Source organism: Arthrobacter sp. TmT3-37, assembly GCF_054510835.1.
Genome location: NZ_JBTNDU010000010.1, coordinates 1 through 113,689, shown reverse-complemented (window position 1 = coordinate 113,689; position 113,689 = coordinate 1). Strand labels below are relative to the sequence as shown.

Annotated in this window: 108 protein-coding genes and 1 pseudogene (1 of these 109 cut by a window edge); 59 read left to right on the top strand and 50 right to left on the bottom strand. The window is 67.7% G+C overall.

Annotated elements, in window-relative coordinates:
* From ACX80U_RS13250 to ACX80U_RS13240, 3 genes are all read right to left on the bottom strand, one after another.
* On the bottom strand, positions 1–956 hold the beginning of the coding sequence (locus tag ACX80U_RS13250) for a C1 family peptidase (RefSeq protein WP_459268796.1). 1,333 nt of this gene lie to the left of the window's left edge; the window shows 956 of its 2,289 coding nt (coding positions 1–956); it begins with the start codon at positions 954–956; its stop codon lies beyond the left edge, outside the window.
* Between the two features lie 301 nt (positions 957–1,257).
* A complete protein-coding gene (locus ACX80U_RS13245; RefSeq protein WP_208739535.1) occupies positions 1,258–1,599 on the bottom strand; it encodes a thiamine-binding protein in 342 nt (113 codons plus the stop codon).
* A gap of 32 nt (positions 1,600–1,631) precedes the next feature.
* Entirely contained in the window at positions 1,632–2,906 is a 1,275-nt protein-coding gene (locus ACX80U_RS13240; protein ID WP_459268795.1) for an Nramp family divalent metal transporter, read from the bottom strand.
* A gap of 279 nt (positions 2,907–3,185) precedes the next feature.
* Here ACX80U_RS13240 and ACX80U_RS13235 point away from each other — a divergent pair, with 279 nt between their 5' ends.
* The 5 genes from ACX80U_RS13235 to ACX80U_RS13215 all read left to right on the top strand — a co-directional run bounded on the left by ACX80U_RS13235 (position 3,186) and on the right by ACX80U_RS13215 (position 8,982).
* Complete coding sequence (locus tag ACX80U_RS13235) at positions 3,186–4,106, top strand: AEC family transporter (RefSeq protein ID WP_133080239.1); 921 nt, start codon at positions 3,186–3,188, stop codon at positions 4,104–4,106.
* Positions 4,107–4,226: 120 nt separating this feature from the next.
* Positions 4,227–4,574: a hypothetical protein gene (locus ACX80U_RS13230; RefSeq protein ID WP_208739533.1), complete on the top strand. Its 348-nt coding sequence runs from the start codon at positions 4,227–4,229 to the stop codon at positions 4,572–4,574.
* A 137-nt stretch (positions 4,575–4,711) separates the two neighbouring features.
* The gene (locus ACX80U_RS13225; RefSeq protein ID WP_208739532.1) at positions 4,712–5,935 is read left to right on the top strand and encodes an MFS transporter; all 1,224 of its coding nucleotides are present in this window, start codon (positions 4,712–4,714) and stop codon (positions 5,933–5,935) included.
* 321 nt (positions 5,936–6,256) lie between these two features.
* On the top strand, positions 6,257–7,882 hold the full coding sequence (locus ACX80U_RS13220) for a BCCT family transporter (RefSeq protein ID WP_459268794.1): 1,626 nt from the start codon (positions 6,257–6,259) through the stop codon (positions 7,880–7,882).
* A gap of 53 nt (positions 7,883–7,935) precedes the next feature.
* On the top strand, positions 7,936–8,982 hold the full coding sequence (locus tag ACX80U_RS13215; protein ID WP_459268793.1) for an alcohol dehydrogenase catalytic domain-containing protein: 1,047 nt from the start codon (positions 7,936–7,938) through the stop codon (positions 8,980–8,982).
* Here ACX80U_RS13215 and ACX80U_RS13210 read toward each other — a convergent pair.
* Positions 8,977–10,020, bottom strand: a complete 1,044-nt coding sequence (locus ACX80U_RS13210; RefSeq protein WP_459268792.1) for an NAD(P)-dependent alcohol dehydrogenase — start codon at positions 10,018–10,020, stop codon at positions 8,977–8,979. The genes ACX80U_RS13215 and ACX80U_RS13210 overlap by 6 nt on opposite strands.
* A 98-nt stretch (positions 10,021–10,118) precedes the next feature.
* Between ACX80U_RS13210 and ACX80U_RS13205 the strand changes: the two genes are divergently transcribed.
* Positions 10,119–10,694, top strand: coding sequence for a TetR family transcriptional regulator (locus ACX80U_RS13205; RefSeq protein ID WP_208739384.1), 576 nt, complete (start codon positions 10,119–10,121; stop codon positions 10,692–10,694).
* 167 nt (positions 10,695–10,861) lie between these two features.
* The gene (locus ACX80U_RS13200; RefSeq protein WP_459268791.1) at positions 10,862–11,875 is read left to right on the top strand and encodes an acyl-CoA thioesterase; all 1,014 of its coding nucleotides are present in this window, start codon (positions 10,862–10,864) and stop codon (positions 11,873–11,875) included.
* Here the strand turns inward: ACX80U_RS13200 and ACX80U_RS13195 are convergent.
* From ACX80U_RS13195 to ACX80U_RS13170, 6 genes are all read right to left on the bottom strand, one after another.
* A complete protein-coding gene (locus tag ACX80U_RS13195) occupies positions 11,841–13,295 on the bottom strand; it encodes a hypothetical protein (protein WP_459268790.1) in 1,455 nt (484 codons plus the stop codon). The genes ACX80U_RS13200 and ACX80U_RS13195 overlap by 35 nt on opposite strands.
* 111 nt (positions 13,296–13,406) lie before the next feature.
* Positions 13,407–14,483 (bottom strand): putative glycoside hydrolase, encoded by a 1,077-nt coding sequence (locus tag ACX80U_RS13190; RefSeq protein ID WP_459268789.1) that lies wholly within the window; start codon positions 14,481–14,483, stop codon positions 13,407–13,409.
* Positions 14,480–16,174: a GT4 family glycosyltransferase PelF gene (gene pelF, locus ACX80U_RS13185; RefSeq protein ID WP_459268788.1), complete on the bottom strand. Its 1,695-nt coding sequence runs from the start codon at positions 16,172–16,174 to the stop codon at positions 14,480–14,482. Before pelF ends, ACX80U_RS13190 begins: the two co-directional genes overlap by 4 nt.
* Positions 16,175–16,223: 49 nt before the next feature.
* The gene (locus ACX80U_RS13180; RefSeq protein WP_459268787.1) at positions 16,224–17,687 is read right to left on the bottom strand and encodes a hypothetical protein; all 1,464 of its coding nucleotides are present in this window, start codon (positions 17,685–17,687) and stop codon (positions 16,224–16,226) included.
* 362 nt (positions 17,688–18,049) lie between these two features.
* On the bottom strand, positions 18,050–18,388 hold the full coding sequence (locus ACX80U_RS13175) for an MmcQ/YjbR family DNA-binding protein (RefSeq protein ID WP_459268786.1): 339 nt from the start codon (positions 18,386–18,388) through the stop codon (positions 18,050–18,052).
* Between the two features lie 49 nt (positions 18,389–18,437).
* A complete protein-coding gene (locus ACX80U_RS13170; protein WP_459268785.1) occupies positions 18,438–19,691 on the bottom strand; it encodes an amidohydrolase in 1,254 nt (417 codons plus the stop codon).
* A gap of 189 nt (positions 19,692–19,880) precedes the next feature.
* On the opposite strand from ACX80U_RS13170, the gene ACX80U_RS13165 reads away from it, so the two are divergent.
* Positions 19,881–20,669 carry an RAD23 family protein gene (locus ACX80U_RS13165; RefSeq protein ID WP_459268784.1) on the top strand — a complete coding sequence of 263 codons (789 nt, stop codon included), beginning with the start codon at positions 19,881–19,883 and terminating at the stop codon, positions 20,667–20,669.
* Here the strand turns inward: ACX80U_RS13165 and ACX80U_RS13160 are convergent.
* Positions 20,644–21,306 carry an SGNH/GDSL hydrolase family protein gene (locus ACX80U_RS13160; RefSeq protein WP_459268783.1) on the bottom strand — a complete coding sequence of 221 codons (663 nt, stop codon included), beginning with the start codon at positions 21,304–21,306 and terminating at the stop codon, positions 20,644–20,646. The two genes, ACX80U_RS13165 and ACX80U_RS13160, sit on opposite strands and share 26 nt — an antisense overlap.
* 124 nt (positions 21,307–21,430) lie before the next feature.
* On the opposite strand from ACX80U_RS13160, the gene ACX80U_RS13155 reads away from it, so the two are divergent.
* The gene (locus tag ACX80U_RS13155) at positions 21,431–22,111 is read left to right on the top strand and encodes a nucleoside/nucleotide kinase family protein (RefSeq protein ID WP_459268782.1); all 681 of its coding nucleotides are present in this window, start codon (positions 21,431–21,433) and stop codon (positions 22,109–22,111) included.
* Here the strand turns inward: ACX80U_RS13155 and ACX80U_RS13150 are convergent.
* Together ACX80U_RS13150 and ACX80U_RS13145 are read right to left on the bottom strand one after the other, a co-directional pair.
* Entirely contained in the window at positions 22,108–22,872 is a 765-nt protein-coding gene (locus tag ACX80U_RS13150; protein WP_133080479.1) for a ThuA domain-containing protein, read from the bottom strand. The two genes, ACX80U_RS13155 and ACX80U_RS13150, sit on opposite strands and share 4 nt — an antisense overlap.
* A gap of 35 nt (positions 22,873–22,907) precedes the next feature.
* Positions 22,908–24,026, bottom strand: a complete 1,119-nt coding sequence (locus tag ACX80U_RS13145) for a Gfo/Idh/MocA family protein (RefSeq protein WP_459268781.1) — start codon at positions 24,024–24,026, stop codon at positions 22,908–22,910.
* 221 nt (positions 24,027–24,247) lie between these two features.
* Between ACX80U_RS13145 and ACX80U_RS13140 the strand changes: the two genes are divergently transcribed.
* The 9 genes from ACX80U_RS13140 to ACX80U_RS13100 all read left to right on the top strand — a co-directional run bounded on the left by ACX80U_RS13140 (position 24,248) and on the right by ACX80U_RS13100 (position 33,528).
* Entirely contained in the window at positions 24,248–25,105 is an 858-nt protein-coding gene (locus tag ACX80U_RS13140) for an SDR family oxidoreductase (RefSeq protein ID WP_459268780.1), read from the top strand.
* A gap of 194 nt (positions 25,106–25,299) precedes the next feature.
* Positions 25,300–25,737, top strand: a complete 438-nt coding sequence (gene soxR / locus ACX80U_RS13135; RefSeq protein WP_208739516.1) for a redox-sensitive transcriptional activator SoxR — start codon at positions 25,300–25,302, stop codon at positions 25,735–25,737.
* 47 nt (positions 25,738–25,784) lie between these two features.
* Positions 25,785–26,306, top strand: a complete 522-nt coding sequence (locus tag ACX80U_RS13130) for a flavin reductase family protein (RefSeq protein WP_459268779.1) — start codon at positions 25,785–25,787, stop codon at positions 26,304–26,306.
* 18 nt (positions 26,307–26,324) lie between these two features.
* Positions 26,325–26,462 (top strand): hypothetical protein, encoded by a 138-nt coding sequence (locus ACX80U_RS13125; RefSeq protein WP_459268778.1) that lies wholly within the window; start codon positions 26,325–26,327, stop codon positions 26,460–26,462.
* A gap of 84 nt (positions 26,463–26,546) precedes the next feature.
* Positions 26,547–27,845, top strand: coding sequence for an ABC transporter substrate-binding protein (locus ACX80U_RS13120; protein ID WP_208741813.1), 1,299 nt, complete (start codon positions 26,547–26,549; stop codon positions 27,843–27,845).
* Positions 27,846–27,950: 105 nt separating this feature from the next.
* The gene (locus tag ACX80U_RS13115) at positions 27,951–28,835 is read left to right on the top strand and encodes a carbohydrate ABC transporter permease (protein WP_133080221.1); all 885 of its coding nucleotides are present in this window, start codon (positions 27,951–27,953) and stop codon (positions 28,833–28,835) included.
* A gap of 3 nt (positions 28,836–28,838) precedes the next feature.
* A complete protein-coding gene (locus tag ACX80U_RS13110) occupies positions 28,839–29,747 on the top strand; it encodes a carbohydrate ABC transporter permease (RefSeq protein WP_133080220.1) in 909 nt (302 codons plus the stop codon).
* A 68-nt stretch (positions 29,748–29,815) separates the two neighbouring features.
* The gene (locus ACX80U_RS13105; RefSeq protein WP_459268777.1) at positions 29,816–32,404 is read left to right on the top strand and encodes a family 78 glycoside hydrolase catalytic domain; all 2,589 of its coding nucleotides are present in this window, start codon (positions 29,816–29,818) and stop codon (positions 32,402–32,404) included.
* Between the two features lie 131 nt (positions 32,405–32,535).
* A complete protein-coding gene (locus tag ACX80U_RS13100; protein WP_133080218.1) occupies positions 32,536–33,528 on the top strand; it encodes a LacI family DNA-binding transcriptional regulator in 993 nt (330 codons plus the stop codon).
* 18 nt (positions 33,529–33,546) lie between these two features.
* Here ACX80U_RS13100 and ACX80U_RS13095 read toward each other — a convergent pair whose 3' ends face one another.
* The gene (locus ACX80U_RS13095) at positions 33,547–34,560 is read right to left on the bottom strand and encodes a zinc-binding dehydrogenase (protein WP_459268776.1); all 1,014 of its coding nucleotides are present in this window, start codon (positions 34,558–34,560) and stop codon (positions 33,547–33,549) included.
* Between the two features lie 173 nt (positions 34,561–34,733).
* On the opposite strand from ACX80U_RS13095, the gene ACX80U_RS13090 reads away from it, so the two are divergent.
* Both ACX80U_RS13090 and ACX80U_RS13085 read left to right on the top strand, forming a co-directional pair.
* Positions 34,734–35,177, top strand: coding sequence for a GtrA family protein (locus ACX80U_RS13090; RefSeq protein ID WP_459268775.1), 444 nt, complete (start codon positions 34,734–34,736; stop codon positions 35,175–35,177).
* Between the two features lie 213 nt (positions 35,178–35,390).
* Positions 35,391–36,071 (top strand): hypothetical protein, encoded by a 681-nt coding sequence (locus ACX80U_RS13085; RefSeq protein ID WP_459268774.1) that lies wholly within the window; start codon positions 35,391–35,393, stop codon positions 36,069–36,071.
* 58 nt (positions 36,072–36,129) lie between these two features.
* Here ACX80U_RS13085 and ACX80U_RS13080 read toward each other — a convergent pair whose 3' ends face one another.
* The 4 genes from ACX80U_RS13080 to ACX80U_RS13065 all read right to left on the bottom strand — a co-directional run bounded on the left by ACX80U_RS13080 (position 36,130) and on the right by ACX80U_RS13065 (position 41,721).
* Complete coding sequence (locus tag ACX80U_RS13080; RefSeq protein ID WP_459268773.1) at positions 36,130–37,959, bottom strand: immune inhibitor A domain-containing protein; 1,830 nt, start codon at positions 37,957–37,959, stop codon at positions 36,130–36,132.
* 262 nt (positions 37,960–38,221) lie between these two features.
* Positions 38,222–39,355 carry an aminotransferase class V-fold PLP-dependent enzyme gene (locus ACX80U_RS13075; protein WP_459268772.1) on the bottom strand — a complete coding sequence of 378 codons (1,134 nt, stop codon included), beginning with the start codon at positions 39,353–39,355 and terminating at the stop codon, positions 38,222–38,224.
* A gap of 40 nt (positions 39,356–39,395) precedes the next feature.
* A complete protein-coding gene (locus ACX80U_RS13070) occupies positions 39,396–40,541 on the bottom strand; it encodes a PRC and DUF2382 domain-containing protein (protein ID WP_459268771.1) in 1,146 nt (381 codons plus the stop codon).
* Positions 40,542–40,743: 202 nt separating this feature from the next.
* Positions 40,744–41,721: an MsnO8 family LLM class oxidoreductase gene (locus ACX80U_RS13065; RefSeq protein ID WP_459268770.1), complete on the bottom strand. Its 978-nt coding sequence runs from the start codon at positions 41,719–41,721 to the stop codon at positions 40,744–40,746.
* A 90-nt stretch (positions 41,722–41,811) separates the two neighbouring features.
* Between ACX80U_RS13065 and ACX80U_RS13060 the strand changes: the two genes are divergently transcribed.
* From ACX80U_RS13060 to ACX80U_RS13050, 3 genes are all read left to right on the top strand, one after another.
* Positions 41,812–42,177 carry a hypothetical protein gene (locus tag ACX80U_RS13060; protein ID WP_208739674.1) on the top strand — a complete coding sequence of 122 codons (366 nt, stop codon included), beginning with the start codon at positions 41,812–41,814 and terminating at the stop codon, positions 42,175–42,177.
* A 108-nt stretch (positions 42,178–42,285) separates the two neighbouring features.
* Entirely contained in the window at positions 42,286–43,131 is an 846-nt protein-coding gene (locus tag ACX80U_RS13055; RefSeq protein WP_459268769.1) for a metal-dependent hydrolase, read from the top strand.
* A 79-nt stretch (positions 43,132–43,210) separates the two neighbouring features.
* Positions 43,211–43,396 carry a hypothetical protein gene (locus ACX80U_RS13050; RefSeq protein ID WP_459268768.1) on the top strand — a complete coding sequence of 62 codons (186 nt, stop codon included), beginning with the start codon at positions 43,211–43,213 and terminating at the stop codon, positions 43,394–43,396.
* 49 nt (positions 43,397–43,445) lie between these two features.
* Here the strand turns inward: ACX80U_RS13050 and ACX80U_RS13045 are convergent, their stop codons facing one another.
* From ACX80U_RS13045 to hisD, 6 genes are all read right to left on the bottom strand, one after another.
* Entirely contained in the window at positions 43,446–44,141 is a 696-nt protein-coding gene (locus ACX80U_RS13045; RefSeq protein WP_459268767.1) for a DsbA family oxidoreductase, read from the bottom strand.
* A 61-nt stretch (positions 44,142–44,202) separates the two neighbouring features.
* A complete protein-coding gene (locus ACX80U_RS13040) occupies positions 44,203–44,382 on the bottom strand; it encodes a hypothetical protein (RefSeq protein WP_133080208.1) in 180 nt (59 codons plus the stop codon).
* A 111-nt stretch (positions 44,383–44,493) separates the two neighbouring features.
* Positions 44,494–45,345: an amino acid ABC transporter ATP-binding protein gene (locus ACX80U_RS13035; protein ID WP_133080207.1), complete on the bottom strand. Its 852-nt coding sequence runs from the start codon at positions 45,343–45,345 to the stop codon at positions 44,494–44,496.
* Positions 45,338–45,949, bottom strand: coding sequence for an amino acid ABC transporter permease (locus ACX80U_RS13030; RefSeq protein ID WP_459268803.1), 612 nt, complete (start codon positions 45,947–45,949; stop codon positions 45,338–45,340). Before ACX80U_RS13030 ends, ACX80U_RS13035 begins: the two co-directional genes overlap by 8 nt.
* An 85-nt stretch (positions 45,950–46,034) precedes the next feature.
* A complete protein-coding gene (locus ACX80U_RS13025) occupies positions 46,035–46,844 on the bottom strand; it encodes a transporter substrate-binding domain-containing protein (protein WP_133080205.1) in 810 nt (269 codons plus the stop codon).
* Entirely contained in the window at positions 46,841–48,187 is a 1,347-nt protein-coding gene (hisD, locus tag ACX80U_RS13020; protein WP_133080204.1) for a histidinol dehydrogenase, read from the bottom strand. The genes ACX80U_RS13025 and hisD overlap by 4 nt, the downstream gene beginning before the upstream one ends.
* A 71-nt stretch (positions 48,188–48,258) precedes the next feature.
* On the opposite strand from hisD, the gene ACX80U_RS13015 reads away from it, so the two are divergent.
* On the top strand, positions 48,259–49,173 hold the full coding sequence (locus ACX80U_RS13015; protein ID WP_459268766.1) for a LysR family transcriptional regulator: 915 nt from the start codon (positions 48,259–48,261) through the stop codon (positions 49,171–49,173).
* Between the two features lie 17 nt (positions 49,174–49,190).
* Here ACX80U_RS13015 and ACX80U_RS13010 read toward each other — a convergent pair whose 3' ends face one another.
* The gene (locus ACX80U_RS13010) at positions 49,191–49,895 is read right to left on the bottom strand and encodes an HAD family hydrolase (RefSeq protein ID WP_459268765.1); all 705 of its coding nucleotides are present in this window, start codon (positions 49,893–49,895) and stop codon (positions 49,191–49,193) included.
* Positions 49,896–50,001: 106 nt separating this feature from the next.
* On the opposite strand from ACX80U_RS13010, the gene ACX80U_RS13005 reads away from it, so the two are divergent.
* The gene (locus ACX80U_RS13005; RefSeq protein ID WP_459268764.1) at positions 50,002–51,465 is read left to right on the top strand and encodes a protein adenylyltransferase SelO; all 1,464 of its coding nucleotides are present in this window, start codon (positions 50,002–50,004) and stop codon (positions 51,463–51,465) included.
* A 23-nt stretch (positions 51,466–51,488) separates the two neighbouring features.
* Here ACX80U_RS13005 and ACX80U_RS13000 read toward each other — a convergent pair whose 3' ends face one another.
* A complete protein-coding gene (locus ACX80U_RS13000; RefSeq protein ID WP_133080200.1) occupies positions 51,489–52,379 on the bottom strand; it encodes a LysR substrate-binding domain-containing protein in 891 nt (296 codons plus the stop codon).
* A 113-nt stretch (positions 52,380–52,492) separates the two neighbouring features.
* Between ACX80U_RS13000 and ACX80U_RS12995 the strand changes: the two genes are divergently transcribed.
* Together ACX80U_RS12995 and ACX80U_RS12990 are read left to right on the top strand one after the other, a co-directional pair.
* The gene (locus ACX80U_RS12995) at positions 52,493–53,794 is read left to right on the top strand and encodes a glucarate dehydratase family protein (protein ID WP_459268763.1); all 1,302 of its coding nucleotides are present in this window, start codon (positions 52,493–52,495) and stop codon (positions 53,792–53,794) included.
* Positions 53,795–53,823: 29 nt separating this feature from the next.
* Positions 53,824–54,789 carry a 2-hydroxyacid dehydrogenase gene (locus ACX80U_RS12990; RefSeq protein WP_459268762.1) on the top strand — a complete coding sequence of 322 codons (966 nt, stop codon included), beginning with the start codon at positions 53,824–53,826 and terminating at the stop codon, positions 54,787–54,789.
* A gap of 1 nt (position 54,790) precedes the next feature.
* On the opposite strand, the gene ACX80U_RS12985 is transcribed toward ACX80U_RS12990, so the two are convergent.
* Genes ACX80U_RS12985 through ACX80U_RS12960 form a run of 6 tightly spaced genes read right to left on the bottom strand, consistent with a single transcriptional unit; the run spans position 54,791 to position 61,179 of the window.
* A complete protein-coding gene (locus tag ACX80U_RS12985; RefSeq protein ID WP_459268761.1) occupies positions 54,791–55,510 on the bottom strand; it encodes a sulfite exporter TauE/SafE family protein in 720 nt (239 codons plus the stop codon).
* Entirely contained in the window at positions 55,507–56,559 is a 1,053-nt protein-coding gene (locus ACX80U_RS12980) for an ABC transporter ATP-binding protein (RefSeq protein ID WP_459268760.1), read from the bottom strand. Before ACX80U_RS12980 ends, ACX80U_RS12985 begins: the two co-directional genes overlap by 4 nt.
* Positions 56,552–57,601 carry an oligopeptide/dipeptide ABC transporter ATP-binding protein gene (locus ACX80U_RS12975; RefSeq protein WP_133080197.1) on the bottom strand — a complete coding sequence of 350 codons (1,050 nt, stop codon included), beginning with the start codon at positions 57,599–57,601 and terminating at the stop codon, positions 56,552–56,554. The genes ACX80U_RS12980 and ACX80U_RS12975 overlap by 8 nt, the downstream gene beginning before the upstream one ends.
* Complete coding sequence (locus tag ACX80U_RS12970; protein ID WP_459268759.1) at positions 57,598–58,638, bottom strand: ABC transporter permease; 1,041 nt, start codon at positions 58,636–58,638, stop codon at positions 57,598–57,600. Before ACX80U_RS12970 ends, ACX80U_RS12975 begins: the two co-directional genes overlap by 4 nt.
* An 8-nt stretch (positions 58,639–58,646) precedes the next feature.
* Positions 58,647–59,573: an ABC transporter permease gene (locus ACX80U_RS12965; protein WP_133080195.1), complete on the bottom strand. Its 927-nt coding sequence runs from the start codon at positions 59,571–59,573 to the stop codon at positions 58,647–58,649.
* 31 nt (positions 59,574–59,604) lie between these two features.
* Positions 59,605–61,179 (bottom strand): ABC transporter substrate-binding protein, encoded by a 1,575-nt coding sequence (locus ACX80U_RS12960; protein ID WP_459268758.1) that lies wholly within the window; start codon positions 61,177–61,179, stop codon positions 59,605–59,607.
* Positions 61,180–61,471: 292 nt separating this feature from the next.
* On the opposite strand from ACX80U_RS12960, the gene ACX80U_RS12955 reads away from it, so the two are divergent.
* The 5 genes from ACX80U_RS12955 (at position 61,472) to ACX80U_RS12935 (ending at position 66,861) form a co-directional block, all read left to right on the top strand.
* Positions 61,472–62,419 (top strand): 2-hydroxyacid dehydrogenase, encoded by a 948-nt coding sequence (locus tag ACX80U_RS12955; protein WP_459268757.1) that lies wholly within the window; start codon positions 61,472–61,474, stop codon positions 62,417–62,419.
* Positions 62,420–62,446: 27 nt separating this feature from the next.
* Positions 62,447–62,845 (top strand): universal stress protein, encoded by a 399-nt coding sequence (locus tag ACX80U_RS12950; protein WP_459268756.1) that lies wholly within the window; start codon positions 62,447–62,449, stop codon positions 62,843–62,845.
* Positions 62,846–62,999: 154 nt separating this feature from the next.
* Positions 63,000–63,914 carry a 5-dehydro-4-deoxyglucarate dehydratase gene (gene kdgD / locus ACX80U_RS12945; protein ID WP_459268755.1) on the top strand — a complete coding sequence of 305 codons (915 nt, stop codon included), beginning with the start codon at positions 63,000–63,002 and terminating at the stop codon, positions 63,912–63,914.
* Between the two features lie 10 nt (positions 63,915–63,924).
* Positions 63,925–65,526 (top strand): aldehyde dehydrogenase (NADP(+)), encoded by a 1,602-nt coding sequence (locus tag ACX80U_RS12940; RefSeq protein WP_459268754.1) that lies wholly within the window; start codon positions 63,925–63,927, stop codon positions 65,524–65,526.
* A 66-nt stretch (positions 65,527–65,592) separates the two neighbouring features.
* The gene (locus tag ACX80U_RS12935) at positions 65,593–66,861 is read left to right on the top strand and encodes an enolase C-terminal domain-like protein (RefSeq protein ID WP_459268802.1); all 1,269 of its coding nucleotides are present in this window, start codon (positions 65,593–65,595) and stop codon (positions 66,859–66,861) included.
* A gap of 120 nt (positions 66,862–66,981) precedes the next feature.
* Here the strand turns inward: ACX80U_RS12935 and ACX80U_RS12930 are convergent, their stop codons facing one another.
* On the bottom strand, positions 66,982–69,438 hold the full coding sequence (locus ACX80U_RS12930; protein WP_459268753.1) for a glycosyltransferase family 2 protein: 2,457 nt from the start codon (positions 69,436–69,438) through the stop codon (positions 66,982–66,984).
* A 200-nt stretch (positions 69,439–69,638) separates the two neighbouring features.
* Here ACX80U_RS12930 and ACX80U_RS12925 point away from each other — a divergent pair, with 200 nt between their 5' ends.
* A complete protein-coding gene (locus ACX80U_RS12925; RefSeq protein ID WP_133080188.1) occupies positions 69,639–71,201 on the top strand; it encodes a carbohydrate-binding protein in 1,563 nt (520 codons plus the stop codon).
* A gap of 39 nt (positions 71,202–71,240) precedes the next feature.
* On the opposite strand, the gene ACX80U_RS12920 is transcribed toward ACX80U_RS12925, so the two are convergent.
* Entirely contained in the window at positions 71,241–72,056 is an 816-nt protein-coding gene (locus ACX80U_RS12920; RefSeq protein WP_133080187.1) for a DeoR family transcriptional regulator, read from the bottom strand.
* A 234-nt stretch (positions 72,057–72,290) separates the two neighbouring features.
* Here ACX80U_RS12920 and ACX80U_RS12915 point away from each other — a divergent pair, with 234 nt between their 5' ends.
* From ACX80U_RS12915 to ACX80U_RS12880, 8 genes are all read left to right on the top strand, one after another.
* Entirely contained in the window at positions 72,291–73,571 is a 1,281-nt protein-coding gene (locus tag ACX80U_RS12915; protein ID WP_133080186.1) for an extracellular solute-binding protein, read from the top strand.
* Between the two features lie 69 nt (positions 73,572–73,640).
* The gene (locus ACX80U_RS12910; protein ID WP_459268752.1) at positions 73,641–74,570 is read left to right on the top strand and encodes a carbohydrate ABC transporter permease; all 930 of its coding nucleotides are present in this window, start codon (positions 73,641–73,643) and stop codon (positions 74,568–74,570) included.
* Between the two features lies 1 nt (position 74,571).
* A complete protein-coding gene (locus ACX80U_RS12905) occupies positions 74,572–75,417 on the top strand; it encodes an ABC transporter permease subunit (RefSeq protein WP_133080184.1) in 846 nt (281 codons plus the stop codon).
* 55 nt (positions 75,418–75,472) lie between these two features.
* Complete coding sequence (locus tag ACX80U_RS12900; protein ID WP_133080183.1) at positions 75,473–76,336, top strand: ketose-bisphosphate aldolase; 864 nt, start codon at positions 75,473–75,475, stop codon at positions 76,334–76,336.
* A gap of 43 nt (positions 76,337–76,379) precedes the next feature.
* Positions 76,380–77,579, top strand: a complete 1,200-nt coding sequence (locus ACX80U_RS12895; protein ID WP_459268751.1) for an ADP-dependent glucokinase/phosphofructokinase — start codon at positions 76,380–76,382, stop codon at positions 77,577–77,579.
* The gene (locus ACX80U_RS12890; RefSeq protein ID WP_459268750.1) at positions 77,576–78,550 is read left to right on the top strand and encodes a class I mannose-6-phosphate isomerase; all 975 of its coding nucleotides are present in this window, start codon (positions 77,576–77,578) and stop codon (positions 78,548–78,550) included. Before ACX80U_RS12895 ends, ACX80U_RS12890 begins: the two co-directional genes overlap by 4 nt.
* A 140-nt stretch (positions 78,551–78,690) precedes the next feature.
* The gene (locus ACX80U_RS12885) at positions 78,691–79,116 is read left to right on the top strand and encodes a VOC family protein (RefSeq protein WP_459268749.1); all 426 of its coding nucleotides are present in this window, start codon (positions 78,691–78,693) and stop codon (positions 79,114–79,116) included.
* Between the two features lie 36 nt (positions 79,117–79,152).
* Positions 79,153–79,959, top strand: coding sequence for an IclR family transcriptional regulator (locus ACX80U_RS12880; protein WP_459268748.1), 807 nt, complete (start codon positions 79,153–79,155; stop codon positions 79,957–79,959).
* Here the strand turns inward: ACX80U_RS12880 and ACX80U_RS12875 are convergent.
* The 4 genes from ACX80U_RS12875 to ACX80U_RS12860 form a co-directional block, all read right to left on the bottom strand.
* Positions 79,956–80,894: a beta/alpha barrel domain-containing protein gene (locus ACX80U_RS12875; protein WP_459268747.1), complete on the bottom strand. Its 939-nt coding sequence runs from the start codon at positions 80,892–80,894 to the stop codon at positions 79,956–79,958. The genes ACX80U_RS12880 and ACX80U_RS12875 overlap by 4 nt on opposite strands.
* On the bottom strand, positions 80,891–82,138 hold the full coding sequence (locus ACX80U_RS12870; RefSeq protein WP_459268746.1) for a CaiB/BaiF CoA transferase family protein: 1,248 nt from the start codon (positions 82,136–82,138) through the stop codon (positions 80,891–80,893). The genes ACX80U_RS12875 and ACX80U_RS12870 overlap by 4 nt, the downstream gene beginning before the upstream one ends.
* Before the next feature lie 10 nt (positions 82,139–82,148).
* Entirely contained in the window at positions 82,149–83,648 is a 1,500-nt protein-coding gene (locus ACX80U_RS12865) for a GntP family permease (protein ID WP_459268745.1), read from the bottom strand.
* 134 nt (positions 83,649–83,782) lie between these two features.
* Entirely contained in the window at positions 83,783–84,247 is a 465-nt protein-coding gene (locus ACX80U_RS12860; protein ID WP_459268744.1) for a VOC family protein, read from the bottom strand.
* 104 nt (positions 84,248–84,351) lie between these two features.
* Here ACX80U_RS12860 and ACX80U_RS12855 point away from each other — a divergent pair, with 104 nt between their 5' ends.
* Positions 84,352–85,401: a helix-turn-helix transcriptional regulator gene (locus tag ACX80U_RS12855; protein WP_459268743.1), complete on the top strand. Its 1,050-nt coding sequence runs from the start codon at positions 84,352–84,354 to the stop codon at positions 85,399–85,401.
* A 44-nt stretch (positions 85,402–85,445) separates the two neighbouring features.
* Here the strand turns inward: ACX80U_RS12855 and ACX80U_RS12850 are convergent, their stop codons facing one another.
* A complete protein-coding gene (locus ACX80U_RS12850; RefSeq protein WP_459268742.1) occupies positions 85,446–86,528 on the bottom strand; it encodes a TerC family protein in 1,083 nt (360 codons plus the stop codon).
* A gap of 216 nt (positions 86,529–86,744) precedes the next feature.
* Between ACX80U_RS12850 and ACX80U_RS12845 the strand changes: the two genes are divergently transcribed.
* From ACX80U_RS12845 to ACX80U_RS12825, 5 genes are all read left to right on the top strand, one after another.
* Positions 86,745–87,452, top strand: a complete 708-nt coding sequence (locus ACX80U_RS12845) for an MSMEG_4193 family putative phosphomutase (RefSeq protein ID WP_459268741.1) — start codon at positions 86,745–86,747, stop codon at positions 87,450–87,452.
* A gap of 9 nt (positions 87,453–87,461) precedes the next feature.
* A complete protein-coding gene (locus ACX80U_RS12840) occupies positions 87,462–88,010 on the top strand; it encodes a DUF3090 domain-containing protein (RefSeq protein WP_133080173.1) in 549 nt (182 codons plus the stop codon).
* Positions 88,010–88,777, top strand: coding sequence for an SCO1664 family protein (locus ACX80U_RS12835; protein ID WP_459268740.1), 768 nt, complete (start codon positions 88,010–88,012; stop codon positions 88,775–88,777). The genes ACX80U_RS12840 and ACX80U_RS12835 overlap by 1 nt, the downstream gene beginning before the upstream one ends.
* A gap of 633 nt (positions 88,778–89,410) precedes the next feature.
* Positions 89,411–90,619 carry a glycerophosphodiester phosphodiesterase family protein gene (locus ACX80U_RS12830; RefSeq protein ID WP_459268739.1) on the top strand — a complete coding sequence of 403 codons (1,209 nt, stop codon included), beginning with the start codon at positions 89,411–89,413 and terminating at the stop codon, positions 90,617–90,619.
* Between the two features lie 409 nt (positions 90,620–91,028).
* A complete protein-coding gene (locus ACX80U_RS12825; RefSeq protein WP_459268738.1) occupies positions 91,029–91,301 on the top strand; it encodes a hypothetical protein in 273 nt (90 codons plus the stop codon).
* Between the two features lie 370 nt (positions 91,302–91,671).
* Here the strand turns inward: ACX80U_RS12825 and ACX80U_RS12820 are convergent, their stop codons facing one another.
* Positions 91,672–93,390 (bottom strand): outer membrane protein assembly factor BamB family protein, encoded by a 1,719-nt coding sequence (locus ACX80U_RS12820; RefSeq protein WP_459268737.1) that lies wholly within the window; start codon positions 93,388–93,390, stop codon positions 91,672–91,674.
* Positions 93,391–94,462: 1,072 nt separating this feature from the next.
* Between ACX80U_RS12820 and ACX80U_RS12815 the strand changes: the two genes are divergently transcribed.
* The gene (locus ACX80U_RS12815) at positions 94,463–95,233 is read left to right on the top strand and encodes a GAF and ANTAR domain-containing protein (protein ID WP_459268736.1); all 771 of its coding nucleotides are present in this window, start codon (positions 94,463–94,465) and stop codon (positions 95,231–95,233) included.
* Between the two features lie 53 nt (positions 95,234–95,286).
* On the opposite strand, the pseudogene ACX80U_RS12810 reads toward ACX80U_RS12815, so the two are convergent.
* The 3 genes and pseudogenes from ACX80U_RS12810 to ACX80U_RS12800 all read right to left on the bottom strand — a co-directional run.
* Positions 95,287–95,571, bottom strand: a pseudogene (locus ACX80U_RS12810) (IS110 family transposase); the annotation flags it as partial.
* 345 nt (positions 95,572–95,916) lie between these two features.
* Entirely contained in the window at positions 95,917–96,654 is a 738-nt protein-coding gene (locus tag ACX80U_RS12805; RefSeq protein ID WP_459268735.1) for a GAF and ANTAR domain-containing protein, read from the bottom strand.
* A gap of 121 nt (positions 96,655–96,775) precedes the next feature.
* The gene (locus tag ACX80U_RS12800; protein WP_459268734.1) at positions 96,776–97,351 is read right to left on the bottom strand and encodes a recombinase family protein; all 576 of its coding nucleotides are present in this window, start codon (positions 97,349–97,351) and stop codon (positions 96,776–96,778) included.
* Positions 97,352–97,605: 254 nt separating this feature from the next.
* Between ACX80U_RS12800 and ACX80U_RS12795 the strand changes: the two genes are divergently transcribed.
* From ACX80U_RS12795 to ACX80U_RS12780, 4 genes are all read left to right on the top strand, one after another.
* On the top strand, positions 97,606–98,001 hold the full coding sequence (locus tag ACX80U_RS12795; protein ID WP_459268733.1) for an SRPBCC family protein: 396 nt from the start codon (positions 97,606–97,608) through the stop codon (positions 97,999–98,001).
* A gap of 334 nt (positions 98,002–98,335) precedes the next feature.
* Positions 98,336–100,021: an ATP-dependent nuclease gene (locus tag ACX80U_RS12790; RefSeq protein ID WP_459268732.1), complete on the top strand. Its 1,686-nt coding sequence runs from the start codon at positions 98,336–98,338 to the stop codon at positions 100,019–100,021.
* A 235-nt stretch (positions 100,022–100,256) separates the two neighbouring features.
* Entirely contained in the window at positions 100,257–100,493 is a 237-nt protein-coding gene (locus ACX80U_RS12785) for a hypothetical protein (RefSeq protein ID WP_459268731.1), read from the top strand.
* A gap of 1,097 nt (positions 100,494–101,590) precedes the next feature.
* Entirely contained in the window at positions 101,591–102,427 is an 837-nt protein-coding gene (locus ACX80U_RS12780) for a sigma-70 family RNA polymerase sigma factor (RefSeq protein WP_459268730.1), read from the top strand.
* A 388-nt stretch (positions 102,428–102,815) separates the two neighbouring features.
* Here the strand turns inward: ACX80U_RS12780 and ACX80U_RS12775 are convergent, their stop codons facing one another.
* The 4 genes from ACX80U_RS12775 to ACX80U_RS12760 all read right to left on the bottom strand — a co-directional run bounded on the left by ACX80U_RS12775 (position 102,816) and on the right by ACX80U_RS12760 (position 105,884).
* Positions 102,816–102,989, bottom strand: a complete 174-nt coding sequence (locus ACX80U_RS12775; protein WP_459268729.1) for a CsbD family protein — start codon at positions 102,987–102,989, stop codon at positions 102,816–102,818.
* Between the two features lie 198 nt (positions 102,990–103,187).
* Entirely contained in the window at positions 103,188–103,940 is a 753-nt protein-coding gene (gene aqpZ, locus ACX80U_RS12770; protein WP_459268728.1) for an aquaporin Z, read from the bottom strand.
* Between the two features lie 480 nt (positions 103,941–104,420).
* On the bottom strand, positions 104,421–104,822 hold the full coding sequence (locus ACX80U_RS12765; protein ID WP_459268727.1) for a MarR family winged helix-turn-helix transcriptional regulator: 402 nt from the start codon (positions 104,820–104,822) through the stop codon (positions 104,421–104,423).
* 288 nt (positions 104,823–105,110) lie between these two features.
* Complete coding sequence (locus ACX80U_RS12760; RefSeq protein ID WP_459268726.1) at positions 105,111–105,884, bottom strand: membrane protein; 774 nt, start codon at positions 105,882–105,884, stop codon at positions 105,111–105,113.
* 226 nt (positions 105,885–106,110) lie between these two features.
* On the opposite strand from ACX80U_RS12760, the gene ACX80U_RS12755 reads away from it, so the two are divergent.
* Positions 106,111–107,058, top strand: a complete 948-nt coding sequence (locus ACX80U_RS12755) for a DUF2382 domain-containing protein (RefSeq protein ID WP_459268725.1) — start codon at positions 106,111–106,113, stop codon at positions 107,056–107,058.
* 220 nt (positions 107,059–107,278) lie between these two features.
* On the opposite strand, the gene ACX80U_RS12750 is transcribed toward ACX80U_RS12755, so the two are convergent.
* From ACX80U_RS12750 to ACX80U_RS12740, 3 genes are read right to left on the bottom strand one after another with little or no spacing between them, the layout of a single operon-like run.
* Entirely contained in the window at positions 107,279–107,695 is a 417-nt protein-coding gene (locus ACX80U_RS12750; protein ID WP_459268724.1) for a hypothetical protein, read from the bottom strand.
* Positions 107,696–107,738: 43 nt separating this feature from the next.
* Positions 107,739–108,362 carry an Asp23/Gls24 family envelope stress response protein gene (locus ACX80U_RS12745; RefSeq protein ID WP_459268723.1) on the bottom strand — a complete coding sequence of 208 codons (624 nt, stop codon included), beginning with the start codon at positions 108,360–108,362 and terminating at the stop codon, positions 107,739–107,741.
* On the bottom strand, positions 108,353–109,492 hold the full coding sequence (locus ACX80U_RS12740) for an RNA polymerase sigma factor (RefSeq protein ID WP_459268722.1): 1,140 nt from the start codon (positions 109,490–109,492) through the stop codon (positions 108,353–108,355). Before ACX80U_RS12740 ends, ACX80U_RS12745 begins: the two co-directional genes overlap by 10 nt.
* A 429-nt stretch (positions 109,493–109,921) precedes the next feature.
* On the opposite strand from ACX80U_RS12740, the gene ACX80U_RS12735 reads away from it, so the two are divergent.
* From ACX80U_RS12735 to ACX80U_RS12710, 6 genes are all read left to right on the top strand, one after another.
* The gene (locus tag ACX80U_RS12735) at positions 109,922–110,434 is read left to right on the top strand and encodes an Asp23/Gls24 family envelope stress response protein (RefSeq protein ID WP_459268721.1); all 513 of its coding nucleotides are present in this window, start codon (positions 109,922–109,924) and stop codon (positions 110,432–110,434) included.
* Positions 110,435–110,687: 253 nt separating this feature from the next.
* The gene (locus ACX80U_RS12730; RefSeq protein WP_459268720.1) at positions 110,688–110,870 is read left to right on the top strand and encodes a hypothetical protein; all 183 of its coding nucleotides are present in this window, start codon (positions 110,688–110,690) and stop codon (positions 110,868–110,870) included.
* Entirely contained in the window at positions 110,867–111,364 is a 498-nt protein-coding gene (locus ACX80U_RS12725; RefSeq protein ID WP_459268719.1) for an Asp23/Gls24 family envelope stress response protein, read from the top strand. Before ACX80U_RS12730 ends, ACX80U_RS12725 begins: the two co-directional genes overlap by 4 nt.
* Positions 111,361–111,921, top strand: coding sequence for a DUF6286 domain-containing protein (locus ACX80U_RS12720; RefSeq protein ID WP_459268718.1), 561 nt, complete (start codon positions 111,361–111,363; stop codon positions 111,919–111,921). The genes ACX80U_RS12725 and ACX80U_RS12720 overlap by 4 nt, the downstream gene beginning before the upstream one ends.
* Positions 111,922–111,982: 61 nt before the next feature.
* Positions 111,983–112,603: an Asp23/Gls24 family envelope stress response protein gene (locus tag ACX80U_RS12715; protein ID WP_459268717.1), complete on the top strand. Its 621-nt coding sequence runs from the start codon at positions 111,983–111,985 to the stop codon at positions 112,601–112,603.
* A 467-nt stretch (positions 112,604–113,070) separates the two neighbouring features.
* Positions 113,071–113,409, top strand: a complete 339-nt coding sequence (locus tag ACX80U_RS12710; RefSeq protein ID WP_459268716.1) for a hypothetical protein — start codon at positions 113,071–113,073, stop codon at positions 113,407–113,409.
* Positions 113,410–113,689: the final 280 nt, after the last annotated feature.

The following is a 113,689-nucleotide window of genomic DNA, read 5'->3' as shown; positions in this document are numbered from 1 at the left end:
AGCTGCCGGGGGCTGCTGGTGAAACGACCCGTATCAGAGAGCTTCCCGTCGTTCCCGAGGTTCACCACGTGGCGGGAGAGCCGCACGAGGTCCGGTCCGGCCCCGCGGACGAGTGCGCCGGAGGTCCCCTCGACCGTCTTCGTGCGGTCCCTGGTCCGGATGACGGCGGGTACCCCGGGCCGGGCTACCCAGGCATCGTAGGCGGAGTCCAGCCAGTCGTCGTAGGGCAGCGTCGCGAAGCCACCGGAGCCCCACTCGGTCCCCCAGCTGTTCTGCACGAGGAACCCGATGTCGTTGTAGCCGACGATCACGAAGGCGTGGCCGCCGAGCTGGCCGGCCCCCGGTGTCCGCTCGATCAGGTGCACGTCCGACCTCCCCGGCTTGGCCACCCCGGTCGGCTGGATCCAGCCGGTATGGATCAGCGCCGAGGCGACGATGACGTTCAGTTCGTTGATCGCGGACTGCATGTCGTCGAGCCGGTGGGCGTGGACGCGGTAGAAGGCGCCGAGCGGACGGGCGAACGCCTTGTCGCTGAGGACGGGATCGCCGTCCAGATCGGGGTCGTCCAGGAGCCCCGGCCAGTCCGCGGCGGGCAGCACCCCGTGGTAGAACCAACCCTTCAAGGCTCCCCTGAGTGAGGATCCCTCGTCTGATTCGCCGTCGAACTCGTCATAGCGCCGCGCCATCCGGTAGAGCATGTAGGGGCTCACCCCGTCGGGGGCGTCCTTCGCCGTCACCACCGTGTTGATCATCGCTGCGAGGGCGTGCCCCGTGCAGGAATTACCCTCCTGCTTCAGGACGAGCGTGCCCGGGGGTCGCCGGTCGAGCACGGCGGGCAACGGAGCAAGCCGTGGCCGGTACTCGAGGTCCCTCGCATCGAAGACATCGGGCATGACGTTCGCCCGGAAGGTGGCCCCGTTGAACTCGACCACTCCGGCTGGCAGCGTTTTCGGCACCGCGGGCCTCCATCTCCTCGGGCGGCCTGCCTGCGGGCCACCGCATGACGAAGGAGTATCACCACCTCTGTTACTACCCCGTTACCGGCCGTCCGACCGGAGGCGGTGCCTGCGGGGTCGGTGCACGCGGTGGACCGGGGACGCCAGTCCCGCGGACTCTGCAGCACGGCCTGGACGAGCCCCCTTCACGCGGGTGAGTCGCGACTTCACGCGGGTGAGTCGCGACGAAGGTCCCGGAGGTGAGGACGCCGGGGTCCCGGTTCGGTTCTGCGCGGGGATCGGTGGCGGGACCCACCAGGCGTCAGGAATGGCCCTCGAACTGCTCCTGCTCGGCGAGTGCCGCCTCGAGGCGCTCGACCTTCCCCGTCAGCTCGCCCGTCCACCCCGGCCGGATGTCCGCCTTCAGGACGAGCGATACGCGGCTGCCGTAGCGGCCCACGGCCTCGGTGGCGTTCTTCACCACGGCCATCACCTCGTCCCACTCGCCCTCGATGGTGGTGAACATGGAGTCGGTGGAGTTCGGCAGACCCGATTCGCGGACGACGGCGACAGCGGCGGCCACGGCGTCGTGCACCGACCCGTCGGGGTTCTCGCGGGAGAGATCGGAGGAACCGGACGGGGCGACGCTGAAGGCTACGAGCATGGTCCCAGTCTGGCACGCGCCCCCGCCGGAGGTCAGCCTCCGGCGACCGCCTTGACGAGCTCGTTCGCGCCGAGGACGAGGAACACGACGGTCGTGATGGCGAGGAACACGTTCGACAGCCACTTGTTCCGCCACTGCTTCGCGAGACGTGTGCTGTTCAGCAGGACGAGCAGCGTGATGGCGAGGAACGGCATGAAGAGGGAGCCGAGGACCCCGTAGAGCAGGATCAGGAAGAAGGGGCGTCCGATGAGCAGCAGCAGCATCGGCGGGACCGTCAGCCACAGCATGTAGGCACGGGCCGGCTTGCTGGTGGCGCCGGGAGCGTCGTCGTCGGAGAGGTCGTCGGCCTTCTTGCGGAAGTTGGCCCAGAAGTCGGCGAACATGAGGCTGACGCCGTGCCAGACGCCCAGCAGCGAGGAGAACGACGACGCCCAGAAACCGATGAGGAAGACCTTCGCCCAGACGACGCCGTAGCGGTCCTCGAGTACCTCGCCCATGTCGAGCAGGCCGCGGTCGCCGGTCTGGAGCGAGATGTTGGCGGTGTATAGGAGCTCGGCGCCCAGGATGAGCATGCAGACCACGAAGATCCCGGTCACCATGTAGGCCACGGTGTTGTCCACCCGCATGACGTTCATCCACCTGGGCCGGTTCCACCCTTTCTCCCGCAGCCAGTAGCCGTAGGCGGCAAGGGTGATGGTGCCTCCGACGCCGCCGGCCAGCCCCAGGACGTAGAAGACGGAGCCCGCGGGCAGGGTGGGCACCAGTCCGGTGAGCATCGCCGGGATGTTCGGCAGGGCGAGGACGGCGGAACCGACCACCGAGATGAACATGATGGCGATCATCACCGTCATGATCTTCTCGAAGAGCCCGTACCGGCCGAACCACACCAGGGCCAGGCCGATCAGGCCCGACGCCACCGCGAAGACGTTCAGCGGGACCGCAGGGAAGAGTGCCTGCAGGGGCAACGCGGTGGAGCTCATCGCCGTCGCGCCGTACACGAAGCCCCAGATGACGATGTACGGGCCGAAGTACCAGCTGGTCCAGACGCCGAGGGTCCGCCACCCCTGGAAGATGGTCTTGCCCGTGGCGAGGTACCAGCGGCCGACGCCCTCGACGAGGATGATCTTGAGGACGCAGCCGATCACCGCCGCCCACAGGAGCGCGTACCCGTACTGGCTGCCCGCGATCAGCGTGGCGACGAGGTCACCCGCGCCGACGCCGGTCGCCGCTGCCAGCAGTCCGGGCCCGACGATCCGCCATTTCGGTTTCTCGAGACCGTCGACGTCCGCCCGTGCACTCTCCGCCACTGCCTGCTCCCTCGAAGTCGGAATGATCCCGTCGGAAGCTTAGCAAGGGCCCTGAGCAGTTCCGGGCCCGGTGCCGGACAGCGCGACGGCCCGGACGGCGTCGAGCGTCGACGACTGCTCCAGGAGCCGACCCTGACCGGGTTCGCTCCCGAGCCGGAACCCCGCCGGACGCCGTAACCTGCGGCTCGCGGGGCCTCGTGCGTCCACTGTCCGACGGTGGACGCACTAGGTTCTTAAGGGGCGCCGTGCGGGGATGCCGACGGCGCGGGAGGAGGACGCATGCTGGGAGTGCTGGGCGGATTCGCCGTCGTGGGTGCCGTGATCCTCGTCGGCTACATCGCCGCACGGCTGGTCATCGGCGGACCGCAGGCGGGTTTCGCCCTGAACCAGGTGGCGTTCTTCGTGACCAACCCGGCCCTGCTCTTCACCGTCCTGGCCGACGCGGATCTCGGATCGGTGTTCTCCGAGTACATGCCGATCGCGCTCGTCTCCTCGCTCGCGATCGCCGTCCTCTACGTCCTGATCAGCAGGTTCCTCTTCCGCCGGCCCGCTGCCGAGACGGCGATCGGCGCCATGGCGAGCTCGTACGTGAACGCGAACAACATCGGCATCCCCATCACCGTCTACGCCCTCGGCGACGCGACGCTGATCGCCCCGGTGCTCCTCGTCCAGCTCCTGGTGCTGGCTCCCCTCTACCTGACGATCCTCGACCTCACCTCGAGCCGGAAGCCCTCGGTGCGCGCGGTGCTGACTCAGCCGTTCCGGAATCCCATGATCATCGCGTCGCTGCTGGGCGTCGCGGTGTCCGCGACCGGCTGGCGACCGCCCGCTCCCGTCTGGGACTCCCTCGCCCTGATCGGCGGGGCGGCCGTCCCGATGGTGCTGATCTCGTTCGGCATGTCGCTGCCCGGCAGCCGACCGCTCAGGCCCAGCCCGGACCGACTGCAGGTCCTCACGGCCACGGCGTTGAAGAGCGCCATCATGCCGGCCGCCACCTACCTCATCGCCCACTTCCTCTTCGGGCTCGACGGCGAGAGGCTGCTCGGCGCCGTCGTCGTGGCCGCACTGCCCACGGCGCAGAACGTGTTCATGTTCGCGAGCCGCTACGACCGCGGCATGACACTGGCCCGTGATTCCGTGCTGCTGTCCTCGGTGCTCGCGATCCCCGCGCTCGTCGTCGTCGCTGCCCTCCTCGCCTGAACGACGGGCTCCGGGCTCGGGCGCGGAGCGGGAACCCGGTACCGGAGCTTGTCCGGCGCACGTCCCGGCCCTACCATTCAAAGGTCGCCGTTCCCCCTCCGGCCGACGGACGGGATGGTCATGGACAGCAGGATCTCACCGGACGAGCCCTTTCCGGCCGACCTCGGCCGGCTCCGGACCGAGGACGTCGAGATCCTGAACAGCAAGGTCCACCGGGAGATCGAGCACGAGTTCGCCGCGGACGGCGAGATCGACGCCGAGACGGCGTCCCGCAAGGACGAGCTCACCGAGGAACTCGACGACCGCGAGGCCGGTCCCCGCCTGACGCTCGTGCCGCACCAGGCCGAGGGGGACGAGGCACCGTCGGGCGACGGGCACACCGGATCGGATACCGCCGCCCGGCAGGAAGGCGGTATCTCCGCCGGCGCCGCCCCCGGCCGGTCCTGGTATGACGCCGAACGGCAGTGACGCCGCAGGAATGCCGCGCGCGCCATCGGCGTTGCGACAGGGGTCAAGGATCATTCTCGTCTTGACTGAAGTAAGCCCTTCGGTTTTCAACGGAGCAGCCGGGGCCCGACCTCCGGATCTCCCATGATTGGTACCCCTTGTCTGTTTCCTCCCCGCCGGTGAAGACCACCGCGCCGTTCCCCTACGTCGGACTGCTCTCCCTCGCGGGCGCGATCTTCGTGTCCGTGACCAGTGAGTTCCTGCCCACGGGCCTGCTGCCCGCCATGGCGCGGGACCTCGATGTCAGCCTCTCCACCGCCGGATTCCTCGTCACGATCTTCGCGGGGACCGTCGTGGTCGCCACCACCCCCCTCGCCGCCATCACCCAGCGGTACTCGCGCAAGTCGCTGATCGTCGTCGTCCTCCTCGTGATCGCCCTCGCGAACGTCCTCGCCGCGGTCGCGCCGACCTACGGTGTCCTGGTCGCGGCGCGCATCCTCGGCGGCCTGGCCCACGGGCTCTTCTGGGCCGTGGTCGCCGCGTACTCCGCGCACCTCGTCCCGGCCCACCAGCTCGGCAAGGCCGTGGCCATCACCGCGGGCGGCGGAACCGCGGCCTTCGTGCTCGGTGTCCCGGTGGGAACGGCGATCGGCAACGCCCTCGGCTGGCGCACCGCCTTCACGATCATCGGGGTGGTCGTCGCCGTCCTGGCCCTCGTGATCGTGAAATTCCTGCCACCCGTGGACCACCACGGCGAGCGCACACCCGGGGAGGAGCGAGTGCCGCTGCGCCGGGACCCCAGCTTCCGCGCGGTGATCCTGCTGTGCACCGTCATCCTGATCCTGCTGACCGGGCAGAACACGTTCTACACCTACATCGCGCCCTGGCTGACCGATGTCTCGTCCTTCGAGCCCGGCTCGGTCGCGCTCGTCCTCTTCCTGTACGGCGGAGCGGGCATCATCGGACTCGTCGGCGCCGGGTACGCCGCCGACCGCTTCCCCCGGAAGGCCTTCGTCGGCGTCGTCCTGGTGGTCATGGCCGCCGTCCTCGCGCTGGCCCTCGCCACCACCAACACCGTGGTGGTGCTGGTCGCCGTGATCGTCTGGGGCGCGGCCTTCGGCGCCATCCCTGCCATGCTGCAGACCCGTATGCTGCGTACGGCATCCTTCCGGACACGCGACCTCGCGGCCGCCCTGCAGACGACGGCGTTCAACGTGGGCATCGGCGGCGGTGCGCTCCTCGGCGGACTCCTGCTCGACGGAGCGGGCCTGGAGGTCCTCCCGTTCGTGCTGATCGCCCTGGTTGCCGCGGGGCTGGGACTCAGCCTCGCGACGGACACCGTGAAGGACCGCAGGGAACGGCACCGCCTGCACGCCGCCTGAGCCCGTCCTACGGCATCGGACGGCTCCCGTCGATGGGTGCTTCGTCACATCCGGGCGGCTCCGGCAGGGCCTCCTCGGGACTCGCCGCGGGCCGTGGCTCCGCGCCCCGGGGGTGAGCCGCGGCCGATGCCCCGGCCGTCCGCCCGCCGGGCTTCGATCGGCGGAATGACGGCGAAGCAGCGGCACCCGGGGTGGCCGGCCGCGCTCCTCCCCCGGCGCGCACCGCCGACGACCCGGCCCTCCGCGCGGCGTCTGTGCAAGGACCATTCGGGCCCGCTCCCCACCGGACCCCGCCGCCGCCACCCGCGTACCCTAAGCCGTATGTCTAATTCCACCGAGCCCATCCACGGATCACCGCCCAGTGAGGACACGCCCTTCGAGGCTCCTCCCGGAGAGGCCCCCGCGAAGGCTGCGCTGGACAGGCCGGTCCTCTTCGTCTCGCTCTCGATCGTCATCCTGCTGATGCTCGTGGCCGTGCTCTTCCCGACGGCGTTCTCGGACATCACCACCTCCGTGCTGAACGGACTCGTGGCGAACTTCGGCTGGGCCTTCGTGCTCACGGCCACCGGCTTCGTGGTCTTCGCGCTCTTCCTCGCCTTCAGCAGGTACGGGCGCATCCCCCTCGGCAAGGACGGCGAAAAGCCGGAGTACTCCAGGGCGTCCTGGATCGCGATGATGTTCAGCGCCGGCATGGGCATCGGCCTCATGTTCTACGGCGTCACCGAGCCCATCTCCCACTACCTCACCCCTCCTGTCGACGGCATCGCGCCGGGAACGCCGGAAGCGGCCCGGCAGGCCATGAACTACACCCTGTTCCACTGGGCCATCCACCCGTGGGCCATCTACGCCGTGGTCGGTCTGGCGCTCGCCTACTCGGCCTTCCGCAAGGGCCGGGGAACCGGTTTCAGCGGCGCCTTCACGGCCCTCTTCCGCGGCCGTCCCACGCCCAAGGCCCTGCGCGCCATCGACGTCTTCGCGATCTTCGCGACCCTCTTCGGCTCGGCCACGTCCCTCGGGCTCGGCGTGCTGCAGATCAACGGCGGCCTCACGGAGGTCTTCGGTGTGGGCAGCAGCCTGCCCCTGCAGATCACCCTCATCGCGGTTCTCACCGTCTGCTTCATCATCTCCGCGGTCAGCGGCGTCAGCCGCGGCATCAAGTGGCTCTCGAACGGCAACATGGTCCTGGCGCTGGCGCTGCTGTTCTTCCTGTTCGTCGTCGGCCCCACGGTCTTCATCCTCGAACTCATCCCGGCGTCGGGCGGCAACTACCTCATCGGCCTGCCGCAGATGGCGTCCCGTACCGGCGCTTTCGGCGGCCACGCATGGCTGGCGGCATGGACCATCTTCTACTGGGCGTGGTGGGTGTCCTGGACGCCCTTCGTCGGTTCGTTCCTCGCGAAGATCTCGAGGGGTCGCACCATCCGAGAGTTCATCATCGGCGTCGTCGCCGTCCCCAGCGTCATCAGCGTCCTCTGGTTCGGCGTGTGGGGCGGATCGGCCCTCAACCTGCAGGACAACGGCGTGGACATCGCCGCGGCGAACGCGGAGAGCCAGGAATCGGCGATGTTCGCGCTCCTCGCGGAGTATCCGCTGGCGTCGGTGACGTCCATCCTCGTGGTCGTCCTCGTGGCCGTGTTCTTCATCTCGGGTGCCGACGCCTCCTCGATCGTGCTCGGCTCGCTGTCCTCGTTCGGCGCAGCCGTCCCGCGCAAATGGCTCACCATCCTGTGGGGCGCACTGACCGGAGGAGTGGCCGCCGTCCTGCTGTCCGTGGGCAGCCTCGAGGCCCTGCAGACGCTGACCATCATCGCCGCCGCCCCGTTCCTCCTCGTGATGATCGGGCTCTGCGTGGCGCTCATGATGGACCTGTCGAAGGACCCGCTCGTGACAGGCGCGCGGCGCACCGGATCGCGCGCCGCGCGCAGGACGGTCCAGCCGAACTCCTGACGCGCCCTCAGGGTGATGTGCCGGGCGGGGAACTCCCGGGGCAGAATGGTGCGATGCGCGCTGTCTGCTTCGACGGGTTCTCCGCCCGTCCCGTCCTCCGGGACGTCCCCGAACCCGTTCCGTCCCCACGCGGCGTCGTCGTCCGCGTCGAGGCGACCGGCCTGTGCCGCAGCGACGTGCACGGCTGGCTCGGGCACGACGCCGGTATCACCCTCCCGCACGTCCCCGGCCACGAACTGGTGGGCACCATCACGGCGATGGGCGGGGAGGTGCGCCGGTTCTCCGTCGGGGACCGCGTGACGACGCCCTTCGTGTGCGCGTGCGGCGCCTGCCCCGAGTGCCTGTCCGGCAACGGCCAGGTGTGCCGCAACCAGACGCAGCCGGGCTTCACGCACTGGGGGTCGTTCGCGGACCTCGTGGCCCTGCACGACGCCGACACCAACCTCATCGCCGTGCCGGCGTCCCTCGACGCAGGGGCGGCAGCCCTGCTCGGCTGCCGGTTCGCGACGTCCTACCGCGGACTCGTGCACCAGGCGCACCTCCAGGCCGGGGAGACGCTCCTCGTGGTGGGCTGCGGCGGCGTGGGACTGAGCGCCGTGATGATCGGCGCGGCACTCGGCGCGCAGGTGATCGCCGTGGACGTCGACGACGCGGCGCTGGCGCGCGCAGCGCGGTTCGGTGCGGCCCGGACGCTCGACTCGACCGGGCTGTCACGGACGGAGGCCCTCGCGGCCGTGCGCGAGGCCGCACCGTCGTCGGGCATCGACGTGTCCGTGGATGCGCTGGGACGCGAGGAGACCGCCGCCCTGGGGATCCTCTCCCTGCGGCCCCGCGGACGGCATGTGCAGATCGGCCTGTTCCCCTCGGACCCGGTGGTGCCCATGGCCGCGGTCATCGGCGGGGAGCTCTCCGTCCTGGGCAGTCACGGCATGCCGGCCCGGGACTACCCCGGGCTGCTGGACCTCGTGACCACCGGCCGCCTCCGTCCGCAGGACCTCATCGAGCGGACCATCTCCCTCGCGGAGGTGCCGGACGCCCTCGTGGCCATGGCCGGTGACCGCTCGGCGGGCGGGATCACCGTCATCGACACGGGCTCATGACGCCGCGGCGCCGAGATCGAGCACGAAGCGGTAGCGCACGTCGTTGCGGCGCAGCCGGTCCAGCGCCTCGTCGATCCTGCCCACCGGAAGCACCTCGACGTCGGCGGTGATGCCGTGCTCGCCGCAGAAGTCGAGCAGGTCCTGCGTGGCCGCGGTGCCGCCGCTGCCCGCCGATGCAAGGCTCTTCCGCCCGATCAGCAGGGCCATCGGATCGAAGTCCAGGCGATCGGCGATCCCCAGGACGCACAGCGTGCCATCCATGGACAGCACACGGAGGTAGGGCGTCAGGTCGTGGGGCGCCGACGCCGTGTCCAGCACGAGGTCGTAGGAGTCGGTCCGCGCAGCCATCGCAGCGGCGTCGGTGGAGAGCACGACGTCACCGGCTCCGAGCGCGTACGCGGCGTCGGCCTTGGCGGGGGACGTGGTGAAGACGGCGACGTGCGCGCCGAGCGCCTTGGCGAGCTTGACCGCGAGGTGCCCGAGGCCGCCGACGCCCACGACGCCCACGGTGCTGCCCGGACCCACCTGCCAGCGCCGCAGTGGTTCCCACACCGTGATCCCCGCACACATGAGCGGGGCGACGGCCGCGGCATCGAGCCCCGGTGGCACGGAATAGGCGAAGTCCTCGCGGACCACGTACTCCCCTGACCACCCGCCCTGCGTCCGGCTGCCGTCGTGCCGGTCGCGACCACCGTAGGTGAGGGTCGGGAAGTCGTGGCAGTAGTTCTCCTGGTGCGCCCGGCAGGCTGCACAGCGACCGCAGGAATCCACGATGTTGCCGACGGCGACGCGGTCACCGACGGCGAAGCGCGTGGCGGCGGAGCCCACGGCCGCCACCCTGCCGGTGAACTCGTGGCCGGGGACGAGCCGGTCCTCACCCTGCGCCGCCGACGCGATCGCGTCGAGGTCGCTGTGGCAGACACCGCAGTAGTCGATCGCCACGCGGATGTCGTCGGGACGCAGGTCCCTCCGCTCGAAGTCCCACGGAGTGACGCCGTCCGACCCCTGGTGCGATGCGAGACCACTGACCTGCCGCATGGGTGCTCCTCTACTTTTCCAACTGCCTGGTTACTTTCGGCCCAGACTACTCCCGTGCGGAAGAAAAAGAAACCAACCGGTTGGAATATGCTGGAGGGATGGGAAACAGCGACGCGACCAAGAAGCGGATCCTCGAGGCTGCCACCGAGGAATTCGCGCACTACGGCATAGCCGGAGCGCGCATCGACCGCATCGCCCGCCTGGCACAGGCCAACAAGGCGCAGCTGTACGCCTACTTCGGCAACAAGGAGCAACTGTTCAGCGCGGTGCTGAGCGAGCGACTCCGTGCGATCGTGGACGCCGTCCCCATCGACGGCGAGGACCTGCCCGGCTATGCGGTGCGCCTGTACGACGACTACCTGGCGCATCCCCTCGTCGTGAAGCTCGCCGTCTGGACCCGGCTCGAGCGCGCCCCCTTCGGCGGGCTCGGACCCGAGATCGGCACGCTCGACCAGGCGAAGTTCGCATCGATCGCCGCGGCCCAGGCGAAGGGTCTCGTGGACCCGGGGATCCCACCCGCCGAGCTGTTCTCCCTGGTGATCGCGCTGTCCATGGCGTGGTCGCCGGTGAGCACCACCGTCGCCGCCTCTCCCGACGACGACGAGGAACAGCACGAGCGCCGCCGGCACCTGATCTCGCTCGCCGTCCGACGCCTCATCACGCCCGACGCATAGCGCCCGGGCTTCCGGTTGGAGGTCGCGCGTGGTGATACTGGGTCATGAATGCTCCCTCCCCCGCCGTGGACGCCGTCCTCGAGCAGCCCGACCACCCGCTCGCCCACGGGAAGCGGGGCCGCTTCGAGGAGCTCGTGCCCGCCGGGCAGCGGACGTAGGTGGCCGGCATGGAGACCGCGGCGAATTCCGTCACCCTCCGGTTCCTCGCCTCCCCCACCGACCTCGGACACAGCGGCTCGGTGGACGCCGGCACCGTCCTCGAATGGGTGGACAAGGCCGCCTACGCCGCCGCCGTCGGCTGGGCGAAGACCTACTGCGTCACCGCGTACGTGGGGAACATCCACTTCGCCGACCCGGTGGCGGTCGGCGACCTGGTGGAGGTCGAGGCCACGATCGTGCACACCGGGACGTCCTCGATGCACATCCGCACGGTGGTCTCGTCCGGTTCCGTGTCGGGCGACGACGGCGGGCAGCGCAGCGAGTGCCTCGTGATCTTCGTCGCGGTCGGGCCCGACGGCAAGCCCGTGCCCGTCCCCGCCTTCGAGCCCCGCACGGACGCCGAGCGGCTGGACAGCGACCATGCCGTCGCGCGCATCGAGGTACGGAAGGCGATCGTCGAGGAGATGCGCCGCCAGGAGTACACGGAGGCCGGCACCGCGGAGCGCACGGTCCTCCGGTTCCTCGCAGCACCCACCGACGTCAACTGGGGCGGGAAGGTCCACGGCGGCACCGTCATGGACTGGATCGACGAGGCCGCCTACGTCTGCTCCACGCGCTACTGCGGACTGGACACCGTGGCCGTCTTCTCCGGCGGTGTCCGGTTCCTCAAGCCCCTGCGGATCGGCGACGTCGTCGAGGTGGAGGCGCGCCTGGTCTACACCGGGCACAAGGGGATGCACGTCGCGGTCCACGTGCGGTCCGGCAGCCCGAGGTCGCGGGAGATGGCGCTCACCACCACCTGCCTCACGGTCATGGTGGCGCGCGACGACGAGGGCACGGCCGTGCCCGTGCATGTCTGGGTGCCGCGTTCGGACGAGGACCGCCGGCTGCACGAGCACGCCCGGAACCTGCTGCTGATCCGCAGCCGGGCGCCCGGGAGCATCCTGCCCACGCACCTGCGGCAGGATCCGGGCGCCGAGCCCGGTGTCAGCCGATCGTCGCGGACCGCGCCGGGACGCTGAGCGTCTTGCCGTAGGCCGTCACGGAGCGCGTGACGGTCGTGGTGTTGACTGCGACGACGCTGCCGTTGGACAGCCGTACCACGGTGACGCCGGAGTACTTCAGCGGTGCGGCGGTGGCGTAGGCGCCCGATGTGACGGCCTTCGTGAGGGCCGTGACCTGTGTGTCGGCCGCGGTGACCGACGCCGTGGTGACCGTCTCGAAGTTCGAGTCGTCGTCCCAGGCGTTGTCCTGGCAGGTGGACTCGGCCTGCGAGAGGGTCACGGTCATCGGGCGGGCGGCCGCGGTGCGGGTCTGGAGCAGGTGCCCGAGCGTCATGCGGTGGTCGAGCGTCCGCCGGGTCTTCCCTGCCGAGACCACGGCCGCCCTCGTCCCGAAGCCGTCTCGCAGGCACGGGGCCGAGCTGCCGATGTCCTTGCCCTGGCCGTACGCGGTCGTGGGCAGTTCGCGCAGCGGCACCGAGTAGTCGTGCTCCACCACCGGCATGCCGGCCGCGGTGATGGCCTGGTACGCCGTGCTCGCCTGCTCGAGGTCGACCAGCGGCAGCGGACGGCCCGTGCCGTTGGCCACCACATGCTCCCGGAGCGCGAAGTCGACGGTGCGCGTGGCGGCCAGTTCCTTGGCGAGGTTCACCTGGTTGCTCCATGCCGGGTAGACGCCGAGGTTCACGGCGACGGGGATGTCGCGGCCCATCGTGCGGGTCAGGGTGGCGTCGAACCGTTTGACCGCGGCGATCAGCGCGCGGCCGTAGGCGTCGTCGTCGGCCCAGGGGCCCCATTGCCCGACGTCGACCATGTCCTGGCCGTGGGAGGGGGACATCGAGGCGTCGTCGAGGAAGAAGCCGTCGAACCGGGCGGGAGCCGCGTTCGTCGTCCCGCGCTGGGCGTCGGTGTTCAGGATCTTGCGCGCCGTGGCCGCGCAGGCGTCGGCGTAGGCCGGCGACAGGTTCGCCACCGTCAGGTACGGGAAGTCCGGGTAGCCGGCGAAGCCGTCCTCGCTCCGTGCCACCTTCGTGTTGGAGGTGGTGACGGCGAACTGGCGGCCCGCCGCCGTCGCGGTGTCCGCGCACGAGTTCTGGAAGACACCGTTCCAGGACTCGAAGTCCCTCATGGCGCCGATGTTCAGGTAGGCGAGGAAGGTGGTTCCCGGGTTGGCGGCCTTCATGTCGGAAAGGGTGCAGTCCCCGGGGGCGTCCGTCGTGGCCATCATGGGATCGACGATCGCCACGGAGACCTTGCCCGTGAGTGCGGCCCCGGGGCAGAGCAACTGGCCCTGCCGGTAGCCCTGCAGGTACGCGGGCAGCTGCTGCCCGGAACTCGTGGTCAGGCTGCCGGCACTCGCGGGCGTGGCGAGCGAGCAGACGGCGAAGACGGCAGCGAGTGCCGCGGAAACGAAGGTTGCCCCAGCGGCATTCAGTTTCATACCCACATGATCGGCGAGCCGGCGACCGCCGGACAGGCGGAAAGCCCTACTGGACGCAATCCTGAGGAGAACCTGCCGAAAGGACCGCCCGTCAGTGCGCGGGGCTGCCCGTCATCGTGCGGGACGCCGGAAGAGGACCCCTCGGTGCGGCTGGAGCACGACCGAACGTGGCGCGGGTCGGCCCTCGGAGTCGACGAGACCCGCCGGTATCCGCACCTTGCGGCGCCGCCTGCCGTCCCGGTTGAAGTTCACCGCTGCGAAGCCACCCTCGAACTCGCGCCACCAGGCGTGGTTCCTGCCCTGCGGTCCGGTCCGTGGAGCGCCGAGCTGCCAGTCGAGTTCGGGAGCGTGCTGGATGCGGCTGTAGTCGTCGTGGGCCGTGGCGGAGTAGGCTCCGCGGCCCTCCCCGAAGATCCAGAACGCGGAGAGGCCGTAGGTGAAATTGGGGTGGCGGTCGTCGCCGTCGGTGGGGACCCGGAGGATGGACAGCCCCGGTCCGGCCGCCTGTGGAAGCTGCGCCTCGGCGGTGACCGGATCGAACAGGTGCACGGGACTGTAGCCGAGCCAGACCTCCTCGAAGCCTCCGCCATACGCGGCATGGGAGGCCCAGCGCCCGGCCTCACGGCGCGACTCGGCGATGTTCGGCACGAGGATCTTCCCCACCCCGTTCAACGCCGTCCCTGCGGCGCTCACTAGCTCACCCAGCGCGGACCGGATCGCGAGCATGTCCGCAGCGCCTTCGATCGGCAGCTGGAGGCCGTAGTAGTCCTCGAACACGTCGTTGTCCGCCATCACGCCGTCGAACGGTGAATCGCGGAGCTCCTCGACCACGTTGTCCACCCAGCGGCGCTGGTACGCGGAGTCCCACACACGCATCTGCCAGTGGCCCGGATACCGCTCCCACTCGATGCGTGAGCCGTCGAGCCGCGTGGCGAACCAGCCGCCGTCCTCCTCCGCCTCGGCGAAGGAGACGCCCGAGGTGTAGACCGGGCCGGGCTCGTAGCTGCGCACCGAGGACAGGCACTTGTAGCAGAGCACCGTCATGTCGGGGCGGAGCCGTTTGAGCTCCTCGGCCGCCGTCCTTTCCCACGGCTGGAGGATCGCCACCCTGTAGTGCTCCGCCGCGAACTCGAGTTGCCCGGGCAGGATCGGCTCGCCGTACCGGATCCACGCACCGACCCCGGTCATGAGCCTGCCCTGCTGAGGTCCGCGAGATCCGCCGGCGTCAGGTTGCGCATGTCCGTGATGTCCCCGACGGTCCGGTAGATCTCGTTGTAGGAGGACATGATCTCGTGCATCTGGAAGAACTCCTGGACGCGGATGCGCGCGTTGTCCGCGTACTCGCCGTAGAGCGCGGTGTCGCCGATCACCGTCCGGATGCTGTCCGCCATCTGCTGCACGTCACCGGCGTTCACCAGTTCACCGCAGGCACCGACGGACCGGCCGTCCCCGGTCCGGAGCTGCTCGCCGATGAGCTGCCGCATCCCGCCGACGTCCGTGCCCACCGTGGGGATCCCCGCGGCCATGGCCTCGAGCACCACGATCGGCTGGCCCTCGTTGTAGCTCGGCAGCACGAGGAGGTCGAACTGGTCGAGCATGTCCCGCACGTTGACGGTCCCGTGGATGGTGACGTGGTCCTCGAGGCCGAGGCTCTTGATCTTCGCGAGGCAGGCCTCGTAGTACTCGGGCACGTGTTCCGTGGGGCCCAGGACGTCCAGGTGGAGGTTCGGGAAGCCGCCGCGGCGCAGGATATCCATGCTCGAGAGGAGGTCGAGGAGGCCCTTGATCGGCACCACGCGGGCGATGTAGACGAGCTTCCAGGTGTGGGTGGCTGCATTCTGGACCAGGTGCTGCTGGGCGGCGAGCCGTGCCCGGTACTTCTGCTCGAACTCCTCGATGACCATGGCGTTGGGCACCACGACGGACTTGTCGATGTCGGTCCCGAGGCGTGCCGCCTCCGTGATGGCCGTGGGGTAGAGGTAGGTGATGAGGCTGGCACTCGGGTAGCAGAAGTGCCCCATCTCGGTCCACCACGCCATCCAGGCGCGCTGCTCCGGGGTGACGTCGAAGGTCCGGTAGTCCTCCGAGGTGATGGACAGCGCCATGTTGCGGTCCAGCAGGGTGTTCACGGTGTCGCGCACGTAGAGGTTGTGTTCCGTCAGCAGGAACGACGTCCCGTGGTCCCGGGCGGCCGCCGCCCCCAGGAGGGAGGCGTAGCCCGTGGTGTGTGCGTGGTAGACGCGCGCCTTCGGCATGGTCTCGCCGAGGATGGCGAAGGCGAGCGAGAGGAAGTTCCGCAGGGTCCAGAACGAGTCGGCGAGGGACAGGTCCAGCTGCGGCATCCGCACGGAGAGCGCCTCCATGAACTCCCTCGTCCCCAGCAGGGCCCACAGCGGATAGGTGCGGGTGCGAGGGTTGAAGCCCTCGTCGATCAGCTGCCAGAGCGGCTCCACCTCGCGCCCCTCGGACAGCGCGTACAGGGCGTCGAACAGGCGGTCCGCGAGCTCCGCGCGCTCTGCCGGCCCCATCCCGAGGTCCTTGGAGGACACCGCCATGAAGTCGTGCCGGTGCTCCTGCATGCTCAGGTAGACGGGGCGCACCCAGGCCACGTTGTCGGGCATGCCGTAGAGATCGTCCTGGGGGGAAGCCGAGTCCCACGTGATGTGGATGATGCCGTAGGTGAGGTCCGGGTTGTGCGTGACGATGTCGTGGACCACGGCCGAGACACCCCCCTTGAGGTAGGGGTAGGTGGACTCCATGACGATCGCCACGTCCACGTCCTCGTAGTGGACCTGCCCTGCAGCCAGGGCCGGAGGGATCACGGCCGGGGACTGCTCGAGTGCTGCGCGACGGGCCTTCGGGGTCTTGAACACGTACATGGCTCTTCCTTGTGGGCTGGGCTGGTGGAGGGAGGCGTGGCGGGGACGGTTACCAGGACGTGGCGTGGCGCCAGAACAGCGTGTACTCGGGCTGGGCCCAGTGCCGCTTGTACAGCACCCAGGCGACGGCGACGAGCACGAGGTCCGCCACCACGAGCGCACCGTACGCGAGGGCCGCGCCGGCGGCGCTCTGCGTCGCCCCGACCAGCAGGAAGGCTCCCACGCAGAGTGCCAGGTGGATGCCGCCCAGGACCTGCGGAAGGACCTTCTCGCCGATGTAGTCCAGTTCGTAGCTGAGGAGCGTCAGGATCATGAACGCCCAGGATGCGACTCCGACGGTGACGGCCAGGAGCACGCTCACGGGCTGGATGCCCTCGAGGAGCAGCGAGATGACGAGCGTGAGCACCATGCCGACGGCGCCCGTGCTCAGGATGGCGCGGTCCACCGTCCGGCTCAGCCGCTTGGACCTCAGGGCGAGGACGGTGAGCGGTTCCTCGGCGATGGTCCGGTGGAGGGTCGCGACGGCCTCGTCCACACGTGGAGCGAGGTTCACGAAGTAGTAGTTGTAGGCGATGACGGCGGGCAGCATCGCGAGGAAGACGATCACCACCTGGAAATCCCCGCCCGTGACGAGGAACAGGACGAACTTGTCGGCCCACAGGACGGCACCGAGTAGGAGTCCGCGGACGAGGTCCGTCGAGAAGTCGCGGGCACCGAGGCGCTGGGTGAGGCTGATGGACGCGAGTCCCCGTCCCATGGCGGCGATCTGCGTGAGCGCTCCGAGCAGCGGCGGCAGCCACCAGACGGTGGGCGCCGCGAAGAGTGCCGCGGCGTAGGCGAGCCAGGCGATGGCCCAGAGTCCGCGCCGGTCGCCGACGTTGGCGAGGATGAGGGACTGGACGAAGAGGAGGTGGAGGGCGCAGAGGGCCGCGTAGGTGGCCAGGGCCGAGAAGGACCAGCGCGTCGCGAGCCAGAGCGGGACGGCGAAGACCACCACGAGCGGCACGGCCTGGACGAACATCGCCGGCCAGGTGGTGCAGAAGCGGCGGGTGATGGCCGCCATGTCGCGTTCCGCCATCAGGTCGCCGATCGCGCGGTAGGCGGGAAGGCAGGCGGCCTGCGCGAGCCACGGGACGGTGATGGAGGAGGCCAGCACCACGAGGGTGAGCTGCACGCCACCCACCTCGACCGCGGCCATCGCCGGGCTGACGAGCGGGTACACCAGGTTCAGGAGGATGACCGGAGCCAGGTACAGCAGGAGGCCGGCGCCCGGCCGTGCCCCGCTGTCGGCCGCCACCCGGTCGCTGCCGGAGCCGGCGGCACCGGGTCGAGCGAGCAGGAGCAGGGTGACCATGACCAGCAGGACGCCGGCGGCCAGCAGGGCGTAGGACCAGCCCGCAGGGAGGATGGTGTCGGCCATCGGCACGAGGGCCGTCAGGAGGAGCGCGACGATGATGACCATCGTGCGGCGTCGGGCAAAGGAGTCCTGAAGGAGGGACTGCAGAGAGGTCATGGTTTCCCCTGGGCCGCCCGCCGCGCAGGACGGGATGACGGCCTCGTGTGAGACGTGAGTGAGACAGGTGTGAGACGGATGCGGGGCGCCTGCGTGGAGCAGTCCCGGTCGTACGCCCATCCGGACGGGATGGATGCGTCGTCGCCGGCATCACCAGCGAGCACCGTTGTCAAGCTATCGGCCGGACCGCGACTGCTTCACGAGTACGACCCACGTGACTCCCTACGCAGGCCGTGGCCGTTCGGGCACCCGGCTACGTGGAAAAGGGTCCGAAGTACTCGCAGATCACGACGGAAAACACCTGCTCGCCCGTGATGGCGCGGGGGCTGCGAAGGAACACCTCTACCGGAAGGTGACTTATTTCACTTCCGCACCGGATCGGGCTCGTTCTGGCCGGCTCGGCGTCCGTTCGCGATCCGGTACGACTCGGCGAGCAGCTCCGACAGTTCGCCGGGATCGAGGGGATCGAGGCGGACGAGGACGAGTCCCTCGTACCGTTCGTGGTGCGGATGGAGGAGGAAGATCTCCGGCGCGGTGGCGAGCAGCGCCGGGCGTTCCTCCGTCTTCACCGTCAGCACCGTGTCGTCCCACATGCGGGCGAAGAGGGCGCGTGCGAACCAGGCCGGCCGGCTCCAGCTCAGCCTCTCCGAGGTCCCGGGCAGGGCGAGGCACACGGACCGCACATCGTCTTCGCTGACCATGGACCCACCTTGGCACTGCCGGCCCATGCGGTCCAGAGTCTCGGCGGCGTCAGCCCCGGAAGAGGGCCTCGAGCAGGTCGACGGCGATCACGAGGGCGTCCTCGTCGATGTCGAACCGGCGGTGGTGGTGCGGGGCGGGATTGGACGCGCCGACGAAGATATAGGTGCCGAGTCCGCCGGACTCCTGCACCTCGCGGATGAGCAGGTGGGCGTCGTCGCTGCCGCCTCCGGAGGCGCCGCTGGGCGTGTAGGCCGTGATGGCGGGAACACCCCGGGCCGCACGCGCGACGTCGTCGAGCAGTGCGTCGTCCGGCATCGACACCGCTGCCCTGCCGTAGGCCTTCGTGGTCGCGGTCACGCCGTACATGCCGGCCGCGCCCTGCACGGCGGCTTCGGCGCGGCGGTCGAGGTCGTCGAGGACGGCGTTCGACGTCGAGCGGGTCTCGTAGGTGATCGTCGCAAGGGCGGGGATGATGTTGGCGCTCCCGTCCGCGTGGAAGGTGCCGACGTTGACGCGCGTGTCGGCTTCCGCGAAGCGAGGAAGACCGAGGATCGCGAGGGTGGCCTGCGCCGCGGCGGCGAGCGCGTGCCGCCCCTTCTCCGGCGAGGCTGCCGCGTGTGCCGCCTCACCCTCGAACGTGGCCCGCCACTTGGTGGTCGCCATCGCGTCCGTGACGCCGCCGACCACCGTCCCCGTGGGCAGATCTCCACCGAGGTGCACGGCGAGCATGCGGTCCACTCCGTGGGTGACGCCGGCGTCGATCATCGGCTGGGCGCCGCGGACGCCCTCCTCGGCGGGCTGGAAGAGGATCCGGACCCGTCCGGGGAAGTTCCCGTCGCGCAGGCGGTCAGCGAGTGCGATCCCGATGGCGGCGTGGCCGTCGTGGCCGCACGCGTGCATGAAGGGGGTCGTGGAGCGGTAGCCGCCGGCGACGGGCGCGTGGTCGGCGGCCGTCTCCTCGTCCACCGGCAGGGCATCGATGTCCACCCGCAGACCCCAGGTGGGGCCGTCGCGGTTCCCCTCGAGCTCCGCGATGATCGCCGTGCCGTGTTGCTGGAAGTACGCGACGTCGGCGGACGGAGCCCCGGCAGCGACCGCGCGCCGTCCCCACTCGTCCTTCTCGGTCGGGGTGGGTGGCACGGCGATGCGCCCGACGTCGATCGCCCCGGCCCCCGTGGTGGCCGGCACGCCCCTCGCCGCGAGCTCCGCCAGGATCACGGACGCCGTCCGGTACTCGAGGAAACCGGGCTCGGCGTGGGCATGGAACCGGCGGCGGAGCGCTGTGATCTTCTCGGGCTGCATGGTCCGACCCTACGCATTGTCCGCGGCGTCGACGACCCGGCACCGGGCCCGACGGTCACTGCGGCATCACGACGCGCACACGGTTCGGACACGATCGCCCGTCCCCGGCTACGGTTCGGTTGCACCCCTGTTCCGGTACGGGCGCCGGGCTCAGGATAGAGCGATCCACCCACCTACGAAGGAGTAATCATGGGTCGCTCAGCAACTCCGGCACTACTGTCCGCAGGGGCGCTGTGCCTCGCGTTCGTCCTCTCCTCCTGCGGCACTCCCGAGGCCGGCTCCGACGCCGCAGCCCCGGACACCCAGGAGGCGCAGCCCGCGTCCGACACCGGGTCCCCCGATCCCACACCGTCCGCCGAACCGTCCGTCAAACCGTCCGCCTCCCCCTCCGTCGAACCGACCGCCTCCCCCTCCGTCGAACCGACCGAGCCCGCCCTCGACGGGGACTGGACCACGTACACGACGACGGACGGGAGCCTGTCCTTCGACCACCCGGCGGACTGGACCGTCGCCGCCGTTCCGGAAGCCCCGCCCGAGGGCGTGGCGGTCGTCGTCGGCGATGCCGGCGGGCGGCAGCTCGCGACCCTGCAGACGAACCTCGTCACGGGTGCCGTGTGCCCGGCGGAACTGCCCTACGCGCTGCTCGATGCGGAGGTGCTCCCTGCCCTCGACGCGGGCCCGGGGGCGCCGCGGTTCGTGTTCGAGGGGCGCACCGATCCCGCCGTTCCCGACCCGATGGCCGCCTCCGTGCTGGCCTACGGCATCACAGCAGCGCCGGAGCCGACCGGTCCGACGGCGTGCCCGATCTCGCACTTCTTCACGTGGCCTCCGTCGGGAGCAACGTTCGGCGGTGTCTACGACCCCTTCGAGGTGCACCCCGGGCAGCCCCAGCACGTCGACACCCCGCACGCCTACATGGAGACGGAGGAGTACCAGGACATCCGGGCCATGATCACATCGCTGCGCCCTGCCGGGTAGCGGGGCCACCCCCGGCGATCACCGCCGAACGCCGCACGCCGGGGGCGGGCAGGAGGAACGCGGAGATGGCCGCCGCGATCTTCCCGCCGCCCTGGAGGGAGGGCTCGATCGGGTTGGCGTAGTCGCCGTCGTCGTCGCACACCAGCCGGAGGTCCACGACGGACACACCCCGGGCGAAGGCCGACCTCGTGATGCAGTCGTTGAAGAACGCCAGGGCCGTGCGGATCACGGCGTGGCCGGGTTCGGAGGACGGCGTGTCGTAGATCGTGCACACGGCCAGGGGCAGGCCCACCGATGCGACGGCGTCGATCATCGCTTCGTAATTCCGTGCGAAGTCATCCTGCGCCCCGGAGAAGGCGAGCAGCGCATCGGCGACACCGCGCACGGGCCGCTGCAGCAGATGCTGGTAGCCGAGGGCGTCGTTGCCACCCACGCTGACCACCAGATGGGTGGCGTCCGGCGGTAGCGAACGCAGCTGGCGCGGGACGCCGGAGGTGACGTCGCCGTCGACCGCCAGCAGGGTGGCCCTCCAGTCCTCCGGCAGGACGGCCCGCACCTGCTCGACGACGTCGGGGCCACCATCGACGTACCGCCCGTTGTCGAAGATCGAATCCCCGAGCAGCACCACGTGTGCCATGCGGCCTCCTGATAGATCGGTTGCTTCATCGTCGCCCTCGGGCCTCCGGTGCCACCACTGCGCGCGTCGGTGGCATCGAAGGGCAAGATGGAGTAGGCAGGTTCGTCAGGAAGGCAGGGCAGGCATGGGATCGACGGTCGTCGTCACCGGACCGCAGGACCTCGTGCCGATCCTGCCCCGCCTGCAGGACGGCGGGCGCGTGCTGCTGGGGATCGCCGGCCCGCCCGGAGCAGGGAAATCGACGGTCGCGACGGCGCTCGCGGCCCTCGATCCGGCACGCTCGGCGCAGGTGCCCATGGACGGGTTCCATCTCGCCGATCAGGAACTGTCGCGCCTCGGGCTGCTGGACCGGAAAGGTGCTCCGGAGACCTTCGACGCCCACGGCTACGCGGCGCTGCTGGCGAGGCTGCGTGCCCACCCGGGTCATGCGGTCTACGCACCGTCCTTCGAACGCGATCTCGAGCAGCCACTGGCCAACGCCCTGCCCGTCGCACCCTCCGCGTCGCTCGTGATCACGGAGGGCAACTACCTGCTGCTCGACGAGCCCGGCTGGCGCGAGGCACGGGACCTCCTGGACGCGGTCTGGTTCGTCGGCGTCGATCCGGACGTCCGCCGTCGCCGGCTCGTCGAACGCCACGTCCGGTTCGGCAAATCACCCCGTGCCGCCGAGGAGTGGGTGCGGCACGTGGACGAGCCGAACGCGGTCCTCGTCGACGCCTCCGGACCGCGTGCGGACCGGGTCCTCGACTGCTCGGACTGGCGGCTCCCCTCGTCCGCCCCTCGTCCACCCCTCGTCCGCCCCTAGTCCGCCAGGAACCAGTCGCGCGCCGGGTTCTCCACGCCCGGAGGGGTGCGGTGCACGCCCTGCTGCGCCACCCAGTCGACGCCGTTGGCGAGCACCCGCTGGATCTGCGGATGGTGGTAGACGGGGTACTCCTGGTCGCCGGGGCTGAAATAGAAGATCCGGCCCTTGCCCCGCGAGAACGTGACGCCCGAGCGGAACACCTCACCGCCCTCGAAGGAGCTGATGAAGATCAGGTCGTCGGGTTCGGGGATGTCGAAGAGCTCCCCGTACATCTCCTGCTCCGGGATGACGATGGGGCTGTCGACGCCGGCGGCGATGGGATGCGAGGGCTTGACCGTCCACACCAGCTCGCGTTCGCCGTCGTTGCGCCACATGAGCGAGCAGGTGGTGCCGAGCAGGCGCGTGAGGATCTTCGAGAAGTGTCCCGAGTGCAGCACCACCAGTCCCATGCCGCCCAGCACGTGGCGGTGCACCCGCTCGACGACGTCGTCGGACACGTCGCCGTGGGCGATGTGCCCCCACCACAGCAGCACGTCGGTGCCCGCGAGGCGCTCCTCGGTGAGGCCGTGGTCGGGATCGGCGAGGGTCGCCGTCGTGATGTCCGAACCCGGGAAGTAGCGGGCGAGGGAGTCTGCAATCGCTCCGTGGATGCCCCGGGGATACATCTCGCCGATGGTCGCGGGTTCGTTCCGAGCCTCGTGGACGCCCTCGTTCCAGACGACGATCGTGGGTTTGCCGTCGAAGGTCACGTCGGGCGCCATATCGGGCGCCATACCGTTCGCCGTGTCGTTCGCCATCAGAGCTGGACCTCCCGGTGCTGGGCTGCGGAGACGTAGCAGGCGTCGATGACCCGGGCGCGGCTGAGGGCCAGGGAGCCGTCGTGCCGGCCCCACTCGGACTCGCCCGCGCGGATCGCGGCGAGGAAATCGTCGATCACGCCCTGATGGCCCAGCGACGGTCCGACGTCGGGCTCGTAGTCGCCGCGCTCGGAATAGACGTGGAGGGACTCGACGGCGTCCTCCGGTCCCCCGACCCGGCTCAGCTCGGCGCCTCCGTCGGTCCCGTAGAGCCGGAAGTCCAGGAGGTCGTCCGCATGGCGGTAGGCCGCCCAGCCGGCCTCGACGAGGAGCGTCGCACCGCCGTCGAGCCGGAGGAAGGCCGAGGCGAAGTCCTCCACCTCGAAGGCCGATCCCGCTCCCTGCGCGCCGTAGGCCCCACCGCCCCGGCCCTGCGGCCCGAGCTCCGAGTAGGTCGAGGCCGAGACGGAGAGGACCGCCGGTTCGCCCAGCAGGTGCAGTGCGTAGTCGAGCACATGGACGCCGATGTCCGCGAGCGGCCCCCCGCCCGCCATCTCCCGGTTGGTGAACCAGCTGCCGAGCGAGGGGATGCCGGAGCGGCGCAGCCACGACGCCTTGGCGTAGTAGGGCCGGCCGAGCTCGCCGTCGTCGATGATGCGCTTGAGCGCCGTGATGTCACCGCGGCGGCGGTGGTTGAAGGCGACGTCGAGCACGCGTCCGGCCTTCCGCGCGGCGTCGACCATCAGCTGGCCCTCGTCGCCGTTGCGGGCGATCGGCTTCTCGCTCAGGACGTGGAGTCCGCGGTCCAGGGCGGCGACGGTGATCGGCGCGTGGAGGAACGTGGGCACGGCGACGCTCACGGCGTCGAGCCCGTCGAGGGCGAGCAGGTCCTCCCACCGGGCGACGGCGTGCGGGATCCCGTACTCTTCCGCCAGTTCGGCGAGGAGATCCGGCTCCATGCCGGCCAGGCCGAGGATCTCGACGTCCTCGCTGTTCGCGTAGGCCCGGAGGTGCTGGCGTCCGGCCCAGCCGATGCCCACCACGCCGACCCTCAGGCGGGGCCGGCCGGTCGTCGTGGGCGCGTCGCCCGCCTTCTCGTGGCTCGCGTGCTCGTCCAAGGATGCGATCCTTCGCTGTCGGGTCCGGCGGCTGCGGTACGAGCCCCTCCAGCAGTCCTACCGCCTCGCCGAGGCTCCTGTCCACGTGCTTCCGGATCCGGTCCGCCAGGAGCACGAAACCTCCGGCCGGGTAACCCGTGCGGCGCGCCCGGGAAGTCTTTGCCCATCCGCCTCGTTACCGCCTGTAGACGCACCGAAAAGGTGCACGAACAGGAGGACACATGACCATCGTCATCACCGGAGCCACGGGACACCTGGGCCGCCGAGTCGTCGAGCAGCTGCTGGCACGCGGGGTGGACCCGTCCACCGTCGTCGCGGGAGGCCGCAACGAGGCAGCCCTGGCCGAGCTCGCCACGCACGGCGTCCGCACGGCGCGCGTGGACTACGCCGACCCGTCGACGCTCGACGTCGCCTTCGCGGGCGCGGAGAAGATCCTCCTCATCTCCGGCAACGAGGTGGGCCGGCGCTCCGTGCAGCACAAGGCCGTGATCGACGCCGCCCGCAAGGTGGATGCCGAACTGGTCTACACGAGCGCACCGAAGGCCTCGACGTCGGACCTCGTCCTGGCGCCCGAACACAAGGCCACCGAGGGGCTGCTCGAAGGCTCCGGGCTGACCTACACCGTGCTGCGCAACAACTGGTACACCGAGAACTACGACGACACGATCCGCCAGGCCGCCTCGACCGGGACCATCCTCACGAGCGCCGGCAGCGGCAGGATCGCCAGCGCGACGCGGGGGGACTACGCGGAGGCGGCCGCCGTCGTGCTGCTGTCCGATCAGTACACCGGTGAGATCCTCGAACTCGGCGGTGACGAGCCCTGGAACGCCGACGAACTCGCCGCCACCGTCTCGGAGCTCGCCGGCACTCCCGTCACCGTGAACAACGTGTCCACCGACGAGCACGTCGCCGCCCTCACGGGCCTGGGGGTCGACGAGGGCTCGGCCGGCTTCGCCGCGGCACTCGACGCGAACATCGCCGCCGGGCTGCTCGCCGACAGCGACGGCACCCTGTCGCGCATCATCGGCCGCCCGACCACGCCGCTGAAGCAGTACGTCGGGGAGCTGCTGGGCGCGTAGCGCGTCGACCGCCGCCGCGGCGTCGTGCCGGGTTTCGTAGCGCCTCGATTGCTGTCGCTGCGGCGTCGTGCACGGCTTTTGGGGGCGAAGTGCGTGTCGCGGGGCGACACGCCGCCAGATCCACCCATCGTTGTCCGAATGCCGTGCACGACGCCGCGCAGTAACGTCTCCGCCCGAGCAGGAAGGAAGGTTCCGTGCCCGACCAGGACCTCTCCGTAGGACAACTGGCTGCGCGCAGCGGCATGAGCGTCTCCGCCCTGCACTTCTACGAACGCCAGGGCCTCATCCACAGCCGCCGGACCTCGGGCAACCAGCGCCGGTACGACCGCTCCGTCCTCCGCCGGGTCGCCGTCATCGCGGCAGCCCACCGTGCCGGGATCCCGCTCTCCACCGTGGCGACGGCGTTCGCGGAACTGCCCAGGGACGGGGTGCCGGACCAGGCGGACTGGCAGCGGCTGTCCGCCGCATGGCAGCAGGAGATCGACAAGCGCATCGCCCAGCTCGAGCACCTCCGGGACAGGCTCGGAGGCTGCATCGGCTGCGGTTGCCTCTCGCTCGCGACCTGCGGATTCGTCAATCCGGACGACGCGGCCGGCTCGAAGGGCATCCGCTCGACCCTCCTCGACCCCTGAACCGCGGATTTGACCTCAACCATTGTTGAGGTCCTAGCGTGAAAGGCATGACAGCCCCCACCGGTCACGCCCTCCCCACCGCCGAGCTCTTCAAGGACGCGTTCCGGGCCCACCCTGCGGGCATCGCCGTCCTCACCGCGCAGGGCCCCGAGGGCCCGGTCGGCCTGACGGCATCCTCGGTGTCGTCCGTCTCGGCGGAACCGACCGTGCTCGCCTTCTCGGTCTCGACGGCGTCGTCGTCGGCCGCAGCCCTGGTCCAGGCGGACACCCTCGTGGTGCACCTGCTCGGCGCCGAACAACTCGGCATCGCCCGCCTCTTCGCGGCCCGGGGCGCCGACCGCTTCGGCGGAGCCGTGGACTGGCATCCCCTCCCCTCGGGCGAGCCGCTCCTGACCGACGCGCCGTGGGCCCTGCGCTGCCGCATCCTGCACCGGCTACCGGTGGGCGGCTCCATGATCCTGGCCGCCGAGGTCCTGTCCATCGAACAGGGCGCGGACGACGACATCGCGCCGCTCGTCTACCACAACCGGTCCTACCATCGCCTGGACGACCGGTCGCTGCTGGGCTGAGGCCACGGCGACTCTGCCATGATCCACGCGAGGGCCCGCCCGTCGACCCTGAACGAGCGGACCCTCGCCGCGGCCTGGCGGGCGTTCAACGGCGTCGACGAGGCACTCGAGGGCGCGGCCTGCCGGAGGAACGAAACTTTCGACTGTGACAGTTGACACACTTGCCCGGCAGCCCTACTCTCAATAATTGAAACGCTTCAAAAAGGGGCGCACACTTTCAAGGAGGAAAACGTGGCCACCATGCGGAGGAAGAACCGGATGCTGCTCCTGGGCGTAGGACTCAGCACTGCATCGCTCCTGCTGACCGCCTGCGGAGCAGGCAGCTCGGGCGACGGCGGAGGCAGCGAAGCAGGGGCGGGAGAATTCTCCTTCCTCACCAATGTCGAGAACACCACCATCCCCACCGAGCTGGAAACCCTCGCCGGCGACCAGTGCAAGACCGCCGCGGACGCGATGCCCCTCAAGGTCGACACGGTGCCCCAGACCAACCTGGACCAGCAGCTCCAGCTGCTGGCAGGGCAGGACGCCCTCCCCCTCCAGTACGCGGCCGGCAACGCTCCCGCACTGACCAAGGAGCTGGCGGCGTCCGGCAACGTCCTCGACCTGGAAGCGACCCTGACCGACCTCGGCGTTCTCGACCAGGTGGAGCCCGCAGCGATCGACACGATCAAGGCCCTGTACGGCGGCTTCAACGTCCTGCCCTACCAGTACAACGTCGAGGGCATCTGGTACAACAAGCAGCTCTTCGCGGACAACGGGATCGAGGTGCCGCAGACCTGGGACGACTTCGTCGCGGCCGCCGACACCCTCGACACCTCCGGCGTCACGCCCCTCTCCGCGTCGGGCGAGCAGGGGTGGCCGCTCACCCGCCTCATCAGCGGCTACCTGTTCAGCGACCTCGGCAAGGACGCCCTGCAGAAGGTCGCCGACGGCGAGGCGAAGCTCACCGACCCCGAGTACGTCGAGGCCGCAGCAGCCGTCGCCGACCTCGGGCAGAAGGGCTACTTCGGTGAGGGCGTCGGATCGATCGACTACGACACCGCGATCAACCAGTTCCTCAACGGTGAGGCCGGCATGCTCTACATGGGCAGCTGGGTCCTCGCGAACTTCAACGACGAGGCAGCCAACCAGATCGGCCTCGACAACATCGGCTTCATGCCGTTCCCCCGGGTCGAAGGGGGCGCCGGTATCGAGAACCAGTACGCGGCCAACGTGGGCCTGCCCATGGCCATTTCCGAGAAGGCCTACAACGAGCAGGCCGGTGAGTGGCTGAAGTGCATCACCGAGAACTACGGCAGCTCGGCTCTCGCGAACCAGGGTTCCATCTCGGGCTTCAAGGTGAACGAGGAGGTCGACGTAGACCCGCTCACCCAGACGGTGCAGCAGACCATCTCGGACACGAGCGAGAGCGTCCTCTGGTTCGAGGCCCTCTTCGGCACCCAGGCGACGACGGCGAGCCAGACCAACGCCGCGCCGCTGGTGACCGGGAGCATGAGCCCCGAGCAGTTCATGGACACGGTCCAGTCCGCCCTCAAGTAGGGCCGCCGCGTGGAGGAGGGGCCCACCCCTCCCCCACGCTTCTACCACCGCTCTCTCGCGGGCCGCAGCAAGGAGCGGTCGGCAGACGTAGACCAAAGGACCACCATGCAGTCAGTACTGGGCGACAAGAAAGCCCTCGTCATCCTCCTGGGCCCAGCGCTGCTGGTGTACTCCCTGGTGATGCTCGTCCCCATCTTCTGGTCGATGGGCTACACCTTCTTCAGCGGAAATGCGATCTCGGGATTCACCTTCGCCGGCACGGACAACCTCACGCGGCTGTTCACCGATCCCGAGGTCCGCACGGCACTCTCCTTCACGGTCCGCTACGCCGTCGTGATCACCGTGGGGCAGATCGTCATGGGCTACCTGCTCTCGCTGATGTACGTGTTCATCCTGAAGAAGTCCTCGAACATCATCCGTACGCTCGTATTCTTCCCCGTGGTCCTGCCGACCGTCGCCGTGGCCCTGCTGTTCCAGAAGATGTTCGAGATCGCCCCGCAGAACGGGCTCGTGAACAGCCTGCTCAACGGTGTGGGCATCGAATCGGTGGACTGGTTCGGCAACGCGTCGAGCGCCTTCTGGGTCATCGTCCTCATGGACATCTGGCGGTCCATGGGCTTCTACGCCGTGCTGCTGTACGCGGGCCTCGTGGACATCCCGGAGGACATGCTCGAGTCGGCGCGGCTCGACGGCGCCACCGGCTGGCGGCTCATCAGGAGCATCGTGCTCCCGCTGTCCATGCCCGTCCTGCTGTCCTCGATCATCTTCAGCATCAACGGCACCCTCAAGGTCTTCGACTCCATCGTGGCGCTGACCAACGGCGGCCCCGGGTCCTCGACCACCCCGCTGACGCTGTACATGTTCCGCACCTCCTTCGCCTTCGGCGACTACGGGTACGGCAGCTCGATCGCCCTGCTGCTGACGCTGCTGTGCCTCATCGTGACCATCTTCATCTTCCGGTCCTCGCGCCGCGACCTCACCAAGGACTGAGCCATGAGCACCCAGGTACCCGCCCGCAAGGCCCCGCTCGAGGCGATGCAGCGCCAGGAGCCGCGTCGCTCGCGCTCCCGCGCCGGCAAACGCCTCGCAAAGCTTCCCGTCCACCTGCTGATCGCCCTGCTGCTCGTCGTCGAGCTCTATCCGCTGCTGTGGCTGGTGCTCGGCTCGTTCAAGACGCAGCAGGAGTTCCTCAACGATCCGGTCTGGTCCCTGCCCGGGTCGCTGAACTTCGACAATTACATAGAGGCGTGGACCACCGGCAACATCGCAGTCTTCGTGGCGAACTCGCTCATGGCCACGCTGCCGTCGCTGGCGCTGATCATCGTGCTCGGCGTGGCCGCCGGCTTCGCCCTGGAGGTCATGGTGTGGAAGGGGCGCAACGGCGTCCTGCTGATCTTCCTGACGGGCATCATGGTGCCGGGCCAGATGATCCTGCTCCCCCTCTTCTCGGCGTACTTCAATGCGGGCCTGACCGGGACGCTGTGGCCCCTCATCATCACCTACACCGCCACCGGCCTTCCGCTCACGGTGTTCATGATGGCCACCTACTTCCGCGCCGTGCCTCGCGAGGTGTTCGAGGCCTCGACCCTGGACGGCGCGAGCATCATCCGGTCCTTTCTCTCGATCGGGTTCCCGATGGTCCGCAACGCGGTCTTCACCGTGGCGCTCGTGCAGTTCTTCTTCATCTGGAACGACCTGCTGATCGCCCTGACCTTCGCGAACAACAGCGACCTCAGCACCATCCAGGTCGGCCTGCTCAACTTCACAGGGCAGTTCGGAGCAGTGCAGTACGGTCCGCTGTTCGCCGCCATCTGCATCAACGTCTTCGGCACCCTGGCCATCTATCTCTTCCTCAACCAGCGCGTCATGAAGGGCCTGGCCGCCGGCTCCGTCAAGGGCTGACCCCTTCCCCCTCCCGCTGTGCCGCACCCGCTTTCGCCACCCCGGTGGCCACCACCAAAGGATCTCCCATGCCAACCACCGTCAGCCCTGTCTCCTTCGAGCACCACCGGGAGCCCCTCGGGATCGGCGAGCGGCGGCCCCGACTGAGCTGGAAGACACGGGCGGAGCCCGGCTGGGTGCAGCAGCGGTACGAGATCGAGGTCGTCCGCGGCACCGACACGTGGTCGTCCGTGGTCGTCACGTCCCCCGAGTCGGTCCTGGTGCCCTGGCCTGCAGGCGACCTCCCGTCACGGACGGCCGTCACGGTGCGCGTCCGGGTGTGGGGGGCCGACGACGTCGAACCGAGCGCGTGGAGCCCCGCCGCCACCGCCGAGACCGGCCTGCTCGACCCGACGGACTGGACAGCGCGCGCCGTGGCACCGAAATGGGACGAGGACCCGGAGGCGCTGCGCCGCCCTCCCCTCCTCCGCCGCGGTTTCTCCCTCGAGAAGCCCGTCCGCGAGGCACGCCTGTATGTCACCGCCCACGGGCTCTACGAGGTGGAGATCAACGGGCAGCGGATCGGCAACGAGGCACTCGCGCCGGGCTGGACGGTGTACGGCCGGCGCCTGCGCTACGCCACCTATGACGTGAGCGACGCACTGGTGCCCGGCAGCAACGCGATCGGCGCATGGCTCGCCGACGGTTGGTACCGCGGACGCCTCGGCTTCCATGGCGGCTACCCGAACCTGTACGGGAGTGACATCGCACTGCTGGCCCAGTTGCACATCACGCACGACGACGGTTCCACCACGGTGCTCGGAACGGACGAGACGTGGCGTGCGGGGTTCGGACCGATCCTCAGCACCGGGCTGTACGAGGGTGAGCACTATGACGCGCGCGAGATGCCGGCTGGCTGGTCCGCTCCCGGGTTCGACGACGCAGCATGGACGCCCGTGCGGGTCATGCCGCGGGATCCCGCGACCCTGGTGGCACCCGACGGTCCACCCGTCCGCTGCACGGAGGAACTCCCGCCGGTCGCGGTGACCACCTCCCCGTCGGGCAAGACCCTTGTCGACTTCGGGCAGAACCTCGTGGGCCGGCTCCGGCTCCGCCTGTCGGGCCTCGCGCGCGGACAGGAGATCCGCCTGCGCCATGCGGAGGTCCTGGAGGACGGCGAACTGGGCACGCGGCCGCTGCGCGGCGCGGCGGCGACCGACGCCTACATCGCGGCCGGCGACGACGACGCCGAGTGGGAACCACGCTTCACCATCCACGGCTTCCGGTACGCCGAACTCACGGGCTGGACGGGTGAGGACCCGATGACCGCCATCACCGCCCGCGTCTACCACACGGACATGGAGCGCACGGGCTGGTTCGAGACTTCGCACGACGGCGTCAACCGCCTGCACGAAAACGTCCGCTGGAGCATGCGCGGCAATTTCGTGGACATCCCCACCGACTGCCCGCAGCGCGACGAGCGGCTGGGCTGGACGGGCGACCTGCAGGTCTTCGCCCCGACCGCCACGTTCCTCTACGACTGCTCCGGCATGCTCGGCTCGTGGCTCAAGGACGTCGCCGCCGAACAGCTCGAGGACGGGACGGTGCCGTGGTACGTGCCCGTGATCCCCGGCGGCGAGGAGTGGACACCCATCCAGCCCGGTGCGGTCTGGGGGGACGTCGCCGTCCTGACCCCCTGGAAGCTGTACGAGCGCTTCGGCGACACCGGCGTCCTGGCCGCCCAGTACACCAGCGCCAAGGCCTGGGTGGACCTGATGGCCGCTCGTGCGGGGGACTCGTATCTCTGGAACACCGGCATGCAGCTCGGGGACTGGCTCGATCCCGCTGCGCCGCCCCACGATCCGGCCGACGCCACGACCGACCGCTACCTCGTCTCGACCGCGTACTTCGCCTGGTCGACCCAGCACCTGGCCGAGATCGCCAGCGTCCTGGGCCATACCGCCGACGAGCTCCAGTACCGTGAGCTCGCACGGAAGGTGCGTGACGCCTTCGCCTGCGAGTTCATCTCCCCGTCCGGCCGTGTCGTCAGCGACGCGCAGACGGCGTACGCACTCGTCCTGGCCTTCGGGCTCGCTCCCACCGAGGAGCAGCGGCGCCGCGGCGGCGAGCGGCTGGCGGAACTCGTGGGCCACGCGGGGAACCGGATCGCCACCGGGTTCGCCGGGACCCCGCTCGTCACCGACGCCCTCACGAGTGTCGGCGACGTCGAGACCGCCTATGCCCTGCTGCTGGAGGAGGAATGCCCGTCCTGGTTGTATGCCGTGGGGCAGGGCGCGACCACCATCTGGGAACGGTGGGACAGCATGCTGCCCGACGGTTCCATCAATCCCGGCAACATGACCTCGTTCAACCACTACGCGCTCGGCGCCGTGGCCGACTGGATGCACCGCGTGGTCGCCGGTCTCGCGCCGGCCGCCCCGGGGTATCGCAGCATCCTGTTCCGGCCGCGCCCGGGAGGCGGGCTGACCTCTGCGAGCGCCCGGCACGAGACCCCCTACGGCTCGGCGTCGATCACCTGGACGCTCGAGGCAGGCAACCTGTCGGTGGAGGTCACGGTGCCGACCGGCTCCACCGGTGTCGTCGACCTCCCGGGCCGGGACCCCGTGTCCGTCGGATCCGGTACGCACACGTTCGTCCAGCTGGCTGCGGCGCGCTAGGGGTCGCCTACCATAGGGATACCCTGCCCGAATCACCATCCCGTTCCGGGATGGTCCCCCGTGCGAACTCCGATCGAGGTGCCGTGCCAGCCGTCCAGCCAGCGAGCGATGACTTGTCCGCTGCCCCCAGCATGAACGACGTCGCACGTCTCGCCGGGGTCTCGCTCGGCACCGTCTCGCACGTGCTGAACAAGCCGGAGATCGTGTCGGCGAAGACCATCGCCCGTGTCACGGCCGCCATCGACGAACTCGGGTTCGTCCGCAATGATGCCGCGCGGTCGCTCGCTGCGGGGAGGAGCAACACGGTGGGGCTCATCCTGACCGATGTGGGCAACTCCCTGTTCGTGGACATCGCCCGCGGTGCCGAGCGGGCGGCCAGTTCGGCGGGGCGCTCCCTGCTCCTGGCGAACAGCGACGTGACGTTCGAGAAGCAGGAGTCCTACCTCGACATCTTCGACGAGGCCCGTGTCGCCGGCATCATCCTCGCACCGCTCGACGCTGGTCTCGACGGCGTGGATCGCGTGCGGAGGCACGGCCGCAACATCGTGCTCGTGAACTACGCGGGGGACCGCACCGACTGCTGCAGCGTGGTGGTCGACGAGGAGCACGGCGGATACCTCGCCGCCACGCACCTCATGGACCTGGGGCGCACCCGCCTACTCTTCGCGGGCGGGCCGAGCGACCTCCACGCCGTGAACGCCCGCCGCGAGGGTGCACAGCGCGCCGTGCGGGAACGCGGGAACGGAGTGACCCTTCAGGTGATCCCGAGCCGCAACCTCAAGAGCGCCAGCGGCCGTTCGATCGGGCGGCAGCTCCTCGAGGACGGCGCCATTCCCGACGGCATCCTCGCTCCGGCCGACCAGCTGGCGGCCGGACTCATCCACGAACTCACGGACGCCGGGGTCACCGTACCGTCCGATGTCGCCGTCATCGGCTACGACAACAACCAGTTCGCATCCGAGGCCGCCATCCCCATGTCCACGGTGAGCCAGCCGGGCCACGAGATGGGCGAGGAGGCCCTGCGGCTACTCATCGACGAGATCGACAATCCCCGCACCCATGAACACCGCCGCATCACCCTCGAGCCCTCGCTCATCGTGCGCAGGAGCACCGTCGCGCACTAGCGCGCACCTGCGGCCGGCTCAGGGCACCAGCACCAGGCGGATCGGGTTCCCCTCCTTGCGTTCGAGGCGCGCAACGGCGGCTGCGGCATCACGCAGCGGAAGGGTGTCACTGATGGACCGGGCGAAGTCGAGGCGCCCGAGCTCGGTGAGCGCCACGAGCTGCGGTACGTGGTGGGCCTCCGACCCGTAGTGGCCGCGGACCTGCTTGCGCGTGTAGGAGAAGGCGGTGCTGTCGGAGACGGTGATCGGGTTGCCGCTCAGACCCACCAGCACGAGCCGGCCCTGCAGTCCCAGGCTGGCGAGGGCCTGGGCGCGCACGGCGTCCACGCCTGCGAAGTCGAAGGCGACGTCGAGACCGCGCCCGGCGGTCGCGGCGGCCATGGCCGCCGAGAAGTCGTCGGCGCGCGGATCGAGCGCCACATCGGCGCCGAAGGCGAGCGCCCGCTCGCGTGCCTCGGGCAGCGGGTCGACGGCGATGATCGGGGCGGCACCCACCATGCGCAGCAACTGCACGCCGTGGGCTCCGAGCCCGCCGACACCCCACACCCCCACGGCCTCCGCGGCACGGACCTTGCCGGTGGACACGATCGAGGCCCAGGGCGTCGAGACGGCATCGGGGATGATCGAGGCCTGCTCGTAGGAGAAGTCCGCGCTCAACGGCACCAGCACTCCGGCGGGCACCACCACGTATTCGGCCCAGCCGCCGTCGTAGTCGACGCCCATGGTGAGGGTGACGCCCTTGTACTCGTACCCCGCCTGCAGCACCACGCGGTCACCCTCGGCCCAGCCCTCGACCCCGTCGCCCGGCAGGTCGACGCTGCCGGCGACCTCGTGCCCCAGGGTGACCTCGTCGCCCTGCAAGTGCAGCGGTTTGAGCAGTCCCTCGATGAGGTGGACGTCGGACAGGCACACACCGGCAGCCTGCACCCGGATCCGGACGAACCCCGGCCCGGGGACGGGTACCGGCACCTCCCTGACCTCGAAGGTCCCGGTGCTGACGTTGAGCCTTCCGGCGAGCATGGTCTCGTTCATGGGTCCTCCGTGATGGGTGATGGGGCGCTTTCATGCTAGCCAGCGTGGGCGAGGGGCCCCGAGGTGGAGGAACGCCTTGACCCGCCGCTGTGCGCCATGTCTCTCCACCGATCGTCAGTTGCTTAGGCAACCTAAGAGTAGAATGGAGTGCTGTCGAGGAAAGGACACAGACCGTGCGCGAAGCCCTGCAGAGGCTCGGATCCTTCGCCGCCGTGGGAACGGTGGCCTTCCTCGTCGACATCTCGGTGTTCAACATCCTCGCCCTCGGCTTCGGAGTCGGGCCCATCACCTCCAAGATCGTCTCGGTGGCGCTGGCCACCGGCGTCTCGTGGCTCGGGAGCCACTACGTGACCTTCCGCGCGTTCGCGGGACGGCCGAAGCGCGAGGAGGCGATCCTCTTCGCCCTCACCAACCTCGTCGGGCTCGGCATAGCCGCCGCCTGCCTCGTCGTATCCCACTACCTCCTCGGGCTGACGAGCCCCCTGGCGAACAACATCTCGGCGAACGTCGTCGGGGTCCTCCTCGGCAACGTCTTCCGCTACGTGGCCTACCGGTTCTTCGTCTTCCGCCCCGCGCTGCCGGCCGCGACCGCGACGCTCTGCGCCGCGGGTTCCTGAACGATCCCGTCGAACCCTGGCAAGCGATGAACGGCACGCCGACCGGGATGGGCACGACTCGCGCCCCGGCGTAGGGTAGGGACTGACAGTCAGCATGCTTCGGAAGGCTGCCCGCCCTTCCCGCCGTCGTTCCCCCACCTCCTGAAAGACTCCGCCATCCGCGCCCCCACCGCACTCACAGCCCTGGCCCTCGGCGGCGGACTCCTGCTCGCCGTGGCCGGACCGGCTCCCGCGCAGTCCGCGATGCCGATGACCCTGCCCGCAGCGCAGGTGGACCCGCTGGTTCCGGCCACTCCGGGTCCGGAGGAGGCCATCGCACCGCCGACGGCCGTACCCGGACAACCCGTGGTGACGGACCCGGCTCCGCCGCCGGTCGATCCGGGCACACTCCCCGGAACGGAACCCACGGGGGAGCCCACACCGACGGTCGATCCTCCTGCCGTAGAACCCGCGCCGTCCGAGTCTCCCGTCGTCCCGCCCGAGCCGGAGCCGACGGTGGCGAGCACCGAGCCCGAGCCGGGTGCGACCCCTGCTTCGCCGTCCCCGCGCGCGTCGGCGTCGGGCAGCAGTACGGCACCGCCGGAATCGTTTACGGAGTCGTCGCCCGCACCGGTCGTGGTCCCCGGCGACAACGCCGGCGGAGTCGGCGGGATGGAAGCGCCCGCACTGTCGCCGACACGGATCGATCCGGCCACCGGCCCGGTCGTGACAGGGCCGGACCTCTCCTCGGGCCGGCCGCAGACCGAGAACTCGGTGGCCGAAGCCGAGGCCCGGACCGGGGACGCACTGTCTGCACGTTATGTGGCAGCAGGCATCCTGAGCCTGGTGGCGGTCGCCCTGGCCCTGGGGATCGCCGTCGTCTCGCAGCCGCGCCGGAAGCGGCACACGCACTAGGAACACACAGAAGGAGCCGGGAGGATCTCCCGGCTCCTTCTGTGTGTGGCTTACGGGGCTAGCGGACCTGAAGGGTCAGCATGCCCGTCGAGTTGGACTGGACGACCTCGATCTTCGTCCCGGTGCCGGCGACGACGACGGAACCCTGCGGGTTCGTGGCGTCGTAGTAGGCGTTGGGGTTGGTGTCGTCGAAGACGGCGACGCCCGGCTGCGAGGGCGCCGTGAGCGTGGTCATGCCCGCCGCGGTCTCGCGGTGCAGGTTCAGCGCATCCGTCGCCTGCTTGCCGAAGGTGGCATCGAAGCTCTGGATGCGGTTGCGCACGACGGTGCCGTCCGACCAGGTGAGCGCCTTGGGGTGGGCGTCGACCGGCAGGGCCAGGCCGGCGCCCGGGTGCTGGCGCGTGTTGTTGTTGGTCTGCGCGGTGTTCCAGTAGGTCACGCTCAGGCCGTCCTGGTACGCGTAGTGCTCCACGGTGTCCGGCGCGGTGACGCCCCAGCCGAAGTTGTACGGGCCGGTGGCGAGCGTCGCGTCGTAGCCCGCGTACACGCGGTTCTCGGCGATGTAGAAGCGGTTCTTGCCGGCCGCGTCCTTGGGCAGGTTCACGACGACGGCCTGCGGGGCCTTCGTGGCGTGGAACGAGGGGCCGATCTTGTGGGTGGACTTCACGCCCGCCGTGGCGACGTCGTAGTCCAGCCAGCCGAGCTGCAGCTTCTCCCAGGCACCCATGTGGTTCGGGGTGGTGCCGATGGAGCCGTCCCCGTGGCCGAGCCACGAACCGGAGCTCATGAGCGTCCAGAAGCCGGTGCCGTTCTCGCCGCCGCTCGTGTCGTACAGGTCGGGCAGGCCGAGGTCGTGACCGTACTCGTGCGCGAAGACGCCGAGGCCGCCGTTCTCGGGCTCCGTAGTGTAGTCGCGGATCCAGATGTCGGAATCGCCGATCTTGATGCCGCCGAAGGGGTTGGCCGCGGGGCCGGAGGTGCCGCGCCCCGCCTGGCCGACGGCCCAGCGGTGGGACCAGATGGCGGACGACGCCGCGCCTGCCTCCTCGCCCTCGCCCGCGTGGATGGCCTGGAAGTGGTCGATGTAGCCGTCGGCCTCGTCGAAGTCGCCGTCCTTGTCGAAGTCGTAGCGGTCCCACTGGTCGAACGTCGCGAGGTGGGCGTCGATCTCGGCTGCGGTCTTGCCGGCCGCGACCTGCGAGTCGTACCAGGCGTTCGCGGTGTCCTGCACGAAGCGGGTCATGTCCGCCTGGCTCTCGGTCTCGCCGTAGCTCGCCGAGTTGTAGGGCACGGTCACCCAGTCGCTGACGTCGCCGTCGACCGTGTACCGGCCGCTGGACATCTCCTCGTAGACGCCCTTCAGCGACTCGCCCTCCTCGCTGAAGAACATGTCGAGGTAGTGCTCGCGGTCGAAGGTGTCGGACCAGTAGGTGGAGTTGTCCACCGCCCGGTTCGGCTCCTTGATGGCGTTGTGCGTCGGGCCTGCCGTCGAGGTCGGGAAGCGCGGGTCGATCTTTTCGCCGAAATCGACGAGGAAGGACAGGATCTGGTCGCTGTCCTGCAGGCCGTACTGTGCCCACTGGCCGGGAGCGACCTTGACGGCCTTCGAGCCGCCGCGGTCCTCGACCTTGGCCTCTCCGGAGAGGACCTTCGCCAGGCCCTGCTGGTTGAGGTCGCGGCGCTCCTCCGCTGCAGGGTCGGAACGGTCGTCGAGCTTCACGGCCGCGCCGTCGGCGCTGGGCGAGGAGGTGAAGGACGACGTCGCGGTCGATGCGTCCGCCGCGGTGCCGGTGGTGGCCTGTGCGCTCACGGGAGCGAGCACGACGGCGCTGGTCACGGCGAGCGCCATCGCGCACCGCAGCCCCCGGGTACGAGGTGTGAGATTCAAGGGTTCTCCTTAGTGAAATATCCCAGCTGATGCAGAACACCCTCAGGTTAGGTGCCCGAGGTTACGAACATGTTGCCTAGGTCACATGTTCTGGCAGGGACGCTAGCACCGCCCGGGGACACTTCGGAGGTCGGTTGCGTTCTATGAACCATCTCTCTGGTGTGCTCTGGCGCACCGGGACGGTACGCCCTATAGTGCACGGCCGGCGCGGACCGTGAGCGCGCACCCGTGGACGAGCCCGGGCACCTGTGGCACCCCGTCCTCAGACGAAATCCGCGAGCACCCCCGCCGCCTCGCCGAGGACCTCGGAGCGGGTCGTCGCGTGCACGGAGAGCCGGATGCGGTCCGGCCCGTGCAGCGTCACCGAGATGTCGGCGGCGGCGAGCGCCGCGTGCGCTTCGGCCGCCCGCCCCGGAAGGCCCGCGACCACGATCCCCGCCCGGTCCTCCCGCTCCCGGGGCGAGAGGACCGGCACACCTGCCGCGTCGAGCTGGTCGATCAGGGCACCCGCGTGCGTCGCGATGATGCCCTCGATGGCCGGCACGCCCACCGGCTCGATCAGTTCGAGGGCCTCCGCGAACGCCCCGGTCGCGTACGGGGACAGGTTCGAGATGGAGAAGCGCCCGGCCCCCGGCAGCGGCGCGTGCTCCTCGCCGTCGTACCGTCGGGCGTCGGCGACCCCCGTCCAGCCGGTGAGCAGGGGCTCGATGCGCTCGAGGCCCTGTGGCGACATCGCGATCCCGGCCACGCCCCAGCCGGCCCGCACCCACTTCTGCGCGCCGGCGATCAGCACGTCGGCGAGTGTCCATTCCAGATCGGCGACACCGAACCCCTGGATGCCGTCGACCACGAGGAGGCGGTCGGGGCCGATCGCGTCGCGGATCCCGGCGAGACCGGCCCGGTAGCCGGTGCGGAAGTCGACGGCGCTGACACTCACGGCAACGGTGTCGTCCGTCAGCCGGTGGGCGACGACGTCGGGGGTCACCCGGGTGCCGGGCTCCCCCATCAGGTCGACGCGTGCACGGCCCGCCGCCCCGGTGCGCAGCCAGGGATAGGTGTTGGACGGGAACTCGCCGGCGCCGACGAGCACCGTGCCGGAGGCCAGGCCGAAGGCCACCTGGAACAGGCCGAGCGAGGTACTGCCGGTCAGCCCCACCTGTTCGAGCGGGAATCCGCTGAGCCGTGAGAAGGCTTCCCGCGCCCGCTTGTCCTCGCCCTCGAGCGTGCTGCTCGCGCCGACGGCTGCCTCTCCGGCCGTCTGCATGAGGTGCGCCACGTGGTCGCGGACGGCGGTCGACGGCGGGCCGAAGCTCGCGAAGTTCAGATACCCGGGAGCCTCCGAGAAGGTGCCCTGATAGGCGGCGAAGAGTGCGGCGTCGTCCTGCGTGGCTCCCATGCAGTCCACCCTACGGTCCGGGACGACCGGAAGACCCGCGTCAGCGCCGCTTCTTCCTTCCCTTCAGGAGCGCGTTCGTGCTGTTCGTCGCGATCCTCGTCGACGCGTCGGCATCCGCACCGGCGGTGGTTCCACGGTTGGAGGAACCGAGCCCCCGGCCCCTGCCGACCGACGCGGCCCCGTCCGCGCTGCTGGCGATGCGCTCCTTGCGCACCTCCTCCCGCACGGTGGTCCTGCCGGCCACTTCGACCGTCCTCATGCTCACGCGCTCGACGGGCACCGTCTCCTTGCTCAGGACGGCGAGTTCCTCGTGTGCCACGAGTTCCACGGACTGCTCCTGGAACGGTACGCCTTCGGCCTCCAGGCGCACGGGCGACGAAATGGGTTCCACCTCGATCCGGATCTCCTCCCGCTTCAGCGGGACGGTCATCGTGGCCTCCTCGGTCACGATGTACTTCCGGAGACGCACGCGGGCGGCCTCGTACTGCTCGGTCCCGACGCGCAGTCGTTCCTCCGAGCGGACCACCCAGGGGGTGCCGCCCTCGTCATGCGTGTGCGTCCCACCCTGCGTCCGGGCGGTCGTGGGCGCCGGTGTCGCGTCGGACGTTCCTGCCGTGTGCATCGCGCGTGCTGCGGCCTCCCCCGTCGCCGCGCCCGGAGCAGCGGCCGACGGCGTCGTCGTGCGCGCGGCGGCGGATTCAGTCGCCGGCTCGGCGGCGGCATGTTCAGTTGCCGGCCCGGCGACGGCGGATCCGGTTGCCGGCGTCGTCGTGCGCGCGGTGGCGTGTTCGGTTGCCGGCGTCGTCGTACGCACGGCAGCGTGTTCGGTTGCCGGCTCGACGGCGGCGAACCGAGGGACCGGAGCCGCTCCGCGCAGCCCGTAGTGCCGGTACAGCGCAGCCTCGTCCTCGGGGCTGAGGTGGCCGTCGCGGTCGACGGACGGCGCGTGCCTGATGAGGTCGCGCGGATAGGCCACCACGAGGTCGCGCCCCTGCACGGATGCACCCTCGAGGGGCACGAATGACTCCCGGGTCCCGAAGAGGCCCGTGTGGACGGTGACCCACGACGGCCGGTCATCGGCATCGTCGAGGTACACCACGCCCACCGTGCCCACCTTGTCCCCCTCGCCGGTGACCACCGTGCTGCGGTGCCTGAGCAGCGGGTCGAGGTCGTTCATCGTGAGCATGCGGAGTCCTGTCGTCGGTATCGGCCGCGAGGAGCGGGTGAACCTCAGGGTAGGAGCGGCGCCCACGTTATAGCAAGCATGCTTACTAATCGGCGTGGCGGTGGACATCTCCTCCGGGTGGACGGGCAAGGGCGTCGCGGGAGCGGAGCAGAGCAGCAGCTCGACTCCCGGGCGGCGCCGTCGTCGCGGGATCCGGCACGGCCTAGGCCGCCGCCAGCTCCGCCAGCAGCTCGTCCGACGCCGCCTGCCCCTCGAGGTCGAACGCGCCACCGGCGACGAGCAGCTCGGCGGCGCCCGTCCGCGCCTGCAGGTCGATGAGCTGCCGCGACACCTCGCCGGGCGTCCCGTACACGGCGGTCGCGAGCGATTCGGCGACGTACCCCTCCTCCCGCGCGGAGAGGGGCTCGTCGCCGGCGGCCTCGAGCGGCGGGACGTAGCCCCGGGTCCGCGAGACGGCGAGCGCTCGGGCCTCGGGCAGGAGCAGCTGCCGCGCCTGCGCCGTCGTGGCCGCCACCGCGACGTTGACGGACACCGTCACGTGGGGTTCCTCCCACCACGGTGACGGGCGGAAGGCGGTCCGGTACCGCTCGAGCGCTGGATCGCCGTCCCGGAACAGGGCGGGCCCGCCGAGCACGACGGCGAGACCCGCCCGTGCCGCGATGTCCAGGCCCTGGCCAGTGGCCAGGACGAACACGGGCGTGCGCCCACCATCCTGCGGGCGCGCGGTGACCGGCGCCGTGCCGCCGAGGAAGGCGAGCAGTTCGGCGATGTCCTGCTCGAACCGGTCCGCATCCTCCCTGCCTGCCCGCAGCGCCGTCCGCACGGCCTGGGTGAAGCCGAGCGAGCGCCCGATGCCGAGGTCGAAGCGGCCGCCGGACAACGCGTTCAGCGTTGCGGCCTGTTCGGCGACGACCAGGGGCTGGTGGTTCGGGAGCATGATGCCGCCCGTACCGATGCGGATCGCCGTCGTGCGGGACGCGACGGCCGCCGCCAGCACCGCGGGCACCGACCCGGCGATGCCGGGCACGCCGTGGTGCTCCGCCACCCAGAACCGACGGTAGCCGAGCCGTTCGGCCTGCCGCGCGCGCTCGACGACCCGCTGGAGGGTCTCCACCTCGGGAGTACCGAGCCGGGATTGTGCGCGGTCGAGGACGGACAGGCCGGTGAAGGGAAGGGACATACTTCGTGGAACCGATGACGGTCCGGCGTCATTCCGATAGTGTTGCCGGACAGGCGTCGGCGACGGCGCCTGGGTCCGCCGGACAACGGGGTGCGGCAGACCCGGATCAGCAGCGGGGTCAGCACCATGAAGATCGTCACCAGGATCCGCCGTCGGGTGCTCGGCTCACCCGCGCCCACCACGCACCAGCCGCAGTCGGCGCAGCTCGACGATCTCGCGGCGCGCATCGCCGATTCCTATGCGCGGCGGATCGAGATCACCGACCGGATCGCGGGAGGCCGTGCCCTCCCGGGCGACGAGGCCCGCCTGCGGATCCAACGGGACATCACGGCGAGCTACCAGAAGCGCCTCGAGAAGATCGACCTGCCCACCGGCACGGGCGACGACGCCGAGGCCTGGTTGCGGTCCGCCGGCACAACGCGCGGCGCGCGGACGCGGCAGGACCGCCCGCACTAGCGCTTCCCGCAGCGGTTCCAGGAATGACGGTGGCACGCGTCAGGATGGGATTTCACCGCCGGCCGCTCCCCGCGGCCCGGCGTGGTCTCACCGAAAGGACTCCCCGCCATGATGGGCGCCCACCATGCTGCCTGCGGCGCCGCCGCCTGGGTTGCCGCCACCACCCGGATCGACGTGCATCCGGGCCACCTGCTGTCGGCGCTGCCCGAGTCGGTCACCCTCGGGTTCGGCCTGCTCGATGTCAGCCCGGTGGGCGTCGTCACCGGCGCACTGGTCACCGCGGGCGCGGCACTGCTGCCCGACGCCGACCACCACAGCGCCACGATCGCCCATTCCCTGCCGCCGCTGTCGAACCTGTTCTGCGCCGGTGTCGGCGCGATCTCCGGCGGCCATCGCCGCGGCACCCACTCCCTGCTCGGCGTGGCCGCGTTCGTCGCCGTGGCGTTCGTCGCCGGACTCTGGACGGTCGGGACCACCGACTTCGGCACCATCTATCCCGGTGCGGGGCTGCTCACGGTCCTGCTCGTGTCCTTCGCGGCGAAGGCCCTGAAGATCATCCCCGACAGCATGCGTCGCTCGCCGTGGGCCGTCGGGCTGACCGCGGGTGCGTTCGTCACCGCGTTCGCCCCCGAGGAGCAGTTCTGGTTCCCGCTCGCGGTCGGCATCGGCGTCGTGGTCCATATCCTCGGCGACATGCTGACCACCGGCGGCTGCAATCCCGTGTACCCGTTCCGCATCCGGCGGCCGCGGAGCCTGGCGGGCCTGCCGGTCATCGCGCAGGTGTGGCGGCCGAACGGCAATATCGCGGTACCGCTCCTCGGCAATGCGGGGTCGGTCCGGGAGTGGTGCCTACTGGTGCCCGTCTCGCTCTACGCGGTGGGCGGCATCGGATGGGCCATCACCCGGTTCGACGACGGCGGTGCGGTGGTCGCGCGCCTCTCCGGAGCCGGGTGACCTCCGAGCGGTACGAAAAAAGCCGGAAACACGGCCACGCTAGTGTCGGGGACAGCTACCGACAGCTGGAAGAGGTTTCATGCACCGCGACGGTTTGTTCTTCGATCCCCTGCAGGACGAGGCGGATGCGCCGACCCTGCCCGAGCCCGAGCCGGCTCGGCCCCATCAGCCGAGCGCCGACGAACTGCAACTCCAGCGTCAGCGGGAACTAGCGCGCGTGCAGGACGACCTGAAGAGGATGGCCCGGGGCTCCTCGCGGCGCTGACGGCCGCCGCGACGGTGGCCGCGCGGCCGCCGTCGTCCGGTGTGGACCGCTAGCAGCCGTCGGGACCGCACGCCGGTCCGTCGGCCGACGGCGTGAGGGACACCAGCGGGTGCGACTCCTGCCAGGCCTGGTCGAGAGCCTGGCGGAACAGTGCGGTCGGCTGGGCGCCGGAGATCCCGTACTTGCGGTCGACGACGAAGAACGGCACGCCCTGCACGCCGAGGGTGCGGGCCTCCTCGATGTCCCGGCGCACGTCGTCGGCGAAGTGGTCACCGGCGACGGTGTCGCGGATCTCGGCCTCGTCGAGGCCGATGCCCGTGCCGAGGGAGACGAGGACATCGACGTCGGACGTGTCCAGACCCTTCTCGAAGTGGGCGGACATCACGGCTTCCTTGGCGGCGTCACCCCGACTCCGGGACGTGGCGAGGTGCAGGAAGCGGTGCGCGGTGAAGCTGTTCCCCACCACGATGCGGTCGAAGTCGAAGTCCAGGCCCTCACCCGAGGCCTGCTGCGCCAGGTGCTGCCACATCTGCGTGACCTGCTCGGGGGCGATGCCCTTGCGCTCGGCGAGGTACTGCTGCTCGGTGCCCTCGTAGTGGTCGGGCAGGTCCGGGTCGAGCTGGTAGCTCTTCCAGGTCACCTCGACGCTGTCCCTGTGCGGGAAAGTCGCGAGGGCCTTCTCGAAACGGCGCTTGCCCACGTAGCACCACGGGCACTTCACATCGGACCAGATCTCTATCTGCATGTCCGGTAGAACGGCGGCGGGCCCGGGCGCTGTTCCCTGGGGAAGCGCCCGGGCCCGGCTACTACCTCCGGTTCAGCAGGTTGCGGAGGATGCCGCCCACCTTGCCCGACGGCATCGGCGTGCCGCGCCGTCCGGCGTTCATCCCGCCGCCTCGCGTCCGACCGGTGGTGGGTGTGGTGCCGGTTCCCGACCTGCCCAGGTAGCGGCCCGCTGCGTTCTTGACCATGTTGCTGATGCCCATGCCGATCTCCTTCGATTCCGCCTCTGCACCCGAAACATCAGGTGGCTTACGAGTTTACGCCGCCCGCCCGGTCGCGGCCAGACAGCGGGAGGGAACTCCGGAACCCGGGTACTAGGCCGTCCCGGGAGGTTCCACGGTCAGCCCCGACCGCCGGAGCAGCGCGTAGGTCTTCGGATGCTTCGGCCGGAAGAAGACCTCGTCGGGCGTCCCCTTCTCGACGATGACACCCTGGTCCATGACCACGATGATGTCCGCGATGTCCCGCGCGAACTGCATCTCGTGGGTCACGATCACCATCGTGGTGCCCTGGGCGGCGATCGCCTTGATCACCGCCAGCACCTCCTCCACGAGTTCCGGGTCGAGGGCCGACGTCGGCTCGTCGAACAGCATGACGCTCGGATCCATGGCGAGGGCGCGGGCGATCGCGACGCGCTGCTTCTGCCCTCCGGACAGCCTCGAGGGGTAGTTGTCCTTCCGGTCCAGCAGCCCCACCCTCTTCAGGTTCTCGAGCGCGTGCTGCTGCGCCTCGTCCCGGGACATCTTCTTGACGTCCTGCAGGGGTGCCATCACGTTGCCGAGGGCGGTCTTGTTCAGGAACAGGTTGAACTGCTGGAAGACCATGCCGAGGTCGGTCCGCTTCCGCGCGGTGATGGACGCCTTCTCGTCGACGAGCTTCCCGTCCCGCTCCTCGTATCCCACGAGGTGGCCGTTGACCAGGATCCGGCCGTCGTCGATCGTCTCGAGCTTGTTCATGCAGCGGAGCAGGGTGCTCTTGCCGGACCCGCTGGAGCCGAGGATGACGACGGTCTCGCCCTTGTGGACGTCCAAGTCCACGCCCTTCAGGACCTCGATCCGATTGACCTCCCGCCGCTGCCCCCGGAGGCGCTGCAGCAGGCTCGGGGTCTTGGTCACCACGAACGTCTTGTGGACGTCCCGCGCACTCACGATCACTTCGTCAGACATGGACCCTCGCTCTCTTCTCCAGGGCACTCACGATGCGGGACAGCGGGAGGCTGATCAGCAGGTACAGCAAGGCGGCCGCCGTGTAGACCTGCGTCGTCTCGAACGTCTGCGCGTTGATGACGTTCGCGGTCTTCAGGATCTCGGTCACGGCGATGACCGACGTCAGGGCCGTGTCCTTCACCATCGCGATGAAGTAGTTGCCGATCGGCCCCAGCGACACGATGAAGGACTGCGGAAGGACGACCTTCCACAGCGCCTGGCCGGGCGTGTAGCCGAGGGACAGGGCGGCTTCCGTCTGGCCGGCCTCGACGGAGAGGATCGCCGAACGGAAGACCTCCGACAGGTAGGCCGCATAGTTCAGGCCCAGGCCGAGGATCCCCGCCGGGACCGGATCGATGTTCACCCCGATGGCGGGCAGGACGAAGAAGATGTAGACGAGCTGGACCAGGAGGGGCGTGCCCCTCATGACCTCGATGTACACCAGGCCGATGCCGCGCAGGATCTTCGACTTCGAGATCCGCGCGAGTGCCAGCAGCAGCCCGAGGACGAGCGCCAGGGCCATCGCCCCCAGGGCGAGCTGGATGACGATCGGTGCGGCTGCCAGCAGGCGCGGGAAGTAGCTGAGCGTGCTCTGGATGAACTCGATGACCGGACCTTCCTCTCAACCTCGGTGGAACGGGACGGGACGGTCAGTCGACGGCGTTGCTCTCGGTCAGACCGTACTTCGTCAGGATCTCCATGTAGTCCGGGGACGCCTTCAGCTCGGCGAGGCCGGAGTTGAGTTCCTCCAGCAGCTGCGTGTTCTCCTTCGGCACGGCGGCACCGATCAGGCCGGGGAAGTAGGGCTCGTAGGGGTCGACGATCTTGATGGCGTCGTTGGGGTTCTGCACCAGGCTGTAGGCGACGACGGCGGCGTCGGTGAAGACGACGTCGACCTGCTTGTTCTCGACCGCCGTCAGCAGGGCGGCCTGGGAGTCGAAGTACTTGATCTCCTCCGGCTCCAGCGACTCCGCCAGCTCGATGAAGGTGGTGCCGGTCTGGACACCGATCACGGTGCCCTTGGCGTCGTCGCGACTGGTCATGGTGGAGTCTCCCGGGACGACCATGCCTTCGCCCTGCTGGTACCAGGTGTCCGTGAAGTTCACCTCTTCCTTGCGGACATCGGTGATGTACATGGCGTCGACGACGGCGTCGGCCTTCCCTGCCTTAATGGCCGGGATCAGGGTGGCGAACTCGGACACGAAGACCTCGACCTCCCAGCCCTTCTTGTCCGCGATCCAGTTGATCATCTCGCCGTCGATGCCCTGCAGGTCGCCGGCGTCGTCCGTGAAGGAGAAGGGAGCGTCGTTGGAGGTAGCGATGGTGATCGACTCGATGGCTTCGCCGTCGCCTCCGCCGCCCTCGCTGCCGCCGGAGTCCCCACCGCCGCATGCGGTCAGGGTGAGTGCGATCCCCAGTGCACCGGCTGCGAAGGACGTGAATGCGCGCCTGCTGTTCATGGTTGCTCCTTGGTCGATGCTGAGTCGTTCCCGAATCGGGTGATGCGGAGGTCGGCCGTGCGCTGATGCGCTTCCATCTCCTCGTAGGCGGAGATCTCGGACACCAGGGGGGCCAGCTGCATCGTCGCGGAACGATCGATGCGCTGGAAGGTGAGGGGCTTCAGGAACCTCGACACGGACAGTCCCGCCGAGGACCGCGCGCCACCGCCGGTGGGCAGGACGTGGTTGGTCCCGGTGATGCCCTTGTCGGAGTAGGCGACGGTGGACCAGGGCCCCAGGAAGAGCGAGCCGTAGTTCGTCAGGTTCTGCTGGAAGTAGTCGTCGTCAGCGGTGATGACCTCCAGGTGCTCGGGGGCGAGCACGTCCATGAGTTCGACGGCGGTCGCGTTGTCCTCGGCGACGTAGACGGTCCCGTAGTCCCGCCAGGCGGCCCCGGCGATGTCACGCGTGCTGAGGTCCACGAGCTGGCGGTCCACCTCGGCGATCACGGCCAGGGCGAGGTCCCGTGACGTCGTGACGAGGGCGGCCGGCGACTGGGGGCCGTGCTCCGCCTGGCCGAGGAGGTCCGCCGCCACGATCACGGGATCGGCCGTGTCATCGGCGATGACGGCCACCTCGGAGGGACCCGCCAGCAGGTCCATGCCGACCCGCCCGAAGAGCTGCCGCTTCGCCTCGGTCACGTAGGCGTTGCCGGCGCCCACGAGCATGTCCATCGGCTGCTCGCCCAGCAGCCCGAAGGCCATGGCCGCCAGGGCCTGGACACCCCCGACCACGAAGGCGCGGTCGACGCCGGAGAGGTAGGCGGAGTAGAACACCGCGGGATTGCCGGCCGTCGGGGAGGTGGGCGGGGAGCAGGCGATCACCGTGGGCACGCCCGCCGTCTTCGCCACGCCCACGGTCATGAAGGCGCTGGCGAGGATGGGGAACCGCCCGGCCGGCAGGTAGGCGCCGACGCGCTGGACCGGGATGTACCTGTGCCCGACCACCACCCCGGGCATCATTTCCGCCTCGAAGTCCTGCAGGTGCCGGCGCTGCAGGCCGGCGAACGTCCGCGTCCGCTCGGCACCGGCCTCGAGGGCCGCGCGCAGTTCCGGCGTCAGGGCGTCGCCGGTCCGGCGCAGCGAGTCCGCGTCCATCTCAACGTCGCCTCCGCCCCACCCGTCGAGGACCCGCGAATACTCCGTGACGGCGTCGCGCCCGCCCTTCTCGATGACCGACAGCATCTCCGATACCGTCTCGACGACCTTCGGCAGCCGCTGCGCCGGCACTCCACCGATCGCGGCGGTCTTCAGGCATTCGTAGGAACCTCCGATGAAGGAGGCGTGGTGTGCGTCTAGTTCCATGCGCAGAGCCTAGGGCGGAGAAATACATAGGGGAACCCACCCTTCGCCGATGCAGGATATAGCCTTTCCCTATGACGCTGAATCAGCTCCGCGCATTCCTCGCCGCCTACAGCTGCCGCTCGCTGAGCGCTGCCGCCCGGGAGCTGGGGATCAGCCAGGCATCGGCCTCCGAGTTGATCTCACGTCTCGAGCAGGAGCTGGGTGTGCCGCTGTTCACCCGCAACTCCAAGGGCCTCTCCCCCGCTCCTGCGGCCGAGGAACTGCATCCTCATGCACTGGACTGCGTCAATTCGGCGCGACGCGGGTCCGAGGCCGTGCAGGCACTGAGGACACTCAACGGTGGGGTCTCGACGTTCGGGGTGCTGCGATACGCCGCCAACTACGACCTCGCGGACCTCGTCGTGCAGTTCCATCAGAAATACCCGGGCGTCCGGGTCCGGATGATCGGGCTGAACTCGCACGTCGTCGCGGCCTCGGTGGCCAGTGGGGAGATCGAGTGCGGTCTCGTGGTGCTGCCCGTGGACACCGAGCATCTCGAGGTGCGCCAGCTGGCGCAGGACGAGGTGCGCTTCATCTCCTCCACCCGGCCCGCCGAGGCCGGGCCGGTGAGCATCCACGAACTGGCGTCCGCGAAACTCGTCCTCTACGACGCGCATGCCGGGTGGAAGGATCCCACCCGGCGGCAACTGCAGGACCGGGCGAACCTGGCGGGCCTCTCGATCGAGGCGGACATGGAGGTCGAGCACGCGGAGACGGCCTACAGCCTCGTGGCCGCCGGGGCAGGGGACTCGTTCATGGCCCGCGGCATCCTCGAGTCCCTGCGGCGCGAGGACACTGTGAGGAGTTTCCCCTTCGCCGATCCCCTCTACGACACGATCGCCCTCGTCCAGCGGAAGCACGGCTACCTCTCGCCGGCGACGCGCCGGTTCTCCGAGTTCGCAGAGCGGGCGGTCGCCGCCCAGGGCGGGCTGACCAGCCTCGTGTGACCAGCCCGCCCCGGTCCTCAGAGGTGGGTGACGAGGTCCGCGTCGAGGACCGCGCGCGGATTGTGGGAGTGCCGGACACCGACGGTGACGGCCCCCGCGGTCCGCGCGAGCGCCAGGTAGGTGTCGCTGTCCTCCAGCACGACGCAGGGCGGAACGCACAGGTCGCGGAAGATGGCCTCCTTGTCGCGCCCGTGCTCGCGGCGGGCGATCCGGACGAACCGGGCGAGCCCCCACTGCCCGAGCAGCGCCGCGATCAGGTCCGGATCCCCGTTGGAGACCACCACCTGCTCGGAGGCCGTGCCGTCGAGGGCCGGCATGAGGGAGGCGGCGAGCCAGGACGGGTCCAGCCCATGCAGCGCGGACGCGGCGACCACCTCGCCGCGTTCGCTGTGCAGCGCGGGAATCTCCTGCTCGGACGCCGGGAAACCCTCGGAGATCACACGCTCCCAGATCCACTGCTCGGTGTGCCCGACGAGATCCCCGAAGAAACCGTCGGCGAACTCGTAATGGCGCCGTTCCGCCAGGTCCCGGTAGCTCGCCTCGTGCAGCGGCTCGGTGTGCCCGACGACGCCGTCGAAGTCCCAGATGACGCGCGCGCCCACGGCTTCCCGCAGGATCCGCTCCGCAAGCCGCCGTGCTGCGTCGTCGCCGTTCGGCATCCGCGAACCCTCCTTGGAACTGTCGGTGCCGGCCGTCGAGGGGCCGCGCCTGATGTCGGCCATCGTAGGGTTCCCGGTAGCGGGAGGGCCACCCGGGCCGGGCACAAGTGCGTGCTGCACCGGCTGCGGGGCGTGACAGACCCCGAGGGGCCGGGCGTACGGTGGTGAGATGAGCGTGCCTACAGATTCCAGGGTCACCTTCGACGGTCGTTTCGCGCGGGAACTGCCCGAGATGGCAGTGGCCTGGCAGGCGGAGGAGGCCCCCGAGCCGCAGCTGCTCGCCCTGAACGAAGCGCTCGCGGCCGAGCTCGGCTTCGACGTGGAGTTCCTCCGCACCCGCGAGGGCCTGGCACTGCTGCTCGGCACCGCGGTGCCGGAGAGCGCCACGCCGGTGGCCCAGGCCTACTCCGGGCACCAGTTCGGCAGCTTCAACCCGCGGCTCGGTGATGGGCGGGCGCTGCTGCTGGGCGAGCTCACCGACACCGAGGGCCGACTCCGCGACCTCCACCTCAAGGGGTCCGGGCGCACCCCGTTCGCCCGTGGCGGTGACGGCCTCGCCGCCGTCGGCCCCATGCTGCGCGAGTACATCGTCAGCGAGGCGATGCAGGCGCTCGGCATCCCGACGACCCGCTCGCTCGCCGTCGTCGCCACCGGGCGTGCGGTGCGCCGCGAGACCATGCTCCCCGGCGCCGTCCTGGCGCGCATCGCGAGCAGCCACCTCCGCGTGGGCAGCTTCCAGTACGCCGCGGCGACCGGTAACCAGGACCTCCTGCAGCGCCTCGCCGACCACGCCATCAGCCGGCACTACCCGGAGGCTGCGTCCACGGACCGCCCGTACCTGGCCCTGTTCGAGTCGGTCGTGGCCGTGCAGGCGTCGCTCGTGGCGCAGTGGATGCTTGCCGGCTTCATCCACGGTGTGATGAACACGGACAACATGACCATCTCGGGCGAGACCATCGACTACGGTCCCTGCGCGTTCATGGACGTCTTCGACTACTCCACGGTCTACAGCTCCATCGACCACGGCGGCCGGTACGCCTACGCCAACCAGCCGATCGTCGCCGAGTGGAACCTCGCCCGGCTCGCCGAGGCGCTGGTCCCGCTGCTCGACGACGACCAGGAGCAGGCGGTGAAGCTCGCCGTCGGTGCGCTCGAGACCTTCCGCCCCCGCTACAGCGGCGCATGGCTCGCCGGCATGAGGACCAAGCTGGGACTGCCCGACGACGTCGCCGACGAGGTCGCCTCCCCGCTGGCCCATGACGTGCTGACCCTCCTGCAGGACAACCACGTGGACTACACGTCCTTCTTCCGGGGGCTCGGTTCCGTGGTCCGCGGCGACGCCCGGCCGGCACGGGACACGGTGCTCGACGTCGCAGCCTTCGACGCCTGGGCCGCGCGCTGGCTCGCGCTCGGCCCCGACGCGGACGCGATGGACCGCGCGAACCCCGTGTACATCCCGCGGAACCACCTCGTCGAGGAGGCCCTCGAGGCCGCGACCGCCGGGAACCTCGAGCCGCTCGACCGGCTCGTCGACGTCGTCCGCGCACCCTTCGACGAGCGCCCCGGCCTGGAGCGCTACGCCGCCGGGGCACCGGGAGACTTCGGGCGATACACGACCTACTGCGGGACCTGAGGCCGGCACCCGCACCCCGCAGCTCAGGGCAGGAGGTCCAGGAGCTTGAGGACGGCCGGGTTCGTGGTGTTCTCGTTCCACGCGACGTCCAGTTCGACCCGGTTGAGCTTGCGGACGGTGCGTGAGTCCTCGATCTCGTAGAACCGGACGTCCGCCGGGGCGAAGGATCGGGCCGACGCCGGAACGAGGCTCACCCCCAGGCCCGCCTGCACGAAGGCGAGCAGGGCGGGCACCTGGCTCGCGTACTGGGTGATCCGGGGGTGGACGTCGGCGCTGGAGAACAGCCGCAGCACGAGGTCGTGGAAGTAGCGCGCCTCGGCCGTCGAGTACATCATGAGCGGGCTGTCCCTGAGCGCGCTCAACGGCAGGGAGTCGCCGTCCACCGCGATGTCGCTGTCCGCGGGTGTCGCGATGACCAGGCGGTCCTGCATGATCGGGCGGGTCAGGACGCCGGGCCGGACGACGATGGGGCGCAGGAGTCCGATGTCCACGCTGCCGTTCACCAGCCCGTCCATTTGGTCGGTCGACACCAGTTCGCGGAGCACCAGGGACACTCCGGCCTGCTCCTCGGCGGTCCGGCGCAGGAGTTGCGGCAGTGCGGTCTGGCCCGCGATCGCCGTGTACGAGATGGTCACCGATCCGGCGCTGCCGTTGGCCACCCGGCGGACGTCCAGTTCGGTCTTGGCGGCGAGATCGAGGATCTGCCGCGCACTCGGGAGCAGCACGGTGCCGGCAGCGGTCAGCTCCACCCGCCGGCTGCTGCGGTCGAAGAGCTGCGACCCCACCTCCCTCTCGAGGATCTGGATCTGGCGGCTCAGCGGAGGTTGCGTCATGTTGAGGCGCTCGGCGGCTGCTCCGAAGTGCAGCTCCTCGGCGACCGCGACGAAGGACTGGAGCTGAATGAGAGTGAACATCGATACCCTTCCTGCATCGGGTGGTGTCCACATTAGCTTGGACGCGCATCAATATCCTGGCCTACCGTCGACTCAGAGCAGCAGCGTCGACGCTTCCATCCGTAGGAGACACAGTGAGTCAGCACATCGCCCGGGAAACCTCGCTCGGACTCGTGTCCATCACCCGCGTGGAGATCACGCCCGTGGCGTTCAGGGACCCACCCCTGCTCAACACGGTAGGAGTCCACGAACCCTTCGCCCTGCGCGCCATCCTGCAGGTCACCACCGATGCAGGGGTCTCCGGTCTCGGCGAGACGTACGGCGACGAGGCGCATCTTGCCCGGCTCCACCGTGCTGCGGATGCCGTCCTCGGCTGCGACGTCTTCAACATCAACGAGCTGAGGGCCCGCGTCGCGGCGGCCCTGGCCGCCGACACGACCCAGGGCGGCCACGGCATGAGCGGGATGGTCACGGGATCGAGCACCGCCGACCGCGTCCTGTCCCCCTTCGATGTCGCAGCCCTCGACATCCAGGGCAAACTCCTCGGCCGTCCCGTCAGCGACCTGCTGGGCGGAGCCATCCGGACCGCCGTCGATTTCAGCGGCTACCTGTTCTACAAATGGGCGAACCACCCCGGCGCCGCCCCGGATTCCTGGGGGGAGGCGCTGGATCCTGAGGGCATCGTCCGGCAGGCACGCACCATGGTCGACACCTACGGGTTCAGGGCCCTGAAGCTCAAGGGTGGCGTGTTCGCTCCCGACCAGGAGGTTGCGGCGATCAGGGCCCTGCGCGCCGAGTTCCCCGAGCTACCGCTCCGGCTCGATCCCAACGCCGCATGGTCCGTGGAGACCTCGGTGGAAGTGGGGACGGAACTCGCCGGGATCCTCGAGTACCTGGAGGATCCGACGCCGGGGATCCCGGGCATGGCCGAGGTCCGACAGCGTGTCCCCATGCCGCTGGCGACGAACATGTGCGTCGTGAGCTTCGCCGATGTAGCACCGGCCGTGGCGGCAGGATCGGTGGACGTGATCCTGTCCGACCATCATTTCTGGGGAGGCCTGCGGCGCTCCCAGGGGCTGGCCTCGATCACCGACACCTTCGGTCTCGGCCTGTCGATGCACTCGAACTCGCACCTGGGCATCAGTCTCGCGGCGATGGTCCACCTCGCCGCCGCGACACCCAACCTCGACTACGCGTGCGATACGCACTGGCCGTGGAAGGAACCGGGCGAGGACGTCATCCGTCCCGGCGCGCTCGAGATCATCGACGGCTCCATCGCCGTGCCCACCCTGCCGGGACTCGGCGTCGAACTCGACGAGGACGCGTTGCACTCCCTGCACCAGCAGTACCTCGAGTGCGGGCTGCGGAGCCGCGACGACACCGGGTACATGCAGAGCCTCCACCCGGAGTTCGAGCCGGCGAGCCCCCGGTGGTGAACCGCGACCGCTCCCCGTTGAAGGTGGTCGTGACCGATCCGATCATCAGCCGGTTCGAATCCGTCCTGCGGTCCACCGGGGACCACGAGTGGGTCATGGCCGCCGACTCGGATCCGACGCAGCAGCTCGAGGCACTGGGCGACGCCGACGTCGTCGTCTGCTCCCGCCTCCCGGAGGAGCTGGCGTCCGCCGCCCACAGCGTCAGGATGGTGCACGTCACCGGTGCCGGCTTCGAGAAGATCGCGCTCGACGCTCTCCGGCCGGAGGCATCGGTGGTGAACACCTTCCACCATGCGCGTCCGATCGCGGAGCACGTGCTCATGGTGACACTCATGCTGACACGTCGGGTGCTCCCAGTGGACCGGGAGATGCGCTCGGGCGTGTGGAGGACGATCGCGACGTCCCCGGACGTGCCGTTCCATCCCACGCTGGAGGGAAAGGTGCTGGGCCTCGTGGGACTCGGCTCCATCGGCACCGAGGTGGGGCGTCTCGCGTCCGCGCTGGGCATGCGGGTACACGCGGTGCGGAGTCATCCCGAGGGACCGACGCCTGCCGACCTGGTCCTCGACTGGGTGGGATCGACGGCGGAGTTGACCCGGCTGCTGGCGACATCCGACGTCGTCGTCATCTCGGCACCCCTGAACGAGGCCACGCGAGGCCTGATCGGCGGCCCCGAGCTCTCCGCCATGAAGGACTCGGCGCTGCTGATCAACGTGGCACGGGGCCCGATCGTGGACGAAGGCGCCCTCTTCGCCGCCCTGCGCGACCGATCCATCGCGGGCGCGGGGATCGACGTGTGGTGGGAGGCGCCTCCAGGAGGCGGCATGCCACCCGCCCGGCATCCGTTCACGTCCCTGGACAACGTCGTCCTGACGCCGCACTACTCCGGACACGCGTCGGTGACGTTCGAGCGGCGGGCGGCGGACATCGCAGCGAATGTCGCCCGCCTGGCCGACGGGGTGCCCCTGGTGAATGTGGTCCGCGCGGGCCGCTGAATCAGCCGAGCACGAGTTGGCCCAGCAGGAGGACGGCTCCCAGGGCCGACACGGTCAGCGCGAGGAGTCGGAGCCGGGCCTGGTCCAGGAACCGGTTGAGGTAGCGCGAGGCCACATATCCGGCCAGGACGACCGGGACCATCCACAGGGCGAGGAGCAGGATCTCCCGGGTGATCGCGCCGGCGATCGCGAGGCCGCCCAGCGACACGGCGCTGCCGACCATGAAGAAGGCGCTCATGGTGCCGCGGAGCCGTGCGCCGTCGAGCTTCTGCCAGATCAGTGCCATGGGGGCACCGCCGATGGACGTGGCGGTTCCCATCACCCCGGACGCCGCTCCCGCCGCGATGAGGTTCCTCCGCCTGGGCGCCGGTGTCCACCCCAGCACGGCGAACGCGACCCCTGACAGGACAGCGAGGGCCACCAGCAGCGACAGACCCGGGCCGGGGAGCGCGACGACGAGGAGGACCCCGGCGACGCTGCCCGGGATGCGTCCCACCAGCGCCCACCCCGCCCCGTGGAGATCGAGGTCCACGCGCTCCCGGATGGTGACCAGCACGGTGACGATGAGCGCGAGCAGGATCACCGTGCCGGGCAGCAGGTGCGGATCGACGAGGGCGATCACCGGGGCGGCCAGCATGCCCATGCCGAACCCGATGGAGGCCTGGAGCGCGGTCGCCGCGAAGATCACCGCGCCGATGAGGGCGTAGTCGGCGGGGCTCAAGGGGTCGGGGTGAGCTCCCCACTCCGCACCCGGATGGTGTCGAGCGGGAAATGGCATTCCGACAGGTGCAGGGGGCTGCCCGGGGCCTGGTCCGCAGGGGGTGCCTGTTCGGCGCAGATGTCCTGTGCCTGCCAGCACCGCGTGCGGAAGCGGCAGCCCGATGGCGGATCGAGCGGGGAGGGTATCTCACCGCGGAGGATGATCTTCTCCCGTCCCGCGGTCGAGCGGTCCAGCCGGGGCGAGGCGGAGGTGAGGGCCGCCGCATAGGGGTGGCGGGGGCTGTCGAACACCTCCTCGGCGGTTCCGGTCTCGATGATGCGGCCGAGGTACATCACCGCCACGCGGTCGGCGACGAAGCGGACCACCGAGAGGTCGTGCGAGATGAAGATGTAGGACACGCCCAGGCGTTCCTGGAGTTCGTTGAGCAGGTTCAGGACCTGCGCCTGGACGGAGAGGTCCAGGGCGGAGACGGGCTCGTCGAGGATGATGACGTCCGGGTCGAGCGCCAGTGCGCGGGCGATGCCGATGCGCTGGCGCTGGCCACCGGAGAATTCCTGCGGGGATTTCCGCGCGTCCGAGGGGCGCATGCCCACCAGGTGGAGCAGTTCGTGGACCCGGGCCTCACGATCCTTCGACGAACGGTACATGTCCCGGTGCGCCCGCCACGGTTCGGAGATGATCTCACCGGCGGTCATGCGCGCGTTCAGTGACGCGAAGGGATCCTGGAACACCATCTGGACGCGGCGCCGCCAGGCCAGCAGTTCCTTGCCATGCATCGCGAAAGGATCGGTGCCGTCGAACAGGACCGTGCCGGCATCGGGTCGTTCGAGCATCATCAGCGTCCGCGCCAGCGTCGACTTGCCGCACCCGGACTCCCCCACGAGTCCGAGCGTCTCGCCACGGCCGAGCGTGAGGCTGATGCCGTCCAGGGCACGGAGGCGGTTGTTGCCCGAGGGGCTCTTGGCGACGTGGAAGGTCTTCGTCACGTCCCTGACGTCCAGCAACGGCGGCTGCTGGTCGCGGACGGCTCCGACGAGTGTTTCAGACATGCGCGAGCTCCTCGCTGAAATGGCAGGCTGCCGCCTGCGCGACGGTGCCGGGATGGTGCACGCCCGGTGCGGCAGTGGCGGACGCCGGACGGACCGGCAGCAATTCGGGCCGGGTGATCCTGCAGACCTCCTGCACCAGCGGGCAACGGGACTGGTAGACGCACCCCGAGGGGACGTTGTGCAGTTCCGGGGGGTTCCCGGGAATCGAGGACAGGGTGGACCCGCGGACGGCGTCCACCGGCACGGACTCGAGCAGGCCCCTGGTGTAGGGGTGGCGGGGATTCGCGAAGACCTCGGCCACGGTCCCCGTCTCGACGACGTTCCCGGCGTACATCACGGCGACCGTGTCCGCTTCCTCGGCGACGACGGCGAGATCGTGGGTGATGAGGACGACCGCGAGGTTGTTCTCCTCCCGCAGGCTCCTGAGCAACGCCATGATCTGGGCCTGGATGGTGACATCCAGGGCTGTCGTGGGTTCGTCCGCGATCAGCAGGCTCGGGTTCAGGGCCACCGCCATGGCGATGAGGATGCGCTGGCGCATGCCGCCCGAGAACTGGTGCGGGTACGCGTCGACCCGGGACTCCGGTTCCGGGATGCCGACTCTCTGCATCAGTTCGACGGCCTTGCTGCGTGCCTGCCGGGCGGAGAGTTTCTGGTGGATGCGGAAAGCCTCACCCAGCTGGGTCCCCACCTTGTAGACGGGGTTCAGGGCCGTGAGGGCGTCCTGGAAGACGATGCCGAGCTGGGGACCGGCGACTTTCCGGCGCTGCCGCGCCGTCATGGTGGCGAGGTCATGGCCGTCGAGGATCATCTGCCCCTCCTCGACCTCGGCCACCGGGTCGAGGAGACCGGCGATGGCCTTCGCGGTCATGGACTTCCCGCATCCGGACTCGCCCAGCAGCGCCAGGGTCTTCCCCGCCTGGGCCTGGAAGCTGACATTGTTGACCGCCCGGACGGTTCCGCGCGGTGTGCGGAGCGTGACGGACAGTCCCTTCACGTCCAGGACGGGGCTCGGGGTGGATGCCGTATCGATGGTGCTCACTTGGTAGCTCCCTTCAGGGCCGTACCGAAGCGGCGGCCTCCACGTGTGCGGGGTAGCGACAGGCGCCAGCGCTGGGCGGGGTCCGTGGCGATGCGCAGCCAGGCCGCGAGGATGTTCGCAGCGATGGTGGTGATGACGATCGCCAGACCGGGGAAGATCGAGAGCCACCACGCCGTCTGGAGGTACTGGCGGCCCTGGGACACCATCAGGCCCCAGCTGACATCGGGTGACTGGATACCGATGCCCAGGAAGCTCAGGGACGATTCGGCGAGCATGACGTAGCAGAACTCGAGCGTCGCGAGGGTCAGCAGGGTGGGCAGCACGATCGGGATCACGTGCCGGCCGATGATGGCGGTCGGTCTGGAACCGAAGGTCCGGGCCGCATCGACGAAGGTGCGGCTCTGCAGCTCAGCGGATTCGGCGCGCGCCGTCCGGAGGTAGATCGGGATCCGGGTGATCGCCAGGATGAGGATGATGTTGCCGAGGCTGGGGTTGAAGACGTACAGCACCACGACGGCGAGCAGCAGCGACGGGAAGCTCATGATGACGTCGGCGATCCGCATCGAGATGGTCTCCCGCAGGCCGCGGTGGTAGCCGGCCCAGACTCCCCACAGTGAACCGATGACCAGGGCGATCCCGACGGCGGGAAGCGCGACGGAGATGGTGGTCCGCGTCGCGATGACCAGGCGGCCGAGCATGCTCCGGCCGAGCGAGTCGCTGCCCAGGACATACCCCCAGCCGTCCTCGAGCGAGAACGGCTGCTTGTTGGCGGCCAGCAGGTCCTGCCGTGTGGCGAGATCCCCGACGAGCATCGGCCCGAGGACCGCGACGAGTCCCACGAACACCAGGACCAGAGCGGCGAGGGTCGCGAACTTGTCGCGCAGCAGCAGCCGGAAGAGGGACAGCTTCTTGTCCCCCAGGTCCTGTGCCGGAGGCGCCGGGACCGGGCGGATGTCCGCGGCCGGAGCGGTGGCCGGCGCGGGCGGGTCGGTCTCGGGATGCTGGTGGCCTTCGGGTTGCAACAGAGGCGTAGCCATGGTTCCTCCTAGGCCTTGACGGTGGGTCGGACGCGGGCGTCGAGCAGTGCGTAGCCGAGATCGATGAGGATGTTCAGGACGAAGATGGCAATCGCCGTGATGAGGACCGCTGCCTGCAGGACGGCGAAGTCCCGCTGGAGGATGGAGTCGATCATGAGCTTGCCGATGCCGGGCCACCCGAAGATGGTCTCCACGACGACGGCGCCGTTGACCAGGCCCACGGTCAGGTCGCCGGCCACCGTCAGGGCAGGGGCTGCGGCGTTGCGGAGGGCGTGGTGGCTCACGACCCGCGCGTCACTGGCCCCCTTGCTGCGGGCGAGCTTGATGTAGGGCTCGGAGAGGGCCGACACCATGGCGCCGCGGACGATCTGGACGAGCACGCCGAAGGGCCGCAGCATGAGCGTTGCGATCGGCAGTATCCACGCCTCCCCACCGCTGACCCCCGACGTCGGGAGCCACCCGAGGGTGATCGCGAAGATCCAGATCCCGACGATGGCCAGCCAGAAGTCCGGGATGGACGCGGCAGCCATGGACACGAAACTGGAGATGCGGTCGGCGATCCCGTTGGGCTTGAGCGCAGCCCAGCATCCCACCAGCACCGCGGCCACGATGGCGATCACCATCGTGGTCGCGGCGAGCTGCAGGGTCGCGGGGAACGCCCGGAGCGCCATCGCGGCGGCGGGCTCCCCCGTGCGCAGCGATTCACCGAAATCGAGCCGGAGGACGCCACCGAAGTAGTCCGCCATCTGGACCAGCAATGGCTGGTCCAGGCCCTGCCGGGCCGTGAAGTCCGCTCGCATCTGGTCGGTCGCATTCAGCGGCAGGTAGAGGCTCGCGGGATTGCCGGTGAGCCTTGCGAGCGCGAAGACCCCGACGACGACGACGACGAGCGGCAACAGGCTGGAGATGATGCGTTTTCTCAGGTAGACGAGCATGATTCCGTCCTCGGTCCGGTGAAGGGTGTGATCAGTTGGCCGGGGTCATCTCGGACAGGCGCAGCTCGTCCCCGGATGAGGAGTTCGGCTCGTAGTCCACGTTCGCGGATTTCCCGATGATGCCGGTCTGGTGGGCGATCGTGGCGAACTGCACGACGTTCTCGTTCTGGTAGCCAAAGACCTCCTCGTAGGCCGCCTGACGGTCCTCTCCCTCGGTCAGCCCGGCGTCCGCGATGAGAGCGTCGAATTCCGGGGTCCCGAACGTGCTCTGGGCACCGGTGCTGAGCATGTACTGCTCGACGGTGAACGCCGCGTCTCCTGCCTGGTTGCCGTGCTGGACCAGGAGTGCGATCGGGCCTTCGTTCGTGACGAAGGGCCGCAGCTGGTACTGGAGGTGCTGGGAGGTTTCGACCGTCTTGAGCTCGACGTTGAGGCCGGCCTGGCTGAGCTGTTCCTGGAGGACCTGGGACAGCTCCGTGACCTTGGGGAACTGCGCGCTCCGCACGACGAGGGTGATCTTCGTGTCCACGGGGACACCGTCGGCCTTGGCCTCCGCCACCAGCTCCTTGGCGCGGTCGAGGTCGAACGGCCAGGGTTCGAGGTCCTCGTCGTGACCTACGATGCCCGCGGGGACGAGCTGTGCGGCGACCTTGTCGGTGCCTTCGTACAGGCTGCCGACGATGGTCTCCTTGTCGATGGCGTAGTTGATGGCCTCCCGGACGCGGATGTCGTCGAGCGGGGCGATGTCGCCGGTCAGGCGCAGTGCGATCGTCTCGTTGTTGGGGTAGCTGACCCCGAGATCGCCGACACCGTCGTCGGGCCCGATGCCCATGGCGACGTCCGCCTCGCCGCTGGTGATCATCGCGGCGCGAACGGTTCCTTCCGAGCGCCACTGGTACTCGGCCTTCGAGTAGGCCGGGGCGTCTCCCCAGAAGTCCTCGTACGCGGCGAGCGTGATGCGCTGGCCGGCATCCCACTGCTCGATCGCGTACGGGCCCGTTCCGATCGGCTCGCGGACCTTCTCCGAGGTGCTGGTCGACGTCGGGACGATCTCCACGAAGGACAGGCGCAGGGGGAGGATGGGGTCCGGCGTGGCCGTCGTCACGGTGAGCGTGGTGTCGTCGACGGCTTCGACGACGAGGTCGTCGTCACCGAAGACGTAACCCTCCACGTTGCACCCGAGATCCGAGTTCACCGCCCGGTCGATCGTGAAGGCGGCCGCTTCCGCGGTGAAGGGCGTGCCGTCATGGAAGGTGACGTCGTCGCGGAGCTTGAAGGTCCACTCGGTGTCCGAGGTCGCCTCCCACTCCGTGGCGAGCAGGGGCTCGAGGTCGCCGGTCGTCGGATTCCGTTCGACCAGTGGCTGGGTCACGTTGGACCGTACGACGACCCCCGTGGAGGTGAGGTTCGCCTCGCAGGCCTCCAGGGTCGGTGGCTCCTGGGAGAGGACGACGCGGATGGTGTCCGATGCTGCTGCACCGTCACCTTCGGCTTGTTCCGAGTTGGCGACGGAGCAGCTGCTCAGCAGGAGCGCGCTACCCACCGCGACGGTCGAAAGGATGACGGGATTCGATCGCGGGGCGTGCGATGCAGAAGAAGACTTCATTGGTTTCCTCGGGTGTGTAGCAGGCTGGTGTCTGGGTGCCTGTGCTGCGGGATCCGCCCGAATGGACGACGGCCGTGCTGGTCCTAGAAGCATGGCGAGAGGCCCCAGACCCGTCAAGACGCCCGAAATGCGCCGATTCCAGCCGGAAATGCCCCCTCGGGCTGTGATCGGCGCCACTCATCGCCGCCATTCCGCGGATTCCGCCATCGATCTCACCATCCATGCCTCCGAGGTATCAGATGATGCTACTTTCGTGTTGTTAGTGCATCGATACAAAATCTAGTCTCGTTTCATGACAGTCCAGAATGCAGTGCTGCAAGTGGGTCCACTCATGCCGATGGTGCAGACCGCGATCACCCGCGACCACGACGCCCTGGAGTTGCCCGCCGGCGCGGGCAGGAGCGCGTTCCTGGCCGACCACGCGAGCAGCATCACCGTCGCTGTCACGTCAGGCCGCACCGGCGTGGGCACGGACCTGATGCAGGCCCTGCCGAACCTCCGCGCAGTGATCAACTTCGGCGTCGGCTACGACACCACCGACGTCGAGCAGGCCGTCGAACGGGGTATCGCCGTCAGCAACACACCGGAGGTCCTCAACGACTGCGTGGCCGACACGGCGCTGGCACTCTACCTCGACGTGCTGAGGGGAATCAGCGCCGCTGACCGCTTCGTCCGCCGGGGCGACTGGCAGACGAAGGGCAACTTCCCCCTCGCGACCCAGGCAAGCCACCGCCAGGTCGGCATCGTGGGCCTCGGAAGAATCGGGTCGGTCATCGCCCGACGCCTCGAAGGCTTCGACTGCACGATCAGGTACCACAATCGGTCGGAGGTGACCGGCAGTCCCTACGAATACGTACCGTCCCTGCTGCAGCTCGCCCAGACCTCCGACGTCCTGATCGTCGCCGCCGCAGGGGGCGCCTCGACGCACCATCTGATCGGGGCTCCCGAACTCAGCGCCCTCGGGTCACGTGGCTACCTGATCAACGTCGCGCGCGGAAGCGTGGTCGACCAGAGTGCGCTCGTGAAGGCCCTCACCACCGGCGCCCTGGCAGGAGCGGGACTCGACGTCTTCGAGGACGAACCCGCGGTGCCGCCGGAACTGATGGCCCTCGAGTCCGTCGTCCTCCTTCCGCATCTGGGCAGCGGCACGCACGAGACCCGTGCCGCCATGGCCGACCTGACCCTGAAGAACCTGCGGCAATACCTCGCGGACGGCACCCTGCTGACACCCGTGACCTAGACCGATCCGCTATCCCAGGAGCACCGCATGCGCATTCTTGTCGGCTATGTACCAACGGACGAGGGCAGAACCGCCGCCCTCGCCGCCATCAGCGAAGCGCTCCTGCGCAGCTGCGACCTGCTCGTCGTGGGACCGGCAGCCGATCAGCAGACGCCGGAGGCCGACGCGGAGATCCGCCAGTTGCTGGCCCAGGCCTCTGCCGCCGGCTCGACAGCCCGCCTGCATCCGCTCCGGGCCGACGAGGATCCCGCGGACGCCCTGATCGATCTGTCCTACGAGGACGACGTCGAGCTGGTCGTCATCGGGGTGCGGCGGCGCTCCCGGGTGGGAAAGCTGTTCCTGGGGAGTACCGCGCAGCGCGTCATCCTCGAGGCCGGGTGCGCCGTGCATTCGGTCAAACCGCGGCTGCGCGACGACAAACAGTGATGCACCGAAACAGGTCCCTGCCCTCCATCGATACCCGTCAGGTATCCGCGGATGCGAAGCCGGTCTTGGACACCCTCGTCCGGCCATCCCTACGCTGAACCCATTCCACCCCCCTCCCGGCGCACTGCAGCGCCGCATCCCAAAGGACATCCCCGTGGCTCCACTGAATCCGGCTGAACTCGCGACGACCGTGAAGTCCGGTCTGCTCTCCTTCCCGGTCACGCACTTCACGCCGACCCTCGAATTCGACGAGACGCGCTACCGGGAGCACCTGGCCTGGCAGTCCGGCTTCGACGTCGCCGGGCTCTTCGCTGCGGGCGGCACCGGCGAAGGGTTCTCGCTCACCACACAGGAACTCGACACCGTCGTCCGGGTCGCGGTGGACGAGGTCGCCGGCAAGGTCCCCGTCATCGCTCCCGCGACGGGCGGCACGTTCTCGGCCATCGAGCACGCCCGGGCTGCCGAAGCAGCTGGAGCCGACGGCATCCTGCTCATGCCGCCCTACCTCACCGAAGCGGACCAGGCCGGCCTGATCGAACACGTCAGCGCCGTCTGTGCCTCGACGTCCCTCGGCGTCATCGTCTACAGCCGGGCCAACGCGGTGCTCACCGACGTGTCCGTCGACATCCTGGCGAGCCGCAATCCGAACCTCATCGGCTTCAAGGACGGAATCGGCAACATCGAACAGATGTCCCGTATCTACGCCCGCGTCGGGGATCGTCTCATCTACATCGGGGGCCTGCCGACGGCGGAGACCTTCGCGCTCCCGCTGCTCCAACTCGGCGTCAGCACCTACTCCTCCGCCATGTTCAACTTCGTCCCCGAATTCGCGCTGTCCTTCTACAAGGCGGTCATCGCCCAGGACCGCACCGCGGTCTACGAGAAGCTGAACGACTTCGTCATCCCCTACCTCGACATCCGCGACCGGGTGAAGGGTTACGGGGTGTCGATCATCAAGGCCGGCCTCGATTGCGTAGGGCGCGACGGCGGGCCCGTCCGGCCGCCCCTGCAGAATCTCACCGAGGCCGACCGCGCGGAACTCGCCGGCCTGATCAAGCGAATCAGCTAGGAGCACGACCATGGACACCACGACCCGCCCCGCCGTCACCGGCCGATCCATCATCGCGGGAACCCCCGTCACCGGATCCGCCGGCACCATCCGTGCCGTCGATCCGGCCACCGGGCAGGACCTCGAGCCGGCCTTCGGCCTGGTGACCGGAAGCGAGCTCGAGGCAGCGACGGCGGCGGCAGCCGAGGCCTTCGACGTGTTTCGCGCCACCAGCCCGGAGGTGCGGGCCGCCCTCCTCGAGCGCATCGCGGACACCATCGACGCGCTGGGGGACGAACTGACCGAACGCGGCGTCCTGGAAACGGGACTGCCTGCCGCCCGCCTGTCCGGTGAGCGCGGCCGCACCGTGGGCCAGCTGCGCCTCTTCGCGGGCGTCGTCCGCAACGGCGACCACCTGCAGGCCCGGATCGATCCCGCACAACCGGACCGCTCGCCCGTGCCGCGGGTCGACATCCGCCAGCGGCACATCGCGCTCGGTCCGGTGGCCGTCTTCGGAGCCAGCAACTTCCCCCTGGCCTTCTCCACAGGAGGCGGCGACACCGCCTCGGCTCTCGCCGCCGGGTGCCCCGTCGTCGTGAAAGCCCACAACGCTCACCCCGGGACCGCCGAGCTCGTCGGCCAGGCCATCAGCCAGGCGGTTGCCGAGAGCGGCCTGCCGGCAGGCGTCTTCTCCCTCGTCTTCGGCGCCGGGGCCTCGGTCGGGCAGGCGCTGGCCGCCGATCCGCGCATCAAGGCCATCGGCTTCACGGGTTCGCGCGCCGCAGGCATCGCCCTGATGACGACAGCGGCAGCGCGGCCCGAGCCCATTCCGGTCTACGCCGAGATGTCCTCCATCAATCCCGTGATCGCCCTGCCGGGAGCACTCCTCGCCGACCCGCAGGGGCTCGCTGCCGGTTTCGTCGCCTCCCTCACCATGGGGGCCGGCCAGTTCTGCACGAATCCCGGACTGGTCTTCGTGCCTGTCGGGGCCGACGGGGACGCCTTCGTCTCCGCGGCCGCTTCCCTGCTCGGCGACGCACAGGGTGCCACCATGCTCACCGCTGGGATCGCCGCGTCCTGCCAGGCCGGGATCGACGATCTCCGGACGAGGAACGGCGTGGACCTGGTCACGGAAGGTCGGCCGGGCGATACCGAGAACGCCCCCGCACCTGCCCTGTTCAGTACCTCGGCCAGCACCTTCATCGCCGACCCGACGCTCCAGGAGGAGGTCTTCGGCTCAGCGGGAGTCCTCGTCCGCTACGCGAGCGAGCAGGAGCTGCGCATGGGCCTGGAAGCATTGCAGGGCCAGCTGACGGCGACGGTCCATGCGGCGGACAGCGATCATCCGACCGCAGCGGACCTCCTGCCCGTGCTCGAGCGCAAGGTCGGGCGCATCCTCTTCAACGGCTGGCCCACCGGGGTGGAGGTGGGCCACGCCATGGTGCATGGCGGCCCCTTCCCTGCGACATCGGATTCACGCTCCACCTCGGTGGGGACGCTCGCCATCGCCCGCTTCCAGCGTCCGGTGAGCTACCAGAATCTTCCCGACGCCGTCCTTCCGGCAGCGCTGCAGGATGCGAACCCGTGGTCGCTGAACCGTCGGATCGACGGCACGGTCCGGGCTGAGGGCTGAACCGTGTCCGATCAGGCACCTGTCATCACATCGGTCGAGGTCGTCCCGGTCGCCGGCTACGACAGCATGCTGCTGAACCTCAGTGGCGCGCACGGCCCGTTCTTCACCCGCAACATCGCGATCATGACGGACAGCAACGGACGCACGGGCCTCGGCGAGGTGCCGGGCGGTGAAGCGATCCGCGCCACGATCGAGGATGCTGCGGCACTCCTCGCGGGTCGACCGGTCGCGGCGTACCGCAGCCTGCTGCGGACCGTCGCCCGGACCTTCGCCGATCGGGACGCCGGAGGGCGGGGACTCCAGACCTTCGACCTCCGCACCACCATCCATGCCGTGACCGCCCTGGAGTCCTGCCTGCTCGATCTGCTCGGGCAGCATCTGGACGTTCCCGTCGCGGAACTCCTCGGCGACGGCCAGCAGCGCGACCGCGTCCAGATGCTCGGCTACCTCTTCTTCGTCGGTGATGCGGGAGCGACGGATCTCCCCTATCTCGACGGCGACGACCCGTCGGACCGGTGGGGTCGGCTCCGGCGCAGCGAAGCGATGACGCCCGACGCCGTCGTGGCACTGGCGGAAGCCGCACAGGAGCGGTACGGGTTCCAGGACTTCAAGCTCAAGGGCGGCGTCCTCGCCGGCGACGAGGAGATCGCTGCGGTCACGGCGCTCGCCGCCCGCTTCCCCGACGCTCGCATCACCCTCGATCCCAACGGCGCGTGGTCGCTGGCCGAAGCCGTGCGGCTGTGCTCGGGCCTGGAGGACGTCCTCGCCTACGCGGAGGACCCGTGCGGCACGGAGAACGGCTTCTCCGGTCGCGAGGTCATGGCGGAGTTCAAGCGGGCCACGGGACTGCAGACGGCAACGAACATGGTGGCCACCGACTGGCGGCAGATGGCCCACGCCATCCGCTCGAACGCCGTGGACATCCCCCTGGCCGATCCACACTTCTGGACGATGCAGGGCTCCGTGCGGGTGGCGCAACTGTGCGACGACTTCGGGCTGACCTGGGGCTCCCACTCGAACAACCACTTCGACATCTCCCTGGCCATGTTCACCCAGGTCGGTGCGGCAGCACCCGGACGGGTGACGGCTCTGGACACGCACTGGATCTGGCAGGACGGCCAGCCACTCACGAAGCAGCCGCTGCAGATCCAAGGCGGCTACATCGAGGTGCCGGCCCGCTCCGGCCTGGGCGTGGAGCTCGACCGGGACGCTCTGCAGTCCGCCCACGAACTGTATCTGCAGCACGGGCTCGACGCCCGGGACGATTCGGTGGGCATGCAGTTCCTCCTCCCGGGCTGGGCCTTCAACCCGAAGCGGCCGGCACTGCAGCGCTGAGCGCCATACCCGCCGGCAGGAGAACGAAGACGCCCCGGAATGGACTCCCGGGGCGTCTTCATGCGCGGACGACACGATCCCGCGGCTCCCGAGGTGGAGCCGCGGGAGCCGACAGGTGCCCTACCGCACCCCCGCACGTCGACGGCGGTCGTTGCCGGACCGCAGGTCCCGGTTGAGGCGGCGGTCGCCGTGGTACAGGATCGACTCCCAGTCGGCTTCCTCGGCCGTCTTCGCGATGACCTTCGACTCCTCGACCTTCTTCTTCCGCGGCGACACGTACAGCCAGTTCAGGACGCCGAGCCCCATGTCGACCATCGAGTTCTTGATGCCGATGTACGCGCGGATGGCGCCGGCCGCGAGCAGCGCATTGAGCCCCGCGAAGACGGCGTTGCCCCAGTTCTGCTCCATCACGTCGCGGGCCAGGGTGAGCAGCGAGAACGCCACGATCGCGTACGGGATCACCACGTAGAGGCCCGGCGCCGCGGTGCGGTCCTTGACCTTGGGCGTGCGGACGAACGGGATCTTCTCCCCCGTGAACGCCTGCTGGATGGACTTCAGCACGCCCGCGAGGTTGACGGGCAGCAGCACGAGGTTGAAGCCGTAGATCCGGAAGATGTCCGAGAAGCGGTGCCCGCAGTCGCGGAGGTCGCTGCCCATGGCCAGGAAGTACGGGGCAGCGGCCAGGAAGACGACCGGGCTGAGGAGCCTGCTGTCGTAGGGGTACGCGAGCAGGAACAGCAGCCCGAAGCTCGCCCAGGCGATGGACGCCATGTAGTTGACGCGGAGCAGCACCTCGCGGGCGAGGACCTGCTCGCGGAGGTGGCGGCGCCGTCGTAGCTGGTTCCACAGCTTCGGCAGGATCAGCAGGCCACCGTTGGCCCAGCGCCGCCGCTGCACCACGAGGGAGCCGAAGTCCGGCGGCGTGGCGCTGTAGCTGAGGCGCTCGGGGTAGTTCATGAGCGTCCAGCCGTGCGTGCCGAGGTCCACGCTGGACTCGGTGTCCTCGATGACCGTGCGGTCCTGGATGTACGTCTTGATCTCGAAGCCGCCCACATTGTCGACCTCGACGATGTCCTCCACCGCGCGCTTACGGATCACGGCATTCGCACCCACCCAGAAGGTGGCCCCGTAGTAGGACATGCCCTGGTGCAGGATGTGCTGGATGTCCGTCGTCGCGCCGGCTACCCGCTCGATGCGCGTGGGCGCTCCGCGGAAGGACGAGTACGGCGTCTGCGTGACGGCGATGCGCTCGTTGCCAGGGGATTCGAGCAGGTGCACGAGCCGCAGGCAGTAGTCGCGCAGCAGCAGCGAGTCGGCGTCGAGGGTCAGGAGGTAGGTCGAGTCGGGCACGTCGAGGACGTCGTCGGCCACGTCGCCGCCGTCCGCCGCACCCATCGGCCGCAGCACCGTCCCCGCGGCGGTGTGCTCCTTCTGCCACCGCTGCCCCATGAGGGAGATGTAGGCGTTGAGGTTCATGGCCTTGTTCGCCTCGTGGGACAGGGACGCGTACGCCTTCCGCTCGAACGTCTCGAGCCGCGTGTTGAAGATCCGCACCAGCCGCACGTACAGCTCGCGGACGCGTGCCGGCTCGGGCGCCTGGGACTGCGCATGGGCGGCGTTGAGTGCGTAGATGGTGAGCCGCAGCTCGCGCGCCAGGCCCATGATCACGAGGTCCACGAAGAACTCGTCCACGTGGTCCTCCACGCGCTCGGCGTCGGCCATGTCCTCGAGCCACGCCGCGGCGTCCTCGTAGGCGGCGATGACCGCCGGCAGTTCGGAGCACGACGCGTCGTCGCCGTCGTGGGCGGCCAGTCGCGCCTCGAACGCGGCCAGTGCCGCGGTCGCGCGGGTGGAGGGCTCGAGGAGGCTCGATTCGATCTCGAAGCTCAGCGCCCGGGTGGCGTCGAGGCGCTGGCGGACCACGGGGTCGGTGGGGTGCGGCGGATCGTCGAGGAGCAGCACCACGCGGATGTTGGGGAACTCCTGCAGCGCGGCGGACCACAGCGTCGCGCGCACCACCGCGGGCTCCTCCGCGTACGAGGGGACCAGCACGGTGATGCCCTCGTGGTGGTCGGCGAAGTGGCGGTCCAGCTCACCGCGTGGCACGCGCTTGTGGTCCCGGAACCGGTACAGCGCACCCTGGCGCGCCAGCAGGTACATGAGCGCGGAGAACGTCAGGAACGTGACCACGATCAGGTACGACGTCGCCTCCACCTGGAACCGGAAGCCCGCGTTCGGGTTGTTGGCGAACTGGCGCAGGATCGTCGTGACGATGTAGGTGAGCCAGGCGAGCACCGTGATGACGATGCCGAGCCGGCCCAGGGCGATCTTCCGCGAGGACGGCGTCGGGTGCACGATCGACAGCGGCTCCGAACGCCGCTCGGCACCCCACTGGCGTCGGCGTGGCGGTGCCGTATCGGGGGCGGCCGCGGCCGCCAGCTCGAGGATGGCGGTCTGGGCGGCGGGCGACGACGGCATCGCGGACGCGCCGGCCGCATCGGCCGGCGCTGCGTCGGACTGCGCACGTGCCTGTCGTCTGGAGGCTCGGTACTCGGCGGCATCGCGGGATCTGGACATTGCTTCCTCGGCGGTCGTGGGACGGGTGAACGCCTTCCATCGCCCCGGCGGCAGACAGCGTCACTCTCCACCATCGGCCCGCATCGGTTCGGCGTTAGTGACAGGGGTGACGGCGGCCCTTTTTTCCCCTACGCTTCAAGCGTCTCGCGCATCCGAAGTGCGCTCTCCCGCCTCGTTCGAGGCTGTCATCTGGGGTTCCTGTGTCTGCTCGTTTTCCTGGCCGGAAGCTGTCCGTCGTCCGCCTCGCTGTCCTGTCCGTCGTGCTCGGCGGTGTCGCCGTCGGCGGCCTCACCGGCTTCAACCGCTGGGAGGACGCCAAGTCCGCCGAGAGCACCGGTGCCTTCTTCGCCGGCTACGTCGACGTGACGGCCACACCCGCCTACGCGTTCGAGGTCCCGTCCGCGGACGCGGGGAACTCGGTGATGCTGTCCTTCATCGTGGCCTCGACGACAGACCCGTGCGAGCCGTCGTGGGGGACCTTCTACGGACTCGACGAGGCAGAGGTGGCGCTCGATCTCGACCGGCGCGTGGCCCGCCTGGTGCAGGACGGCGGCGAGGTGACCGTCTCGTTCGGCGGCCTGCTCAACGACGAGCTCGCGACCGCGTGCACCGACCCCGAGGACCTGAAGGACGCGTACGAAGCCGTCGTCGACCGGTACTCGCTGTCCACGGTGGACCTCGACATCGAGGGCGAGAACCTGAAGGACACCGCCGCCGGGGAGCGCCGCGCGGAGGCCATGGCCGCCCTGCAGGCCGAGCGCGCCGACACCGACACCCCCCTGAATGTCTGGCTGACCCTGCCGGTCGCGCCCACGGGACTGACCGCCGAGGGGACCGCCGCCGTCGCGCAGTTCCTCGAGGCCGGGGTGGACCTCGCCGGCGTGAACGTCATGACCATGGACTACGGGGGAAGCCGCCCGGAGGGCACCGACATGCTCACGGCGTCGCAGAACGCGGCCGATGCCACCCACCGCCAGGTGCAGGTGCTGTACGAGCGGGCCGGCAAGGAGCTCGGGCCGCAGGCAGCGTGGCGGAAGATCGGCCTCACCCCGATGATCGGGCAGAACGACGTCAAGGGCGAGGTCTTCACGCTCGACGACGCGAAGGCCTTCAACACGTTCGCCGCCGAGCGCGGCGTGGGCCGCATGTCCATGTGGTCACTCAACCGCGACGGCACCTGCAGCGAGAACTACGCCGACACCACCGTGGTCTCCGATGCGTGCAGCGGAGTCGACCAGCAGGGCATGCTCTTCGCACCGCTGCTCGGTGAGGGCTTCACCGGCCGCGCAGCGACGCTCGCCGAGGTGCCGGTGGCCGAGGAGTCGCCGGAGGCCCTGGTCGAGGACGATCCCGAGACGAGCCCCTACCCGATCTGGTCCGACGTCGGCACCTACCGCGAGGACGACCGCGTGGTGTGGCAGGGCAACGTGTACGTGGCGAAGTACTGGACGCAGGGCGACCTGCCCAACGATCCGGTGCTGCAGGCGGAGGAGACCCCCTGGACGCTGCTCGGGCCGGTGCTGCCCGACGAGCGTCCCGTCCCCGCGGTCACCGCTCCCGCCGACCTGTACCCCGCGTGGGATCCGGCCACGGTGTACGAGCGGGGCGCCCGCATCCTCGTGGACGGCCGCGTGTACGAGGCGAAGTGGTGGAGCCAGAGCGACAGCCCGGAAGCCGCCGTGCAGGGCTCGGACGCCTCACCGTGGCAGAAGCTCGACGACGCCGCGCTCGTGAAGATCATCGAGGAGAAGGCGGGCTCCTAGCAGGCCGGTCCGCGGCCCGGGGCGGGGCGGGGCTGGGAGTCAGCCCGCCTCGGGCACCAGCACCGTCACCCCCGCCGCCTCGAGCGCCGCCGCGAGCGCGGGGTCGGGAGCCTTGTCCGTCACCAGGTAGTCGGCACCCTCCAGCGGGACGATCTGCGCGAACAGCCGGCGGCCGAGCTTGGTGGAGTCCGCGAGGATGGCGGTGCGATCCGCCCGGCGCACCATGTCGGCCATCATCGTCGCGTCACCGAGGTTGGACGCGGAGTAGCCGGACGCGTCCACGGCTCCGACGGCGATGAGCGCGATGTCGCAGCGGATGTCCACCTCGGGCGTGTTCGCGTTCATCCTGAGGGTCACGGGACCCGTGGTCGCCTGGGTCAGGGTGCGCACGGCTCCGCCGAACAGATAGAGATCCCGGAACACCGCCGGCGAGATCTCGGCCGGGATGCGCAGGTTGTTCGTGGCGATGGTCAGGTTGCGGTGGTTCCGCAGGGCCCGCGCCACGGCGAGGCTCGTGGTGCCCGCATTGATCATCAGCACCGATCCGTCGGTCACCAGTTCGACGGCGAGCTGGGCGATCGCCTCCTTCTCCGCGGTCTGCATGCTGAGCCGCACGTCGATCTCCCGGTCGCGCCCTGCCCGCTCGGCGGCGCTCACGGCCCCTCCATGGGTACGGACCAGGACGTTCTCGCGGTCGAGCTGGTCGAGGTCCCGCCGGATGGTGTCGATGGACACATCGAAATGGGCGGCGAGGTCCGCGACCGTCACCCGTCCCACCTCGTCGACGTAGGCGGCCAGATCGGCCTTCCTGCCCGCCGGTAGGCGCCGCGAGCGCTGCAGTTCCTGCGAAGTCATGCACCCATTCGTAACACACGCCCTGCAGAAGATGCAGCATAACCGCATGAAACTGCAGACTCTGGCGCCTTGAGCGGGCTTCCGATACCGATCCGACGCGTAATCGCGACTCATAACTCTTGACGGAGGAGCAGGAGCAGGCGCACAATCGTGGTGAAAGACGCAAGAAACAGCATAAGCGAGCGAAATCCTGCACTATCTCAACGAGGAGACCTGATGTCCACCCATCGGCGTATGCGTAACCGAGTCACCCTGTTCACGGGCATTGCCACCACCGCGGTATCGATCGTCGCGCTCACCGGCTGCGGTTCAGGCGGTTCGAGCGGCGCCGAGGAAGCGGGCGGAGATGTCACCATCGAATTCGCCCAGTGGTGGGAACCTGAACTTCCCGACGGCGAGTTCCGCGCCCTCATCGATACGTTCGAGGAGGCTAACCCCGAGATCACCGTCGACCTCGTCAGCGGCCCCTACGCCTCCACCAAGGAGCAGTTGTTCGCGGGAGCCGCCTCCGGGACCATGCCGGATGTCGTCGGCCTGGACGGCGCCTGGGTCAGCGACTTCGCCGAGCAGGGTGTCATCGCCGACCTGACCCCGCTCCTGGACGAGGCCGGCTTCGACGACAGCCAGCTCGTGAGCCAGGTCAAGGTCGAGGACAAGACCTACATGGTCCCGGTCGTGAACTTCGTCTATCCCATGTTCACCAACGACGACCTCCTGTCCCAGGCCGGCGTGGCAGCACCTCCGGAGACCCGCACCGAGTTCGCCGATGCGGCCGGCAAGGTCTCCGACCTCGACGGCGACGCCTCCGGCTGGGTGCTCCCCCTCTCCCTCGAGGCTCCGAACGGCGTGCAGAACGACGTCATGTCCTGGGCCTGGGCCTCGGGCGGCACCATGCTGAAGGACGGCCAGCCGGACCTCACCAACGAGGACGTCACCTCCGCCGTCGACTTCATCGGCGGACTCTGGGACGACGGCGTGATCGCCCCCGGCAGCTTCACCATGAAGGAGCAGGACAAGGTCGAGGAGTTCACCAACGGCCGCGTCGGCATGATGATCGACTCCCTCGCGCACATCAACCTGATCCGCGAGACCAATCCGGACCTCAACTTCTCCATCTCCGCCGTGCCGGCAGCCGACGACTACTCGGGCGAGCGCGGCATCCCCTACGCCTCCTGGGGCATCGGCGTCGCCGAGAACTCCGAGCACAAGGACGCGGCCGCGAAGCTGGTCTCGTTCCTGATGAGCGAGGAGACCAACTCCGAGCTCTCCACCATGGCGAACGCCTTCCCCGGCAACACCGAATCGGTGCCCGCGTTCGTCGAGGACGACGACCTGTTCAAGAAGGCCTTCGACATCTACCAGGCGGGCTACCCCGCGAACGAGTTCGTCGGCCTGCCCGTGGCCGAGGAACTGATGCGCCAGCTGGGTGCCCAGCTGCAGTCCGCCCTCGATGGCCAGCAGTCCCTTTCCGAGGCGCTCGAGAAGGCGCAGACGGAATGGGAAGGCGAGTTCTAGGTCCTCCACCCACCGGATCGGGCATCGCTGTCCCCACGCGGTGCCCGATCCCCCACAAAGGTCGTCCCCATGAGCATCCGCACTTTCACCGCTCCCGACCCCGAGACCCTGGTCAACGGAGCCCAGCCCCCCAGGAAGCGCCGCCAGCTCCGCCGCGCCGGCGAGTCCTACGGCTTCCTGGCCCCTACCCTGATCCTGCTGCTCGTCCTCATGATCGTGCCGATCGTGATGGTCGTCGGCTACTCCTTCCAGGACAACGTGATCCTGAAGTCGTCCTCGGAGTTCACCGGGATCGCCAACTACGTCACCGTGCTGACGGACCCGGGCTTCTGGAAGGCCACGGGCAACACCCTCTACTTCTGCCTCATCAGCGTCGCCGCGCACCTCGTGCTGGGACTCACCTTCGCGATGCTGCTCAACAGCCGCCTCATCAGCGCACCGTCCCGGGCGTTCTTCCGGGCCCTGTACGTCCTGCCGTGGCTGTTCACGGCGGCCGTCATCGCAGTGCTGTGGAGGATGCTCCTGTCCCCCAACGGCATCGTGAACTTCCTGCTGGACACCGACGTGGAATGGCTCGCCTCCCCGCAGCTCGCCCTCGGGACGGTGACGTTCATCAACATCTGGGCCGGCTACCCGTTCTTCATGGTGAGCTTGCTCGCGGGCCTGCAGGGCATCCCGCAGGATCTGCACGAGGCGGCGAGCATCGACGGCGCGAGCCCCGTGCAGCGCTTCTGGAACGTCACCATCCCGCAGCTCCGCCCGATCATCGTCAGCCTGCTGCTGCTCGACCTCATCTGGACCTCGCAGCAGTTCGCCCTCATCTGGCTGACCACCGGCGGCGGGCCGATCGACGTCACCGAGATGCTCAGCACCTACACCTACAAGCTCGCCTTCGCCAACTACGACTTCTCGCTCGCGGCGACCTCCGCCGTCCTGGTGCTGCTGCTGTCGATGGTGCTGGCCGTGCTCTACGTACGCCACCAGAAAGCAAGGGATTGACATGGCGCTCACCACGCAAGGCCGGACCCGCCTGGCCCGCTCCGGAGTGCTGGCAGGACTCATTCTCGGCGCCGTCTTCGCCGCCGGGCCCGTCCTCTGGATGCTCTCGAGCTCGTTCAAGTCGAACACGGAGATCTTCGAGCTCCCGCCGCGACTGATCACCGGTTCGTTCTCGTTCGACGCCTACGCAGCGATCCTCACCGACTCCGAGACGCTCCGGTTCTTCTTCAACAGCTACCTCGTGGCCGGCGCGGTGACCATCCTGACGCTGCTGGTCGCGATCCACGCCGCCTACGCGTTCAGCCGCTTCGAGTTCCGCGGCAAGCGGGTGCTGAACGTCGTCATCATCAGCGTCCAGGCCGTCCCGCCGATCACGCTGCTGATCCCGTACTTCGGGCTCGTCGTCGGGCTCGGCCTCTACAACACCTACCCCGGCCTGATCCTCACCTACATGGTGTTCACGCTGCCCTACGCCATCATCATGATGACCGGCTACCTGAACACCCTGCCGCGCGAACTCGACGAGGCCGTCCGCGTGGACGGCGCCGGCTCGCTCACCGCCCTCTGGCGGGTCCTCGTGCCCATCTCGGTGCCGGGCATCGTCTCGGTCGGCATCTACACCTTCATGATCGCGTGGAACGAGTACCTCTTCGCACTGACCCTCACCCGGACCACCGAGATGCGCACCGTGCCCATCGGGATCCAGCTCCTCATGGGGCAGCACTCCTACGAGTGGAACCAGATCATGGCGATGAGCATCCTCGGGTCCATCCCGGTGCTGATCCTCTTCCTGGTGCTCCAGCGCTACTTCATCAGCGGCCTCACGGCCGGTTCGGTCAAGAGCTGACCCCTGTCCCCCGTCCGATCCATCCCGCGCACGTCATCTATCAAGGAGAATCACTGTGCTGTACACCGGTAAGTCCATCCTCGACATCGCCAACGAACACAACTTCGCCATCCCCGCCTTCAACATCAGCGACTGGGCCATGTTCAACGGCGTCATGGACATCAGTGAGGAGAAGGAGGCCCCGGTCATCATCGCGATCCACCCGGACGAGGTCTCCCACATCACCACCGACCTGATCGCCGCGATGCGCAGCCGCGCCCACCGCTCCAGCGTCCCCGTGGCCATCCACTGGGACCACGGCGGAACCTACGAGCAGATGATCACCGCCATCCAGGCCGGCTTCACCTCGGTCATGATCGACGCCTCCCTGCTGCCCTTCGACGAGAACGTCGCGCTGACCCGCAAGGTCGTCGAGGCGGCGCACGCCGTCGGCATCCAGGTGGAGGGTGAGCTCGGCACCATCGGAGCCAATGACAGCTACGGGGAGTCCGGCGCCGCGGAGATCATCTACACGAACACCGACGACGCCGTGCGCTTCGTGAAGGAGACCGGCGTGGACAGCCTCGCCATCGCGATCGGCACTTCCCACGGCCTGTACCCCGCGGAGAAGAACCCCGAGCTGCGCCACGACCTCCTCGAGGAGATCAAGGCGGCCGTCGGCATCCCGCTCGTCCTCCACGGAGGCTCCGCGAACCCCGACAGCGAGCTGGCGCGCGCCGTGAGCCTGGGCATCAACAAGATCAACATCTCGAGCGACATCAAGGTCTCCTACCACAACGCCATGCGGCGGATCCTCGGGACCGACGAGCGCCTGCGCGAGCCGAACGCCATCCAGCCCGAGGCCATCGCGGCGCTGAAGGTCACCGCCGCGGAGAAGATCGAACTGTTCGGCGCGGACGGCAAGGCCAAACTGTACTGAGGACTGCGACCACGCGACGGAGAACGGGAAGGGGATCGGTGCCATGGGAACCACGCTCGTGCTCGGGCTCGGCGGGACCGTCGACTACGAGGTGCGCTGGGATGCGGCGGTCGTCGAAGCCCTGGCCTCGCGGTTCGGCATCCGCGGGGCGGAGCTCACCACCATGGCACCGATCGTCGACGAGCGGTCGCTGGTGGTGACCATCCTCGCCTTCGTCCGGGACGGCGCCGGCGGCGAGCGCTTCGTGGTCTCCTCCGACGTGGTCAAGGACTTCTCGGAACGCTTCGCCACCGAGATCACCCTCGGTGGCACCGGGGTGCGGGCGGGCATCGCGCTCGACCGCCTGGGGATCCCGAGCGTCCAGCACCTCGTCAGCATCGACGACAACGTGCGCCGGCTGCTGCCGGGATCGATGTCCTACGTCAGTTCCGCGACGGAGGACACCCTCGATCCGCACCTGATCGTGCAGTACCCCGCCGGGACGGTCATCCGGCTCGACGACGGGGAGATCGTGTCGCCGTCGTCGAACCGGCTGATCTTCGCGAACGATCCGCCGAACCGCAGCATGGCGATCGCGCCGGAACTGGGGGAAGCGCTCGAGGACGCCGGGGCCCTGCTGGTCTCGGGCTTCAACACCATGCAGGACGAGGACCTCCTGGAGCGCCGCCTCACCGAACTCGACACGGCGATGGACCGCCTGCCGTCCGACGCGCTCGTCTACTACGAGGATGCCGGCTTCTACGTGCGGCGGTTCGCCGAGCGGATCTGGACCCACCTGCTGCCGCGCATCGACGTGTACGGCATGAACGAGGACGAGCTGCAGGAGTACGTGGCGCGTCCCGTGGACCTGCTGAACGCCAAGGACGTCGCCGCGGCCCTCCTCGAGGTGCACAGCCTCATCCCGGTGCCGGCGCTGCTGGTGCACACGCAGCACTGGGCCATCGCCATCGGACCCGCCGCCGGCCGGCACCGCGACGCCGTCGCGAACGCCGTGCAGATGGCGGCCACGCGCTTCCGGCTGGGCGACGGTTTCACGGCGGCCGACTTCGAGGCGACGGCGCTCCTCTCGCACAGCGTGCGGGGCGAGGACGTGGTGGACGGCGTGGAGCGGATGATTCCGGGCTCGGTGGGCGTGCCCGCCTTCCGGATCGACACCATGACGCCGACGACGATCGGGCTGGGCGACAGCTTCGTGGGTGGCTTCCTGGTGGTCCACGCGCCGGTGCGGGAGCCGCAGCCATGATCGAGCGGCTGCCCTCGAACCGGCCGCCGGAGCGTTTCTACCGCGGCGGTGCGCGCATCTCCGCCTTCCGCGGCGAACCGTCCGCGGCCGAGTTCGAGCCGGAGGACTGGATCGGCTCGACGACCACGATCTTCGGCGAGGCGGACCTCGGGCTCACCCGCCTGGCGGACGGCACGCTCCTGCGCGATGCCGTCTCGTCGGATCCCGGGTACTGGCTCGGGAGGGAGCACGCAGCCCGCTGGGGCAGTGACGTCCGGCTGCTGGTCAAACTGCTCGACGCCGGCCAGCGCCTGCCCGTGCATGCCCACCCCGACGCCGCCTTCGCCGCCCGGCAGCTCGGGCACAACCACGGCAAGGCCGAGGCCTGGTACATCCTGCAGGGTGGCACGGTGCACCTCGGTCTCACGCGGGATGTTAGCGAAGCGGAACTCGCCTCCCTCGTCGAGGCACAGGACGTCGATGCGCTCCTCGGACTGCTGCACGAGGTCGACGTCGCGCCGGGCGATGTGGTGTGGGTGCCGCCGGGCGTGCTGCACGCGATCGGCGCCGGGGTGCTGCTGCTGGAACTGCAGCAGCCCGAGGACCTCTCGATCCTGCTGGAGTGGCGGGACTTCGCGCTCGACGGCACGGCCGACGGCCACCTGGGCCTCGGGTTCGACGTCGCCCTGACGGCCATACAGCGGACGGCGGTCTCCCGCGAAGCGCTCGCGGGCCTCGTGCGGACGGCGCCGCCCATGGGCTCCGTGTTCCCGCCCGACGCCGATGCCTTCTTCCGCCTCGAGCGCGTCCCCGTTCAGGGGCAGGTTCCCCTCGATCCGGGCTTCGCGGTGCTGGTCGTCAGCGACGGTGCCGTCAGCATCGGTGGCCGGCCCGCTCCCCGCGGCAGCACCTGGCTGCTTCCGGCTGGCGCCGGCAGCGTCCTGCTCGACGGCGCCGGCGAGGTCTTGCTGGCCAGGCCGCCTGCCGCCTGACGGCCCTTCGGAGAGCAGGCGACGCCTGACCGGCAGCATGATGCCCGAGTGCGATGAATCCTGCCCGCCCGCCCCGTCCATCCTGCGTCGGACGAAGGTAGGGTCGGAGCGACGCCACACCGTGGCATGAGGAGCGCAGGATGTCTGCACCACAGATCTACATCAGCTTCCCGGGGACCGCGCGGGAAGCGCTGGGCTTCTACGCCGAGGTGTTCGGCGGCGAGGTGTCCCTCTTCACGTACGGGGACTTCGCCAGGACGGACGGGCCGCCGGACGCCGTGGCGCACGGGGTGCTCGACGGCGTCGTCGCCCTCGCGGGATCGGATGCCGCGGCAGGCGAGACGACCCTGCGCTGCGAGGGGCTGATGCTGTCGCTGCTCGGCACCGCCGAGCCACCCGTCCTGCAGGCGTGGTTCGACCGGCTCGCCGAGGGCGGGACCGTCGTCGACCCCCTGGCGCCGAAGCCATGGGGTGCCTCGGACGGGCAGGTCGTCGACCGCCACGGGCTGCACTGGCTCATCGGCTACGAGCCGGCCCAGTCGCAGCCGGAGGACGACGCACGCTGACCCGGCCGGTTCGGATCGTCTCCCTAGAATGGGGGGATGGTCTCCCCCGCGTCCTCGTCCGCGCCACTGCTGGTCCTGAAGAAGATCAGCGACATCCTCGATGCCTTCTCCCTGCGCCGCCCGGAACTGAGCCTGACCGACATCAGGGAAGCGACCGGGCTCCCGACGTCCACGGTGCAGCGCCTCGTGGGGAACCTGGTGGCCAACGGCTTCCTCGACCGGGTGGGCGACCACTACCGGGTGGGGCTCAAGATGTCCTTCTGGGCCGCTCCGGCCACCCAGGACCTCGACCGCCTGGAGATCGTGAAGCCGGTCCTGACCGACCTGCGGGACCGCCTGGGTGAGACGGCGTGCTTCTTCGAGTCCTCGATGCACTACCGGGTGTGCGTGGCGATGGCCGAGACGCACCACATGCTGCGCCGGGAGATGAAGGTGGGCCGGATCCTGCCCCTGCACGCGGGATCCGCCGGACGCGTGCTCCTCGCATGGACGGAGGGGCTCCTCGCCGAGATCGAGGCCGAGTCGCTGGACCGGTTGACGGACAGCACCATCACCGACAGCCGGGCCCTCCGGGCCGCCGTCGACCGGGCGCGCGAGGACGGCTACGCGATCACCACGGGCGAGCGGCAGTCGGGGGCGAGTGGCCTGTCAGCCCCCGTGTTCGACTCCCAGGGGGATCTCGTCGGCGCCGTCACCGTGATGGGGCCGACCCTCCGGATGCCCCTCGAGGTGTGCGAGCAGTGGGTGGAGGACCTCCTGGCGGCTGCCGAACAGATCACGAGGATGCTCGGGGGCAGGCATCCCGGCGAGGCGCAGCGGCCGTCGCCGGGCGGCGGCAGCTAGGCGGCGTCCTTCGGCAGGACCCACCCGAACGCCTTGGCCTCCGAGCGGGCTCCCTGGGCCGCCTTGGAGTGGCTCGCCTCGCCGACCTCGGCGGTGACTCCCTCGCCGAGGCGGACGAGTGCTGCGAACGTGTCCGGTGTCAGCCAGTCCGGGCGGAGCGCGAAGAGCAGGTCCTCGGTGGCGGTGTTCCCCGAGGCGCCCGGTGCGAACGGGCAGCCGCCCAGTCCGCCGAGGGCGCCGTCGATCATGGTCGCGCCGGCGTCGGTCGCCGCCAGGGCGTTGGCCACCCCCATCCCCCAGGTGTCGTGCCCGTGGAACACGATCTCCTCGAAACGGCCCGTGTCGCGGACCTTCCCGATCAGGGAGCCGACCTCGCCGGGAGAGGCCTGCCCCAGCGTGTCGCAGATGACGACGCCGTCGGTGCCCTCGGCGCGGGGATCGCGCACCAGGTCGAGGACGCGCTGCGGGTCGACGTCGCCCTCGAAGGGGCACGTGAAGGAGGTGGCCAGGCACAGCTGGATGGTCGCCCCGGCGGCATGCGCGAGCCCGACGGCCTCGGGCAGCGCGTCCATGCTCGCCTCGGTGGTGCGCCCGATGTTCGCGAGGTTGTGCGCGTCGGTGACGCTGAGGCAGTACTGCAGGTGCAGCGCGCCGGCCGCGAGCGCCCGGCGGACGTTGCCCGGGGTGGCGACCCACACGTGGCAGTACGCCCGTTCCTCCGGGGTCAGCAGCTCGAGGAGTTCGACGGTGTTGGCCATCGACGGCACGAGGTCCGGCCGGGCCATGGAGCCCACCTCGATGGCGGTCACGCCGGTGGCCAGGAGCTCGCGGACGATCTCCGCCTTCCTGGCCGTGGGGAGGATGCCGCCGGTGAGCTGCAGGCCGTCGCGGAGGGTGACGTCGCGGAGGACTGCGCGGGAGTCGGGGGTGTTCATACGGTCTCCAGTTCCGTTCGGGCGATGAAGTCGCCGGCCTGCTCGGGCGTCCTGCCGAGCAGGCCGACGAGGATGTCGTGGGTGTCGGCGCCGAGGTCGGGGCCGAGGTTGCGGATCGCCAGCGAGGATCCGCCGATAACGGGCATGATGCCCGGGAAGGCGACGCCCGGCAGGGTCCTCTCCCCGTCGGAGACGTCGAGGTGCTGGACCATGTTGCGGGCCCGGTACTGCTCGTCGTCGACGATGTCCCCGGCCGTGTAGATGGGCCCGGAGGGAACCCCGGCCTGGTCGAGGAGCGCGAGGGCCTCGGCGGCGGTGTGCCGGCCGGACCACTCGCCGATTGCGGCGTCGAGCTCGTCGCGCCGCGCCCAGCGCTGGGCGTTGCTCTCCAGCCCGGGATCGTCGGCGAGATCGGGACGCCCGATGATCTGCATGTAGCGCTTGAAGATGCTGTCGCCGTTCCCCGCGACCACGATGCTCCCGCCGTCGGAGCAGAGGTAGGCGTTCGACGGCGCGATGCCCTCCATCCTCCCGCCGGTTCGTTCCCGCTGGAGGCCGTAGGCGCTGTAGTCCGGGACCAGTGATTCCATCACCGACAGCATCGCCTCGTTGAGTGCCACGTCGATGATGCGGTGGTCGAGGGGCGGCCGCTGGATGCCCGAGTCCCGCTCGCGGGCGAAGAGTGCCATGACGGACCCGAACGCCGCGTAGAGGCCGGCGATCGAGTCGCCGATCGAGACACCGACGCGGACCGGCGGCCGGTCCGGATCGCCCACGAGGTGGCGGAAGCCGCCGTAGGCCTCGGCCACGGCAGCGAAGCCGGGCCGGGAGGACATGGGGCCGGTCTGCCCGAAGGCGGAGATCCGGGTGACGATGATGCCCGGTTTCGCCGCGTCGAGCTCCGCCGGGCCGAGGCCCCACTTCTCGAGGGTGCCGGGGCGGAAGTTCTCGAGCACGATGTCGCACTGCCCGACGAGGTCGAGGATGCAGCGGCGGCCCTCGTCGGTGCGGAGGTCCACGACCATCGACTTCTTGTTCCGGTTGATGGTCCGGTACAGCATGGACGTGGTGCCCGAGCCCAGCCGCCAGTTCCGCAGCTCGTCGCCGGTGCGCGGGCGTTCGATCTTGATCACCTCGGCGCCGAAGTCGGCGAGCAGCCGGCCGGCGGTGGGCGCCGCGATGTAGTTGCCGAGTTCGAGGACGCGGATGCCTTTCAGCGGCGCAACCTGGTCAGTGGTAGTCACGGTGCCCTTTCTAGAGGAAGAGACTGAGGATCAGGGTGAACCCGAGCGCCACCACGGACGCGACGGAGACGCCGATGGAGCAGGTCTTGAAGGTCCCCCGCGTGGTCTGGCCGAGCATGGACTGCAGCAGCCAGAAGGTGTTGGACGTGACGTGGACGAAGAACAGCGATCCTGCGCCGGCGGCCAGCGCGATGAGGACCGGGTCGAGTCCCAGCGTCGGTGCGACGGGCGCCAGGAGCCCGGCCGCGGTGATCGCGGAGATGGAGACCGACCCGACAGCCACGTGGAGCAGGGCCGCGATGCCCCACACCACGAGCAGCGGGGCCACGGACGAGGCGGAGAAGTAGCCGCCCAGGACGTCGCCCATGCCGCTCGCGGCGACGACGGCGGCGAGCGCGCCACCGGCGCCGGTGAGGATCAGGATCTGCCCGGACTCACGGAAACCGCCGACGACGGCTTCCTCGACGCGCTTGGTCCCGATGGTGCGGCGGGCGACGAAGCTGGTGCCGAGCAGGCCGATCAGGAGCGCGATGACCGGGGTGGAGAGGAAGTCGGTGACGGGCGACGTGAAGCCGGCCATCCCGGCCAGGGCGCCACCGCCGATGAGGACGAGGGACAGGAGCATGGGACCGAACATGACGAGCAGGCTCGCCTCCTTCGGGCCCCTCGCCGTGCGGGTCCGCACGTCGTAGGGGAGCAGTCCGACACGGCTCCGCGGGTCCGAGGCGGGCAGGACCGCCGCCGGATCGTCCGACGGCGCGACAGGGGCACCGCCGGGGGCGGTGCCGTCGGCACCGAGGTCCTGCGCCTCCTCCACCGGTTCCTGGTCCTTCTCCACGTTCCAGAAACCGCGCTGGATGAAGAAGTCCATGATGAAGATCGAGACGAGGATCGTCGGGATGATGACGAGCAGGCCGAAGATGAGCATGCTGCCCAGGGGGACGCCCAGCAGGCCGGCCAGCGCCACGGTCGCGACGCCCGGGACCATGAGGACGATGCCGCACTCGAGGCTGATGGCCATGGCGGTGGCCATCCTCGCCGTTCCGAATTTCCCGAGCTTCGGGGCGATGCGCCGCGCCAGGGGTGCGCTCATGACCAGCAGCACGTCGAGGAAGATCGACTGCAGCATGGTGCCGAGCGTCAGCCCCAGCGCGTACGGGATGCCCTTGGGCCCGAAGACCTTCATCAACCGCTCGACGAGTTTGTTGATGGCTCCCATCTCGTTGAGGATCGCGCCCATGAGGACACCCCAGGCGATGAGCAGCCCGACCTCGAACATGATGTCGCCGAAGCCCTGCATGATCGTGTCCGTCGTGCCCGTGGCCCCCAGGCCGGTGGCGAGGCCGAGGCCGGCGGCTCCGATCACCAGGGAGAGCGCCGGGTTGACCCGTAATTTGAGGATCAGGAACACGATGGCGATGATCGCCACCGCCGTGATCGAGAGGATCTGCCAGTCTGCCATGAGTCCCGCTTCGTCGTTGAAGGCCGATGTCGGCTGATTGCTACTCACAATCTGAACATGCGCTCATAATGTGAGTCAAACACCATTGACGCGAGCTGGACAGATTGCGAATCATCGTCGTCGGCGGCGGACAGCACGGCGGATCCCGCTGGTTGTCCGCGCCGCAGCGCGGGCAACCAGCACTACTCCCCGGAGGCAGGGGCGACGTCGAGGATCCAGGTGACGCCGAAGCTGTCCGTCAGCATGCCGAATCCGGGGGTCCATGCGGAGGCGGCCAGGGGTTCGATGACGGTTGCCGCGACGGAGAGCCTGGACCAGTAGTCCTGCACGGCGTCGAGGTCGGTGCCGCGGACGGAGACGAAGAACGGCTGGTCGGTGATCGTGGTGCCGTTCTCGCGCCGGGTCGACCCCGCGGTGTCCGCCGGACCGCCCGACTGTCCTGGGATGTCGTACGCCATGACACGAAATCCTTCCTCGGTCTCGACCTGACCGAAGACGACGTCGTCCGCACCGGGGAGTCCCGCGGGCATGCCGAAGTCACCGTACGTCGCGATCGTGACCTGGCCGCCGAAGACGGACCGGTAGAAGTCCAGGGCTGCCCGGGCGTCGCCGCGGAAGTTCAGGTGGGTGGTCGTGGTGATGCTCATGGCTGCTCCTTGTGGGATCGGATGCCGGGGCTCTCCCCGACGTTCCCGACTCTCGCAGGCATGTAGGACGGTTCCGGTCCTACACCGGACCTAGGATCGGAGGCATGACGACAACCGCCTCGCGCCTGTTGCAGCTGCTGTCCCTGCTGCAGATGCGGCGGGACTGGCCGGGGTCCCTGCTGGCGGAGCGCCTGGAGATCAGCCATCGGACGGTGCGGCGCGACGTCGACCGCCTGCGCGACATGGGTTACACCATCCGCGCCACGATGGGCCCCGACGGCGGCTACCGGCTCGACGCCGGCGGTGAGGTACCCCCTCTCTTGTTCGACGACGACCAGGTCATCGCCCTGGCCGTGGCGTTGCAGACGGTGCCCGCCTCCGGAGTGGGGATCGGGGAGGCGGCGAGCCGCGTCCTGGCCACGGTGCGCCAGGTCCTGCCCTCCCGGCTGCGGCACCGCCTCGATGCTTTGGACGTCACTGCGCTCCCCGCCTTCCCCGGCGACCAGGCGCGGAGAACGGTGTCACCGGAGGTGCTCATCACCCTCTCCGCCGCCATCCGGGCCCGCATGGTGCTGCGCTTCGACTACGCCGGCGGAAGAGCCTCCGCCGACGCCGGTCCCACGCCTCCCCGCAGGGCGGAGCCGCACCATCTCGTCGCCGCACAGGGGCGCTGGTACCTGGTGGCCTGGGACCTCGACCGGAACGACTGGCGCATCTTCCGCGCGGACCGGATCGATGCCCGCAGCCCCTCGGGTCCACGGTTCACGGCACGGCAGATTCCCGGCGACGACGTCGCCGGGTTCGTCGCGGCGCGCTTCAAAGGCTCCGGCCAGGACGATCGATGGCCGTGCACCGGGACGGTGATCCTGCACCGCCCGGCGTCCGAGGTGCTCCCGTTCGCCGGTGACGGCACCGTCGAGGATCTCGGCGCCGACCGGTGCGGCCTGACGGCGGGGGCCTGGTCGTGGGTGGCCCTCGCCGCCTCCCTGAACCGCTTCGACACCGACGTCGACGTCGTCCATCCGCCGGAACTGGCCGAGGCCTTCGCACACCTCGCGGTGCGTAACACCGCGACGGCGGCTGCGTTCTCCGCACAGGACGGCGGCCGGACCCTCCTGGCGGGCGAACGGCGATCGACCCCGACCGCCACCTAGGCGGCCGGGGTCGATCGTCGGTCCTGCGGCTACCGCTCAGGCAGCTACTTCGAGGCGCCCGCCGTCGAGCTCGTCGTCTCGTCGGCGTCGGGATCCCCCGCGCGGCCCTCCGGCTCGGCGGTGGTGACCCGCCCGCCGTCCACGTGGTGGCGGTCGTTCCGGCCGTCGTCGCCCCTGGTCTTGAGCAGGCTCGCGACGGTGGCGACGGCGATCGTGGCGCCGATGAATAACAGCGAGAACCAGATGGGGATCTCGGGGACCCAGAGGAGCGGCTGTCCGCCGTTGATGAAGGACAGCTCGTTGACGTGCAGGGCGTGGAAGACGAGCTTCACGCCGATGAACGCGAGGATGACGGCGAGGCCCTGGGCCAGGTAGACCAGGCGTTCGAGCAGCCCGCCGATGAGGAAGAACAGCTGGCGCAGGCCCATGAGGGCGAAGGCATTGGCGGTGAAGACGATGTACGCCTCGTTGGTCAGGCCGTAGATCGCGGGGATGGAGTCGACGGCGAAGATCAGGTCCACGAAGCCGATCGCGATGATGGTGAGCAGCATCGGGGTGACGAAGCGCGTGCCGCCCTTCTTCACGGTGAGCCTGTCCTCGTGGTACTCGTCCGTGACGGGCAGGACGCGGCGGACGAGCTGCATGAACTTGCCGTCGGCGGGGTTGGAGTCGTGGCTGCCGAACGCCTGCTTGTAGGCCAGGAAGAGCAGCAGGGCGCCGAAGATGTAGAAGACCCAGGAGAAGTTCTCGATCAGACCGGCGCCGATGGCGATGAATGCGCCGCGGAGGATCAGGGCGATGATGATGCCGATCATCAGCACCTTCTGCTGGTACTTCTTCGGGACAGCGAAGCCGGTCATCACGATGAGGAAGACGAAGAGGTTGTCGATGGACAGTGCCTTCTCCGTCAGGTAGCCGGCGAAGTACTCGCCGCCGAACGTCCAGCCCGACAGAACGCCGATCCCGACGCCGAAGAGCAGGGCGAGGCCGATGTAGAAGGCGGACCAGCGCGCGGACTCGCCGATGGTCGGTTCGTGGGGTTTGCGCACGTGCGCGAAGAACTCGTAGACGAAGAAGAGGATCGTCACGGCAATGGTGATCAACCAGATCAGGGGTGTGACCTGCATGAGGGGTACTCCAAAGGGTAGGCGTCGGACATAGGCGCCAAGGTCTCCTCCGCCCGGTCGGAACCGGAACCGATCGGCCCGGAATGCAGCGGTGCATCCGTATTGACGGGCCGATCACAGACGGGAGTACTCCCCTTGATACAAAAAGCCTAACGCACGTGCGCCCTGCAGGATTCCCGCCTCCGGATCTGTCGGCCGGATGGCTAGGCTGGGTGAATGGCCACGGTTCTCCTCGTGCGGCACGGCCGCACCACAGCAAATGCGTCCGGACTGCTGGCCGGGCGGGCCGACGGCGTCAGCCTCGACGAGATCGGCCGCGACCAGGCGGCCGCGACGGGTACGCGGCTCGCGGCCGTGCCCGTCGTCGGGGTGGTGTCCAGTCCCCTGCAGCGGTGCCGGCAAACTGCGCAGTTCATCCTCGACCGGCAGACCGGCACCCCGCACGCGCCAGTTGACGCCGGGATCACCGAGTGCGACTACGGGCAATGGCAGGGCCGCATGCTCGCCGATCTCGCGACCGAGGCGCTGTGGCCGGTGGTGCAGTCGCAGCCGTCCGCCGTCACGTTCCCCGGCGGCGAGTCCATGGCTGCGATGCAGGCCCGGTCGGTGGCGGCGATCCGCCGCCACGACGCTGCCTTCGAGGCGGAGTTCGGGCCGGGTGCCGTGTGGGTGGCGGTGAGCCACGGCGACATCATCAAGTCGGTCCTGGCCGACGCGCTCGGCACGCACCTCGACCTGTTCCAGCGCATCCACGTGGGCCCGGCCTCCGTCTCGATCGTGCAGTACGGCTCGAGCCGACCGACCGTCCTCGCCACCAACACCGACGCCGGGGACCTGTCGTGGCTGTCGGCCGCCGCCCCCTCCGGTGATGCGCCGGTGGGCGGTGGCGCAGGGCACACGACTCCCCCGACCGCAGGAGCCTAAGGTAGTCCTATGCCTACAACTGTTCACGAGTTCGAGTGGCCCGACCGGGTGGTCATCGGCACCATCGGCGTTCCGGGACAGCGCACGTTCTACCTGCAGGTGCGCACGGGGAAGCAGATCGTCAGCATCGCGATGGAGAAGCAGCAGTCGGCCCAGCTCGCCGAGAAGATCGACGAGGTCCTCGACCAGCTCATCGCCCTCGATGGCAACCCCTTCAGTATTCCCACGAGCACTCCGATCGAGCTCGTCGACAACGACCAGCTCGAGACGGTCGAGGAGCAGTTCCGTACCGGTGTCATGAGCCTGGGGTGGGACCCGACGACGGCGCAGATCGTCATCGAGGCCTATCCGCTCTCCGACGCCGACGACGACGAGGCGTTGCTCGAGGACGACGACGTCGACGCGGCCGAGATGCTGCGGGTCCGGATGCCGGTCGGTACCGCCCGTGCCTTCGCCAAGCGGGCCCGCGAGGTGGTGGGCGCAGGGCGTCCCATCTGCGAGCTCTGCGGCTACCCCATCGACGCCGAAGGGCACATCTGCACCCTCCCCGAGGCCTGATGCCGGCGCCCGACCTGGTGACCGCCGAGCTGACTCTGACGGGCCGCATCACGACGGCGTCGAACGCCACGTTCCTGGGCAGCATCAGTGACACGGCGGTCGTGTACAAGCCGATCAAGGGCGAGAAACCGCTGTGGGACTTCCCCGACGGTTACCTGGCCCATCGGGAGGTCGCGGCCTACCTCGTGTCCGAGGCGTTCGGCTGGAACATCGTGCCGCGCACGTGGCTGCGCGACGGCCCGTTCGGCGAGGGCATGGTGCAGCTCTGGCAGGAGACGGACCCCGACCAGGACGCCGTGGACCTCGTCACGGCTGATGACGTGCCGGAGACGGGTTGGAAGCAGGTCCTCGAGGGCCAGGACGAAAGCGGCCGGATCGTGGCCCTCGTCCACGAGGACACCCCGGCACTGCGGCGGATGGCGGTATTCGATGTTCTCGCCAACAACGCCGACCGCAAAGGTGACCACATCCTCGCGATGGGCGACGGACACCGGTACGGCGTGGACCACGGGCTCACATTCCATCAAGACCACAAGCTGCGCACGGTGCTGTGGGGGTGGGTGGGCGAAGCGCTGACCGCCGAGGAGCTCGAGGGCATCGATCGTGTGCGCGACGGTCTTCAGGGGTCACTTGGTCGTGAGCTTGCGGAGTTGCTCACGGCCGAGGAGATCGCGTCGCTCGCTGCTCGTTGCGCAGCCCTGGGAGCAACCGGGAGGTTCCCACCTCCGCACGGGGAGATGCCGGCGGTTCCCTGGCCGCTGTTTTGAGGTGACTGTTACAGTCATCGACGCGGAGCCTCGGGTGGCCCCATGCCCTGTGCCATGTAGCGGAACCTTTGAGCGGCGAGGAGTAGTGGCGCATAGATTTCGGCACTGACTATCGCTACACAAAACGGTGTCGTAAACGCCGTTGGACAACATCGATAAGGGATGTAGCGAAAACGTTCGTATGTGCCACTCTGGTTGGGCGCCCGAGGCAGGAATGCAGAACCACCCGTGGCTGAAGGCATGAGCTCGACTCCGAAGAACGTCGCCTGTCGATCCTTCAGTTTGCTCCACGTGTCCAGTCCGGGATCGCAGAGCGACTGGGAAGCGTTTCAGTCAGGTCACCATGTGATCGCGCCTGCCGGACTGGCGGGCTTCGGGAAGACCATTCACCCAAAACTGATGGCGCCCGCCGCCGTCGGCTTTCCTTGGTGGAAGCGTGCATCGCGGTGTCGCTAGGCGCTGACAACTTCTGCTTATGGATGAGCTGCTGCCCGATCTACGCAATGCACGTTCACAAGACTCGTTGTGGCTTTCATCCCCGGTTCATTCGGTATTGACCGCCCCGACCATTGCAGCGTGGAGCGTCGAGCAAGGGGAATTACCCCAGGCCACATCTGAAAGGGACATCACCTCATGGCATTTCGCCTGACCAAAACTCTCGCCACCGCTGTCGCCGGGCTGGCACTCGCCACCGTCGCGCCAGCTGCCGTCGCGCACGCCACGCCCGAGCAAGCAGGCGGTGCACCGATTCTGATCGGGCACCGCGGGGCTGCTGGCACCGCGCCCGAGAACACGGTCGCCGCGTTTAAGGATGGACGCGCATCCGGTGCCGACTTCTTCGAGATCGACGTGCAGCTGAGCGCCGACGGCGTTCCGTTCCTCTTTCACGATGACACCCCGGCGCGCACGACGAACGTCAAGGAGGTGTTCCCGGGCAGGGAGGACGACCCAATCACATCGTTCACCTGGGCGGAGCTGCAGCAGCTCGACGCCGGCTCCTACTTCAGCGACAAGTACACGGGCGAGCGGATTCCGCATCTGGACGACGCAGCCCAGGTCGCCACCATCAAGACCGGTGTGTATATCGAGATCAAGTCCCCCGTGTACTCCCCCGGGGTCGAGCGGGTCGTTGCCGACGCACTGCGCAACGACCCTCGATGGAGCCGGCTGGTCGCGGCGGACAAGATTCAGGTCCTGGGTTTCGACGAGGCATCAAACCGACGGTTTGCCGGTATAGCTCCGGAGATCGAGCTTCAGCAACTCACCGGCGTGGTGCCTCCGCGTGCGGTGGTCGAATCGTGGGCAACCTTCGCGGACTCGGTGGGTTCCAACTACCGGACGCTCACCGCGCAGAACGTCACTGATGTGAAGAACGCGGGCCTGGTCCTCGGCGTCTACACGGTGAACTCACCCGAGGCCGTGCAGTACTCGTTGGATCTGGGCGTCGACGCGGTAACCACCGATTTCCCCATACAGAACCAGCGCTTCCTCGAGGGTCAGCCGGTGTTCCCCGGCGCCGGTATCGAGATCGCCGATTCGCTGAACAATCCCGCCGGCGACGACGTTCAGCCCGAGACCGGCGAGTACGTGCTGCTGCGCAACACGTCAACAGCACCCGTCGATGTGAGCGGGGCGGTCATCCGCGATGCAGCCAGCACTATCCTCACCATCGGCGCAGGCTACGTGCTGGCCCCGGGCGCCGAACTGCGCGTCTACACCGGCCCCGGAACCAACTCCACGCAGGCCTACTACAACGGCGGCAGCGCTTCCGTGCTGAACAACGGCGGCGACTCGGTCGCATTATGGATCGGCACCCGCCTGCAGGACGTCTTCGCGAACTAGGCCCCTCACCCTTCGCGCTTCCAGCGCCCGCCAGCCGAAGCTCCGCCCGGCTGACGGGCGCTTTCTCGTCTCCCGCTTCATTCCGTCGCAGCTATGTTGGCCATTCACCTGTGAGCGAGTGGGGCCCGTAGGTGGAGCTCAAGGCCGTCCACCTACGGGTGAGCTGCCGCTGAGTGGAGCGTGTCGAGCTCGAGAGAACTGCATGGGCCTTGTATTCGGTTAGGCGGGGAAGCATTGGTCGAGGATGCAGCCGGAGGACCTTCCGCACGCGATTGATGCGGTACCTCGGACATTTGCCCCTCGGGTGCGCGGGTGCTGGTATGCCGCGTCATAAATCGCCTCCTTCTGCCAATCCTCCCGCTCCGCTTGGAACCATGGATGCACTGACAGCCGCTGACGGGAGGGTGCCTTGCGTTCCGATGAACAAAGAGACCAGCTGACGCAGATCGTGCAGGAGGAGAACCTCCACCTGTCTGACGTGTGGCTCCGCTACTCTACGCACGGAGGCCGCGCCAACGAGGACCAGTTCGCTAGGTATGCCGCCGGTGAGTATGAATTGGCTCAGCTTCAACGAGATCTGATCTCGATCGCCCTGCGTGAGCTGGTCGCTGAACGCCAGGAGTCACAGGGCATCATCGATACTCGGAACCGTCCCGGTTGCCGCCGCCCCGGCACGGACTGAAGCGTTATGACATGTTGTCGAGATCGCTGACGCTGCTTCCTTCCTGCTTAATTTCCCTAAATGCTCCGAGGGTCCTCTCATCGATGACCCTCGCTGTATGGAGCGGTGGGGGCCGGCGCTTTAGCAATAGATCTATTGATGACGGGTGAGACAAAGTCTCGGTTTATGGGGGCAACCAGGTCAGACGGTTGAGTTAGACGTCGATATCAAATTGCTCGGCGTCTGTGAAGATGAAGAAGTAGCGGCCAGGTCTACACGGCAACGAAGCCTGTCCGTGCGCGGCGAAGGAAGCTGCATCTAGCTCGGTCTTCGCTGCTCTGCTTGCACTAGAACACATCGCATCCAATGGGCACTGAGTTGCCCGCATCTCTCAATTTCGGGTGAGCGAGCAGTCATCGTACGTTATGGAACCAGTGGTTGTTGTCTGGTTGATCGAGTAGATCTGGGGAATGATCCTGGTTCCGGTTTTGGTTGCCGTGCCTGTCACGGTGATTTTCGTCCAGGTATTCGCGGGAAGCTGTGTTTGGGTTTTCGTGACCAGTTTGGTGTTGCTGCTCATGTCTGCAGCGTATTGAAGGATCCGCGAGACGACGGTTAACCCGGAACTGCTAGGCCTCACCCAGCAGGAGGCGGTGTAGGTTTTCCCTTGTGTGGCAGAGGCTACGGCTGTGTTTTGGGTCAGGCCGACCAAGCCAGAAGTTATCGACGCGGCGGTGACCTTAAGTGCCCCTTTGCCGCCATGTATGGGCGTGGTGACGCGGGTGAGTGTTCCGGTGGTGAAGGCTTTCCAGCCTCCATTTGTGCTTTCGAAGCCGGGATCGGGCAGTAGTTCAACGGGTGCGGCCGGAGGTTGCGGGGTTGGTGCCGTGCTGGTGCTTGCGGTGTAGGTGAGGACTCCACAGCTGCTGGGTGTGAAGATTCGCTTTTGTGCGATGGCGAGATTGCCTATAGCTACTGGACACGATTGTTGAGTTGAGCTCTTCTGAGCTCCAGTAATTTCGTCTAGTGCTATCAGTTGACCAGGTGTTGCCGTGTCATTTCCGGCGAGAGTCCACACGAGCCCGTTCGAGATGATGGGTGCGAGGGACAGGGGATTGGATGGTCGTCCGCCCATGTCAGGCAACGTGTAGGTCCAGTGTGTCTCTCCCGTGGTCAGGTCCACGGCGAACAACAGGGAGGGCTCGTTGTGCTCGTATTTGGTGAAGATACCGGTGTTGCCGTCGAAGGCGATGGGTGAGGTGCTTGAGGGCAGTGTCCGCACGAGTTTTCCCGTGGCGGGGTTGATGACTAGTGTCTTCGCATTCCAGTAGAGGCTGTGTACGTAGAGCAGGCCGTTGTGCATCGACAGGTCTGAGTTGCTGCCCTGAGTGCCCAACAGGGCCGCTTTGTCGAAGGTCCACAGTAACTGTCCGGTGAGTGTCCTGGCCTGGAGGTCCCAGCCGGAGTTGCTGTAGATCTTGTTCTCGAAGATGAACGTCCGGGCCCCGTTGGACCCGAGTGGAATCTCCAACCGTTTGGCGCCCGTCACCATGTCGGCTGCCCATGCGTGAGACATTACGAGCCCGCCGCCAACGGTGACTGTGTATTCATTTCCAGTAGGCGCAGTCCACAGCACTTTCCCGGTGGCCAGATCGAGCGCATCTGTCACGACCCATCCGTCGATGTCATGAGGCACGAAAATCCTGGATCCATCAATGCGTGCTGATTGGGCGAAATGATAATTGCGTCGCCAGAGTAGGGCGCCGGTTGCAGTGTCATAGGCCGAGACGTAGGAACATTGATACTGCCGGTCCACCACAATCGTTCGGGTTCCCGCCACGCTGATCGATGCGGCGTTGCTTCCAGCAGCAGAGGGACATAACGGGGGACTTGCTGCCCATCCGGGCTTGATCGTTGCCGGTATCGTCTCGGCTAGCTGCGCGTTCTCATTGAGGGCGTTGATGCCCGCGCCGGCCACGTTGGTGCCCCCGACCGGTAATGGTTCCCGCCCGGGCACGATCGGGGACAGAGCCTGGGCCGAGGGTACTGCCACTAGGCCAGCAAGGAGCAGAACGAGTGCACTGCTGACGGTAAGAGAACGGAAGCGCATCGGTTAGATTCCTTCGGACGTGAGCAACCAGGACTTCCTTGAGCATCACTGTTAGTTGAGATCGTTTGCAAGAGAGGAACGACGGAACTACTACTCAGCTTTTTTGGGGTAACTACTTACTGCCATGCCGGATTGTTTGAAGCGAGAATATTTAGCGCAACGTCGAGTTGCTGGAGGATCAGAGCAGTTTTTCTGCTGTTCTAGTCTTCGCCGGTCTGGCCATCCCCCGCAGTAGGCGTCGACTCTTGCCCACATTGGGTTCCCTGCTGCTAGGCAGTTATCCGCAGATTTAAAAGCCGCCCGCAAGCCATCGCTCTCCGCACCTCCTGACGCCCCTTCCCGGATCAACAACGCCAGACAGGCGAAGAGACGTTAGCCGGGACGATGAAACGGGTGCGTAGGTGCCTCCACTGCGACACCCACCTCGGTCGTCTAGCTGCCAAGGAGCGTCTCGAAAAACTAAAGCTTTCCGAGACACTCGAGCTGGTTTGCATGGGAGCACCTACTCTCCGGCATCTCGAGCGTCTCGTTGTCCCGGTAACTTGTCTCATTGGGTTGTGTCTCGGAACTGCTGGTGATCGGGGTTTGTGAGTCACAGGGATTAAATGGGGTGTTTTGGTCGTATCAGGGTCAGCTGCGAGTCTCGATGGTCATCCAATTGTGGGCGGGTGGAGCCCGAAGGGTGGAGCTCAAAGCCGTCCACCTGACGCTCCTATAAGCGTCAAGAGCGTACGTCGTGTGTTCGTGATGTATGAGGCGGCTTAGTCGTGGTTTCAGCTTCCGTAGGAGGAGTCCACTGAGTGCGTCTTGGGCTGGAAGCCTGCACGCAGCCCACCTGGGGGTGATGACGTTTTTACTCACCCCGTGCGCGGGCATGCATGGATTGCGGGGCGGTGCCACTGGTATCGGGTACCACCCTGGGCGGCCGAGAATCGGCAGCTGCGGCTATATGGTCCCTACTCTGGAAGTGGCTGCTCGTCTTGGGCGGCTTCCTTTTCGTTCTTCTTATGGTGCCCGCAGCGGATACACCTGCATCGTTCGGCCGAGCCCCAACCTGTTCAGAGGACCCACGATGCACCACTCTTCCGAGAACGACGCCCCGGATGCTTCGGAGCTGTTGTCAGCGCTTGGTTCCGATGACGGGACCGCCGAGAGACTTCATCAGGCTGTTGTGGACAGCGTGGACGTGGTCGAGTTCCTGAATCAGCTCACCGAGATCGCGGTAGATGTTCTCGGCGCACCCGGTCGAGGGGTGTTTTGCGGGGTTACCCTTCTGCGGCCGAAGAAGGTGGGCACCGTGGCCAGCAGCAGCGAGCAAGCCCAACACCTGGACGAGGTTCAGTACCGGTTTGATGACGGGCCCTGCCTGACCGCCGCCCGGCAGGAACATGAGGTCTATGTCCCGGACGTGCGGACACTGCGCCCGGGTTCAAGGTACCGGCAGGCCATGGAGGCGCAGGGTGTGCGATCCGTTTTCGCGGTACCGATCATCCTTCCGGGGGATACCTACAGTGCCCTGAACCTGTATTCGGACCGACCGGAGGCTTTCGATGCCCGCGCCAGGAGGTACGCGCACCGCTTCGCTGCGGAGGCCGCGAAATCGCTGGGTGTCGCCACGCGTCTGGCTGCCCTTGTCGACACGGGGATTGATTTGCGCGCTGCGATGGAGAGCAGGGCCACCATTGACACGGCCGTTGGCATCATCATGGGCCAGAACACGTGCAGTCAGGAACAAGCTGTTTCAATCCTGAGCACCGCGGCGAGTAATCGCAATATGAAGCTCCGCGACCTCGCCCAGCAGCTGATCACCTTCACAGCCACCGGTGAGCCCACAACCTCCTGAGCCCGAACCGCCTAGCGAGGCTCGATGGCCAGGCCAGCGGCTTGTTGCTGCAATCATTGCCGGTATTTGGTGAGCAGTTCATCGTTGCGGGTTTTGTCCCGCTCGAGGCGCGATAGCGTCGCCGGCCACTGGCCGAGGTTGCCGGCTGCTTGCTGCAGGGTGATGCCCAGATCGTGGCGGAGCGGTCGGAGGTCACCGACCGAGGGCGCCGGGACGGGTTGGGTGAGTTGGCGATAGATCTCGCGGGCGACGTACCGTTTCAGGCACCGCATGATTTCTCGTTTGCTCTTGCCTTCCTCGGTGCGTTTGGTGACGTAGTCCTTTGTCCTGGGGTCGATGCCAACGCAGATGGGACCCACGGGGGCGGTCTAAGTGAGACCCACCTTGCACAGTGACTGGAGCTTGAGTGGAGATCACTTCCGCGGCCTGGTTTGAGTCAACCGCTCTCGCGGCGACTTACCAGTGGATTAACCGCAGGCTCTCTTGCCCCCCTCCCCCACTGCTGGGCCTGGGAGGCTGGGTGTGCTCGGCGCAGCCTTGGCGATGCATAGCACCAGTACGTCTGTTGTGCTTCTTGAGGACTTGCAGGATCTTGTGCTGGGAAGTCCGGATGGGACGCCTGGGGTACACCCAGGTGAGCACGTCGGGTCAAGACACGCAGTTGCAGCTCAACGTGGTGGGTGTCAGCTGAAGTGAGTAGTGATCGGGGCTCGAGTGACACTTTCCACGACTGCGGCGGCAACCGCGCTCAACTTCAGGTTCCGGGAATTGGAGGCCATCTTGAGAATCGTCATGGCCTTATCCTGTGAGCATCTGTTCTGGCCCATGATGATCCCCGCTGCCAGGTCAATGATCGTGCGGTTCTGCATCGCGATCTCGAGGTCCCTGGAATGATCAGTCAGGTCAGCGATCCGCACCGCCGTACGCAGCGCATTTGACGTGTCTCGAGCAAAGGCGCACGCCTTCTCTACAGCTGCGTCGTCGAAGCCGCGAACCTGCGGCGAGTAGAGGTTGAGGCCAGCGCTGGCCTTACCGTCGAGAACGATCGGCACTCCGATCGCGGATAGCATGCCGTGCTCGGCTACATCGGCTGAGTACCCGCCGAACCGGTCCTCGGTGCGGAAGTCCTCCACCCGGTACATCTTCTCCTCCCGCGCAGCCCGCAGGCAGGGACCGTCGTTGTGCTCGTACTGGAGTTCGTCCATTTTCTCGGCCTCAACACTGCTGCTGGCGACCGTCGCCATCCTGCGCGGACGCAGAAGCGTCACCCCGCACAACACCGGGGCCGCTTCCGTAGACAACTGCTCGGCGGCCGTGCTGGCCAAGGAGTTTAGAAACCCGCGCACGTCCTCACTGTCCAAAACCGCGTCTTGCAGGACCATAGTGGGCGACACCGGTGGATCATTTTCTGTAGGGCTCATGGATCCTCAACTCGGTAACCTGACGACGGGATGGGATGATCACGGCGCTGTTCAGTGGACACTCTGCGTGCGAATGAGGAAATCTACCGTGCACGAGCCTACGTCGGTGTTGGCGCGTTACTTACACGACTGCTCCACTGCCGCCAATACTGAGATACCGGTACACCGTAGCGCGACTGACTCCGATGATCTTCCCGATGTCGGCCGGCGCAAGCCCCTGGGCTTTGAGGTCTCGGGCGCGTCTGACCTTCGCATGCTCGGCCGTGACTTCCCGTCGGCCAGCCTTCCGCCCATACTCTGCGGCCGCAGCCATACCTGCCCTTGTCCGTTCAGCGAGCTGGTCGCGCTCGAGCTGAGCAAAAGCCGACATCACCGTCAGCATCGCCCGCCCCATCGGCCCTGTCGTACTGATGCCTTCTGTAACGCTCCGGAAGTGAACACCCCTGTTTTCCAGATCATCGATGAGGGCCAGCAGGTTCCGGGTGTTCCGACCCAGCCGGTCCAGTTTCCAAACAACGACCTCGTCACCGCTTCGGAGGTGGTCAAGGAGCTTGTCGAGTTCTGGCCGGCTCGCCATCGTCCCGCTCACCCCATGGTCGGTGAAAACCCGATCGCAGCCGGCAGCCGAGAGCGCCGCGTGCTGCAGATCCGCGTTCTGCTCCAAAGTGCTGACCCGGGCGTATCCGATGCTTCCCACTCGTCCGCTCCTCGCGCTCATCAAAGGCCTTCTTCTGCTTTGTTGAGAATAGCCGACGTGAGACACATTGGTGAGACGAAACACGGACACCGGCAGCCCTGCAATTACTGAAGTGCGCAAGCTCCCCGAGCAAGCACCTCCGTTGTCCAGTCAAAGAATCCTTTGCTGAGACGACTTTCTACGATTGGAACCGCCTTAGACAATCTGAGGGGTACACGCTTGATGGCCGACCAGCTACGGCGCATGATGCTGCCATGAAGAGCCGACACGTAAGCCGAGTCATCAACGCGCCCGTGGATGTCATCTACGAGTACGCATCGAACATTGACAACCTTCCCGCGTGGGCTGCGGGGCTTGCACAGAGTGAAGTAGTCAGGGATGGTGACACGCTGTTCGTGGAATCACCGATGGGCCGAGTGGAGGTCCAATTTGTCGAACAGAATCGCTTCGGTGTTCTCGACCACGACGTGACGTTGCCATCCGGCACCGTGGTCACAAATCCTGTTCGGGTGCTATCACACCCGGATGGAGCTGAAGTGGTCTTCACGGTTCGCCAGATTGAGCTGGACGACGAGGAATTCGCTAGGGACGTCAGCCTGGTCGAAGCTGATCTAGAACGACTCGATCGCCAGGTTAGTAAGCTGCCCTAGCCCCTGGACTGCCATCAACACCAGTTTCACCGAAGGCTCCTTTGATGGACTGCTCATTGGCAGCCGAAAGCTCTTCTTGGTGTACGCATGTGGGCACCCTTTCGTCCATATTCACCGTCCAGGCTAAACGTTCATCGCCGCTGCCGTGCTGACGGGCACGAGGGCTACAGCTGCAGAGTGAGCGCCAAGGGACCGGCTTGCGGAACGACTCCTGCCCGTCTGACATCCCCATTTCATGCTGTTAAGGAATATGTAAGGTGACGGCGCAGCTAGGGTAGTCCAAGGACTTCCACCGTGGCATGGAACGGGGAGGAAGGCACTTGTAGGAGGACTTGTGAAGCTCACTGAGCTAAGGGTAAGAAACTATCGGACGATCGCTGGCGAGCAAACTATACGTTTGAATTCGGGCACCACACTCGTTGGTCCGAACAACAGCGGAAAAACAAATTTGCTCAGGAGCGTCCAGCTTTTTTTCACCGGATATGAAAATGAAGCTGGTTATGACAAGGAAGTTGATCTCACTTTCGGAGCTGGATCGCAACGCACAAGTCTAGTGGCGTCGTTCGCACTGGACGGCCATCCGAGAGATGAAGAGGTTGCATCACTTCTCAGTGAACTTCACGAAATCGTTGGCACTGAGCGAGAGTCTGAATCGTTTAGCGTCAACCTGTACTTTGCGGGGGCAAACAACACGCCGGTATACAGAGTGTTCGCAAACACCAAAGTACCTAATGAAGCGGATCGCCCTGCATTTAGCCGCAAACAAAAGCAGCTTATAGAAATCCTCATGAGTACATTCCGGTGTCACTTCGTACCTTCCGCCAAGAGCACTTCTCGTCTTTACCAAGACTTACTCCAGCCGTTCCTCACGGAGATCGCAGCCGAAGCCATCGAGCCGCATCTGAAGGGCATTCAGGAAGCGCTAGGTAAGGTTTCGGACAGCCTAAACGATCAACTCTCGTCTGTAGGACTGGGACAAATTAGTGCCACCTTTGCACTGCAGGGCACATCTCGTTCACGATTATTAACTGGGTTCGAACTTCTGCTCTCGGATCCGCAGCGAACTCCTATCGGGGAAAAGGGACAAGGTATACAGTCCACGGCCCTATTTGCCTCTTTCGTGTGGATCACGCAGCAAGAGCAAGCAGCAGGTCACGTCCCAATTTGGCTCATTGAGGAGCCAGAATCTTATCTACATCCCGAACTATCAAAATCATGCCAAGAACTCCTTGGAACTCTTGCTCAACACTCCCTCGTCGTATTGACCACCCATTCCCTTTCCTTTGTCCCGCCCGACCTCCAGCGAATACAAGGAGTTGATCTCGACACCCATAATCGAACTGTCGTCTCCAGCTTCACCACTCACCGCGATGCGACCGGCCGCATCAGGGATGCGCTAGGCGTGCAATTTTCCGATTACTACAACCTGGGACAAACGAACATCCTCGTAGAGGGTCCGTCTGATGTAGAACTGCTCGTTTGGGCCGTCAAACGGTGCGGTGGTCCTGAGGATTACCCACTAATCCGCCAAGCTTACATCGATGATTTCGGGGGTGTGAAGCAGCTCGAAGGTTTCCTGAAAGCCGTCTTCGAACCCATTAGTCTGGAACGGGCTCTAGTCTCGGTCTTTGATGGTGATGAAGCGGGCAACAAAAGCCGGCAGAATCTTCAGCAGTATTTTGGCCAGAAAAACGTTCAGTTCCAACCAAACATCCATTTCGTCTCGATTAGAACCGGCTACGCGGTGGAAGGCCTTTTTCCTGACTCCTGGCTAGCCGAGGCATATGAGCAACATCCCGGCTGGTTTGACTCATTCTCCGTTGATGCTGTCGGCGCCGTCGAACCTTTTGTAGTTAAGGACCGAAACAAGTCTAATTTACAGAACCTCATGCAAAAACAAGCCGAAGATGCCGATGACCTGGAGTGGGCTGGGAGATGGCTGCCAGTGCTTAATGCAATTGAAGCTGCGCTGAAGAAGCAACTGGATAAGTTGAACCATGGCCAGGCTTCAACTGCTTAGGGCCGCTGGAGTCCGCATCAGAACAGGGCTAGCGCGTCGCCCAAAACTCTCGTCGTGGTCTACATGCACCCACATCTGGAACGCCGACTCTTCTACCCCGGACCAAACAACAGACCCTGACAACCGCGATCCACCCGCATGCTCAAGTCGACCGCAACCAGGCTTTTCAACTGAACACAACAATCAAAGAACGGTCAAGGGTAGGCACCGCCCTAACTGCGCTGTGCGTTGAATTGTGATTGGCGACAGCCCGCGCCGGAAAGCGCTTGGGTGGATTCTCCCGGTTGGTGGTGCAGTCTTCGTTTTCGTCCTGAGCGGGTTGCTCCTGAACTGGACGATCGCGCCAGGAGTCGTGGTGCTCTACTTCTGTATCCGCTGGGGCGCAAAAGCCGGCCAGAAGAACCGAGAAGAGACAGAGGCCTACCGCCAGGAATGGCTGAAGAAGCGAAACGACGAAGCCGGCTCAAATTGACGTAATCGCGATTTCCGGGGCAACCCTTAGTTGGGTCAACGGGTGATATTCTGCGCGGCCGATGAGGAATCGGCTAGCGAACGGGGTGGTCCTGCATACAGGTTCGGTTCGGACCGCTTGATGGTGATGAGCGGCGGATGATGTTCCATGAAGCAGGACGGCAGGGGCTCTTGCCGGATCAGTGCAATCTGCTTGGGCACGGAGTGCCCGTAGAGGGGTCTGATTTGACCCTCGCGCACTTCGTAGGAATCACGTCGCCGCGGGTAAGAGACTTCTTTGAGACATCACTTCATCCTTGAACCGGTTGCCTGCCGATCCCGCGCGGCACTCGCGATTCGTGCCCTGTACCACCCGATGGCGCCCCGGATTCAGGTAGTCGGAGTATGGAATTGAGTACTGGTTTGTACGCGACTGGAGCGAATGAACTTTTAGGGTGGATCTCGCGGCGAGAACCTCGCCGCATACACTTCCAGCCCTGCTCGAGGCCGGAGACGATGTGACCGGCGGTGAGTGGGATCCTGAGACCATCCCGCGCCCCAGCGCCGCCGGTCACCCAACAGCTACCAACCAACGTCAGCGCTGCCTGCAGTTAGTACCTGTTGAGCATGACCACGAGGAAGCCCTCGTGTGGAGCTCTGCTGCGGGACATGACTGAGGGTTAGAGGCGGCCGAAGGGTGCGAGGGGTTAGACGGCGGAGGGTTTCTGGACCATGTTGTCCCGCTGGCAGGACGACATGGCATCGTCGATGAAACGCGTCGCCCCGGGAATGAATCAACGCCCGGGCTAACTGATTCTGATGCGGTGCCGACAGTCATTGACGATCGGGAGTAATGACCGGCCAGGAAGCATCAGTCGACCGGGAGCATCGGCCAACTGAGACCTGGTGCGGATGCCACTGAAAACCCGACCGTGAGCGGTGCCCGTCGTGGTGTACCTTGCGTTGATCGGCAGTGTTTACGCAGTTTCTGCGCCCTGCCCGCTTTTCGTGCGCGCCGTGATGCTACTTTTCGAGCGACATGGTGTCTTCGCACGATTCGTGGGGCTTCTTTTCCTCCCGTGCTAGGGCACATCCTGATAGCAGCTGGGGAGCTTGCTCATGAATGGGTCCGATCGTGATGCCCTTATCGTTCAGAACCTGCCGCTGGTGGGGTACTTGGTCTCCGACCTGTGTGCACGGGCGTCTCACCTGTCCCGTGATGATTTCGCGTCGGTCGGGGCGATTGCCCTCATCACCGCGGCGGACGCCTTCGATTCGTCTCTGGGAGTTCCGTTCGGAGCGTATGCCAGGAGACGGATCACTGGTGCGTTTGCCGACGAGATGCGCTCGAGTGACTGGGCTCCCCGGACGACCCGGCGACGCATCAAGGACACTCTCGCCGTTCAGGAGACGTTGACCGGGACGCTGCGACGCAATCCGACGCTCGAGGAGATCGCGGCGACGCTCGGCGTGGACAGGGACACCGCTGACCGTGCGTTGCAGGACGCGAGCCGCACTGTCATCAGTCTCGACCAGGACGCGGCGGACACCCTGCGCAGCGACACGTCATCTCCGGAGGCGGTCCTCCTTGCCGCTGAGCAGAGCCGCTACCTCAGGGCCGCAGTAACGGCACTACCAGCCAAGATGCGTCACGTCGTGGAGCAGGTCTTCTTCCACGGACGGACCGTCGGCAGCATAGCCGAGGAACTAGGAACGACCCATTCGGCTGTCTCTCAACAGCGAACCACGGCCCTTAAGCTCCTCCACGACGGCCTGCGCACCCATTACGCCGACATCGACGACCACGCACTGCCCGGAACTGCAGTCAGAACGGCGACCGTTTCCGCTGCACGGCACTCCGCCTACCTCAGCACCCTCAGAACGGCCGTGAGCCATACTCGCCCTCATGCCGCGGACCGGTGGGACAGGACGAAGCAGCTAGCTCTCGCGTCCTAAATTGATTGAACGACACCGGACATGCTGCCCGTTCAGAGGGGCGTCCTTGAGGGGTGCGAACTCGCTGGCCCCGCCAATAGACCCGGCGCCTGCTGTTGTCCGTTGTCCGGATGTGTCCTGACTACGACCAGACCCACCTCTAGCGCGGCTCGGTGTAGTGCCGGCCTTCTTCGCGGCGAGTTCATGTCGCTGGTGCTCGATCAGGAAGGCTCGACAGCACGGGTGGAACGGGAACTGAGCGAAGACCAGGGCGTCAGGGTCAGCGGCTCACCCAGGGCTCGAGATTGGGGTGTTTGTCGTCGGATTGCTGCCGCTTGCTGGTTGCAGCCTATGTTACCGGCACCCCTTCTCGCGGGTGCCGGTAACATAGGCATCATTTAGGGTGTTTCTACTTCTTGAACGCGTCCTTGATGTTCTCGCCGGCGTTCTTGAAGTCCGCCTTTGACTGATCGGACTGGCCTTCAGCTTTCAGGCTGTCGTTGTTCGTCGCTTTGCCGTGACCTTCTTTGATCTTGCCAGCGACCTTCTCCGCAGCGTTCTTGATCTTGTCGTCCAGTCCCATGATGTCGTCCTTCTCTTTTGTTGATCGGCGAGCCGGTTGGCTCTCCGAATCCTAGTGCTGCGCTCACGCGCTCTTCCGGTGCCCTGGTCGAACCTTTACCGAGACGATAACGATGCGGTGGGCTTTTGCATGACCGGCAGTCGCGACCCTGCTTTTCCTCTGATCGGCGCGGACGCAGTGATCCTGCGGACCCTTTTTTCATGCCCGGGAAGCGGACTCCTCGGTTGTATGGTCTTCCGCGTTCTCTTCAGCGGGGAACAGGTGGCGGTAGCTGAGTCCGATGATGGTGGCTCCGATCATGGGGGCGATCAGGAAGAGCCAAAGCTGACCGATGGCTTCAGGGCCTGCGAAGAAGGCGGCGGCGGCCGACCGTGCGGGGTTCACTGAGGTGTTGGTGATGGGGATGGAGATGAGGTGGATGAGGGTCAGGCTGAATCCGATAGCCAAGGGCCCGAAGCCTTTGGGCGCACGTGGATCAGTGGTTCCGAGGATGATCAGCACGAAGACGGCCGTGAGAATGACTTCGGTCAGGAGGGCGGCGAGAAGCGTGTACCCCTCGGGCGAGTGCTCGCCGTACCCGTTGGCTGCAAACCCGGATTCAAGGGCGTTGAAGCCTTGCTTTCCGGACGCGACGGCGAGCAGAGCTGCCGCTGCAGTGAGGCCGGCGAGGAGTTGAGCGAGGATGTACGGTCCGACGGCTTTCCACTCCAGACGGTCAGCGAGGGCCGCGCCGAAGGTGACGGCGGGGTTGAAGTGGCCGCCGGAGATATGACCGACCGCATAGGCCATGCACATGACGGTCAGGCCGAAGGCGAGGGCCACACCGAGGGATCCGATGCCCAGGGGTGTTTCGCCGGTGCTGCCGGCTGTGGCAGAAAAGATGGCGCTGCCGCATCCACCGAAGACGAGGACGAACGTACCCAGCGCCTCAGCGATCAGCCGTGATGTCATTGAGCGATGCACTGGTGTTCCGTTCTCGAAATAGGTTCAGGACGTTCTCGGAGTGGTGGATCGGGCGCAGTGTTTTTGCCCCTGCGGGCATGCTGCGTGAGATCGGTGCCGTGGTGACCCGTTCCGGGTAAGCATCATGCTCACGGACAACGGACGAGGAGCTCACGGACAACGCACGAAGCCTCCGGGGTCGCTCTTAGTCCTCGACGGGCCGCCGGTGGGCGGACACGCCTATGACCACGGGTTGCTGACGGTCTCAGTGCGGATATGTTCGGGTGTTTGCCGGGTGCGAGGGTGGTTCAGTGCCCCAACACATGGGACGGGTCGGTGGCCGAGGAAGCTGCGCATGTCTATAAAGACGCTGCCCAGCGCTATTCCTCACGCCCTCGCCGGAACTTCCTCAAGAAATCTTTCTGCTGTTCTCATCGATGGGACGGTCGGGCTGCGGGGCGGCGGGACTGTCTGTTGGGTAGGCCGACGTCAGGTGGCGGCCCGTGTGATGATGCCAACGAGGGTAGGGCGGAGCGTTTCGGCCCCACTGGGGAGGGTGAGTGCGTGGAGACGCTGCAGTGCGACGTCCAGGACGGACTGTCCCCGACCGGTGATGCTGACGGTGAACTCGTTATGCGCGAGACCGCGCTCCCGGGTGACCCATTGATTCTTCTCGAGCTTGGATAGGACAAACCCGGTGGTCTGCCTGCTGGCAAGCACGAGGCCGGCTAGATCGGACTGCCGGATCGGGCTTCGCTCCGCAAGGTGTTGCAGGAGGTGCAACCCCATTTGCGGGAGGCCGATCGTTTTGAGGCAGGCCGCTGATTGCTGTCGGGCCAGTCGGGCCGCGATGGACAGCAGCTGCAGGGTCGATAGGTCGTCGGGCTCCATGCTGCGGTCCTCCAGAACGGGATGAGCGGGAAAGGCGCCTCGAAGCGCACACAGGGGGTCGGGTGCGTCGTGTTGGTCGATGAGACGTGGCGGTGATGTGGGTGAGCCGCGCCGGACGGGACAGGTAGCGATCACCGTTTTGCGCCGTGGAGCTCTGAGGGTGAACTGCGTGTGGGACAGGAGAGGGGTGCTACCGCGTGGGTAGCACCCCTCTCCTGTATCCCTCGTGTCGTCCTGGTCGGCGTTTTTGTGAGCCTCAGAGGGTGTACCGGTCAGGACGCGGGAGAGCTAGATGCGGTGTGCACCGTCGGCGCCACCGCTGGTGCGCTGAGTGGTCTGGGCCTTGGCCTGCTGAGCCTTGCCCTTGAGCTGCTGGCCGGCGGACGGTGCGGCATCAGCGTGCGCCTTGATCTTCGGGGCTTCTTCCTCGGCCTTGTTCAGGTAGCCTTCCCACCGCTTGGACATGGGGCCGATGAGCCCACCACCAACACCGACGACGATGACTCCGACGACAGCCGAGAGGACCGCGATCAGAATCGGGGTGGTGACGGTCGTTGCGATCTCGACCTGGTTCAGGGCCGCGATGATGCCGATGCCGAGGATGAAGATACTCGCGATGTTCGCCAGGATCCTGCCGTAGGACAGACCACCGAGGGCATTCTGGATCAGGGACTTCACGGCTGCGGCGATAGCGGCGGCGATGACGACGATGACGATCGCGACGATGATCTTGGGCAGGAACGCGATGATACCGGCCAGCAGGTCACTGACGGGGTTCGGCCCGAAGACGCCGAAGGCGAACTGCAGGACGAACAGGACCAGGAAGTAATAGACGATCTTCGAGACGATGTCGCTGGCATCCAGGGAGGACTGAGCGAGGGCCTTCTTCACGCCGCCGCGCTCCACGACACGGTCGAAGCCGACCTTCTCGAGCAGCTTGTCCAGGGCCTTGGAGATCACTTTCGCGATGATCAGACCCACGATGAGGATGACGAGGAACAGGACGAGCTTGGGTACGAATTCGATCACGGTCGCCAGACCGGACCGGAGTGTTTCTTCCATGGATGTTTCCTAAAAGCGAGTGGGGAGCCGGGTTCAGGGCGCCCCCACGCGCCACCAGCAGCTATCGGGATCACAGTAGGGCGTTGATCCTTGCAAAGCAAGCAGGCTTACTATAAGACTGCTTATGGAGTTGGTGGCGTTGGCGACAGATCACTAGAGCGTTGCGCAGATTCTCGATTCCCACCATGACCGGGCACTTGGCCCGGCTCAACCCAGAAGGACTTCCATGCTTACGCAGAATGACATCGACAGCATCCTCTCCGGCAACGGCCACGTCCTGGACAGCAACGGCACCAGGATCGGGTCCGTCGGCCAGGTCTACTTGGACGACCAGAGCGGCGACCCGAGCTGGGTCACCGTCAAGACCGGGCTGTTCGGCACGTCCGAGTCGTTTGCTCCTTTGCAGGGCGCGAACATCAACGGCGACGACGTGACCATCGGTTACACCAAGGAGCAGGTCAAGGACGCACCCCGCGTTGAGTCCGACGGCCAGATCAGCCCCGAGGAAGAGGACCGCCTCTACCGCCACTACGAACTCGCCGGCCACACCGGGCACAGCGACAACTCGAACCGGACGGACCGGACGGATGCTGCGACCGCGGGTACGACCGGCGGCGACTTCCTTGATGGCGGCCGGGACACCACCGGCACGACGACCGGCACGACGTCTGGTACGAGCGGGTTCGAGGCCGGATTCCAGGACGGCGACGAGCGTCATGACCGCAAGGACGCGGTGGGCCACGACACGTCCGGCCCGACTACCGATGAGGCGATGACTCGCTCGGAGGAGCAGCTCCACGTCGGCACCGAGCGGCGCGAAGCCGGCAAGGCCCGCCTGCGCAAGTACGTCGTCACCGAGAACGTCACCCAGACCGTTCCCGTCAGCCACGAAGAGGTCCGCCTGGAGCGCGAGCCCATCACGGACGCCAACCGCGGAGACGCCTACGACGGTCCCGCGATCAGCGAGGAAGAGCACGAGGTCGTTCTCCATGCAGAGCGTCCCGTGGTGGAGAAGGAAGCCGTCGCGGTCGAGCGTGTCCGCCTCGACAAGGAAACCGTCACCGAGCAGGAGACCGTCACCGATGAGGTGCGCAAGGAACAGATCGAGTTCGTCGATGACAGCACCGACGGCTCGACGACCGATGGCAGCGGCACCTCCGACCGCCGTCGCTGATACCGCGGAGCTGATCAGTTGATTGGCCAGTGTTGATTGCAGGTGAAGGGACGCTGCTGACGCAGCGTCCTTTCACCTGCAATCAGGTCCCGGTCAGCTCTTTCCTCATCCGGGGGAAGCACTGCTGATGTCCCGCCTTGTCCGCTAAGTGCGCCGGTCTTTTCAGGAGCGTGCCCGTGTACTGCGTGGGGGACGCTGACCGGTGGCACTTCGCTTGGTTCTAGACGAGCTCGTTGGATTGTTGATGGCTGGGGGGATGGCGGGGGGTTCCCTCGATGGAGAGGATGGTGACGTTGATCGTCCCGACAAGGAGGCCGCTGCGTTCGATGGTGTCGGCGGTGAGTTCCTGCAGCTTTTCGGAGAGCGCCAGCGCCGGGTGGGTGAGGTCGGTGGCGATGTCGAGGTGAGCGTTGACGACGCTGCCGGCGAGGGTGAGGGTGAGTCCGTCCGTGACGGAGACGGTCGGGTCATCCAGGCTCGTGGCGAAGGTCTGTTGGACCACCGCAACGGAGGCAAGTTTCAGACGTTGGAGGGTGCTGCGCACAGTGGGTTCCAGGCGTAGCAGCCCTGGCTCGGCGAGCAGCATCGTTCGGAGGTTCTCCGCGACGAGGTCGAGGTCAACGACCCGGGCGTCCATTGACTGGGTGGAAGGCTGAGGAAAAGGCTGAGGGGAAGGCTGCTCAGACATCGTAAAGGTCCTCCACGACGAAATCGATTTGTTTCATGGTGATAGCGGTCTGGCTTTGCACGATGGCACCGACACGTTCCCGCAGGGACACCATCGCTTCCGGGATTTTCATTGTTGATCTGATTGCTACCTGCAGGGTGATGCGGACGTCGCTGACATCGACGGGGTCGCTCGAAGGCAAGCGTTTCCCGTCGGGTCCGGTGGTGCTGATGGTGCAGCGGCGTGCATGGATCCCGGGGATTGTTGATGCGGCGAAGCGGATCAACGCGGTCAGGGCTTGTTCGCTGATGTCGATGGCACCGTACCTGGTGGTGCGCAGCGGGGCTCGACGACCGCGGCGTATCTCTGAACGGGCGACCATCATGATCGCTTCCCTGACGCGGCTGCCCGGTTGCAGGTCGGGGTCCGTCCGGTCACGTGCCCGCATTGATTCTGTGACAGATGCGAGGTGGTGCAGAGATGCGCGGGCGCTGAGGCAGTCCTCGCAGTGCTGTTCGTGGGCTGAGGGTGGTTCGTCGATATGAGCCCACAAATCATCGAGGTTCCTGCCGCAGCCAAGACGTGGGCGGTCCTCCTGGGCACGATCGTCGCGCTTCTGGTTATCGTTCACCGCCATGGTTCCATCCCTTCTGCCAACAAGCGCTTCGCGCGGGCGATCCGGCCGCGGACGGTACTTTCGGGAACCTGCACGATGGCCGCGATCTCTGCGTACGAAAATTCATGGACTTCGCGCAGCAACCAGCAGGCGCGCGGGCCGGGCGGCAGCGTCTGGAGGACTTGGGCCAGCGCCCTCATCTGAGACTGGGTCTCATAGTCCTGGGCCGGGTCTACCGGAGCTGCTACTCCGATGGTATTCCTTCCCCCGGAAGGCCCCGCTTGTGCCTCGTCCTGATCGGAGCCGAGGTCTGCTGTCGCATCTGCGGGGCGTCTTTGTCGGCGCCGGAGTTCGTTCAGGCATTTGTTCGTCGCTGTGCGGTACAACCAGGGAATGAAAGCCTGCGGCACCGTGAGCTTCGGCAGGCTCCGCCAGGCGGTGATGAACGTTTCCTGCACGATGTCTTCGGCTTCGGAGCGATCGTTGAGCATCCGCAAACACAACCGGAAGACTCCTCCCTGATATGCGGAGATCAACCAGTCGAAAGCATCCAGATCCCCATCCTGGGCCCGCGACACGATCGTCAGCTCATCGAGCTCCTCGACGCCCGCTACCGACCATCGCTCCGGTCCGTCCGGGGTGGGGTGAGAGGATGCGTCGGTGAACGAGTCGGCGTTGACGGCGGCAGCATCCTCCACGGCATCAGCGGATTGAATCCCTGCCGAAACTTGACGCTGATCGGTGGTGGAGTATTCATCATGGACGTCAGCGGAAGGGGCTTCACTGGTGTCGGTTATGGCCCTGTTCTGCGTGGTGCCAGGTGTTTGGGGTTCCTGCTCGAAGCGTTCAGGCAGAACAGCGGGAATCGGGTTCTTCGTTGCAGGAGTGGATGCGATGAGAACACCGGTATCCGTCGGGCCGGCAGGAACGAGGTCCTCGAGATTCGGAACCCCGTTGCCCGCTTCATGATCAGCGGCTGTGTCGGCGGAGTACTCGATACGCGCGTGAGGTGTGAGGCCATCAGCATCAGCCTCATCACCGGAAGGATCACCGGAAGAGTCGCTGGAAGGGCTCATGGTGGAAGCCCTACCGGACTCCAGGGTCCCGTGCTCCTCGTGCTCCTCGTGCTCCTGGTGCTCGTCGTGGCCCACGCAGCCCCTTTCCGTCGTCAATGACTTCCGTGATCAGCGCAACCCGTGTTGACTTCTCATCTGAGGCCCCTGTGCGAGAGATGTGTGGCGGGTCGCGCATGGAATGTGCGGTGGAGACCGTGCTTAGACTAAGCCACTTCTGACCTGCGGGGGGGGTCCACCTCTCAACGCCTCCCGGTGCACCCGGTTGGCGGGTAGCGGTCGCGCTAGGGATTGGGGCGAGGTTCGTCAACCGCGAAACACGTCCCGATCAGAGCACGTGTCGCCCCGACAGCCCGGGCGCGACAGTCCCGAGAAGATCCTCAAAGAAGCACTCCAGACCGGTCACAAAAAATATTCTTCTGCCGGGCGTGACGAATCGCCGGAACCGGCGTCTTTACCTATGTACGCATCAGCTTCCCCACACTCTTACGAGGAGATCTTCCCATCATGGCTAACACCACTGCATCCCACTCCGTCGTTCCGGCTACCGGCGAGGAGCAGAAGCGCCAGGCCGAGCAGCAGGCGAAAAACGTCGAGCAGTCACGCAACGTCGGACCGCTGCAGACCGACCAGGGCAACACCACTGTCGCCGACACCGTCGTGCAGAAGATCGCCGGCCTCGCCGCCCGCGAAGTACCCGGCGTATATGCCATGGGCAGTGCCGGCCGTCGCGCATTCAGCAGCCTCTCCGAGCGCATCCCCGGATCCCAGACCAATGTCAGCGGTGGCGTCAGCGTCGAAAAGGGTGAGCGTCAGGCAGCCATCGATCTGAGCATCGTCGTCGAGCACGGCGCGTCCATCGTTGACGTCAGCAAGATGATCCGCCGCAATGTCATCGACTCCGTCGAGGAGACCACGGGCCTTGAGGTCCTCGAAGTGAACATCAACGTCACCGATGTCCACCTCCCCGAGGATGACCAGAAGGACGACAACGACTCCGCACGCACCGAACTCCAATAACTCCCAGCAACTCCCAGCAACTCCCCGCGCCTGATACCGCCGGACACCGCCGGACACCCCCCGGCAATGCTGGACAACGCCGGATATCCCGAACTGCCAGTGGGTAGCACTGAGCAGCCCCGGAGACGCCCGGCGGCAGAACACTGCAGGCCGTGAGTTCGACGGATCATCCCGGAGAGCTCACGGCTGCGGCATCCCCCGTTTCTTGCTTGCTCCTTCACCGCAGCACCCACACTTTCTGAGAGGCACGATTATGAGTACGACAGCTATGGGCCTGGTGGCCGGTCTTGTCCTGGGTTGGGCCGCCGCGTTCGGCGGTTTCGGCGAGTTCCTCACCGTCGCCGTCTTCGGTGCCCTGGGACTCCTCGTTGCCCGTGCCATCGACGGCAAGATCGATCTGGGCGCCCTGACCGGACGTTCCTCCACCCGCCGATGACCGACAACCCTGAAGCGCACACCCCTCACCGGCAAGGCCTCTACACGGTCAGCAGCCCCACTTCCGCCACGGACAGCACACCCGACAGTGCGAACGGCACTGAGGGTACGGATGCATCCGGTGGGCGGACTGCTGCCGAGGACCGTGGGACGCTGACGATCGCCGAAAAGGTCATCGAGAAGATCGCCAGTCAGATCGCGGCAGACACCCCCGGGGTGCATGGCTCCAGTGGAGGCTTCCTGGGCATCGGATCCCGTGACGACGAAGACGCCCGACCCAAGGTCACAGCCGAACTTCACGGCCGTACCGCGTCCCTCCAGGTCCGCGCGGGAGTGCGGTACCCGACGCCGCTACGTGTGACCACCGAGCGCCTGCGCGAGCGGATCCGCACCCAAGTCAGCAAACGATGCGGCGTTGACGTGCGCCAGGTCGATATCGACATCACTTCACTGGTCGCCAGAACCGACCGATCCGGTCGAAGGGAACTTCAATGAGCACCCGCTCCCAATCACTGCGACGCCGCTCAAGCCGGTCTCTGCCAGCCACCATCACCGCCATCGTCCTCCTCGCCCTGGCCGGCGTGGGCGCGTGGGCCGGCATCAGCCGGCTCCTCAGCGGGACCTGGCCGGGGTTCCTGGCACCTATCCGCCAGAGCCTCTCCAGCCTCACCTGGGCCAGCCCTGCCCTCTGGGCGGCGGCGATCATCCTCGCCATCCTGGGGCTGGTCCTGCTGCTCGCCGCGATCCTGCCGGGCCAGCACACCACCGTACGTCTGACGGACCCCAATGGAACGGACCCGCAGACCGCCGAGACCGTGATCAGCCGCCGGGGCGTCGCGAAACTCGCCAGCGAACACCTCGACCAGGCCGATGGTGTGGACTCCGCGTCGGTCACCGCGACGGCGAAGAAGGTCACCGCGCTGGTGCGCACGCCCCTGCACGACGCGCCCGAACTAACAGAAAAGCTCACCCGGTCCCTCGAGCGACGTCTTGAGCAGGTCGGTGTGGATCCCTCGCCCCGCGTCGTCGTCCGTGTCAGGACCACCCCGTGACCCCTTCAGCAATCCCCCGTTTCCCCGCCCTCTGTTCAGCGACACCCGAAAGGACAACACCATGAGGCACACCGCGGGCGGCCTGAACCGCACCTGGCTGGCGATCATCGGTCTGGTGGCACTGCTGCTCGGTCTGGCCGGCATCCTCCTGGCATCCGGCGCCGCGGCAACCCTGACCTCGACCATCAATCCTGGACTACAACCCGCCGGCCCCCAGGAGCGGATTCTTCCCGACGGGTTCCAGGATCTGTTCGCCTCCAATGGAGCAGCCATCCTCGTCACGATCGCGGCAGTCCTCGTCGGACTGCTGGCCCTGATGTGGTTGCTGGCGCAGATCCCGAAACGACAGCAGGCGCGCACCTACCGACTCCACGCCGAGGACGCCGTTGATGGTCGCACCCGATGCGAACCACGGGTCATCGCTGACGCGGTCGAGGCCGACGTCGAAGGAATCTACGGTGTGACCGGGGCGTCCGCTCTGCTCCGGGGAAGCGCGTCCCAGCCCGAGCTGAACCTGGACGTGAAAGTGGATCCCCGCTCCGATATCCGGGACATCATCGATCAGATCCACAGCCACGTCGCACCGAACCTTGAGACGGCACTGGAAACCCCCCTGCGCAAGACCGCGGTGCTGATCAACGTCTCAGCATCCAAAGCCAACAACAAAGCCGTCGTGCTCTAAACCCGCGTCTCGCCGGGCTCAGGTATCCACCGAGCCCGGCGACGGCCACCTCTCCGTCATCCCGACGCCACCCTCTGGGCGGGCCGCGTCGCGCACGCGTATGAGCGCATCAGGTGAACCGCGAAGAGGCAACACTGTAATGCCCTTGGCGTTCATGCCGCCTATGCGCGCACCGCATGACGAACCCAGCGGTCCACTGGAGACACTCGCTCTCTCTGGGGAGTGCTCTCAACAACAGCACAAACTGCCTCGGCCGCGCACGACATCATTGGTCGTCCGGCATTCTCGTGACCCGTCGAACCACGTCCATGCGCTGGCCAGCTACCCCGCCCTTCCGGCAGAAGGTCAGGGCAAGCGGACGTCGTGGAAACACTCCGTGATGCCATGTTCTGATACGGGGTTCGACTGCCTTATGCTGATGACTGGTCCTGCAAGCGGCCAACCGGTTTTCCCTTGATGGAGCCACCATGTACGACCGCCTTCTCACCCTGATCAGGGTCGACCTCGCCAATAACGAAGCAACGATCTCCGTTCGAGGCCGCTTCACCACCACGAACTACCGGGCCCTTGTGCCCCTCATACAGCGTGCCCGCGCTCTACCGGGCAACCCCATCGTCACCATCGACATCTCGCGGGCGGCCACGGTGGAAGCTGACGCGATCCGCCTCCTCCTGGAGGCGTGCCACTCGGCTCCCCCGCACATCTCCACACACCAGAGCCAGCACAGCGCCCCGGCCCCGGTCCGCATTACCGGGCCCGCTGCCCTGTCTGACACCTCACGCGTAGCTTCACCCGTCGCCGCCTGACAGTCCGAACACCTTCTCCACACCACCGGCCTGTTCCCCCGCCGAACAGCAGCTGCAGGACTCCTGTCCCGCCTGTGCTGTCCGTCCGGGGCCCGGACTGTGCTGCTGAACAGCACCAGCTCGCCGTCATGCCGATCCTCGTCGCATGTGCCGGCACCTCTTCCCTCTCGCGTTTTCCCCTCTTTTCAGGAGTAGTTATGAATTCTCGTCTTGTACCCACCGATTCTTTCCCCGAGGACCTCGCGGCACTTGAGGACATCGAGTTGCAGGTCCTGCACAG

Coding starts and splice junctions, on each gene's coding strand:
- ACX80U_RS12855 (WP_459268743.1), top strand. CDS start 84,352: ATGACGACAACCGCCTCGCGCCTGTTGCAGCTGCTGTCCCTGCTGCAG.
- ACX80U_RS13010 (WP_459268765.1), bottom strand. CDS start 49,895: ATGGCCGACATCAGGCGCGGCCCCTCGACGGCCGGCACCGACAGTTCC.
- ACX80U_RS13165 (WP_459268784.1), top strand. CDS start 19,881: ATGGGTCGCTCAGCAACTCCGGCACTACTGTCCGCAGGGGCGCTGTGC.
- ACX80U_RS13125 (WP_459268778.1), top strand. CDS start 26,325: ATGATCCACGCGAGGGCCCGCCCGTCGACCCTGAACGAGCGGACCCTC.
- ACX80U_RS12805 (WP_459268735.1), bottom strand. CDS start 96,654: ATGAGCCCTACAGAAAATGATCCACCGGTGTCGCCCACTATGGTCCTG.
- ACX80U_RS13015 (WP_459268766.1), top strand. CDS start 48,259: ATGACGCTGAATCAGCTCCGCGCATTCCTCGCCGCCTACAGCTGCCGC.
- ACX80U_RS12755 (WP_459268725.1), top strand. CDS start 106,111: ATGCTTACGCAGAATGACATCGACAGCATCCTCTCCGGCAACGGCCAC.
- ACX80U_RS13095 (WP_459268776.1), bottom strand. CDS start 34,560: ATGAACGAGACCATGCTCGCCGGAAGGCTCAACGTCAGCACCGGGACC.
- aqpZ (WP_459268728.1), bottom strand. CDS start 103,940: ATGACATCACGGCTGATCGCTGAGGCGCTGGGTACGTTCGTCCTCGTC.
- ACX80U_RS13220 (WP_459268794.1), top strand. CDS start 6,257: ATGTCTAATTCCACCGAGCCCATCCACGGATCACCGCCCAGTGAGGAC.
- ACX80U_RS13035 (WP_133080207.1), bottom strand. CDS start 45,345: ATGTCTGACGAAGTGATCGTGAGTGCGCGGGACGTCCACAAGACGTTC.
- ACX80U_RS12735 (WP_459268721.1), top strand. CDS start 109,922: ATGGCTAACACCACTGCATCCCACTCCGTCGTTCCGGCTACCGGCGAG.
- ACX80U_RS12960 (WP_459268758.1), bottom strand. CDS start 61,179: ATGAAGTCTTCTTCTGCATCGCACGCCCCGCGATCGAATCCCGTCATC.
- ACX80U_RS12915 (WP_133080186.1), top strand. CDS start 72,291: ATGCGTAACCGAGTCACCCTGTTCACGGGCATTGCCACCACCGCGGTA.
- ACX80U_RS12885 (WP_459268749.1), top strand. CDS start 78,691: ATGTCTGCACCACAGATCTACATCAGCTTCCCGGGGACCGCGCGGGAA.
- ACX80U_RS13140 (WP_459268780.1), top strand. CDS start 24,248: ATGACCATCGTCATCACCGGAGCCACGGGACACCTGGGCCGCCGAGTC.
- ACX80U_RS12850 (WP_459268742.1), bottom strand. CDS start 86,528: ATGCAGGTCACACCCCTGATCTGGTTGATCACCATTGCCGTGACGATC.
- ACX80U_RS13120 (WP_208741813.1), top strand. CDS start 26,547: ATGCGGAGGAAGAACCGGATGCTGCTCCTGGGCGTAGGACTCAGCACT.
- ACX80U_RS12880 (WP_459268748.1), top strand. CDS start 79,153: ATGGTCTCCCCCGCGTCCTCGTCCGCGCCACTGCTGGTCCTGAAGAAG.
- ACX80U_RS13175 (WP_459268786.1), bottom strand. CDS start 18,388: ATGGTCAGCGAAGACGATGTGCGGTCCGTGTGCCTCGCCCTGCCCGGG.
- ACX80U_RS12820 (WP_459268737.1), bottom strand. CDS start 93,390: ATGCGCTTCCGTTCTCTTACCGTCAGCAGTGCACTCGTTCTGCTCCTT.
- ACX80U_RS13115 (WP_133080221.1), top strand. CDS start 27,951: ATGCAGTCAGTACTGGGCGACAAGAAAGCCCTCGTCATCCTCCTGGGC.
- ACX80U_RS13160 (WP_459268783.1), bottom strand. CDS start 21,306: ATGGCACACGTGGTGCTGCTCGGGGATTCGATCTTCGACAACGGGCGG.
- ACX80U_RS12980 (WP_459268760.1), bottom strand. CDS start 56,559: ATGTCTGAAACACTCGTCGGAGCCGTCCGCGACCAGCAGCCGCCGTTG.
- ACX80U_RS13025 (WP_133080205.1), bottom strand. CDS start 46,844: ATGAACAGCAGGCGCGCATTCACGTCCTTCGCAGCCGGTGCACTGGGG.
- ACX80U_RS12760 (WP_459268726.1), bottom strand. CDS start 105,884: ATGGAAGAAACACTCCGGTCCGGTCTGGCGACCGTGATCGAATTCGTA.
- ACX80U_RS12895 (WP_459268751.1), top strand. CDS start 76,380: ATGGGAACCACGCTCGTGCTCGGGCTCGGCGGGACCGTCGACTACGAG.
- ACX80U_RS13075 (WP_459268772.1), bottom strand. CDS start 39,355: ATGGGAGCCACGCAGGACGACGCCGCACTCTTCGCCGCCTATCAGGGC.
- ACX80U_RS13050 (WP_459268768.1), top strand. CDS start 43,211: ATGCACCGCGACGGTTTGTTCTTCGATCCCCTGCAGGACGAGGCGGAT.
- ACX80U_RS13100 (WP_133080218.1), top strand. CDS start 32,536: ATGAACGACGTCGCACGTCTCGCCGGGGTCTCGCTCGGCACCGTCTCG.
- ACX80U_RS12715 (WP_459268717.1), top strand. CDS start 111,983: ATGAGGCACACCGCGGGCGGCCTGAACCGCACCTGGCTGGCGATCATC.
- ACX80U_RS12860 (WP_459268744.1), bottom strand. CDS start 84,247: ATGAGCATCACCACGACCACCCACCTGAACTTCCGCGGCGACGCCCGG.
- ACX80U_RS13210 (WP_459268792.1), bottom strand. CDS start 10,020: ATGCGGCAGGTCAGTGGTCTCGCATCGCACCAGGGGTCGGACGGCGTC.
- ACX80U_RS12750 (WP_459268724.1), bottom strand. CDS start 107,695: ATGGACGCCCGGGTCGTTGACCTCGACCTCGTCGCGGAGAACCTCCGA.
- ACX80U_RS12830 (WP_459268739.1), top strand. CDS start 89,411: ATGGCATTTCGCCTGACCAAAACTCTCGCCACCGCTGTCGCCGGGCTG.
- ACX80U_RS13205 (WP_208739384.1), top strand. CDS start 10,119: ATGGGAAACAGCGACGCGACCAAGAAGCGGATCCTCGAGGCTGCCACC.
- ACX80U_RS12905 (WP_133080184.1), top strand. CDS start 74,572: ATGGCGCTCACCACGCAAGGCCGGACCCGCCTGGCCCGCTCCGGAGTG.
- ACX80U_RS12710 (WP_459268716.1), top strand. CDS start 113,071: ATGTACGACCGCCTTCTCACCCTGATCAGGGTCGACCTCGCCAATAAC.
- ACX80U_RS13230 (WP_208739533.1), top strand. CDS start 4,227: ATGGACAGCAGGATCTCACCGGACGAGCCCTTTCCGGCCGACCTCGGC.
- ACX80U_RS12720 (WP_459268718.1), top strand. CDS start 111,361: ATGAGCACCCGCTCCCAATCACTGCGACGCCGCTCAAGCCGGTCTCTG.
- ACX80U_RS13055 (WP_459268769.1), top strand. CDS start 42,286: ATGATGGGCGCCCACCATGCTGCCTGCGGCGCCGCCGCCTGGGTTGCC.
- ACX80U_RS12965 (WP_133080195.1), bottom strand. CDS start 59,573: ATGCTCGTCTACCTGAGAAAACGCATCATCTCCAGCCTGTTGCCGCTC.
- ACX80U_RS13070 (WP_459268771.1), bottom strand. CDS start 40,541: ATGCTCACGATGAACGACCTCGACCCGCTGCTCAGGCACCGCAGCACG.
- hisD (WP_133080204.1), bottom strand. CDS start 48,187: ATGGAACTAGACGCACACCACGCCTCCTTCATCGGAGGTTCCTACGAA.
- pelF (WP_459268788.1), bottom strand. CDS start 16,174: ATGTACGTGTTCAAGACCCCGAAGGCCCGTCGCGCAGCACTCGAGCAG.
- ACX80U_RS12890 (WP_459268750.1), top strand. CDS start 77,576: ATGATCGAGCGGCTGCCCTCGAACCGGCCGCCGGAGCGTTTCTACCGC.
- ACX80U_RS13065 (WP_459268770.1), bottom strand. CDS start 41,721: ATGTCCCTTCCCTTCACCGGCCTGTCCGTCCTCGACCGCGCACAATCC.
- ACX80U_RS13005 (WP_459268764.1), top strand. CDS start 50,002: ATGAGCGTGCCTACAGATTCCAGGGTCACCTTCGACGGTCGTTTCGCG.
- ACX80U_RS12765 (WP_459268727.1), bottom strand. CDS start 104,822: ATGGAGCCCGACGACCTATCGACCCTGCAGCTGCTGTCCATCGCGGCC.
- ACX80U_RS12775 (WP_459268729.1), bottom strand. CDS start 102,989: ATGGGACTGGACGACAAGATCAAGAACGCTGCGGAGAAGGTCGCTGGC.
- ACX80U_RS12725 (WP_459268719.1), top strand. CDS start 110,867: ATGACCGACAACCCTGAAGCGCACACCCCTCACCGGCAAGGCCTCTAC.
- ACX80U_RS12845 (WP_459268741.1), top strand. CDS start 86,745: ATGGCCACGGTTCTCCTCGTGCGGCACGGCCGCACCACAGCAAATGCG.
- ACX80U_RS12840 (WP_133080173.1), top strand. CDS start 87,462: ATGCCTACAACTGTTCACGAGTTCGAGTGGCCCGACCGGGTGGTCATC.
- ACX80U_RS12795 (WP_459268733.1), top strand. CDS start 97,606: ATGAAGAGCCGACACGTAAGCCGAGTCATCAACGCGCCCGTGGATGTC.
- ACX80U_RS13000 (WP_133080200.1), bottom strand. CDS start 52,379: ATGTTCACTCTCATTCAGCTCCAGTCCTTCGTCGCGGTCGCCGAGGAG.
- ACX80U_RS13110 (WP_133080220.1), top strand. CDS start 28,839: ATGAGCACCCAGGTACCCGCCCGCAAGGCCCCGCTCGAGGCGATGCAG.
- ACX80U_RS13235 (WP_133080239.1), top strand. CDS start 3,186: ATGCTGGGAGTGCTGGGCGGATTCGCCGTCGTGGGTGCCGTGATCCTC.
- ACX80U_RS13150 (WP_133080479.1), bottom strand. CDS start 22,872: ATGGCGCCCGACGTGACCTTCGACGGCAAACCCACGATCGTCGTCTGG.
- ACX80U_RS12955 (WP_459268757.1), top strand. CDS start 61,472: ATGACAGTCCAGAATGCAGTGCTGCAAGTGGGTCCACTCATGCCGATG.
- ACX80U_RS13130 (WP_459268779.1), top strand. CDS start 25,785: ATGACAGCCCCCACCGGTCACGCCCTCCCCACCGCCGAGCTCTTCAAG.
- ACX80U_RS12950 (WP_459268756.1), top strand. CDS start 62,447: ATGCGCATTCTTGTCGGCTATGTACCAACGGACGAGGGCAGAACCGCC.
- ACX80U_RS12935 (WP_459268802.1), top strand. CDS start 65,593: ATGCTGCTGAACCTCAGTGGCGCGCACGGCCCGTTCTTCACCCGCAAC.
- ACX80U_RS12910 (WP_459268752.1), top strand. CDS start 73,641: ATGAGCATCCGCACTTTCACCGCTCCCGACCCCGAGACCCTGGTCAAC.
- ACX80U_RS13190 (WP_459268789.1), bottom strand. CDS start 14,483: ATGACCGGGGTCGGTGCGTGGATCCGGTACGGCGAGCCGATCCTGCCC.
- ACX80U_RS13245 (WP_208739535.1), bottom strand. CDS start 1,599: ATGCTCGTAGCCTTCAGCGTCGCCCCGTCCGGTTCCTCCGATCTCTCC.
- ACX80U_RS12815 (WP_459268736.1), top strand. CDS start 94,463: ATGCACCACTCTTCCGAGAACGACGCCCCGGATGCTTCGGAGCTGTTG.
- ACX80U_RS12970 (WP_459268759.1), bottom strand. CDS start 58,638: ATGGCTACGCCTCTGTTGCAACCCGAAGGCCACCAGCATCCCGAGACC.
- ACX80U_RS13045 (WP_459268767.1), bottom strand. CDS start 44,141: ATGCAGATAGAGATCTGGTCCGATGTGAAGTGCCCGTGGTGCTACGTG.
- ACX80U_RS13200 (WP_459268791.1), top strand. CDS start 10,862: ATGGAGACCGCGGCGAATTCCGTCACCCTCCGGTTCCTCGCCTCCCCC.
- ACX80U_RS13180 (WP_459268787.1), bottom strand. CDS start 17,687: ATGACCTCTCTGCAGTCCCTCCTTCAGGACTCCTTTGCCCGACGCCGC.
- ACX80U_RS12745 (WP_459268723.1), bottom strand. CDS start 108,362: ATGGCGGTGAACGATAACCAGAAGCGCGACGATCGTGCCCAGGAGGAC.
- ACX80U_RS12730 (WP_459268720.1), top strand. CDS start 110,688: ATGAGTACGACAGCTATGGGCCTGGTGGCCGGTCTTGTCCTGGGTTGG.
- ACX80U_RS13105 (WP_459268777.1), top strand. CDS start 29,816: ATGCCAACCACCGTCAGCCCTGTCTCCTTCGAGCACCACCGGGAGCCC.
- ACX80U_RS12920 (WP_133080187.1), bottom strand. CDS start 72,056: ATGACTTCGCAGGAACTGCAGCGCTCGCGGCGCCTACCGGCGGGCAGG.
- ACX80U_RS13215 (WP_459268793.1), top strand. CDS start 7,936: ATGCGCGCTGTCTGCTTCGACGGGTTCTCCGCCCGTCCCGTCCTCCGG.
- ACX80U_RS13195 (WP_459268790.1), bottom strand. CDS start 13,295: ATGAAACTGAATGCCGCTGGGGCAACCTTCGTTTCCGCGGCACTCGCT.
- ACX80U_RS12835 (WP_459268740.1), top strand. CDS start 88,010: ATGCCGGCGCCCGACCTGGTGACCGCCGAGCTGACTCTGACGGGCCGC.
- ACX80U_RS13170 (WP_459268785.1), bottom strand. CDS start 19,691: ATGCAGCCCGAGAAGATCACAGCGCTCCGCCGCCGGTTCCATGCCCAC.
- ACX80U_RS12940 (WP_459268754.1), top strand. CDS start 63,925: ATGGACACCACGACCCGCCCCGCCGTCACCGGCCGATCCATCATCGCG.
- ACX80U_RS12930 (WP_459268753.1), bottom strand. CDS start 69,438: ATGTCCAGATCCCGCGATGCCGCCGAGTACCGAGCCTCCAGACGACAG.
- ACX80U_RS12780 (WP_459268730.1), top strand. CDS start 101,591: ATGAATGGGTCCGATCGTGATGCCCTTATCGTTCAGAACCTGCCGCTG.
- ACX80U_RS13040 (WP_133080208.1), bottom strand. CDS start 44,382: ATGGGCATCAGCAACATGGTCAAGAACGCAGCGGGCCGCTACCTGGGC.
- ACX80U_RS12875 (WP_459268747.1), bottom strand. CDS start 80,894: ATGAACACCCCCGACTCCCGCGCAGTCCTCCGCGACGTCACCCTCCGC.
- ACX80U_RS13155 (WP_459268782.1), top strand. CDS start 21,431: ATGGGATCGACGGTCGTCGTCACCGGACCGCAGGACCTCGTGCCGATC.